Here is a 114,570-nt window from a genome sequence, read left to right on the forward strand (position 1 = left end):
GGACGTGCGCATCCCGGCGTCCCGCATGATCGGCGCGCCCGGGACCGGCTTCAAGACCGCCCTGGCGACCCTCGACCACACCCGCGTCACGATCGCCGCCCAGGCGCTGGGCATCGCCCAGGGCGCCCTCGACTACGCGATCGGGTACGTGAAGGAGCGCAAGCAGTTCGGCAAGGCGATCGCCGAGTTCCAGGGTCTGCAGTTCATGATCGCGGACATGGGGATGAAGCTGGAGGCGGCCCGCCAGCTGACCTACCACGCGGCGGCCAAGTCGGAGCTGGCGATGCACGGTCAGCCGCAGAAGGACCTGACGTTCCTGTCGAGCGCGGCCAAGTGCGCGGCCTCCGACGCGGCGATGGAGATCACGACCGACGCGGTGCAGCTGCTGGGCGGGTACGGGTACACCCGCGAGTTCCCGGTCGAGCGGATGATGCGCGACGCCAAGATCACCCAGATCTACGAGGGCACCAACCAGATCCAGCGCATGGTCATGGCCAGGCAGCTCCTGAAGTAGGGGTTGAGCTGCGCAAACCCGGTTCCTTTCGGTGAGGGGGCCGGGTTTCGCGCGTTCGCGAAGATCCTCCTGAACTATCCCCCTGTTCCGTGGGTACGCGCCCGCATGATCCGGGTGTGCAGGGCGTCGGGGTCGGGGACCAGGTCGCGGGCGGCCAGCCACGCGGCGGCGCACGCCGCGTCGCCCGCCACCGTCACCGGGGCGTGCCAGTGCCGGGCCAACCGGTCCCGTACGGCGTGGCCGAGCGGGCCACCCCTGGTCAGCACGCTCCCCGCCAGGACGATCGGGCTGGTCTCCCCCCGCGCGCGTACCTTGGCGACGGTGTCGACCAGATGGCCGGCCGCCTGCGTGATCAGGTTCGCGGCGGCGGCGTCCCCGGCTTCGGCCGCGGCGGTGACGAGCGGTGCCAGCTCGGCGAGCGCCAGGGGCGCGCGGGCGTGGACCGCCCGTATCACCTGGTCCACCCGATCTGGACCGAGTGGCGTTCCCGTGGTCTCCAGCAGCCGTTCCACCACGATCTCCGCCAGACTCCCGTACGGGGGCGCACCGTGGCGCAGCGTGTCGAGCACCCTGCCGACCGCCTGGCGGCCGAGCCAGAAGCCGGAGCCGGTGTCGCCGAGCAGCCAGCCGTAGCCGTCGGAGACCGCTGCGGCCGAGCGGTTCGTGATGTCCGCGGCGATCGCTCCCGTCCCCGAGATCAGCGCCGTTCCCGAAGGGGCCGCCGTTCCGGCGCTGAAGGCGATCTCGACGTCCCCCACCACGCGGGGCGACACGCCGAGTCCCAGTGCGGACCAGAGCTCGGTCAGATCGCCGGGAGAGGCCGAGAAGCCGGCCACGCCGGCCACCGCCGCGCGTACCGACGCCGGGTCGCGGGTGCCCAACGCCTGACGTACCGCCGACGCGAGGTTCGACCGGGCGGTGGCCGCGCCGTGCGCGGTGGGGTTGCCGCCTCCGGAGCGGCCGTAGCCGACGGGGTCCCCATCGAGGGTGTGGACCGCGCAGCGGGATGATGTGCCGCCCGCGTCGATGCCGAGAACCAGGTCCATATCCCGACATCTTGGGGCTTGACGCGACCTGGAGGCAATACTAACTTTCATCAACACTTGCTCGGAATGAAAGGATCTATCGTGATCATTGGTCGGATCCAGGCGGAGCTGGACCGCCTACCCGAGGCGCTTCGCCGGATCGGGCAGACGATCCTGGCTGATCCCATCGCGGTGACCAGGGTGACCAGCCCGGTGCTGGCCGAGCAGAGCGGCACCTCGCCCGCCGCGGTGACCCGCTTCTGCCGCCAGTTCGGCTTCGCCGGCTTCGCGGATCTGCGGGTGGCGCTGGCCACCGAGACCGGCCGTGCCGAGCAGGCCAAATGGGACGTCGCGGTCGGCCACGAGATCGGCCCGGACGACCCGGTGGAGACGGTGATCCAGTCGGTGGCCGCCGCGGACACGCGCCTCATCCAGGAGACCGCCGCCCAGTTGGACGCGGCCACCGTCGTCGCGGTCGCCGACGCGGTCGTGGCGGCAAACCGGGTGATCCTGTTCGGCTCCTCCTCCAGCGGTGTGGTCGCCCAGTTCATCGGCGGCCACCTGCGCAGGATCGGACTGCCCTGCTGGGCGCACGCCGACCCGCACGAGGGGTTGGCCGACGCCGCGATGCTGCGCGCGGGCGACGTCGTCATCGGCGTCTCCCACCAGGGCCGCACGAGTGAGGTCCTGGAGATCGTGGGGGAGGCGGGCGACCACGGCGCGACCACGGTCGCGGTCACCTCCTTCCCGCGCTCGCCTCTGGCGACGCTGGCGGACCACACGCTGATCACCGGCAGCCCCGAGGTGACGCTGCGTCCGGTCAGCCTCCAGGCCGTGCACTCCCAGCTCTACGTGCTGGACACGCTCTTCGTCGCTGTGGCCCAGCGCACTCAGGAGCGCACCAATGAAGCCTTCCGGCGCACTATCCAGGCGCTGGAAGGCCACCGAGTCGAAAGGAACTGATCTTCTTGTTCGCCCAGCGCATCAGCGCCCTGATGGACGAAGTGATCGAGAGCCAGGCGGCAGCCGTGCGCGCGGCCGCCGATCTGATCACCGACTCCCTCGTCAGGGAAGGCGTGATCCAGGCGTTCGGCACCGGGCACTCCGAGGCGATCGCCATGGAGATCGCCGGACGCGCGGGCGGCCTGGTGCCGACCAACCGGCTCACGCCCAGGGACCTGGTCCAGTACGGCGGAGCCTCGCCCGACATCCTCACCCCCGAGCTGGAACGCGACCCCGAGGTGGCGCACCGCGTCTACGAGCTGGCCCCGGTCGAGCCGCAGGACGCCTTCGTGATGATCTCCAACTCCGGCGTGAACGGCTCCACCGTCGAGCTGGCCACGCTGGTCAAGGAACGCGGTCACCCCCTCGTCGCCATCACCTCCGTGGCGCACAGCAGCCGCATGACCTCGCGGCACGCCTCGGGGCGCAAGCTCATGGACCTCGCCGACGTGGTCCTGGACAACCTCGCCCCCTACGGCGACGCGGTGCTGCCGCTGCCCGGCGGCGACGCCTTCGGCGCCGTCTCCACCATCACCTCGGCACTGCTCGCCCAGCTGGTGGTCGAGCAGGTGGTAGCCGACCTGCTCGACCGAGGCCAGGAGCCTCCCGTCTACCTCTCGGCCAACATGGCCGGGGGCGACGAGCACAACCACGCGATCGAGGCGCGTTACGCGGGCCGCATCCGCCGCGGCGCCTGACAAGGAGCAACCCCCCATGAAGCACCTCACCCGCCGCGACCTGCTGCGTTCCGCCGTCCTCGCCGGGCTCGCGCTGCCCGCACTGAACGCCTGCGCGCAGCCGGTCGCCTCCGGCGGCTCGCCGGCGGCCCCCGTCCCGACCAGCTCCGCCAACCCGCTGGGCGTCGCCCTTGACAAGCCGTTCGAGGTCTGGATCTTCGACGGCGGCTTCGGCGACGCGTACGCCCGGGACATCCACGAGCCGATGCTCAAGAGCAGGTACGCCGGCCTGGAGATCAAGCACAACGCGGCCAAGGAGATCGGCAAGGCGCTGCAGCCGAGGTTCGCCGGCGGCAACCCGCCGGAGCTGGTGATGAACTCGGGCGACGGCAAGATGGACCTCGGCGCGCTCGTCCAGGACGGCCAGCTCGCCGACCTGACCCCGCTGCTCGACGCGCCGAGCTGGGACGACCCGTCCAAGAAGGTGCGCGACACGGTCGACCCTGGCGCGATCGCCCAGGGTTCGTACGACGGCGTCCCCCGCGCGATCAACTACGTGAACACGGTCTGGGGCATCTGGTACAGCACCAAGCTGTTCGAGGAGAACGGCTGGCAGGTGCCGAAGACCTGGGCCGACTTCACCGCGCTCTGCGAGACGATCAAGAAGTCCGGCAAGGCCGCCCCGTTCACCTTCGCCGGCAAGTACCCGTTCTACATCTACGAGACGATCCTGACTCTGGCCGCCAAGATCGGCGGCGGCGACGTGCTCAAGCGCATCGACAACCTGGAGCCCGGCGCATGGACCGCCGAGCCGGTCAAGCAGGCCGCCAAGGCCTTCGCCGACCTGCAGCCCTACCTGCTGCCCGGCACTGCCGGCCTGGACCACGTGCAGACCCAGACCGCGCACAACAAGTACCAGGTCGCGATGCTGCCCTGCGGGTCGTGGCTGGAGAACGAGCAGAAGGACGCCACCCCGTCCGACTTCGGGTACGCGATGTTCCCGCTGCCCGACTTCTCCCCGTCCGATGCCCTGCCGTACGGCACCCTGCACGCCCAGCCGGGCGAGCCGTACGTGGTGCCGGCCAAGTCGGCCAACGCCGGCGCGGGGCTGGAGTACCTGCGGGTCATGCTGTCCAAGGAGGGCGCCGGCCGGTTCACCGAGCTGGTCTCCACCCTCACCATCGTGAAGGGGGCGACCGAGGGCCGCTCGCTGAAGCCGGGCCTGGCCAGTGCGGCCAAGGCGTTGGAGACGGCCGGGGACAACACGGTCTACTTCCTGTTCAACTCCTGGTACAAGCCGCTGGAGGACGAGGTGGTCGCCGCCACCGGCCAGCTCATGGCGGGCAAGCTCGCCGTCGACGCGTGGGCGGAGCGGATCGACCGGAAGGCCGCGGAGATCAAGGCGGACTCCTCCGTGCGGACATTCACCCGATGACTCGCGGCAGGACAGGCTTCATCATCGGGTTCCTCGCCGTCCCGGTGACGCTCTACCTGGTCTACGTGATCGCCCCGTACGGCCAGGCGTTCTCCATCGCGCTCACGGACTGGCGCGGGGTCAGCGCCAGTCCCCGGTTCGTCGGCCTGGACAACTTCGCCAGGCTGGCCGGCGACAGGGTCTTCCTCAAGGCCCTCTGGCACAACGCCCTGTTGCTGGTGCTGCTCCCCTCCGTCACGGTGGCCCTGGCGCTGGTGATCGCGGTCCTCACCCAGCGCCACCGGTTCTACCGGGTCATGTTCTTCTTCCCCCAGGTGCTCTCGGTCGTGGTCGTCGCGGTGCTGTTCCAGCAGGTGTTCCGGCCGGACGCGAGTGGCATGCTCAACGCGCCGCTGGTGGCGCTGGGGCTGGAGCCGATCGGCTTCCTCTCCGACACGTCGGTGGCCTTCTGGGCCGTGCTCGCCGTCCTGATCTGGCAGGCGGTCGGCTTCTACGTGGTGCTGTTCACCGCGGGCATGGCCTCGATCCCGGCCGAGGTGGTCGAGGCGGCGGAGATGGACGGGGCGAGCCGGGCGCGGATCTTCTTCCGGATCACCCTGCCGCTGCTGCGCGACACCGTGCAGACAGGCTGGATCTACCTGGGCATCACGGCGATGGACGCGTTCGCGATCGTCTGGGTGATGACGGCGGAGCGGGGCGGGCCCGACTCCTCCACCACGGTGATCGCCGCCGAGGTCTACCGCAACGCCTTCGAGTACTTCAAGTTCGGTTACGCCTCCGCCATGGGCGTCGTGCTGTTCTTCTTCACGATCGGCTTCTCGGCGCTGACCCTCCGGCTGTCACGGCGCGAACGGATCGAGTTCTGATGCATCGCAGACTGAGCCATCTCGCCCTGCTGGCCTGGCTTGCCCTCACGGTCGTGCCCATCGTCTGGACCTTCCTGGCGTCGGTGAAGACCGAAGACGAGATCTTCGGCAACGCCTGGTCGCTGCCCGCCGTCCCGAGGTTCGACAACTACGTCCGAGCCTGGGAGCAGGCGCACATCGGGCAGTACATGCTCAACAGCATCGTCGTCGTGTCCCTCGGCACGTTCGGCACGATGCTGTTCGGCTCCATGGCCGCGTACGTGCTGGCCCGCTACCCCTTCCGCGGCAACCGGCCGCTGTACCTGCTGTTCGTCTCCGGCATGGCGTTCCCGACCTACCTGGCGCTCACCCCGCTCTTCTTCGTGGTGCAGAACGTGGGGCGGGCCCTCCCGTTCCTCGGGCTGAACACCCACGGCGGCCTGATCCTGGTCTACATCGCCTACTCGCTGCCGTTCACCGTGTTCTTCCTGGCCGCGTTCTTCCGCACGCTGCCCACGGCCGTGGCCGAGGCGGCGTTCGTGGACGGAGCCTCGCACGCCCGAGTGTTCTTCCGGGTCATGCTGCCGATGGCCAAGCCGGGGCTGGTCAGCATCACGATCTTCAACGTGCTCGGCCAGTGGAACCAGTACCAGCTCCCGCTCGTGCTGCTCAGCGGGGCCAAGGACAAGTGGGTCCTCACGCAGGGCATCGCCGAGATCTCCACCGCCGCGGGCTATGACGCGGACTGGGCCGCGCTGTTCGCCGCGCTCAGCACGGCCATCCTCCCCGTGATGATCGTCTACACGCTCTTCCAAAGTCAGATCCAGCGCGGCCTCACCGCTGGCGCGCTCAAATAAGGAGCACACCCCCCTTGCGACTCCTTCCATCCCTTCTCCTCGCCGCGGGGCTGCTGGCGGGGCCGCTCGCGGTCCCCGCACCCGCCGCCGCGGTCACGGCGGAGGCCGTGGCCGACCCGCTCAAGCTGATCCCCTCGCCTTCGTCCTGGACCGCCGGCTCCGGCTCGTACGGCTACAGCGCGAGCACCCGCGTCGTCGCCGAGACCGGTTCGCCCGCCGTGGGGAAGGTGGCCCAGACCCTGGTCGAGGATCTGACCGCGGCGGGCCGGCCGCCCGCGGGCCGCGCGCCCGTCACCCAGCCCTCCGCAGACGCGGGCGACGTGTCGCTCGCGATCGACCCCGGCCAGAGCGCGCTCGGCGCCGAGGGATACACGATCTCCGTCACCGACCGGGTGCGGATCGTCGGCTTCTCGGAGCGCGGCGTGTTCAACGGCACGCGGACGCTGCTGCAGATGCTGCACCAGGGCGCCACGCTGCCCGGGGGTACCCTCCAGGACACCCCGAAGTACGGCGAGCGCGGGGTGACGCTGTGCTCGTGCCGGGTCAGGCACTCCATGACCGCTCTGGAACGCCTGATCAGGGACATGGCGTACGTCAAGCTCAACCATCTCACCTGGGTGGTCAACATCAAGGACGAGACCATGCCCACGACCGACTGGACGTGGTACACGCCCGAGGAGATCCGCCAGGTCGTCGCGCTCGCCGACAAGTACCACATCACGGTGTCCCCCGAGATCAACCTGGTCCACTTCCGGGCGCCCGCCGGCTTCACCGAGGACCAGATCGCGCTCAAGGACCGGAACGGCAAGGTCGACTACGAGCGGGTCGACGTCAGCAAGCCCGCCGTGCTCGACGCCTACAAGAAGATGTTCGACGCCTACGCGCCCCTGTTCGGGCCCGACTGGCACATCGGCTCGGACGAGTACATGCTCGCCCGTAACCCGGACGACTATCCGCAGCTCAAGCAGGCCGCCGAGGCGAAGTTCGGGGCCGGGGCCACGTACGATGACCTGGTCACCGATCTGATCAACCAGATAGACGAGTACGCGGCCGAGCGCGGCAAGCGGCTTCGCATGTGGAACGACGGCCTGCACGCCACCGCCAAGGTGAAGCTCAACTCCAGGGTGGTCGTCGAGCACTGGACCACGATCCCCGGCACGCTCAGCCCGCAGCAGCTCATGGACCGGGGACACCAGGTCATGAACAGCACCGGCGCGCTCTACCTGGTACGCGGCGGCTCCTGGATGAACCCGCGCTGGCTCTACGACAACCGCTGGATGCCCACCACGTTCGCCGGTGACGTCAAGGTCGACGACCAGCCCGGACTGTCCGGCGCGAAGGTCAGCATCTGGCCCGACTACTCCTCGGCGCAGACCGAGCGCGAGGTCGAGGACGAGGCTTTCGGGCCGACGCGGTACATCGCCCAGCTCACCTGGCGGGCGACCTACCCCGAGCCCACCTTCGACGCCTTCCAGGCCAGGGTGACCGCGCTCGGCCGCGCGCCCGGCTGGGAGCGGGGCCGGGACACTCCCTACGCGGACGGCACTTACACCCTCGGCTCCGGCTCCACGTACCTGACCTACACCGGTGTCGGCAAGAAGCCCTCCGTCTGGAAGCTGAAGGCGACCGCCGACGGGTACTACACGATCGCCGACTGGACCGGCGGCCAGTGCCTGGCCGTGCCGTACCCCGGTGACGTGACCGATCCGCGCATGTTCCAGCAGCCGGGCACGAAGGTCGAGCTGCGCCCCTGCACGTCCGGCAGCAGGCTGCAGCGCTGGGAGTTCCGGGACGGGCAGCTCGTCAACGCCATCACCCAGCTGATCGTGGTGCCATCGGGCGGCCAGGCCGTACAGCAGACTCCGCCGCAGCGCGCCACCTGGAAGGTCTCTGCCGTCGGTGCCCCGAAGAACCTGGCCCTCGGGCGTTCGGTCACCGGCGACTCGCACCCGGGCCATGTGCCGGCCAACGCCTCCGACGGCGACCCGAACACCTACTGGGAGAGCAGCGGCCTGCCCGGGGACCTGACCGTGGATCTGGACCGGACCCGGCACGTGACGGGGCTGATCCTGCAGGTGCCGCCGAGCAAGGACTGGTTCGCCCGCACCCAGAGCATCACGGTGCTGACCAGCATCAACGGCAAGACCTACAGCACCGCGGTCGCCACCCAGGGCTACACCTTCGATCCCTCCTCCGGAAACATGGTCAGGATCGGCCTGTCCAGCCCGGTCCTCGCCCGGAAGGTCCGGCTGTCCTTCACCGGCAACACAGGTTGGAGCGCCGCTCAGTTGTCAGAGTTGGCGGTGTACAGCGAGGGCTTCCCGCCGGACGTCCCCGTCAACCTGGCCCTCGGGCGTTCGGTCACCGGCGACTCGCACCCGGGCTATGTGCCGGCCAACGCCATCGACGGCGCCCCGAACACCTACTGGGAGAGCCCGTCCCACGCCTGGCCGCAGCCGCTCACCGTCGACCTGGGCGCCACGCTCGGCGTCAAGCGCCTCGTGCTGCGCATCCCGCCCAGCCCGGCCTGGGCCGCCCGCACCCAGACCCTCTCGGTCAAGGCCGGCACCGACGGCACCACGTACGACACGGTCGTGGACAGCCGTGACTACACCTTCGATCCGGCGTCCGGCAACCAGGTGACGATCACGCTGCCGACCATGGCGGCGGCCAGGCACCTGCGCGTGGAGTTCACCGGCAACACCGGTTGGGCGGCGGCGCAACTGTCCGAGCTGGAGGCGTACAGCTCCTGAGCGCCACGGCCGGAGACGGCGGCGCGCAGGATCGGCGCCCCTCCGGTCCTGGCAGGCGGTCGGCCGAGGTAGTCGCCCCGGCCGGCCGCCTGTCCCCGTGACGCCCCCGCAGGCAGCGGGCGGCCCCGCATGGTTGTTCGGTGGGCAGCCAGGTGGATGTGTGGCGACGGTGTGAAAGTACTGGGCAGGTCGTGTGCAAACGGTCACCCGGCTGCGGGATCGCCCTTACCGTCGCAGGATATGCAGACAGTGGACGTACTGGTCGTGGGTGCGGGTCTGGCCGGCCTGTGCACGGCCCGCCTGCTCGCGCGACGGCAGCTGAACGTGATGGTGGTCGACCGCCGCAGGTCGCTGTCGACGGGCATCCGCACGACCGGGATCTTCGTGCGCCGCACCCTGGATGACTTCGACCTGCCGGACCGCCTGCTCGGGCCCGGTGTGCGGGACGTGCTGCTGTATCCGCCGTCGCGGCGGGCGCCGATCCGGCTCACCAGCGACCGGGACGAGTACCGCGTGGCCGACATGGCGGCCGTCTATGACCATGCGCGCCGCGCGGCGGAGTCGGCCGGGGCGCGGGTCATGCTGGGCGTGCGGTACCTCGACGCGTCGAAGGGTTTCGTGCGGTTCGCGGGGGCGGAGCCGGTGGCCGCCCGGTTCGTCGTCGGCGCGGACGGCGCCCGCTCCCGCGTGGCCCGTGATCTCGGCCTGGACGTCAACCGGCGCTTCCTCGTCGGTGCCGAGATCGTCCATCCGGTCGCGTCGGGCACGACGACCCCGGCGTTCCACTGCGTGCTGGACCCGCGGGTGGCTCCGGGGTACCTGGGGTGGGTCATCGACGACGGTCGGCATGCGCATGTCGGCGTCGCGGGATATCCGGACGCCATGCGCGCCGGCATCCGTCACCTGCTGGAGGCTTTCGCCGCGGACGCGCCCGGCCGCGCGGCGCCGACCGGCCCGGTCGAGCGCCGAGGTGGTCCGATCCCGGTCGGCGGTGTGCTGCGCCGGTTGGCGTGCCCCGCCGGGCTGCTCGTCGGAGACGCGGCGGGCGCGGTGTCGCCGCTGACGGCCGGGGGGTTGGACCCCTGCTTCCGCATGTCAGAACAGGCCGCGGCGGTCGCCGCCGAGTTTCTGCGTACGGGCGACCGGCGCGTGTTGCGCCGGTACGACGGGGAGGCGTTGCGGACCAGGTTCCGCGGCCGGCTGTTGTTGCGCCGCGTGTTCGCCGGCATCCGATCCCCGGCCGCGGCGGAGGCGGCCGTGGCCGTGCTGCGTGGTCGTGCCGGTCGTGCTCTGGCGGCGCGGATCCTGTTCGGCGACGGCTCGTTTCCGGGCGTCACCCCCGAGTTCGCGGAACCGGGGGTCGACCGTCCAGGCCGGTGACGCCGGGCCGGCCCGCGACGGCGGGGCCGCTTCGCCGTGTCCGTAAGTCCTCCGCGAGACGGAAGAAACCTCCGTTGTCAGAAATTTCCGGTATTGCCGTCATACGCGTCGTTGACCCGGAATGATCAAGGTTGGCCCGTGCCGCATGAGCGGGCCACCCGAACGACGATTGGGGGAACATGCGCACACGATCTTCTCTGCTCGCGGCCGCCTTCGCGGTGATGGCGGTGCTCTTACCCGCCTCGACGGCAGGAGCGGCCCTGGGGACGGCCGCTGAGGACGGAGTCACCGCGGCCGCAACAGGCGCCATCACCTGGGCGCCCTGCGAAGAGGAACCCTCCGCCGAGTGCGGCAAGCTGGCCGTCCCGATCGACTGGTCCGATCCGGGCGGGCCCACCATCGACCTCGCCATCGCCCGCCGCAAGGCCACCGACCCCGCGGCCCGCATCGGATCCCTGCTGGTCAACCCGGGCGGTCCGGGCGGGTCGGGCGTGGAGGCCGCCTACGGCGCTCCCGGTTTCTTCACCGAGGAGATCCAGCGGCGGTTCGACATCGTCGGCTTCGACCCCAGGGGCGTGGGTCGCAGCCATCCCGTGGTCTGCTCGGCGGCCCTGTACAACCAGATGCCGTACCCCGTCATGGCGAGCCAGGCCGACTTCGACACGTGGAAGGCCTACACCAGGAAGCTGCACAAGGACTGCCGGGCCCGCACCGGCCCCCTCTACGACCACGTCGACTCGGTCGACGTCGCTCGTGACATGGACGCCGTCCGCGCCGCCCTCGGCGAGGAGAAGCTCACCTACTACGGGCTCTCGTACGGCACGCTGATCGGTCAGATGTACGCCGAGCTGTTCCCGCACCGGATCCGGGCCCTCGCCCTCGACAGCACCATGGACCACAGCCTCGGCGTCAAGGCGTTCCTCGACACCGAGAGCGCCGCGGCCGAGGACGGGTTCGACCAGTGGGCCGCCTGGTGCGAGGCCGACTCCAGCTGCGCCCTGCACGGGCGCGACATCCGGGCGTTCTGGGAGAACCTGCTGGCGAAGGTACGGCGCGGCGAGGTGTACTACCCGGGCGTCAAGGACCGTCCGATGACCGAGCTGCAGCTCATCTACCAGGGCGTACTGGGGAACGAGGGGCCGAACTGGCGCCTGCTGACCGATATGCTCATCGCCCTGGACGGCGGGACAGTGCCCGAGGACGTGCCGCCGCCCCCCGGCCGACAGCCCGTGCCGGGGGAGCTCGCGCAGCTGCCGACCGTGATCCTCTGCCAGGACTACGACCTGCGGGTGCGCGACTACCGGCAGTACGCCGCGCTCATGCGCAGCTCCGCCCGCCTGGCCTCCGACATGCGGTACAACCCGATGCCGATCGAGGACCTGCCCATCTGCCTCAACCAGCGCGCCACCAACCCGCAGCACCCGCTGCGCTACAAGGGCAGTGCTCCGCTGCTGATCGGCACCTCGATGCACGACCCCGCCACCCCCTCCACCTGGGCCGCCAACGTGGCCCGCCAGCTCGGCCCCAAGGCGGTGCTGCTGACCTACGAGGGGTGGGGTCACCGCATCTACGGCAAGGACGAGTGCAGCACACGGCACTTCGACGAGTACCTGATCTCGCTGACCGTGCCCGCGCCCGGCACCCGCTGCTCCGTGGCCGCGGCCGAGACCATGGCCAACCGGCAGGCCCCGGCGTGGCCGTCGAGCCCGCTGCACTGGGCCGGTCCGGTCGCGACCCTGTCCCGTCCCGAGCCCGGCCACGCCTCCGCCGGCACGTCCCGCTGAGCCTCGCTCCAGCCTCCGCGGGCAGGTGCGCCCGTGGCCGGATGCGCGGTGAGTGCCACATCCGGCGGGGCCCCACACGGGGCCCCGCCGGTCGGGTGTCCGCGAACCCGAGCGTCCCGCGCCGGAGCGCGGGCGTCCGCCCGGGCCCGGCCTGTCGCCGGTACGGTGAACGCGTGGCGGCCTGGTCCCCGTCGGCTGGAGGTGCCCATGGTGTCCCGCGTGGCGAGCTGGCTGGGGCTGGTCGGCCACCTGTGCACGCTGCCTTTCTACCTGGCGAGCGGGCTGGTGGCGCCACTCTGGGCGATCCTCGTCCTTCTCGTGGTGTGGGCGGGCCTGCTGGGCGTCGCCGTGCGGGCCGTTCGCGGGCGCTCGGCCTGGGGGCTGGGAGTGCCGGTGCTCGCGGTGGCCGTCTGGCTCGGCGCCGTCTCGGCCGGGGAGGCGTTCCTGGGATGGACGGGCTGACCTCGGACGGCAGGCGCCGTACGGCGGGCGCTGACGCCGGGCAATGACGGGCTGACCTCGGGCGGCAGGCGCCGTATGGTGGGCGCTGACGCCGGGCAAACGATCCGCTGACGCGACCGCCGTCATGCTCTCCTCGGAAGGAGGCGGCGGTGGACCGGTGGGAAGAGGATCTGGCGGAGTTGGGTGGACGGGTACGGCACTGGCCCGCGGGCGCGGTGCTGTTCCGCGAGGGCGACCACGCCGACTGGGTCGTGTCGCTGCGATCGGGCAGGGTGAAGGTCACCTGTTCGACCGCGGCCGGGATCGAGGTCGTGCTGTGGCTGCTCGGTCCCGGCGAGTTGCTGGGGGAGTCGTCGGTGCTGGGCGAACGGATCCGCCCCGTGTCGGCCACGGCGCTCGAACCGGTCACCGGGCTGTGCCTTCCCGCCGCGGCGTTCGCGGGGCACCTGCGGACGCGGCCCCTCGTCGCGATCTCCCTGGTGAAGCTGCTGGGCCGGCGGCTGAGGGACGCCGAGGACAAGCTGGCCGAGTTCAACTCCTTCGACACGCTGGGTCGCGTGACCAGGCGTCTGGTGGAACTCGCCGACCGGTTCGGGGCGCGTTGCCCGGCCGGGCTGCGGATCACTCTCCCGTTGTCGCAGCAGGAGCTGGCGGGATGGACCGGTTCGTCCCGGATCGCGACGGCCAAGGCGCTGCGTGTCCTGCGCGACCGTGGCTGGATCGAGACCGGCCGCAGGGAGATCGTCATCCGGGATCTCGACGCCCTCCGGCGCCGCGCCGCAGGAACGCCCTCCGCCGCACGCGACCTCAGCGCCGCCGGATGATCCCCTGAGATGCCTGGTGTCCTCGGTACGGCCGGGCGGAGAGGCCCTTCAGCCTGGCCGGGCGAGTGGCGCGGTGCCCAGGTCGGCGTGGAGCCGGGCGGCCGCCTCCGTCTCGCCCAGGACTTCGAGCGACCGCGCCTCGTCGAAGGCGATTCCCAACCGGCGGGCGACGGCCAGGGCGCCGGTGGCGGCCCGTCCGGCCGCCGCCCGCCGGCCGGTGACCTGATGCACCAGCGCCGCCGCCCAGCCCATGCGGGCCGCCGCCGACGGCGTCAGGCGGGTCAGCCTGTCCATGTGACGTAGCACCATCGCGACGGCGGGATCGTCGGCCTCCAGCGCCCAGAGGACCTCGGCCAGCCCCGCCCACGCTTCGAGGGTGCCCCTGAGCGGCATGTCCGGCCGCGCGGCCGTGCGCAACGCGTCGTCCATGGCCAGGCGGGCGGCGGCGGTATCCCCGCCGAGCAGGTGGAACCGGGCGCGGGCCACGCCGAGCCGTACGCGCTGGATCGTCGGGATCTTCGCGCCGGCCCGGGCGAAATGGTCCTCGCCGAGCGCGGGCAACGCCAGTGTCGCCTCCTCGGCGGCCTTCAACACCGCGCCCACGCCGGAGGTCTCCTGGTCCGCGAGCCGTAGCAGCGCCTCGGCCTGTCCGGTCAGGCACCAGTAACCGGACAGCTCTTCCCCCATGCGCGCGATCGATGCCTCGGCCACCGCCGCCATCAGCGGCGCGGCGGCCGTGTAGCGGCCCCGCTGGATCTCCAGGTCGGCGAGGAGCCCGAGGCAGTGCTCCGCCAGGCGGGGATCGGCGGGATGCCGGCGGGCCAGGGTGAGGACCCGCTGCGCGGCGGTGAACCGTCCTTCGGCGGCCAGCCGCAGCCCCCGCGCGAGGCGGGCGCGGGAGACCGCCACAGGGTCCGCGACCTTGGCGATCTCCTCGTCGGCGAGACGGCCGTAGTAGCGGGCCGCCGTCTCGAAACCAGCGAGAGCGGTGACGACGGCGAAGTTCGCGTAGGCTTCGGCGCGTTCGACGGCCCCGCCCGCCCGCTCCGCCGCGTCCAGGTGGCGCACCACGCTGAGCAGCATCGTGCCGCCCTCCTGCCGGTGGTAGCCGAGTTCGGCCAGGACGGACAGGGTCCGCGCGGCCTCGGCGGCCAGCTCGCGCGCGGGCTCGTGCCGGGCGACTCCGCTCAGCGCGGTGGCGCGGTGGACCACCTGACGGGTCAACGCCGCGGCGACCGCCCCGGCCTTTCCGGCCCGCGTCGAGGGCAGCGGGCGATCGGCGACCGCCAGCGCGTCCCTGAACGCTCCCAGGCTCTCCGCGCCGCGCTCGAACTGGAAGTGCGCGATTCCGGCCAGCCGGTGCCATCGGGCCGCCGCCGCCCGCTCGCCGCGCACCGTCGCGATCATGTCGGAGGCCACGGACAGCGCTTCCGCGTAGCGGTGCCGGCGCAGGCACAGCGTCCAGTAGTCCTCCGCGAACGCCGCCCGCTCGGCGTCGGTGAGCCGGTGGACCAGGTGCCGCCAGGCCTGCCGGATGTCGTCGATCTCCGGCTCGAACTCGTCGAGCACGGCCCGGTCGGCATGGTCGCGGAGCCGGCCGGCGCGCTCCCGCAGGAACCGGGCGTACCAGTGGGCATGGCGGACCCGGGGCGACTCGTCGGTCAGCCGCGCGACCGCGCACTGCCGTACGAGCTCGTGCACCCGGTACCGGCCGTCGTCGTCGCGGCGCACCAGCGAATGATCGGTCAACCGTGCGATGGCCAGGACGGTCGTGGCCGCGACCGCGATCCCCGCGGCGAGCGTGAAGCCGCCGGCGAACACCGACACGGCGGCCAGGGCCTGCTGTTCACAGGTGGTGAGCAACTGCCACGAGGTGTCGAAGACGTGCTGCATGCTCGCGTGGCGCGCGGCGGCCGCCGGTGCCGGATGCACCAGCAGCGCCGCCGGAGCCTCCGCGGCGCGCTCCGGCGGAGCGTGCGCCTCCAGCTGGTCGGCGATCTCCTCGCAGGTCATCGCCCTGGTCAGCGTCGCGGCCAGCTCGACGGCGAGGGGCAGTCCGCCGACGGCGCCGCAGATGCGGTCGAGCGAGCGCGCGTCGGGGTCGACGCGCGGGTCGAGGCTTCTGGCACGTTCCACGAACAGTGCTCGCGCGGCGGCCCCGCGCAGGACCGGCACCTCGTGGACGTGCTCCGCGCAGATGCCCAGCCGGCGCCGCGAGGTCGCCAGGATCCGTACGGCAGGCGCCACCGCCAGGATCGCCCCGGCCAGCGGGGCCATGCCGGGCAGGTGCTCGAGATTGTCCAGGACCAGGACCAGGTTCCGGTGCCGGACGGCGGCGAGCAGCAGGTCGCGGGCGGGCCTCGGCGGTGTCAGGTCGACGCCGGCGGCCTCCGCCAGCGTCGTCACGACCACGTCCGTCCCACTCGTGGCCGCCGCCCGGGCATCGGGCGACCGGACTCCGGCGAACGAGACGAACAGCACCTCGCAGTCGGTTCGTTCGGCGACGGCGACGGCCAGCCGGGTCTTGCCCACGCCACCCGGACCGGTCAGCGTGAGCAGCCGCACCTCCCGATCACGCAGCTTCGCCGACACCCTCTCCACCTCGGCCTCGCGGCCGATCAGCCGGGTCAGCGGACGCGGCAGCCCGCGCCGCGCGGCCGGTCCGCTCGCCGGGGCGCCCCGTGATTCCCGGCGCGCACCCGCTCGGGGCCCGGCGGGGGCGATCCGCTGCCGCAGCGCCTCGGTGCGGGGGTCGGGCGCGACGCCGAGCTCCTGGTCCAGCGTCCGGCGGCAGGCCTCGTACTGCGCCAGGGCGCCCGCGCGGTTGCCCGTCGCCCAGAGCGCTTCGATGATCAGGCGATGCGCGCTCTCGTCCAGCGCGTCGACGTCCAGGACCCGGCGCGCCAGCCGTACGGCGTCCGCGCAGTCGCCCCGCTCCCGCGCCGCGTGCGCCCGCGCGCTCAGCGCCTGTACGGCGGCGCGCCCGGCCTGCCGCCGGCGCTCGGCCACCCAGTCGTCGAACCCTGGAGCGTTCGGGACCGCGAGATCGTCCAGGAAACCGCCCCGGTAGTCCGCCGGCACCGTGCCGTTCTCGACCAGGTCGGCCCAGTCCAGCGAGTACGGCCGACCGCGGTCGAACGCGACGTGGGTCCGGCTGATGATCAGATGATCGCCCACGGCGCGGCGCAGCTCCATCAGGGCGAGCCGCAGGCTTCCGCGTGCCTTCGCCTCCGAGCGGTCGCCCCATAACAGCCCGGCGAGGGCGGATCTGGTGTGCGGTGTGCTCTCGACGATCAGGTAGAACAGCACGGCCCGCGCCTTCACCGATGTCACCGGCACGGCGGAACCGTCCCCGGCGGTCAGTGACGAAGCCCGCAGCACACGCACATGCAAGTCGTCCATCCGCGACCCCCGTCGGCATGACCCCGTGCACGTGCCCCGATGCTACATTCGCCGCGGGGCCGCTCATAGGTGTTCATGCCGAGAAAGTCGCCGCATTCAGCTCGCGAATACGGCAGGCAGCGAAGACATTCCGATTTCCGGAATTCGGATGAACCGCATCCTCGCGTGCCTGCCCTCGTCCCGTTTCGTCAGTCGACCTCGTACACGATCGTGTATTCGGCGCCGTTCAAATGGTCGAACTTCTCGACCTGGATCCCGGCACCGGCCTCGCTAGAGCTGACCACGACGCTGCCCAGGAAGTCGTCGTTGCTGCCCTTGTCCACGTCGAACAGCTCCATCGTGGCCGTGCTGGAGAATTCGAACGTCGTCCCCGTGAGGATCTCCGTGTCGCCCTTGCCCATCTTGCCGGGCCCGAACTTGCTCACCCCGTTGATGAACAGCTGCGGCTCGTCCTCGCCGACGCTGTCCTGCTTCTTGTTGCAGGTCAGGGAGATGAGCTCGATGGTGTACGTCGCGGCGGTCGCCGCGGTCGCCGACGCCGCCGGCAGCAGCGTCGCGCCCGCCAGCGCGGCGATGGCGACCGGCAGCGCCGCCCATCGAAGAATTCCGTTCATCGCTTTTCCTTTCCCCCTCGGGCACGCGCCCGGGTGCTTTTTCGGAACAGCACCAGTGCATCCGAAAGAGCCGGCGAGGTCTGTCTCGCCGGATACACAGCGATGGTGTTCTTCGATACAGTCGGCCGGCCGGAAAAGGCGGCCGTCGTCCGAAAAGCCGTTGTCCGAGGAGTGGCGCGCTAGCTGTCACGAACCGTTCGGCGTCGTCGATCCACGGATGGTGTCCCACGCCCGGCTGGACGACGACCTCGGCGTTCGCGAAGGCGGGGGTCGCGCGCTGCGTGGGTCAGGTGCTGCGTGGGTCAGGTGCGGGCGGGGGCAGGGGTGGGACGGCGGTCGCGGCGCAGGCCGTACAGGGCGAGGAGCAGGCCGGCGCCGGTGAGGAGCGCGCCCACGAGGTAGATCGAGCGCAGCCCGGGACCGCCGCTGATCACCTGTCCGCCGAGCCAGCCCGCGAAGGCGGCGGCGACCTGGAAACCCGAGGCGTTGACCGCCACGGCGAGGGTCGGGGCCGTGCCGGCCGTGGTCAGGACGCGGGTCTGCATGCCCGGGATGATCGCGAACGCCAGCACGCCGATGGCGAGGGTCATGATCGCCGCGGCCACCTGGTTGCCGCTGACCAGCCAGAACAGTGCCAGCGTGCCCGCCAGGACAGCCAGCAGCCCGGCCTGGGCGGCATTGGGTTGGCTGCGTCGAGACATCAAGTCGTTGCTCCTTCCGCGTCAGCCAACGACCGGCGCATACCGGCGAACGAGAGAAGACTGGAACCCTGCGTGAAACCCGCTGCGCACGCGAAGGGGACGCCCGTGAACGAATTACTTGACGTCATCGCCACCTGGTTCGACGGCCATTCAACCACCAGCATGGTGGTGTGGGGGTGGCCCATGCTGGTGTGGGGCCGCGTGGGGAAGGTCATGCTGTACTTCGCCGCGCTGTCCATCGTTCTGGACCTCCTCGACCCCGAAAAGCTGCGGGATCGGGGCGGCGGATTGAAGGTCCGCGCTACAGACGCCCTCTCCCGTGCCCGGCTTAGGTTGTCTCAAGCTGGCGTGGCCGGCCTCTCCACGAGTATCCGGGGGCACTTCATGTCCACCTCCCCAGGCGTCTCCCATGACCAGTGGGGGATAACCGGCCAGCGCGGCGACCGCCACAGCGCTGTGTACAGTCGTCCGGATTACGTCCCCCGCGCGCTGGGTTGCTCGCTTGAGGAGTACCAGGCATTCCATCGAAGCGTCATCGCAGAGCTGGCCGGCGTCCACTCATGCGACGGCGAACACGACGGTCTGTGCTCAGCACAGCGTGGTCACATTCAAGCGCGGATCGACTCGTTCCTGACGGAGCACGTGCCCAGTGATCGGCGCCGGTACGTGGAGGCGATCCGGAGCTGGCTGCTCGCCAAAGCAGCGTGGTGGGCGCTGATGGGCGCGGCCGAGATACTCCTTGGCGCGCTCCTGCATCGCGCTCGGCCGCTGCATGTGTTCCGCTGGGCGGCGTTCGCCCTGGTCCTGATCGGCGGACCGCTCGACATGCTCGCCGCATGACGGCCAGTAAGGGGTCCAGCCCGTGATCACCGAATCGGAATGTTCATCAGGCACAGCGGGTAGGCGCCCCACGCCGGGCATCACTTCGACTGAGTCAGGACAGGCGCCATCGGTGCGAGTGCCCAGGACCACCAGTCCGCCGCGGCCGACCGACCGACGACACCACCGCCCGCGTAGCCGGGGTGGCCCGCCGGCGACGTCGGCGCCAGCCGAGCCCATCTCACTGTGAGGACCCGCCTTCACCCAGCAGCAGGAGAGCTACACAGCGAGCCTGCTGGCCGACCAGTTCGGCGAGCTGGAGGTGACCGACGACGACGCCGAGCGCATCGAGGCCGCGCTCATGCGCGTCATCACCACGGCGGGGCAGGCCGGGGCGCTGACCATCGGCCTGCAGCGTGAGACCCGAGAACGCGGCGTGCCCGCACTGCAACGTGCTCACTAACGCTGAGTGGGCGCGCCCGTCCGATGGGATGGGCGCGTCGACCTGCCGCCAACTCGCCGACAAGATCGAGAGAGCGATATTTTTAAAGCACTTGGACAATCGAGGTAGAGTGCTAAATGACTGCACTTTCGGATCTGGATCCGAGAGCGTATGACGCGGGAGGGCCCCGCGGTGGGTAGGTTCGCGAATTCCGTTTCCCACCACGAGACCCTCGGCGGAGCGGCCCGGCTACAAGCCGGGCCCTTTTCCGTTCAGGAGCCAGTCCGCGGCGACGAGCACCGCCCGCGCGCCGAGCATGACCAGATCCCAGAATGGAGGAGGCGCTGGCGGTGCTGCGGGAGTCAGTTGCTGCCGGTGAAGAGAACGCCTCCTTTATGTTGGCCTTTCAACTGGCCAGGCTGGGCCGGGCGGCAGAGTTGCGAGAGCTAGCTGACGCCGGTAACAGAGACGCCCCCTGGCTGTTGGCCAAGCTGCTGGACCGGCAGGGTCAAGAGGAGGAGGCGCTGGCGGTATGGCGGGAGCTGGTTGGCGCCGGTGACGAGAACGCCTCTTGGGAGTTGGCCGCCCTGTTGGCCAGGCTTGGCCGGGAGGAGGAGGCGCTGGCGATGTGGCGGGATCGGGAAGCCGCCGGTGACAGCGACGCTTCCTGGCGAGTAGCCGCTCTGCTGGCCGAGCCGGGTGGAGGAGTTGTGGGAGCGAACCCAAGCTGGTGATAGGGACGCCGCCCAAGGGCTGATCAAAACGTTGCACAGGCTAGGCCGGGTGGAGGAGGCCAAGCGGCTCCGCCACCACGGCCTGGACGCGGCCCTCGGAGTGTGAAGGAACGGAAACGTACGCTAAGCCGGTTCGCCCAGCCCACCGAGGGTGCGTGATCGTCTTCAGGTAGAGAGCGCTGGCGTACGTTTCCGTTCCATCGCACCGGGGGTTCTGGAATTCGCTAACACGGCTTCAGCCCCACCGAGCGCCACAGAGCCGCTGACCGACATCCGCCCCTTGACCACGTGCACGGGCGCGTACGCGTCCAGCACGGACGGCACGCTCACGTCGCCCGCGTGCAGGATCGCGTCCTGCGCCGCGCAGCCGGTCGGCCACCGGAGGCGGGCACGACCTCCAGCGGCGCGGCGCGTGCGTGTCGGACAGCACCACGACGTTCATGGGTTGCCCCTACCCGTCAGCCGGCTGCCTGCCACTGCCCCTGGTACGGCTGTCCCTGGTACGTCGTGGCGGTCAGAGGATCACGCCTTCCTTCATCACCAGCGTGCGCGGCGGGTGGACGACGACCGCCTCGGCCGCCCCGCCCGCGGGGACCACGACCAGGTCCGCCCGGTCGCCCGGGGCCAGGCCGTATCCGGACAGGCCGAGCGCGCGGGCTCCGCCGTACGTCGCCGCCTCCAGCGCGAGCTCGATGTCCTCGTCGCGCCTGAACGTGCTCCGGTAGGCCAGGTGCATCGCCCGCTCCAGCATGTCGCCCGAGCCGTACGGCCCCCACAGGTCGCGGATGCCGTCATGGCCGCACGCGACCGTGACCCCGGCCGCGCGCAGGACCTTCACCGCGGGGACGGGGAAGCTGTAGACGGCCGCCGTCGCGATCGTCACGCCCGCCGCCGCGAGCTTCTCTGCCAGACGGCCCTGCTGGGTCTCGTCGGCCTGGCCCATGGCGTAGGCGTGGCTGACCGTGACCCTGCCGCCCAGCCCGGTGACCGCGGTGCGCTCGGCGATCAGCTCCAGCTCCCACATGCCCAGCGAGCCGCCGTCGTGCAGGTGGATGTCGATGTGCGCGCCGTACGCCTCGGCGAGCCCGAAGACGACGTCGAGGTGACGGACGGGGTCGCGGTCGATACCGGCGGGGTCGAGGCCGCCGATGGCCTCGACGCCGCTCTTGAGTGCCTCCTCCAGCAGGGCGGCGGTGCCGGGGTTGGTCAGCAGGCCGTGCTGGGGGAAGGCGACCTGCGTCACGCTGACGCGGTCGCTCAGCGCCTCGGCGGCCTGCCGTACCGCCTCGACGCCGCGCAGCCCGACGGCGGGGTCGACGTCGGTGTGGGTGCGCACGTGCGTGGTGCCGAACGCGCTCATCCGCTCCAGCAGGGCGATGACGCGCTCGACGCTCGGCACCCCCAGCTCCGCCCTGCGGCCCAGATCGTTGGACATGCGCCCGGCCAGCGTGTCGTCGGCCGAGTGCGGCACCCACGGCCCGCCGTACAGGGTCTTGTCAAGGTGGCAGTGCGCCTCGACGAGACCGGGCAGCACCAGCTGGCCCGAGACGTCGACCACGCGCGCCCCCGGTGCGTCGGCCGCCGCACCGATCCCGGCGATGACGCCGTCGCGGACCAGGACGTCGGCCGGCTCGTCGAGACCCCAGGGGCGGCCGCCGCGGAGGAGGGTGTCAGTCATGGCAGCACCCTAGTGTTCCTGGTTCGGAAATCTCGCTCTTACCTGGAGCTTCCGCCCGGCCTGGGGACGTGCCGTCGGAGCCCGCGAGGTAGTGGTGCAGGTGGCTGTCGCCAAGCAACAGCTGGGGGAGGTGCGTGGGCAGCTCACCGCCGCCCAGGCCGCGGCGCAGACCGCCAACCAGCAGGCCGCGGCCGCCGAAGCCCGAGCCGCCGATCTGCTGCAGACCCTGCGAGACCAGCGCACCTGAGAGGGGAGCCGTTGCCGCGTCAATACGCTCTTGACAGCTGGCGTGCGCGCGAGGCCACTTCGCTCAGCGCGCTCGCAGGTTCGGGCTGCCCCGCGCCGACTTCGGCAAGCCGCTGCGCAAGCGGTTCCTGGCGCCGCTCGGCCTGCTGGCCGGGTTCGTCGACGCCACGGGCGGCGGCGGGTGGGGCCCGGTCGGCACGCCCGCCATCCTCGCGAGCGGCCGGCTGGAGCCGCGCAAGGTGATCGGCTCGGTCGACACCAGCGAGTTCCTTGTCGCCCTCGCGGCCAGCACCGGTTTCCTCGTCGGGATCGGCTCGCAGAACATCGACTTCACCTGGGTCGGCGTCCTGCTGCTCGGCGGCATCCTCGCCGCGCCCATCGCCGCCTGGCTGGTACGGCACATCCCGCCGCGCATCCTCGGCTCGGCCGTGGGCGGCGTCATCATCCTCACCAACCTGCGCACGCTGCTGCGCAGCGACTGGATCGCCGCTCCCGGGGGTGTGCAGACCGTCGCCTACCTGGCCATCGCGCTGATCTGGGCCGGGGCGATCACGCACTCGGTTCGCGCCTACCGCAGGGACAAGGCCGCCACGCTGGTCGAGTCGCTCGAGGTCGAGCTGCGGCCGCGCGAGAGCGAGCCGGAGACCGCGCGCACGCCCGCCTGACCGTCCGACGGGTCGGCCTGATCGTCCGACGGGGCCGGCCTGATCGTCCGACGGGGCCGGCCTGACCGCCCGACGGGCCGGTCTGATCGTCTGAGGGGCCGGTGTGATCGTCTGAGGGGTCGGCCTGGCCGCCCGACCCGGCCTGGCCGCCCGACCCGGCCTGGCCGCCCGACCCGGCCTGGCCGCCCGACCCGGCCTGATCGTCTGAGGGGTCGGCCTGACCGCCGCCGGGCCGCGCGGGCACCGGGCTTGGCGATTGCCCGGTCCTGGATGAGGTGAGACATCGGAACGGATTCCGGTTCCCGCCTGGTGATCAGGCGTCCCCGGCCCGACGGCAGGGGCGGCACGATGTATCGCACACTCCTCGCGAGCGCGACCGCCGCCGCCCGGCTCGGCGTCCTCGGCACCTCGCCGGCGGCCGGGGCGGAACGGCAGCCTCGCCGCTCCCTGAGACGGGGAGCTGGGCGCGCGCACCTCGGGGCGGATCGTCGGCGCCGACGGCGTGGGCGACCCGTTCGACGACACGGAGGGCCGTGAGATCGACGGCGGTTTCACGCGGTCGGCGGCAGGACCTGGGGGAGCCGTCCCGTTCGTCAAGCCGGAGCCCGGGGCGAGTGCTGTGCCACGGGCCGGGTGAGCGTGGCCCCGAACCCCTACGTCCCGACGCGACCGCGGACCTGGTTCGGCCTGCTCATCGGCACACCCGGCTACTCGAACATGGTCACGTACATCGACGAGGTCGTCTCCGGCCCCTACCGGCCCTGACCTTCCCACACGCGGCGGGCGACAAGGCCGGTACCCCCACTGGTGGCTCCGCCGTGTGGTTCGCTCGTGCTAAATTTTGGCCAAGTGGTCAGAAATTGAGCTGACCGGCCAGAGTTGGGCCCCGCAAGGAGACGGAATGAGACTCGAACTTCGGCCACCCCGGCACCAGGTCGACCCGCGAGCGGTCCGATGGTGGACGACCCAGGCGCTGGTCCCCGTCGTGCCACCGGTTCTCGTGCTGGGCCTGCTGGCGTTACTGATCCCGCCCGCCCGGGCGTGGCTCCTGCTGTCGCTGGCCGTGGTGGCGGTGCCCGGCGTGGCGTACGCGGCGATCATGCCGCGCCGGCGCTACCGCGTGCACCGGTGGGAGACGACCGAGGACGCGGTCTACGCGGCCTCCGGCTGGGTGTGGTACAAGGCGCGGGTGGCGCCGATGTCGCGCATCCAGACCGTCGACACCGTGCGGGGGCCGCTGCAGCAGATCTTCAAGCTGTCCGGGGTGAAGGTCACCACGGCCTCGGCGGCGGGCTCGATCACCATCCAGGGGCTCGACCACGTGCTAGCCGCCGACCTCGTCGAGCGGCTCACGGCCAGGACGCAGGCCGTCCCCGGGGACGCGACGTGACCGGGCGTGACATGACCGGGCGTGACGTGACCGGGCGGGATGTGCAGGACGCAGGCCGTCCCGGGGGACGCGACGTGACCGCGCGCGACGTGACCGCTCGCGACATGACCCGGCGCGAGACGACCGGGCACGACATGGTAGGGCGGGACATCACAGGGCGGGACGTGACCGGGCGTGGCGCGGAGGGGCGTGACGTGTCCGGCGGGTGGGAGCGGCTCGACCGGCGGACGGTGGGGACCGGGCTCGGCTGGGTGATCGGCCCGGCGATCCCCGCGACGGCCGTCGTCGCCCTCGCGGGGCCGAGCCCGCGGACGGTCATCTCGCTCGTCGCCCTGCTGGCGGTCTTCGCCGGCATCGCGGTGCTCGTCACGCTCCGGTACGCCACCACCCGGTTCCGCGTCACCGACGAGCGGGTCGAGCTGCGCGCCGGGCTGCTGTTCAGGCGGCACCGCTCGATCCCGCGCGACCGCGTCAGGGCCGTCGACCTCACGGCCGGGCCCGCGCACCGGCTGTTCGGCCTGGCGGTGGTGCGCGTCGACGCGGGCGAGCAGCAGGCGGGGCTCCGTCTCGACGCGATCGCCGGGCCCAGGGCCGAGCACCTGCGTCGGCTGCTGCTCGGCGGGGGGACGGCGGCGCAGCGGGACAACACGCTCGCGGCCCTGCGCCCGCGCTGGATCGGGTTCGCGCTGCTGAGCAGCTGGACGCCGCTCATCGGGCTGGCCCCGTTCGGCGCCTTCTTCCGCGTGCTGGACATCTTCGGAGTCGAGCCCTCCGAGGTCGGGTTCCTGCGTGACGCCTGGGCCGCGGCGAGCACGACCTCGCCGGCGCTGCTGGTCGTGGCGGCGGTCGTGACCGTGACGGTGATCGGGCTGGTGGGCGCGCTGGCCCTGTACGTGGAGGTGTGGTGGCGCTTCCGCTTGTCGCGCGAGTCCGACGGCGCCTACCGGGTACGGCGCGGCCTGCTCACCACGCGGTCGCTGTCGCTGGAGGAGAGCCGGTTGCGCGGGGTCGAGCTGGCCGAGCCGGTGCCGCTGCGTTGGGGCGGCGGCGCCAGGCTGCGCGCGCTGGTCGCCGGCATGAAGCCCGACGACAGCGAGGAGCGGACGTCGGCCGCGCTGCTGCCGCCCGCGCCCCGGGTGACCGCGCTGCGGGTGGCCGCGCAGGTTCTCGGCGGGCCCGCGCTGGAGGTGCCGCTGCGCCCCCATCCGCGGGCGGCGCTGCGGCGGCGGCTGCTGCGGGCGGTCTGGCCGCTCGTGCCGGCGGCGCTCGCGCTGGCCGGGCTCGGGGCGTGGCTGAGCTGGGTTCCCGGCGCGCTGTGGCTGCTCGCTCCCGCGTGCGCGCTGGTGACCGTGCCGCTGGCCGTCGGCGCCTATCGCAGCCTCGGGCACGGGCTGGCCGGGCCGTACCTGGTGACCCGGTACGGCACGGCGCTGCGCAGGACGGTGGCGCTGCGCAGGGACGGGGTGATCGGCTGGACGTTCGGCACGTCGCCGGCGCAGCGGCGCAGGGGGTTGATGACGCTGACGGCGGCGACGGCGGCGGGGGCGTACCGGGTGAAGGACGTCGGCGTGGGGGAGGGCGTGGTGTTCGCCGAGGAGGCGGTTCCCGGGCTCCTGGCTCCCTTCCTCATCTCCAGCGCCTCCCCGCCGGCGCCGCCGCGTTCATGAATGAGACGGGCGCGCGGCGACGAGGACCAGCGCGCCACCGCCCGCCGGGCGACCGCGACGACCAGCGCACCACCGTCCGTCGGGCGCGGCGATCCGCATGCGACCGTCCGTCGGTCGCAGCGCCCCCGCATGCGACCGTCCGTCGGGCACGGCGGCGGGCATGCCACCGTTCGGCGTGCGTGGCGGCGGGCAGCGCGCCGCCGTCCCCGGCGCGCGGCGTGCCGGCCCGGACGGCTCAGAAGAGGCGCTGGCAGCCGTAACCGGTGATCCCCGTGGGCGTGTCGGCCTCCCCTGAGGTGCACAGGATGATGCGGGTCAGCTGGAACGGCGACCAGACGGCGAACGGTTCGAGGATCGGCCCCTGGGCGGGCGCGCCGTCGGTGCCCTGGCAGTAGGCGCCGGTCAGCGTGCCGTCCTCGCCGAGGTTCACGATGACACAGGTGTAGGTGGGGGTCGCGGCGGCGTGGGCGGGCGAGACGGGGCCGAAGAGAGCGAGGAGGGCGAAGCCGAGCAGGGCGACAATGATCTTCACGGAAGATTCCTTCCCGAGAGAGTGATCAAGCGGGTGGAGTCATGGTCAACGACCCCATGTCGGCAATGTAGTATTCGCTCGATCACGCAGCGTAGTCGCCACGAGGGGGAGTGCTCAGGTCATCGGCCAGGCGTCCTGATCGGCCAGGCTGAGCACCAGCGCGGCGATGTTCCACGCGTCGTCCTCGCCGCGATGGTGGCGTCCCTCCAGGGGAAGTCCCGCGATCCGCAGGGCCTCGGCCATCCCCGGCCGCTTGCGCAGCCCGTGCGCCTCGGTGAAGACCGCCTTGGCGTTGGTGTGACGGCGACTGAAGGGGTAGGCCGCGCCGGTGGCCGCGCACTGCCGGGTGAACTGGTGGCGGTCGTAGTCGCCCCAGCTCGCCCACGGCCGCGACCCCGCCGCGTGCTCGGCCGCCAGCATCCTGCACGCCTCGGCGAAACCCGCTCCCGTCTCGACCTCGGCCTGGGTGAGCCCGGTCAGGTCAGTGCAGAAGGCGCTGACCGTGGACCGTGCCGGCCGTACGAGGATGCGGTGGCGGGAGCGGCGCTCACGCGTGCGGAGGTCGACGACGGTCAGCCCGATCTCGATGATCTCGCTGACCGATCCCGGCGGCGGCCGGCCGTCCCAGCAGGTGGCCTCGACGTCGACGACGTTCAGTTCCATGTCGGCGAGCGTAGAGAGGCCACAGGGCCGGGGTCATCTCAGTTTCGGCCGAGCACCGGGTAGTTGCTGCGGAAGACGCCGTCGGGGTCGTGGCGGCGCTTGATGTCGCGCAGCCGGGCGAGGGTCTCGGCGGGGAAGGCGGCCTCGGCGCTCTCTCCGGGCGACAGGAACGTGAACGGCTTGTGCCCGCCCTCGATGATCTCCCGCTGCCGGTCCTCGACGCCGGGCATGCCGAACAGGTACAGCAGGTAGGGGTCGTCGAGCTGTCCCGCGGCGCTGTCGGACGGCCGCGCGAGGGCCCCGCCCAGGTGCCTGATCTGCACGCCGATCAGCGGGTCGATGGGCATGAGCCGGTCCAGGATCCCGTCGAGCTCGCTGATCAGCTGGGCCCTGGACGCGCCGGGGGAGGGGTCGGTCGGCTCGCCGGTGATGTCGCCGAGCGCGGCGACCGGCATCCGGCCGCGGGTGTCGGACAGCGCTCCGCCGATCCGGTCGAGCGGCGCGAGCAGCCGGCTCGCGTCCTGCCCGAGGTAGGTGGAGTCCACCGCGACGAGCGGCGGGGCGCCGGGGAACCGCAGCAGCTCGAACCAGAGGGTCAGCTCGTCCGGCGCGGTCGCGGTGATCTCCCTGAAGGCCGCCAGGACCTCGGGGGCGCGGGAGGCCGGCCACAGGACGCGCCCGCCGTACAGGTCGGGAGCGGGGTGGAGGTCGAACTCGATGGCGGTGACCAGAGCGAAGTCGCCGCCTCCGCCGCGCAGCGCCCAGAACAGCTCGTCGTCGCGGGTGACGGTGGCGCGCCGTCCCTCGGCGTCGACGACGTCGAAGGAGCGGACGCTGGAGGAGGCCCAGCCGTGCGCGCGGGAGAACCAGGACAGGCCGCCACCCAGGGTGTACCCGGTGACGGTCACCACGGGGGAGCTGCCCGGCAGGCCGGTCAGGCCGTGCGGGCCGGCCGCCGCCTGCACCTGGCCCCACGCGACGCCGGCGCCGGCACGCGCGGTCCTGGCCGGCACGTCGATCTCCAGGGTGGACAGCCCGCGGGTACGCAGCAGCAGCACGCCGTCGACGTCGCCGCTCGCGCCGTGCCCGCTCGGCTGGGCCGCCACCGCCAGCCCCTGCTTGCGGGCCAGCTTGACGGCGTCGGCCACGTCGTCGGCGTCGTGCACCTCGGCGACCGCGCTGACGGGCTGGTCGACGGCCAGGTTCCAGGGGCGGGTCGCCTGCTCGAAGCCTGCGTCCCCGGGGAGGAGAAGGTTCACCATCAGCCACCGTTCGCGATGTCAGATATCCAGGATCGTGTCATGGGACGATCAGGTCCGCAGGTTCGCGAACCACGATCGGGTGCCTGCGGGTGTCGCGGGGTAACGCGCCTCGACGGTCTGCCTGATGTCGGCCAGCGTCTGGCTCGCCAGCTCGTGCCGCCAGGCCAGCTCCGCCCTGCGCATCGCCTGCGCGATCACGCAGGACTCCCGGTAGTCGACGTGCGGGCTGCCGCCGGGGCCCTGGCGCAGGATCTGCTCACACCTGAACGCCTCGTCCGCGCCTTCGATCGCGGTCACCACGTCCATCAGCGTGATCCGGTCGAGGGGACGGGCCAGCCGGAACCCGCCCTTGGGGCCCGACGTCGAGCTGAGGATGCCCGCCCGCGCCAGCGCCTGCAACTGCTTGTTGAGGTACGCCGTGGGGAGGCCGTAGAAGGCGGCCAGCTTGGCCGCCGTCATCGCCTCGCCCGTCTCTATCCACGAGAGGTTGAGGCAGCTGTGGAGCGCCCACTCGACGCCCTCGCTCATCCGCATATCCTGGATATTACACGTCTAGAATTGAGATCGCCATGGTCGCGCCCCACGAATCCGGCCGGACCACGCTGAACCCCATGGCCTGATAGAAGGCGAACGCTCCGGCGTTGCCCGCGCCCACCCCGAGGTGCAGGCCCGGCACCTCCCGGGCCCGCAGCTCGTCGAGCAGCGTCCGCATCAGCCGCCGGCCGAGACCCGCCCCCTGCCCCCTCGGCAGGACGTCGATGTGCAGATGGGCGGGGTAGCGGTCGTAGAGCTCGTCGGGTGTCGGCCTGGCGTCGTGGATACGCTTCACGCACCACCAGTCGAGCGTGCCGTCGCCGGGGTCGGCGGCCATCGTGCGCGGATAGCGGGCCCGCAGGCCGGGCCACCAGTGCTCCTCCAGCCAGTGCTGGAAGGCCGGGGTGTCGGCGGTGGCGATGATGTAGCCCAGCACGCCCCGCCGGTCCACGGCGACGAAGCTCAGGCCGGGATCGGCGGCAGGATAGGGGCCCGCGTAGATGTGGGCGAGCAGGTCGGGGTCGTGGTAGAGCGCGGTGGCGTCCTTGCCCGAGTCTCCCGTCTGGAGACACACGCGGTACATGCCCGGCAGATCGTACGGCTGGAACGGTCGAATCTCCGCCATCTGGCTCATCCCCCTCGCGCACAGTAGCGATTGCGCGAACGTACCAGGCACCGCCCGCCGTACCGCCGAGCGCACCCCCGGCGCAGGCCCGCCGGTTACGTTCGGGAGACCCTGACGTCGCCGTCGACGCTCCTGGCCACGATGGTCCTCTCACTTCCCTTGCCCGCGTCCTTGAACTCCGCATCGGTACGGCCGTTGCGGCTCTCCGCGGTGATCCCGTACTCGCCCTCCGGCACGGTCACCACCACCCCGCCCTCGCGTGACAGGGCGTCGACCCTGCCCGGCGGGGCGGCGAACTGCACCCGGACGGCGCCGTCACGCGAGTGGGCCCGCACGTCGGCCGACCGGGTGGCTCTCGACCTGATCAGCCCCTCGCTCGTGCGCAGCCGCAGCACACCCGACAGGCCGTCGGCGAGGATGTCGCCGCCGGTGGTGGCGACCGTGACGTCCTGGTCCAGGCCGGACAGCGTCACCCGCTCGTCCCCTCCCTCGACCAGGAGCTTCACCCCCGGCGGCAGGTGCACGGTGTAGCGGGCGCCGCAGGTGGCGAAGAAGACCGTACAGTCGGTGCGCAGCGACAGCTGGCCGTTCTCCAGCGCCCACGTGGACTTGCCCGGCTCACCGGCGGAGCCCTGCAGCCACCTGTCGACCTTCACCCCCGAGGCGTCGCCGGGGACCACGCGCAGATCGCCCACCCTCGCCTTGACGGTGAGCGTGCCTCCCGGGTGAGGGAAGGTCGTGGCCTGGTGCCGTTCTGTCGTGTCGAGCTGGAGTCCGCAGGCGGTCAGAGTGACGAGGCCCACCGCGGCCAGTGCGATCATCCGCTTCATGAAGCCGATCGTGGCGCCGATCGGCGGCGCTGCTATCGGCCATGTGGACGATCCGCCATCGGCCGATCGTCCCTACCTGTGGAGCGCGGACAGCAGCTTCTCGACGGGGGAGAGGGGATCGTCGCCGACGGGGCGGAGCACGACGGTGCTCGCGCCGGCCGCCCACAGCGCCCTGACCGCCGCGGCGGCCTGGGCGGGGGAGCCGTCGGCGGCGAAGACCTCGGCCCTGTCGACCTCCAGGAAGCTCGCCACCTCCTCGCGGATCCCGTCCAGCCCGGCCGGGTCGTCGACGCACAGGTGGGTGAAGACGATCAGCTCGTGCTCGCCCGCCGCGCAGATACGCTCCAGTGCCGGACCGATCGCCTCGGGGCCGAAACCCTCGGGCAGGATCGTGCCCTGCGCCACCCGGCCCGACAGGGCCAGCGAGCGAGGGCTCTTCACGCCTGCCACGACCGGCGGGACGACGGCGGGCGGGTGCACCAGCCGTACCTCGTCGAGACGGACGGACCTGCCGTCCATGGTCACGCTCTCGCCGCGCAGCAGCCCGCGCACCGCGGTGATCGTCTCCTCCAGCAGCGCCAGCGGCGAGGGGGCGGCGGCGCCGACCTGGCGCATCCACTCCTGCACGCCGTGCCCGACGCCGCCGACGAAGCGCCCGGGGAACATCCTGGCCAGGTTGGCGAACTCCATCGCCAGCAGCATCGGGTTGCGCAGCGGGGCCGGCGCGATGCCGAGGCCGACGCGCAGCCGCGAGGTACTGGCGAGCGCGGCGGCGGCCGAGGTGAGGCCGCCCGTCCAGCCGAGGTCCTCCACCACCCAGAGGTCGTCCACCCTGGAGTCGAGCGCCTGCGCGAACGGGACGAGCCGCTCGGGCGGCAGGTCGCGGTCGAACATCACGCCAAGCCTCATCAGGCCATCCTCCGACGGTCGGGGCCGCGCCTCAGCCTGGCGCGCGAGCGTCGCCGATGCTAGTGAACGCTCTCAGCCGGCGGCAAGGTCACGCCGCCAGCGCCTGCCGCGCCTCGTCGATCGAGTCGGTCACCTCGAAATGCCGGTCCAGGTTGGTGATCGTCAGCAGGTGGGGGATCATCCCGTCGCCCACGATCAGCATCAGCCTGCCGCGCTGCTGCCGGACCCTGGTCAGCGTCGAGACCAGCAGCCCGAGACCGACCGAGTCGCAGAACGGCACCTGGCTCAGGTCGATGGCCAGGTGCGGCTGTTCCATGGTGGCGAGCATGGCAGCGAGCACGGTGTCGATCTCGGCTCTCATCCGGGGGACCGTCGTCAGATCCAGATCCCCGACCGCCTGGAGGAGTGCGAACCGACCGTCCGTCCAGGACCTGACCACCATTTCAGACACCTCCGCTCATGCGGTCTTCCCCTGCCCACAATGGACGGGAGCTATGCCCCCTTTTTGCAGATGTTCTCCCTTGCCGTGCGGGTGTCCGGGGTACTCTCCGGCGACGGCGACACGGACGGCGTGGTGGCCGACGCGGGCTTGCGGATCTTCGGCTGGTCCCGCCCGGCCACGACCTCGATGCCCTTGATGTCGCTCTCCTTGAGCTCGGCGCCCGGAATCGCCGCGGCCACCGTCTTCGCCGCCTCGGCCTGGTCGGGCGCGTACCGTACGACCGTGGTCGCGAAGTCCTTGCGCGGGGTGTTGCCCGGCTCGTCCGGCACCTTGAACCCGTAGGCGACCAGCCCCGCCTTGGTGCGCGCGCCGAGCCCGGTGATGAGCGTGCCGTTCAGCACCCTGACCGTGATGTCCTTGGCCGGTACGGCCCGCGTGCTCGGCGTGGGCGGTGGCTTCGGCGCGGGCTTGGCCAGGTCCTGGTCGGCGGCGATGCGGCGGAACAGCTCGGTGGCCCGCTCCTTGTCCCACAGCACGGCCGACTCGCCGGTCGGCGTCTTGAAGTCGACGTCGGCCAGCGGCACGTGGGCGAACTTCACGTCGTTGAGGGAGACACCCTTGAGCTGCTCGACCAGCGGCACGAGCCCGTCGTCGGGATCGACCTTGATCGTGGCGAGCGAGGCGTTGACGAAGGAGATCAGGTTGGCCGGGTTGGCCAGCGCCTCGCTGAGCATCGCCGAGATGACCTGCTGCTGGCGGTCGATGCGGTCGAGGTCGGAACGGGCGGTCGCCCTGGTGCGGGCGTAGCCGAGCGCCTTCGCGCCGTCGAGCCGGTGGGTGCCCGCCGCCAGGTCGAGCCCGGTCTTGGGGTCGTCGATCGGCACCGGCGTGCAGACGGTCACGCCGCCGAGCCGGTCGACGACGTCGACGAAGCCCAGGACGTTCACCTCGATGTACCGGGTGATCGGCAGCCCCGTCACCTGCTGCACCGCCTTGACGGCCAGCTTGGCGCCGCCGAACTGGTAGGCTGAGTTGATCTTGTGCTGGCCCTTGCCGGGGATCGTGGTCCAGGTGTCGCGCGGCAGGCTCACCACCGTCACCCTGCGGTGGTCCTCCGACAGGTGGATCACCATCATCGTGTCGGTGCGCTCGCCCGACTCGCGGCCCAGCTTGAGCCGGTTCTGCTCCTTGCGGGTCAGGTCGTCGCGCTTGTCGACGCCGACCAGCAGGATGTTCATCGCGCCGCGAGGGGCCTGCTCGACCGCGCCGAGACCCGCGTCGACCGAGCCGATCTGCCGGGGCGTGGCCCACACCCAGCCGGTGCCGGCCAGGATGACGCTCGACAGGCCGCCCGCGATGATCAGATTGCGCCGCCGCGCCCGCGCCCCGCGACCCGGCCTGCGCGGCGTGCGACGGGGCGCCAGCCTGACACCCCCGGGGGCGTCACCGCCCACGTGCACACCCGCGTCATCCTCCTCCGGGTCGCGCATGCCCGCCCCCTCCAAGCGCCGCCGGAATCGGGCTTTGGATTGCCCTCCTCCCCTGGTCGTACAGTAGCGTGAGGCCCGCCATGAAGCAGTTCCCCGACTCGCCCGCGCAGCCCGCGTTCCCGCAGACGCGCGCCTGGCCGCCGATCTCCGTCGTGATGCCGATCCTCAACGAGGAGCGTCACCTGCGCGAGGCCGTCGCCCAGATCCTCGCCCAGGCCTACCCAGGCCCCATCGAAGTGGTGCTCGCCGTCGGCCCCTCCCACGACCGCACCCAGGAGGTCGCCGACGCCATCGCGGCGGCCGACCCCAGGGTGACCGTGGTGGCCAACCCGACCGGCCGCACCCCCAACGCGCTCAACGCGGCCATCGCCGCCTCCAGACACGCGATCATCGCCAGGGTCGACGGGCACGCCATGCTGCCCGACGACTACCTCAGGGTGGCGGTCGAGACGCTGGAGGAGACCGGCGCCGACAACGTCGGCGGGGTCATGGCGGCCGAGGGCATCACGCCCTTCGAGCAGGCCGTCGCCCGCGCGATGACCTCCAAGATCGGCGTCGGCGCCGCCGCCTTCCACGTGGGCGGTACGGCCGGGCCGGCCGACACCGTCTACCTCGGCGTGTTCCGGCGCAGCGCCCTCGACCGCGTCGGCGGCTACGACGAGCACTTCCAGCGCGCCCAGGACTGGGAGATGAACCACCGCATCCGCGCGACGGGCGGCCTGGTGTGGTTCCAGCCGCGCATGCGCGTCACCTACCGGCCGCGGCCCAACCTCAGAGCGCTGGCCCAGCAGTACTTCCACTACGGGCGCTGGCGGCGCGTGGTGGCCCGCACCCACGAGGGCACGATCAACCTGCGCTACCTGGCCCCGCCGGCGGCGGTGGTGGCGATGGCGCTGGGGCTGCTGGTCTCGCCGTTCTTCCCGCTGGGCCTGGTCATCCCCGGCGGCTACGCGCTGGCGATCGTCGCGGGGTCGGTGCTGACCGGCAGCGGGCTGCCGGGACGGGCCAGGGCGGTGCTGCCGCTGGTGTACGCGGCGATGCACCTGTCGTGGGGCTGGGGGTTCCTGACGAGCCCCCGCGAGCTGTCCCGCCCCCAGCACTGAGCACGTTCCCCGGGGGCCCGCTCGCGGGCCCCCTCTGACGCCGCGCGCCTCCGGGCCGCCTGACGTCGCGCGGCTCGGGCTCGCCGGCGCCGGTCCGAGCCGCCTGACGTCGCGCGGCTTCGGCTCGCCGGCGCCGGTCCGGGCCGCCTGGCGTCGCGCGGCTTCGGCTCGCCGGCGCCGGTCCGAGCCGCCGTCAGACGTCGATCACCTGACCGGTGCGGTCGGTGGCCAGCAGGTCGACGGCGATCCCCGGGGCGTCCGTGCCCGCGGTCGCGACGCAGTTCACCGCGATCCCGTCCGGCGCCCACTCCTCGGCCAGGCCCCGCGACAGCTCGGCCACCGCGGCGGCCGCCGACCGGGCGACCCCCTCGCCCGTCAGGCGCGACGAGGTGAGCAGCAGCAGCCGCCCGCCGGAGTCGCGCAGGTGCGGGTGCGCGGCCCTGGCCACGCCCACCGCCTCCAGGTAGGCGTCCCCTGCCGCCGCCAGCCGGTCGCCTGGCCGTACGGGGGCGGCGTGGACCACGCAGTCGACCCTCCCCGCCTCCGCCAGCGCCGCGGAGACGGCCGCGTGGCCGCCCGCGGACGGCAGATGGAGCACCCGCGCGGCCCCGTGCGCCCGCGCCAGCTCGGCCACGCCCGCCCCGATCCCCCGGTCGCCGCCGGCGACCACCACCGTCCTGCCCTCCAGCGCCGTCGCGGACGCCCGTGGCACGGGCGCGGCGGCCAGCCGGAACAGCGTGTCCGCGACCTGGAGGTCGAGCGGGTGGGTCACCTTGATGTTGCGCTCGCTGCCCTCCACCACCACGATCGGCACCTCGGGCAGGTAGCGCAGCACCACCCCGCAGTCGTCCGTCGGCGGCCGGTCGCCGAAGCCGGGATCGGCGAAGGCGCGCTCGTAGGCCGCTCTGATCACCGACAGCCGGAAGCCCTGCGGTGTCTGCACGCGCCGCAGCCGTGCCCGCTCCGGCACCTCGCGCACGACGTCGCCGCGCGGCCCCGGCTCCACCACGACGACGGTGTCCGAGCTCGGGATCGCCACCTCGACCGCGCTGTCATGCTCCAGCGCCTCGACGCACGCGGTGATGATGCGGGGCTCCAGCAGCGGCCGTACCGCGTCGTGCAGGAGCACGTCGCACTCCTCCGGGCCCAGCGCGTCGAGCGCCCGCCACGTGGTCTCGGTGCGGGAGGCGCCGCCCTCGAGCACCTTGCTCACCTTGGCGAAGCCGCGGGCGGCCACCAGCTTCTCGACCTCGGCGGTGAATCCCGGCGTCATCAGCACGACGACCTCGTCGATCTCGGGCGCGGCGTCGAACACGGCGAGCGTGTGCTCGATGATCGACCTTCCGGCGACCGTGACGAGCTGCTTGGGGGTGTCGAGCCCGACCCGCTGCCCCACGCCGCCCGCCAGGAGCACTCCGACGACCCGCAGTCGAGATTCCATATGGCGAGCGTAACGGTCTCTTCCGACACGGGCGTGGCCCGTGAATTGCCGTCATCCGATCGCTACGCTGGGCAACGCACTCCTCGTGTCCGAAGGAGAACTGCGCGTGCCAGAATCCACGACCGCCAGAACAGGCGTCACGGCCGCGGCCGTGGTGCTCGCCACGACCCCCGCCGCCCACCTGTCATGCGCGGACGGCACCCTGCTCGACCGGATCAACGACCAGCTCGTGCTGCTGCCGGTGCGCGACGTGCACCTGGTGCCGCAGGGCGGCGGCCTGGGCGCCGACCTGCGCGGCGTGGCCAAGATCGCGCGGATCTGCACCGGACCGGTCGTCCTGCTGACCGCCGACCTCGTCGCGCACACCGAGGCGCTCGCCCTGCTCATGGAGCACCCCGCCCGGGGCACGGGCGCGCTGGTCAGCTCGGACGCCACGGTGGGGCCGCTGCGCCCGCCCGTCAGGACGGCCGGCAACAGGGTCGTCGCCGCCGGAAGCTCCTTCCACACCGTGCCGGACGCGAACGCCACGTTCCGAGGCGTGCTCCAGGTGAGCGAGGCCGATCTCGCCACCCTGGCCGACGTCGCCGACGAGCTGGCCGAGCTGGCCGAGACCGGACGGTTCGGCCCCGTGAGCCCCATCGAGGCCGTCGACCTGCTGCTGGTCGGGCTGGTGCGGTCAGGGCTGCCGGTGCGGGCGGCGCAGATCGGACGGCTGCACGCCGACCGCGTGGCCGCGCAGTTCGCCGCCGACCTGGCCGTGAGCAGGCTGGCCGACGTCGACGAGACCCAGGTACGGCTCGACGCCGCGGTCAAGAGCGAGGACGGCTTCTTCACCACCTACTTCGTCAGCTCCTGGTCCCCCCACCTGGTCCGCCTGGCGGTGCGCCTGGGGCTGACGCCCAACGCGGTGACCGGCATCTCGGTGGGCCTGGCGGTGCTGGCGGCCGTGTGGTTCTCGGCGGGCACCAGGAACGCCCAGGTCGTCGGCGCCGTGCTGCTCCTGCTGTCGTTCGTGCTCGACTGCGTCGACGGCCAGCTCGCCCGCTTCACCAGGGGGTTCACGCCGCTGGGCGCATGGGCCGACGGCATGGGCGACCGGTTCAAGGAGTACGCGGTCTACGTCGGCCTCGCCGTCGGCTACACCGCGGGGCTCGAGGCGGGCGACGGCGGCCCCGACGGGATCTGGCGGCTGGCCGTGGCGGCCATGATCCTCCAGACGCTCCGCCACATGGTGGACTTCTCGTTCAAGGGGGCGCTGGCCGACGCCAGGCGGATCGGCGCCGCCTGGAGCAGGTCGCGCCGGTCGCTGCTGGAGTCCGTCGACGCCGAGCGCGTCGCGGTGCCGGCGCAGGGCGTGCGCGGCCTGGTGCGGCGCATGGACCGCCAGTCGCTCACCCGATGGGCCAAGAAGGTGATCGTCCTGCCGATCGGCGAGCGGATGGCGCTGATCGCGGTCACCGCCGCGCTGTTCAACGCGAAGGTCACGTTCACGGCGCTGCTCGCCTGGGGTGCTCTCGCGCTCTTCTACCAGCTCCTGGGCAGGCTCATGAGGTCGACCGGATGATCTCCGTACAGATGGTTCCCGTTCCGCGCAGCCTGGTCGTGGCCTACCGCGACGACGGTCTGCTCTCGCGCGGCATGGGCGCGCTCGTGGCCGGGCAGCTGCCGCCGCTGCCGCCCGCGGTCGCCGGCGCGTTCGTCATCGGCATCCTGCTGCTGGTCGGGGTGGGCGGCACCGACGGGCTGGCGGTGTTCGCGCCCGCCGTGACGCTGCTGCTGTCCGGGCCGGGCAGCTCCCACCCGCACGACGGCAGGCTCGACTGGCTGGTGCCGCCGATCCTGCGGCTGACGGAGTACGTCTTCATCGCCTCGGTGTGCTTCGGCCACGACGTCCACCCGCTGATCGTCTTCATGCTGCTCGGCGCGATGGCCTTCCACCACTACGACGTGGTCTACCGGATACGGCAGCACGTCTACCCGCCGTCGTGGCTGTCGACCGCGGGCCTGGGATGGGACGGCAGGATGCTGGTCGTGGCGGCGGGCGCCCTCGTCGGCCAGGTGACCGCGGTGTGCGTGCTGCTGGCCCTGTACCTGTGGTGCCTGTTCGGGTGGGAGTCGCTGACGTGCTGGCTGGCCGCGCCGCGTTCCGGGCTGGATGCGGCCGATACGGGAACTCCGGACTAAGTGCGGATGACACGATCAGGGCCTCGAGGGAACTAACCTTTGGGGTCTTACATAGTCATGCTCGACTGAGGAGTGCACGTTGCTGGGAATGGTGCTGGCCGCCGGGGCCGGACGACGCCTGCGGCCGTACACCGACACGCTGCCCAAGGCGCTCGTGCCGGTCGACGGAGACACGACGATCATGGACATCTCGCTGCGCAACCTCGCCGCGGTGGACCTGCGTGACGTCGTCGTCGTGGTCGGTTACGCGGCGCAGGCCGTACACGAGCGCAAGGCCGAGCTGGAGAAGCGGCACGGTGTGAAGCTCACCCTCGTGCACAACGACAAGGCCGAGGAGTGGAACAACGCCTACTCCCTGTGGTGCGCGCGCGACTACTTCGCCCAGGGGGCGCTGCTGGTCAACGGTGACACCGTGCACCCGGTCTCGGTCGAGGAGACGCTGCTGTCGGCGCCCGCGACCAGCGACATCCTGCTCGCCGTCGACGACGTCAAGAGCCTGGCCGACGAGGAGATGAAGGTCACGCTCGACGACGGCGCGCTCAAGCGGATCACCAAGCTCATGGACCCCGCCGAGGCCTACGGCGAGTACATCGGCGCCACGCTGATCAGGCCCGGCGCCGCCGCGCGCCTGGCCGACGCGCTGCAGGCGACCTTCGAGCGCGACCCGCAGCTCTACTACGAGGACGGCTACCAGGAGATGGTCGGGCGCGGCGAGAAGATCCACGTCGCGCCGATCGGCAAGGTCGAGTGGGTCGAGGTCGACAACCACGACGACCTGACCAAGGCCCGCGACATCGCCACCCGTTACTAGAGGAGGCTCGATGCCGCTTCTAGCGAGGATGCTGCCGGCGCCCCTCACCATGGAGGTACGGCGGGGCGCCGTCGCCCAGCTCGGCGCGCTGCTCGCCGACAGCAGGGTGGCCACCTCGGGCAGGGTCGCCGTGGCGGTCGGCCCGGGCCAGGGTGACCACATCGAGGGTCTCATCGCGCCGACCCTCACCGAGGCCGAGGTGTTCCGCGTCTCGGACGGCTCGGTCGAGGCGGCCGTCTCGCTCGGCGCCGACCTGCGCAAGGGCGCCTACGAGGTGGTCGTCGGCGTGGGCGGCGGCCGCACCATCGACGCCACTAAGTACGCCGCCTCGCTGGCGGGGATCCCGATGGTGGCCGTGGCCACCAACCTCTCCCACGACGGCATCTGCTCGCCGACCGCGTCGCTGGTCTACGAGGGCGGCAAGGGCTCCTTCGGCGTGCCGATGCCGCTGGCCATCCTGGTCGACCTCGACTTCGTCCACGCGGCGCCCGACGCGCTGGTGCGGTCCGGGGTGGGCGACGTGGTCAGCAACCTGTCGGCGATCGAGGACTGGCAGCTGGGCAACGTGGAGCGGGGCGAGCCGATCGACGGCCTGGCCTGCTCGATGGCGCGCACGTCGGCCGAGGCGCTGATCGGCCGTACCGACTCCATCGAGTCCGACGCGTTCCTCACCGTTCTGGCCGAGTCGCTGATCCTGTCGGGCATGTCCATGGTGATCGCCGGATCATCCCGTCCTTCCAGCGGCGGAGATCATGAGATCCTTCATGCCGTGGATCAGCTCTTTCCGGGCACCTCCAACCACGGCGAGCTCGCCGGGATCGGTGCCGCCTTCTGCTTCTTCCTCAGGGAGGACCAGGCCAGGCTGACGCAGGTGGTGAGTTGCCTCAGGCAGCACCAGCTCCCTGTCACGCCGGGCGACATCGGTCTCAGCGCCGAGCAGTTCACCGAGGCCGTCATGCTGGCGCCGGCCACCCGTCCAGGTCGCTACACGATCCTCGAGCACCTGCGTCTGTCGGAAACCGAGGTTCGTGATCGGGTGGAGAGCTATGTCCGGGCCTTCGGTAGCTGAGCTGCGGGCGGTCGCCCAGCCCGCCGGCACGATGGACCGCCAGAGCGGCGAGCACTGGGCCGGCTCGCTCTACATGCGCAAGCTGTCCATCTACGTGACCTGGGCGCTCGCCAAGACGCCGATCACGCCCAACCAGACCACCGGGCTGATGATCGTCACGGGGCTCGTCGCCGGAGCGGTGCTGGCGCTGCCTGGTCTGGCCGCGGCTGTCGCGTCCTTCCTGCTCGTCCAGCTCTACCTGCTGTTCGACTGCTCGGACGGCGAGCTGGCCCGCTGGACGCGCCGCACCTCGATCACCGGCGTCTACCTCGATCGCGTGGGCCACTACTTCTGCGAGGCGGCCCTGCTGATCGGGCTCGGCTTCCGGGCCTCGACCACGCTGCCCGACTGGTACACCGTGCTCGGCGTCGCCGCCGCGCTCGGCGCGATCCTGATCAAGGCGGAGACCGACCTGGTCGACGTGGCCAGGGCGCGCTCGGGCCTGCCGGCGGCGACCGAGTCGTCGGCCGGGCAGTTCCGGTCAGGGCTGATGGGGCTGGCGCGCAGGGTCATCGGCGCCACCAAGTTCCACCGCATCGTCCAGGCGGTGGAGCTGTCGATCCTCGCGGTGCTGGCCGCCGTGATCGACCTGGTCGTCGGCGACATCACCGCCACCAAGGTGCTTACCGTGGCGTGCGTGGTCGCCGCGGGCATCCAGGTCATTCTTCATCTGGTCAGCATTCTGGCTTCGAGGCGGCTAGCGTGAGTCGGAACCGTCGGGGCGCCGTACCCGTCGAAGGGATCAGACGCCCGCTGTTCGGTGGGGGTTCACTGACGGTTCCGATACTCTTGTCTCCATCAATCCGCATATTGGCAGACCCCAGCAGACTCGGTGATCATGAAAGAATGCTCCGCTCGTGCTCTCGACGCGTCAAGGCGATGACCCGTTGAAGATCTCGTGCGTCATCCTCACCATGGGCAACCGGGTCGCCGAGCTGAACCGGGCGGTCGAGTCCGCGCTCAACCAGATCGACGGCGACGTCGAGGTGGTCATCGTGGGCAACGGTGCCGACGTGCCCGCGCTGTCGGCGACACCGCCCGAGGGCTCTGCCGCGACCGTCAAAACCGTCCGCCTGGCGCACAACACCGGCATTCCCGCGGGGCGTAACCGCGGGGTCGAGGAGTGCTCGGGCGACGTGGTCCTCTTCCTCGACGACGACGGCTGGTACGCCAGCCAGAAGGTCGTCGCCCACGTCCGCGACCGCTTCGCCACCGAGCCCGACCTGGCCGTCATCTCCTTCCGCGTGATGGACCCCGACGGCGGCATCGGCCAGCGCCGCCACGTGCCGCGCCTGCGCGCGGGCGACCCGGAGCGCTCCTCACCCGTCACGACCTTCCTCGGCGGCGCCTCCGCCATCCGCAGGTCGGCCTTCCTCCAGGTGGGCGGGCTGCCGGAGCGGTTCTTCTACGCCCACGAGGAGACCGACCTGGCCTGGCGGCTGCTCGGCGAGGGCTACCGCATCGAGTACGACGCCCAGACCGTCATGTACCACCCGCAGGTGCCGCCGACCAGGCACGCGGACTTCTACCGGCTCAACGCCCGCAACCGGGTGTGGCTGGCGCGGCGCAACCTGCCGTGGCCGCTGGCGGCGTGGTACCTGCTCGACTGGGTGGTGCTCACCCTCTGGCGCGAACGGCGTTCGCCGGTCGCGCTGCGGGCCTGGTTCGAGGGCTTCCTGGAGGGGTTGCGCACTCCGGCGGGCGAGCGCAGGCCGATGGCGTGGCGTACGGCATGGCGTATGGTGAAGCTGGGCCGTCCCCCGATCGTCTGACCCGGTCCCGCGACTAGCCGGCTGCCGGATCCTCGGCGCTCGCCGCGTCGAAGGTCATGGACGCCCGCAGGGTCGTCGACATGAGCGCCCGCTTCGGCAGGCCCAGTTCGCTGAGCTCCTTGGCGACGGGATGGTTGCCCAGCCGGACGAGTGCCCCGCCGGGACGTACACGCATCGCGCTGCCCCACATCCTGGCGGGGACGCGGCGGGTGACCCCGTCCTGGTGGGTGTAGGCCGTCAGCGGCGCCGCCGCGCCGGGCACCGGCAGCCCGGGTTTCACCAGCATGTCGATGACCAGCCGCCCGTCCTTGCGCAGGATGCACCGCTTGTAGGGCGACGACAGGCGCAGCTCGATGTCGGCGAGCTCCTTGGGGAAGCCCCAGATCGTCCGGCCCGCCTCCAGCGTGAAGCCCTGGTCCACCGGCAGCCAGTGGACGAACGCGCCCGCCGACCTCAGCGTGGCGGGCCCCGCGGTACGCGGGCGCGGGCTGCCCGGCGGACGCACCAGGAAGGTGACGCCGAACTCGTGGTAGGAGTCGAGGTCGCTGTCGCGGTACTCGACGAACACCAGCGTGCAGATGGCCTTGCCTGGCAGTACCTCGGCCACGTCGAGCCCCGAGTAGGCGATCACCGCGCGGGCCGCGTCGGCGCGGACCGGGTACATGGCGCTGCAGACCGTGGCGTCGGTCACCCTCACGGGCATGGTGATCGTGCGGCCCTGGATCAGATGCGAAGCCATGGCTCCAGTACATGTGACCATCAGGCCCTCCGTCCACGTCTTGCCGCAACTCCGCCGGGGGAAGGCGTCAGACGGCCAGTTCGTGGGCGACGCCCGCCCAGTTCTCCAGGCGCCCGACGAACGCCGCCGCCTGGTCGGGCCAGTGGTGGTGGCGGCGGGCGAGCGCGTTGCCCGCCGCGCCCAGCTTCGCGCGCCGCTCGGGGTCCTCCTTGAGGTCCAGCAGCGCGTTCAGGGCGGCGTCCACGTCCCCGTACGGCACGACCGACCCGCAGCCCGCCTGCTCCACCACAGCGGCGGCCACGGGCGTCGTGACGACGGGCACGCCGCGGCCCATGTAGTCGAGGACCTTGGTGGGCGGCCTGGCGGAGGGCTCGCGCCACAGGCACACCCCCGCGAGAGCGCCCTCGGCCATGCGGAGGGCGTGCCGGTTGGGCACGTAGCCGTACCAGTCGAGCAGGCCCACCCGCTGGGCGTCGCGCAGGAGGGGCCTGACCTCGCGGTCGGCGGCCCCGATGAGGTCGAGCCTGATCCCGTGGGGCACCAGCCGATGGGCCAGGTCGATCAGCTCCTGGACGCCCTTGGGCGTGGTCAGCCGTCCGATGTGGACGATCCTGGTGTCACCGGGTGGCGGCGGCGCGGTGGCGGCCTGGGTGGCCTCGGCGGCGTCGGGTTCGAGCACGTGGTGCAGCCGCCGGGCCCGGGTGACGAGCCCGCGGCCCAGCGTCCCCACCGGCTCGTCGCGGATGTCCAGCACGACCGGCGGATGCCGGAACGGCAGCGCCAGCAGCAGCTCGGGCTCGTGCAGGATCAGCAGGTCGGCGTCCTTGGCCCCACGCCTGAGCGCGGCCCGCGGCACGCCGCCCCGCCTGACGTCGATCGCGGTGATCGGCGGCACGGGCGTCACGTTGAAGTGGGTGTAAGGAGCGACGTAGGTCACCTCGTGGCCCGCGTCGAGCAGCGCCCTGATCTGCCGGTGCATGATCCGGGCGTCCTCGGGATGATGAAGGGTGGTGCCGACGCAAACGCGCATAAAGGCGATGGTGCGCGGCTATGCCATCACCTGCGTGAATGCGAAGGGAACTGCCGTTTAACTTCCGGACGGCCGGCGGTAGAGCCACGTCAGGCGCGGCTCGAGCACCCACTTGAACACCGTGCGCGTCTCGGGCAGGCACAGCACGATGGCGAGCGCGAACGCGCTGGTGCTGATCGCCAGCACCCCCAGCGGCCCGTGCAGCCAGGGCAGGTCGAGCCAGCCCATCTCCTTGGCGATCAGCACGGGGATGCCGTGGAGCAGGTAGCAGTAGAGCGTGCGGGTGCCGAGGTCGGTGTACCAGGTCTCGCCGCGCGGCACCAGCGCGAGGAAGGCGAAGCACATCGCCAGCGAGGCGAGCAGCAGCCCCGCCCGCAGCCCGAGACCCATGTACCACGACAGGTCCATGTCCTGGAAGCTGTGCTTGAAGTAGAACGGCTTCAGCGACCACGGGCCGAGCCCGATGTAGATCGCCACGCCCGCGGCGGCCAGCAGCGTCACGGCCGCGACGACCTTGACCCAGACGCGGTTGAGCATCTCGAAGTGCTCGGGCTGCATCACCAGGCCGATCACGAAGAACGGCAGCAGGCCGAAGAAGCGGTCCATGCTGAAGTCGCCGGAGATCTGCGAGAACCCGGCGAACAGGTAGATCGCGATGGCCACGGGGACGGGCTGCCGCATCCGCTTCCACACCGGTGTGGACAGCCGCCAGAACAGCAGCGCCAGCAGGTACCAGTTCAGCCAGGCCGGGTCGATGATCGTCAGGCTCCACTTCTGCCCGAGGGAGAAGCGCAGCGCCGCGTAGCCGATCTCCACGATCACGTACGGCATGACGAAGGTGTCGACCAGCTTGTTGGTCTTGGCGTTGGAGTTCCAGAAGTTCCTGGACAGGTAGCCGCTGATGATGACGAACAGCGGCATGTGGAAGGTGTAGACGAAGACGTAGAGCGCCTTGGAGGAGTCGGCGTCGAGCGTGGGCACCAGCGAGTGGCCCACCACCACGAGCGAGATCAGCAGGAACTTGACGTTGTCGAGGTACGGCTCGCGCTTGCGCGGCTTCGGCCGTTCGGGCTCGCTCTCGCCGGGACTCTCCTGCGCGCCTTCGGCGGGACGCTCCTGCGCGGGCTCGCCGGGCCGCTGCTGCTGCGGCGCGGGGGCCGAACCCCAGAAGGAGGCCTCCGCCGGCTGCTCGCCCCACATCGCGCCCTGCTGGGGCGGCTCGCCCGGCCCTGGCCGGCGGGTGTCCACCCGTCCCGTCTCGGCAGGCGGCGCCCCCGCGGCGGCGCGCGCGGTGCCGTTGCTGCTGTGGGCCGGAACCGGGAAGGGCGATCGGGGGTCACTCACGGTGGGGACGCTCAGCTATCTATCGGGGCCGGTGATCGCAAGCCACGGTAACCGTGGCTTCATGCACACGCCTAGCAGGATGCCGAATCGCGTTGGCGGTCTGACAACAGTAATGGCCTGTGCGGCGGATGTCGCGGCGGAGACGGGGGAAACGGAGGGAATCCACAGGGAATCTGGAGGTTGACTGGCAGGCAGGGAGCGAGTCAGAAGACCCGCTCCGTGCCCGTCCGTGACGGTCGTCCATCGACGGGCGCTAGGAGCAGATGTTCTTGGTATCGGCCTTGATGGCCGTCTCCTTGATGCCGTCGGGGATCTCCGTGCGGACACCGGTGAAATCGTCACCGATCAGCAGCTGGATGACCGGGGCCGCGTCGGCGCCGGTGTCCGACACGGTCTGGGTCGAGGCGCCGCCGCCGGTGAACGGTGCCGGGTTGACGACCTTGACCTTGCCCTTGGTGGCGGCCCGTTTGGTGCCGGACAGCTTGCCGGCGAGCACGTCGGCGTAGTCGGGGCCGGTGGTGTCGCGCTTGCCGTACAGGAGCTTGGTGGTCGGCTGGCTGGTGCCGGCCGCGGTGAGGGCGTTGCCCGTGCCGACGACCTGGAAGCCCAGGTCGGACAGCTGCTTGGCCACCTCGCCCGCCCTGCCGACGGTGGTGGTGCCGTTGATGACCTGGACCTTGACCTGTTGCACCTTCGGCACGACCTTCTTGACCGTGGTCGACGGGGCCGGATCGGGCAGCTGGGTGTCGTTCTTGATGGCCGCGAAGAGCGCCGGCGCGGTGGCGGTGTTCCAGATGACGCGGTTCTTGTCCTGGGGGTCGTCCAGGACGGGAACCGTGTAGAACTGGACCTTGCTCGCCGTGAGCGACTTGGCGCTCTGGGCGATCTCGAGGAGCTTGGTGGTGTTGTTGGCCAGTTCCGGGTCCATGGTGACCGAGGAGGCCGCCGCGTTGATCAGGCTGATCAGCTCGGTGGGGTTGGTCAGCACCCCGCCGCTGGTGACCTTCTTGACCACCTGGCTGGCGAAGATCTGCTGCCGTTTGATGCGCTGGAGGTCGCTGCCGTTGCCGTAGGCGCGCAGGCGGACGTAGCCGAGGGCCTGCTCGCCGTTCAGTGTGGAGCGGCCCGCCGGCAGCTTGAGCTTGGACTTCCGGTCGTCGACGGGGTTGGCCAGGCAGATCTCGATGCCGCCGAGGGCGTCGACGATGCTCTTGAAGCCGTTGAAGTCGATCTCGACATGGTGGTCGATGGGGATGCCGGTCAGGCTCTCGATCGTGGTGATCGTGCAGGCGATGCCGCCGGTGTTGTAGGCCGAGTTGATCATGCCACGGGCAGGCGGCATGATCACGCCGGGCTGGCCGTCCTTCTCGCACCTGGGGATCTCGACCATCGAGTCGCGCGGGAAGCTGACGAGCGTGGCCTTGTCGCGCGCTGGAGAGATGTGCATCAGGATCATCGTGTCGGTGCGCTTGCCTGAGTCGCGCATCGAGTCGATCTTGCCGTACTTGGCGTTGCCGTCGCCGTGGCGGGTGTCGGAGCCGACGATCAGCACGTTGAGCGCGCCGGTGGCGTTCACCGGGCGCTTGTTGACGATCTTGCCGTTGACGTCATCGGTCTTGATCTTGCTGAACGCGCTGCGATAGACCGTGTAGCCGGTCAGCGAGCCGGCGACCATCAGGCCGGTGACCGCGATGCTGGCCCACGCCATGCCGCTCAGCTTCCTGCGGCCGCCGCCACCGCCGCGGTGGCCGCGGGGCTCCTCCGGTGGACGGGGTGGTGGGGGCGGGGACGCGGCGCCGGCCCTGCGGGAGGACCGGTGGCCGGGACCGGCCGGTACGACCAGGCGATCCTGGACGTCGACGCTCCTGTGGTTGCTCATACGATCCCCTCACCCGAGGGCGGGGAGTCCGTGTTCGGCGTGCTGCTCACCACGGCCTCCTCGTCCGGAGATTCGGAGCCCGCTTCATGCTGGCTCGGTCGATCGCTCATCGCGCCATGAGACTAAGTCACTGTAAGCGTTGCCGGAGCCATGATCGACCTAATCGGTCGTGACCCGAGCGTGATGATCCAGACCCAGAGCTTACTCAGACTCGGACATTTCATGGAATGTGGATGTGCAAAATTTTACGGTTTGGGGCTGCCGGAGAGCGCCGCGGCCAGGCAGGCGAGCGGTACGGCCGGCAGCGTGTAGCGGTAGTCGAACTCGGCCACGGCGGGCGGCACGATCAGCAGCACCCATGCCGTCGACCAGGGCAGCAGCCACGCGCCCTGGTAGCTCCTGCGCCTGATCGCCATGACCGGCGGGACGAGCAGGATCACCAGGAGGGCGGCGCCCGGCAGGTGCGCCACGTCCTGGTAGGCGCGCATCCAGCCGGCGAACGGCTCCACGATGTCCGTGCCAATAGCGCCATTTTCGTATTTTTGTGCGAATTGTGCGCCGACTTGGGCGGGATAACGGCCCGGCGGTCCCGGGGGATTCACAGGGAACTCGTAGTAGCCGTAGATTTCCGTGTCCGGATAGACCGGCCTGCCCAGCTCGAAGGTGCGGGCCAGCTCCGACAGCACCGAGCCCGCGTAGTCGAGCGGCTGGGCGCGGATGGCCAGCAGCGCGAACCTGCCCGCCAGCTCGTCGTTGGCCCGGGAGAAGGTGATGCCGGGCAGCTTCACCAGCGGCGCGTCCTTGGCCCAGATGTACTCCTGCGACGGCGGCCGCCGGCCCGCCGGACGCGGGTCGCACAGCACGGCCAGGTCGGCGGGCGGATCCATCCTGGCGCAGTCGGCGAACGACATCGTGCGGGCGTAGAGGAAGACGCCGTTGGCGCCCACGATGCCGACCCGCTGGTAGGTGGCGTGGAACCAGGCTCCGTAGGCCAGCACCGGCAGCAGCGCGGCCGCCGCCATGACGCCGGCCGGCCCGATCCGCCTGCGCAGCAGCAGCCACGCGCCGATGACCACGACGAGCGGCTGGCCGACGGTCCTGGTGAGGGAGGCGAAGGCCAGCAGCAGCCCGATGGCGAGAGCCGTACGCCAGGTCAGGTTCTTCCTGATGGCCAGGACCACGGCCGCCACCACCAGGAACGTGAACAGCGCGTCGGAGACCAGCAGGTGCTCCAGCTCGATCTGGTAGGCGTCGAGCAGCACGGGAACGGCGGCCAGCGTGGCCGCCCACCGCGGCACCCTGCGGGCGGCCAGGTAGACCAGGACGCCGGTGGCCAGGCCCAGCAGGTGCTGAACGGCGGTCACGGCCGCGAAGCTGTGGAAGGGCTGCAGCAGCTTGAGGAAGAGCGAGTAGCCCGCCGGGCGCACCAGGTCGGGGCGCGGGTGGAAGACGGTGACGATGTAGGTGTAGGAGTCGGGGAACCACAGCGCGGGCCGGTAGCCCAGCATCGTGATCGCCCGCAGCAGGGCGCCGAGCGCGAACACGGCCAGGAACCAGCGGTGCCGCCGGGCCCACGGGCCTGCCGCCTTCCGCGCCCTCGCCGCCGCGTCGCGCGACGCCCGGGCGAGCCGTCGCGTCCAGGCCACTCGCCTCCAGGCCGTCAGCCCGGTCTCCACCCCGCGTGTCCTCCGTCCCCGACGCTGCAGCCACCGGCCGGGCGGCACCCGACGCCAGCCGTACGCTACCCGCTCCTGCCACCGCTCCCGGCTACGCGGCGTCTCGCGCCCGGCGCGCCCGTCGTGACCCCGGCCACGGCCGGGTGGTGTGAGCGGTGGCCCGCGTTGGATAGCCTCCCGATCAACTGATGAGACTGGCCTGGTTCGATCAGACGCGCGGACCGTCGGCGGGCAGGGTGCTCGCCGTCGTCTCCGTGCTGCCCGCCCTCGCCGTGGCGAGCTGGCTGCTGGCCGGGCTGCCGCTGCTGCTGGCCGGCTGGTTCCGCCCGCTGCCCACCCTGGCGCTCAGCGTCGTGGTCCTCGTGGCGCTGTGCGGGATCACGCTGCCCAGGATCACCGACCTCGACGCCACGGCCTGGCAGGCCGGCGGCGTCGTCGGGATCGCGTTCGGCTCGCTGGTCTTCAACGCCGTCCTGCACAGCGAGCAGCTCATCGTCCGCCGCGACCCCGCCACCTACGCCCAGTACGCCATCTGGATCGCCAGGAACGGCTTCCTGCCCATCCCGCAGCAGGCCGACGCGTTCGGCGGCCCCGACCCCGCACTGCGCTTCGACAGCATGGGCTTCTACGACTCCGACGGCGCGGTCGTGCCGCAGTTCCTGCCGGGCCCGCCGATGCTCTACGCCGCGGGGGAGTGGCTGGGCGGGCTGCTGCTCACGCCGCCCGTGCTCGGCGCGCTCGCCGTGCTCGTCGTGGCGGGGGTGGTGGCCAGGCTGGCGGGCGCCCGGTGGGCCCCGCTCGCGGCGCTGACCTTCGCGATCAGCATGCCGATCCTCTACACCTCGCGCGCCACGTTCAGCGAGATCGCCTCCGTCATCCTGATCTTCGGCGGCATCGCCCTTCTGCACGACGCCCACGACAGGTGGGAGACGGCCGTGGCGGGGCTGGTGTTCGGGCTGGCGGTGCTCGTGCGCATCGACGCGCTGCGCGACGTGCTGCCGGTGCTCGCCTTCGGCGGGCTGCTGGTCGCGCTGCGGCGCGGCTTCTCCCTGCTGGCGGGGCTGGCCGTGGGCGTGGGGCTGGGCTTCGTCGCGGCATGGGTGTTCGCGGGGCCCTACCTCGACTACCTGTCCCGTTCGGTGCGTCCGCTGCTGCTGATCTGTGTCGTGGTTCTGGTCCTGACCGCCGTCGGCACGGCGCTGGCGGGACGGCTGGCGCGGATCAGGCCGCCCCGGCGGCTGCCCGAGATCGGCGCAGCCCTGGTCGTCCTGGTCATGGTCGGCCTGGCCGTACGGCCGTGGGTGCAGACGGTGCACCGCACCCCCGTCACCGTCGAGGACCGGACCACCTTCCGGTTCCTCGAGGCGACCCAGAAGGCCAACGGCCTGCCCGTCGACGGCACCCGGCTCTACTTCGAGGACTCGCTGTTCTGGGTGGTCTGGTACGTCGGCGTCCCCGTCGTCGTGCTGGCGACGCTGGCCGCGGCCGTCCTGGTCAGGCGGATGCTGCGCGGCTCCTCCGGCGAGTGGTTGCTGCCGCTGGCCGTCATCGGCTGGACCACCGTCACCACCCTGCTGCGTCCCGAGATCACCCCCGACCACCCGTGGGCCACCCGCCGCCTGGTGCCGATCGTCATCCCCGGCCTGATCGCGCTGGCCATGTGGGGGCTGGCCTGGTCGCGCGACAAGCTGGGCCGGCGGGGCCACGGCACGCGCTGGTTCGCCGCGGCCGGCGCGGTGCTCGTCCTCGTGCCGGTGGCGGTCGTCTCCATCGGCACCGCCTTCACCCCCGTCGAGCGCGGCGAGCGCGCCGCCGTCGCCGGGCTGTGCGCGCGGATCCCCCCCGACGCCTCCGTGCTGATCGTCGAGCGGGTCACCGCCGACCGGTTCACGCAGGTCGTGCGCGGCACCTGCGGCCTGCCCACGGCACAGGTGAACAGGTCGTCGGGGTTCGACGTGGCCGCGCCGGGTGAGGTCCGCCGGCTGGTCGAGCGCATCCGCGCGGCGGGCCGCCGGCCCGTCCTGCTGGCCGCCGAAAGCCGCCAGCTGGCGCCGTACGGCACGCCGCGGCACGTGGTCTCCCTCGACACCCGCCAGGACGAGCGCTCGCTCGTCGAGCCGCCCAACGGGACGTGGCGTCTGGTGGTCGACGTGTGGATGGCGCTGCCGGTGTAAGAGCGAGGTGAGCGGGCAGTGGGGGTGGCCAAGGAGCCACGATCACATTCCAGGTAACGGTACCCTCGTCCCACGTGAGCACGCTTGAGCCCCCCGAGACTGGATCCGCTGTGGAAGCTACGCCGTACGTCACGATCGTCCTGCCCTGCTACAACGAGCAGGACCACGTCATTGACGAGGTCGAACGCATCACCGAGGCGATGGACTCGAGCGGCTACACCTACGAGCTGGTCGCGGTCGACGACTGCTCGACCGACGAGACGCTGGTCAGGCTGCAGGAGGCGGCTCCGCGTTTCCCGCACATGCGCATCCGCGCCTTCCACCGCAACGGCGGCTCGGGCACGGTCCGCAGGATCGGCACCCAGGAGGCGCGCGGCGAGATCGTCGTGTGGACCGACGCCGACATGACCTACCCGAACGAGCGGATCCCCGAGCTCGTCCAGATCCTCGAGAAGGACCAGACGGTCGACCAGGTCGTGGGCGCGCGGACCAGCGAGGAAGGCTCGCACAAGCTGCTGCGGGTGCCCGCCAAGTGGGTGATCCGCAAGATCGCGGAGAAGCTCGCCGGGCAGAAGATCCCCGACCTCAACTCGGGGATGCGCGCGTTCCGCAAGTCGGTGGCCAGGCCGTACCTGAGGCTGCTGCCTCCCGGTTTCTCCTGCGTCACGACGATCACGCTGTCGTTCCTGTCGAACCAGCACGACGTCTACTACCTGCCGATCGACTACGCCAAGCGGGCGGGCAAGTCCAAGTTCAGCTTCGTCAGCGACGCCTACCGCTACATCCTGCAGGTGCTGCGGATGGTGATGTACTTCAACCCGCTCAAGGTCCTGATGCCGCCCGCGCTGTGGCTGGTGGTCCTCGGCCTGGGCAAGGGCGTCTACGACGTGGCCCGCTACGGCTTCTACCTCACCAGCAACACCATCGTGATCTTCCTGTCCGGCATGCTGATCGGCTCGGTCGCGCTGCTGGCCGACCTGATCGTGAGGTCGCGCGGCGAATGAGGATCGCGATCGTCGGCCCCACCTACCCGTACAAGGGCGGCGGGGCCCAGCACACCACCGAGCTGGCGCGCCGGCTCGCGGCTCTGGGCCACGACGTGGTGATCGAGTCGTGGAAGGCGCAGTACCCGTCCTTCCTCTACCCGGGGCAGCAGACGATCGACGTGCCCGAGGGCGAGCCGTACCCGAAGACGTGCAGGAAGCTCGACTGGCGCAGGCCCGACGGGTGGCTGGCGGCGGGCCGCCGGTTCAGGACCGCCGACCTGGTGATCCTGGCCGTCCTCAGCCCGGTGCAGGTGCCGCCCTATCTCGGCATCGCGTACGGCGTGGGCCGCGCGGCCAGGGTCGTGGCGCTGTGCCACAACGTGCTGCCGCACGAGCGCAAGCCCTGGGACGAGCCGCTGATGAGGGCGCTGCTGCGGCGGGTCGACGGCGTGCTCACCCACTCCGAGGAGCAGGCGGAGCTGGCCAGGAGCCTGACGGGCAGGCCGGTCAGCACGGCCGCGCTGCCGCCCCACCTGCCCGCCAGGAGTCAGGCCAGGGGCGAGGGCGTCCACCGCAGGCTGCTGTTCTTCGGCATCGTCCGCCCCTACAAGGGGCTCGACCTGCTGCTCAGGGCGCTGCCCGAGGGGGTCTCGCTGACCGTGGCGGGCGAGTTCTGGGGCGGGATCGAGCAGACGAAGGCGCTGGTCGCCGAGCTCGGCATCGGTGACCGGGTCGAGCTCAGGCCGGGCTACGTGGCCGCCGCCGACGTACCCGCGCTGTTCGCCGCGGCCGACGCGCTCGTCCTGCCGTACCGGCACGCCACCGCCAGCCAGAACGTCTGGCTGGGCCACGAGCACGGGGTGCCGGTGATCGCGACGCGGGTCGGCGCGCTGGCCGACAACGTCCGCGACGGCGTCGACGGGCTGCTGGTCGAGCCCGGTGACGTCGAGGCGCTGCGCAAGGCGATCGAGCGCTTCTACGAGGACCCGGAGCGGCTGCGCGCGGGCGTGCGGGCGGTCGACCCCGAGCCCTACTGGAGCGACTACACCGACACGCTCCTCGGGGCCTGAGAGGATGCGGGTGTGGTGAGGGAAAAGCAGCTGGAGTACTCCGAGTTCCAGTCGGCGATGCTCGACGAGGCGAAGCGCCGGCGCAAGGCCGCGAAGATCATCGCGGTGCTGGAGCACTTCCACGGGCCGCTCGACGGGCTGACGGTCGGCGACATCGGCTGCTCGGCCGGGTTCATCGCCGACGAGCTGGCCGCGGCGGGCGCGGGCCGCACGCTGGGCATCGACATCGACGTGCCGGGCCTGCGCAAGGCGGCCGACAGGTTCGGCAAGCGGGTGGCCTTCATCTGCGGCGACGGCACCGCGCTGCCCTTCCCCGACGGCTCGGTCGACGTGCTGGTCTTCAACCACATCTACGAGCACGTCATCGACCCCGACGCGGTCGTGGCCGAGATGCACCGCGTGCTGTCCGACGACGGCGTCCTCTACCTCGGCCTCGGCAACAAGCTCGGCATCATGGAGCCGCACTACAAGCTGCCGTTCCTGTCCTACCTGCCGCCCGCGCTCGCCGACCGCTACGTCCGCGCCTTCGGCCGGGCCGACCACTACTACGAGCGCTTCCGCACCCGGCGCGGCCTGCGCCGGATGACCCGCGCCTTCCACGTGTGGGACTACACCTTCCCCGTGCTGGCCACGCCCGCGGCCTTCGCCGGCGGCGAGCTGTTTCCCGGAGCGCTGGGCAGGCTCGTCAAGACCGTGCTGGCCAGGACACCGCGCGGCGTGCTCAAGCTGATGCTCCCGCTGGTGCCGACCTACCTGTGGGTGGCCACCAAGCGGCCGCGCACCCCCGCGGGCGCCAGGCTCCCGCAGCCGCCGGAGCGACTGTGAAGAAGGCGGTACGGCTCGGCTTCCTGCTGGTCGCCCTCGGCTTCGGGGCCTGGGTCGTCGCCAAGCAGTGGGACTCCGTGCTGGCCGGGTTCGCCAGGCTGACCTGGCCCATGGTGGCCGGCTCGCTCGTCTCCGTCGTCGCCGCCCTGCTGGCCGCCATGCTGACCTGGCGCACCCTGCTGGCCGATCTGGGCTCCCCGTTGCGGCTCAGACCGGCGGCCAGGGTGTTCTTCGTCGGCCAGCTCGGCAAGTACATCCCCGGCGCGGTCTGGCCGGTGCTCGCCCAGATGGAGATGGGCAAGGACCTCGGCGTGCCACGCGCGCGCAGCGCGGCGGCCTTCTTCCTGATGATGCCGATCCAGCTGGCCACCGGGCTGCTGGTCACGCTGGTCACGCTCGGCTGGGACCGCTTCGGCTGGGCGCTGCTGCTCATCCCGGTGCTCGCCGTGCTGCTCGAACCCAAGGTGATCAACTCGCTGATCGGCTTCGGCCTGCGCAAGCTGAAGCGCGAGCCGCTCGAACGGCCGCTGACCCGCAGGGGCATGCTGGCCGCGCTGGCCTGGTCCGTGGCCGGCTGGACCGCCTACGGCGCCCACCTCTACCTGCTGGCCGCCGACATGGGCGCCTCGGGCGGGCTGCTGTTCTCCGTCGGCGCGTTCGCGCTGACGTGGTGCCTGGGCATCATGACCTTCGTCGTGCCTGCCGGGGCGGGGGTGCGCGAGGCGGCCATGGTGGCGGTGATGTCGCCCGTGCTCGACCGCGGCTCGGCGCTCGCGCTCGCGCTCTGCTCCCGCATGGTGATCATCCTCGGGGATCTCGTCTGCGCCGCCATCGCGGGCGCCGCCGCCAAGTCCGCCATGGACCGCAATTCCGTGTGATTCGCCCCACACGGTCGTAGGGTTGAGGGCAGGCGAGGGTCTTCTGGGGAGGGATCTTTCGTGATACCCCGAGTGCTCATCGACGCGGCCGCCGTGCCGGCCGATCGTGGCGCGCTGAACAGGTATGTCGACGGGCTCGTCGGTGGGCTCCACCGGGCGGGCGCCGATGTGAGCGTGGCCTGCCAGCGGGCCGACGCCGACCGGTACGCCAGGATCGCGCCGTCGGCCAGAGTGGTGCCGGGGCCCGCCTCCATCACCAACAAGGCGGCCAGGCTCACCTGGGAACAGTCCGGGCTGCCGCTGATCGCCCAGCGGGTGGGCGCCCAGGTCATCCACGCGCCCTACTACTCCATGCCGCTGCGCTCCGGCCTGCCCACCGTGGTGACCGTGCACGACGTCACCTGGTTCAGCCAGCCGGAGCAGCAGGAGTCCGTCTTCTTCCGGTCGGCCACCCGCACCGCCGTACGGCACGCTCACCGCGTGATCGTGCCGTCCAAGGCGACGCGCGACGAGCTGGTCAAGGTACTGGCCGCCGACCCGACCAGGATCGACGTGGCCTACCACGGCGTCGACCACGCGATGTTCCACTCGCCCAGCGAGGCGGAGATCGGGCGGGTGGCCGACCGGCTGGCGCTGCACGGCCGGCCGTACGTCGCCTTCCTGGGCGCGCTGGAGCCGCGCAAGAACGTGCCGAACCTGATCAGGGGCTTCGCCAGGGCCATCGAGGGGCTGCAGGACCCGCCCGCGCTGGTGATCGGCGGCGGCGTGCACGAGGCCGACGTCGACGCGGCCGTCAGCGAGGTGTCGGCGACGGTGAAGGTCGTCAGGCCCGGCTACCTGTCCTACGCCGACCTGCCGGGCTTCCTCGGCGGCGCGCTCGTGGTGGCCTTCCCCTCCATGGGTGAGGGCTTCGGGCTGCCGGTGCTGGAGGCGATGGCCTGCGGGACGCCCGTGCTCACCACGCGGCGCACCTCGCTGCCCGAGGTCGGCGGCGACGCGGTCGCCTACACCGAACCCGACTCCGACAGCATCGCCACCGCGCTCCGCCAGCTGCTCACCTCGGCCGAGCGGTGCGCGGGGCTCGCGGCCGCGGGCCTCGCCAGGGCGAAGGAGTTCAGCTGGGACGCCTCCGCGCAGGCGCATCTGTTGTCCTATCAACGCGCGGTCGAATAGTTGGGTAACCTCACGGGGTGATGGGAAGCTCCTTGCCAGGTCTTGAGGCCATACTCCTGGTCGGAGGCCAGGGAACGCGCCTGCGCCCACTGACGCTCGGCACACCGAAGCCGTTGTTGCCGACAGCCGGAGTTCCGTTCCTGGCGCACCAGCTCGCCCAGGCGCGCTCCTTCGGCGTACGGCGCATCGTGTTCGCCACGTCCTACAAGGCAGCGATGTTCGAGCCGGTCTTCGGCGACGGCTCCGCGATGGGCCTCGAACTGGTCTACATGACCGAGGAGACGCCGCTCGGCACCGGTGGAGCGATCCGGAACGCGGCCCAGGCGCTGACCGCGGGTCCCGACGACCCCGTGCTGATCCTCAACGGCGACATCCTGTCCGGGCACGACGTCGGCGACCAGGTCAGGCAGCACGTCGCCCGCGAGGCCGCGGTGACGCTGCACCTGACCGAGGTCGACGACCCGTCGCGGTTCGGCTGCGTGCCGACCGACGCCGACGGGCGGGTCACCGCGTTCCTGGAGAAGACCCCGCATCCCGTGACCAACCGCATCAACGCCGGGTGCTACGTCTTCACCCGGTCGGTGATCGACTCCATCCCGCCGGACGAGGTCGTGTCGGTGGAGCGGCAGACCTTCCCAGGGCTGATCGAGTCGGGCGCCCTGGTGCTCGGCTACGCCGACCGCAGCTACTGGCTCGACGTCGGCACCCCCGCCGCCTTCGTGCAGGGCTCGCGCGACCTGGTCCTCGGCCGGCTCAGCTCCCCGGCGCTGCCCGGGCCGACGGGCGAGTCGCTGACGCTCGACGGGGCCGTCGTGTCGCAGGAGGCCAAGGTCACCGGCGGCTCGGTGGTGGGGGCGCGGGCGGTGGTCGAGGCGGGCGCCTCGGTGCGCGGCAGCGTGCTCGGCGACGGGTGCGTGATCGAGAAGGGGGCGACGGTGGTCGACTCCCTCATCGGGCTCGGCGCGCGCATCGCCAAGGGCGCCACGGTGCGTGACTCGGTGATCGGCGACGGCGCGACCGTGGGGCCGGGCAACGAGCTGCAGGCGGGGGCCCGGATCTGGCCTGGCGTGGTGCTGCCGGAGTGCGCGGTCCGCTTCTCCAGCGACGCGTAGCCTGGCTGTCATGGACGGCCTCTCCCCGGCCCCGGACGCCCGCCCGGTCCGTACGGCGGCGCCCCGCCCCCTGCCGGCCGTGCGGCCGAGACCGGTGGCCGCGATGGAGCGGAGGCTGGCGGTCGGCGCCGACCACGCGCGGATCCTGGGGCCGCACCAGCACGGCGGGCACGACCCGACCTGGCACCGGGCCGCCGACGGCACCATCTGGCGCACCTGCCGCACCCCTGACGGTCCCGGCACCCTGCGCGTCACCAGATGGGGCGGCCAGGCGTGGGGGCCAGGCGCGGCGTGGCTGCTCGACTCGCTGCCCGGCCTGCTGGGCGCGGAGGACGATGTCTCCGGCTTCGTGGTGCACCATGACGTGCTGCGGGGCTACGGCGTGCCCGGGATCGGGCGCACCGGCCGGGTGCTCGAGGCACTGGTGCCCGCCGTCCTGGAGCAGAAGGTGGTCGGCCGGGAGGCGTGGCGCGCGTGGCGGTACCTGCTGCGCAGGTACGGCACGCCCGCGCCGGGGCCGGCGCCCGAGGGCATGCGGGTGATCCCCGAACCCGAGGTCTGGCGCCAGATCCCCGCCTGGGACTGGCATCGGGCGGGTGCGGAGGCCGTGCGCGCCAGGACGATCGCCACCGCGGCCTGGCATGCGGACAAGCTGGAAGCAGCCGCCGACTCCGCCTCGCTGGACCGGCTCCTGCGGGCGTTGCCCGGCATCGGAGTCTGGACGTCGGCGGAGGTTCGGCAGCGCTGCTGGGGCGATCCCGACGCGGTGAGCGTCGGCGACTACCATCTCGCCTCGATCGTGGGCTGGGCGTTGACGGGGCGAAAGGCCGACGACGCCGAGATGTTGCGGTTGCTCGAGCCGTACCGGGGGCACCGGCACCGGGCCTGCCTCCTGGTCGAGCTCACCGGGCGGCGGCCGCCCGCGCGCGGGCCTAGGCTGCCCGCCCGCGACTACCGGTCATTCTGAAAGGCGGCTTCCTCCAGTCCCTGCCGTCGCGCGAGTCGGTGCCCAGGAACGGGCCGGCGATGGCGAGGAGGGCGATGAGGCTGACGATGAAGATCCAGGACATGATGTGCTCCTTTTGCTCACCCCCAATTATTGTCTGTGCATCTATTTACGTCCATCGAGACTTTCTACGAACTACCCTTCAGCATTGCTTAACGACTAGGGTGCCGGTATGACCCAAGTCAGCGATTCCGCACTCCGTCGCGCGCTCGCCCGCGCCCGCGACGGCAAGGCCCTCGACCGCACCGAGGCCGCCGTGCTGCTCCAGGCCCGTGACGAGCATCTGGACACCCTGCTGGAGCACGCCTCGCGCGTGCGTGACGCCAACGGCCGCAACGGCGTCATCACCTACAGCAGGAAGGTCTTCATCCCGCTGACCAGGCTCTGCAGGGACAGGTGCGGCTACTGCACCTTCGCCACCGCGCCGGGCAAGCTGCCGGCCGCCTTCCTGAGCCCCGACGAGGTGCTGGAGATCGCCAGGCAGGGCGCGGCCATGGGATGCAAGGAGGCGCTGTTCACGCTCGGCGACCGGCCGGAGGACCGCTGGCACCAGGCCCGCTCGTGGCTGGACGCCCACGGCTACGACGACACGCTGTCCTACGTGCGGGCGATGGCGATCAGGGTGCTCGAGGAGACCGGCCTGCTGCCCCACCTCAACCCGGGCGTGCTCTCGTGGCGGGACTTCCAGCGGCTCAAGCCCGTCGCCCCCTCGATGGGCATGATGCTGGAGACCACCTCGCGCCGGCTGTTCGAGGAGAAGGGCCAGCCCCACTACGGCTCGCCCGACAAGGACCCCGCGGTACGGCTGCGCGTGCTGGAGGACGCCGGCCGCTCCAACGTGCCCTTCACCACCGGCATCCTGATCGGGATCGGCGAGACGATCGAGGACAGGGCGGAGTCCGTCTTCGCGATGCGCCGGGTGGCCAGGGAGTACGGGGGCATCCAGGAAGTCATCGTGCAGAACTTCCGCGCCAAGCAGGACACGGCGATGCGCGGGCTGCCCGACGCCTCCCTACAGGAGCTGGCCGCGACGATCGCGGTGACCAGGCTGGTGCTGGGCCCCAAGATGCACGTCCAGGCGCCGCCGAACCTGGTCGACGACGAGTACGCGCTGATGATCAGGGCCGGGATCGACGACTGGGGCGGGGTGTCGCCGCTCACGCCCGACCACGTCAACCCCGAGCGTCCGTGGCCGCACATCGACGAGCTGGCCGCCCGTACGGCCGCCGCCGGGTTCGAGCTGAAGGAACGGCTGACGATCTATCCCGAGTACGTGCTGGCCGGCGAGCCATGGCTCGACCCCCGGCTCTTCGCGCACGTCTCGGCGTTGGCGGACCCGGCCACCGGGCTGGCGCGCGAGGACGCGCCGCTGGTAGGACGGCCCTGGCAGGAGCCCGACGGCGGGTTCGAGGCGGCCGGGCGCACCGAGTTGCACGTCGAGGTCGACACCTCCGGCCGCACCAACGACCGGCGCGACGACTTCGACGACGTCTACGGCGACTGGGAGGCCCTGCGCGACCGCCTCCCCGGCGGCGGGCCCTCCTCCTCCGACGCCCAGGAGGCGCCTGCCGGCGCCGTCGGGGCGCCCGGGGCAGGCGTCATGGGAGACGTCGCCGAGGCGCTCCGCCAGGCCGAACGCGACCCGGCCGGCCTGACCGACGCCCAGGCCGTCGCCCTGCTCGGCGCGGACGGCGAGGCCCTGGAGGAGCTGGCCCGTCTCGCCGACCACCTCAGGCGGGAGGCCGTGGGCGACGACGTCACCTTCGTCGTCAACCGCAACATCAACTTCACCAACGTCTGCTACACCGGCTGCCGGTTCTGCGCCTTCGCCCAGCGGAGGACCGACGCCGACGCCTACACCCTCTCGCTCGACCAGGTGGCCGACCGCGCCCAGGAAGGCTGGGAGGCGGGCGCCACCGAGGTGTGCATGCAGGGCGGCATCCACCCCGACCTGCCCGGCACCGCCTACTTCGACATCGCCAGGGCGGTCAAGGCCAGGACGCCCGACATGCACGTCCACGCCTTCTCCCCGATGGAGGTCATCAACGGCGCCAGCCGTACGAACCTGTCCATCGAGGACTGGCTGGTCGCGGCCAAGGAGGCGGGCGTCGACTCCCTTCCCGGCACCGCGGCCGAGATCCTGGACGACGACGTGCGCTGGGTGCTGACCAAGGGCAAGCTGCCGGCCAAGGAATGGATCGAGGTCATCACCACCGCGCACCGGGTGGGCATCCCGACGACCTCGACGATGATGTACGGCCACGTGGACACCCACCTGCACTGGGTGCGGCACATCAGGCTCATCCGCGAGATCCAGGAGCGGACCGGCGGCTTCTCCGAGTTCGTGCTGCTGCCGTTCGTGCACCACAGCGCGCCCATCTACCTGGCGGGCATCGCCAGGCCCGGCCCCACCGCCCGCGAGAACCGGGCCGTCCACGCCCTGGCGCGGATCCTGCTGCACGGCGCGATCGACAACATCCAGTGCTCGTGGGTGAAGCTTCGCGACGACCTGTGCAAGCAGGTGCTGCGGGGCGGCGTCAACGACCTGGGCGGCACGCTGATGGAGGAGACGATCAGCCGGATGGCGGGGTCGGAGAACGGCTCCTACAAGACCATCAGCGAGATCGGCGAGATGGTCGCCGCCGCGGGGCGCCCGCTGCGCCAGCGCACCACCGAGTACGGCACGCCGTCGGCGGAGCGGCTGGCGGCGTCGGCGGCCAGCGACGGCGTCTGCCGCAGCGTCCGCCGCCCCCTGCCAGTCGTCTGACCATTCCACCGGATATCCACGAGTCACCCGGCAGCCGACTGAATGGGTGGTTCCGGCGGGTGAGGCGGAGGCCGGGCCCGGGTGAGCGGACTGCCCGCCGTCGCACGACGGCGGGCTCCCGGCGGGTCAGCGGGTGACGATGAAGTCGGCGGCGTCGCGCGGGGCGCGGTCGCGGGGCGGCGCGGCGGCGTGCCCGATGGCGACGCACCCCATCGGGTCCCACGACTCGGGCAGGTCGAGCACCTCACGCACCACCGGGCGGCAGAACATCGTCGACGACACCCAGGCCGAACCGAGCCCCTCCACCGCCAGCTGGACCAGGAAGTTCTCCACCCCCGCGCCCGTCGCGACGACGAACATCTCCCGCTCGGCCGCGTTGCGCCTGTCGTCGCGGTAGGTGTGCGAGCCCTCCATCACCAGGCAGGGCACGGCCAGGTAGGGGGCGTTCCGCAGGACGTCGCCGCGCCTGATCCGCTTGGCGATCGACTGCTCGGAGAACCCGTCGCCGCGCAGGTCGGCGATCCACGCCTCGCGCATGGCGTCCACCAGCCGCAGCCGCGTCTCGGCCGACTCCACCAGCACGAACCGCCACGGCGTCGTGTGGTGCGGCGCGGGGGCCGCGATGCCGGCCGCCACGGCCCGCCGTACCGCCTCCGGGTTGACGGGGGCGGAGGAGAACTCCCTGATCGTACGGCGGGCGAAGACCACGTCGCGGGAGCCGTAACGGAACAGGTCCTCGTCGGCGGGACGGATGAGCGGGCGGACCCCCGGACCGTCGTCATCGGTCACCAGATGGGACAGGCCGCGCACGATCGCCACCGGGACGCCCGCGACCTTGCCCTTGACCAGCTCGGCCGCCGCGGCGATCTCGTCGATCAGCGCGGTCACCGTGACGACGAGCGGGTTGCCGTGGGTGTCGGTGCCGCCCCTGAAGTCCTCGAGCGGCCGCACGCCCGCCGCGCCGACGGCGACGTCGGTGAGCCCGTGCCGCCATGGCCGGCCGAAGGTGTCGGAGACGATGACGCCGACGCGCCCGCCGAGGGCGGCCCTGATCCGGCGCGCGGAGGCGTCGGAGTCCTCGGGCAGCAGCAGGACGGTGCCCGGCTCGGTGTTGGAGGCGTCGACGCCGGCCGCGGCCATGACGAATCCGTGGCGGGTCTGGGAGATGACGGTGTCGCCTCGCCTGGCGACCACGCGGTCGGTCTCCTCCTCGATGGCCGCGGTGCGGTCGGTGTCCTGGCGGAGGCGGCCCTCGGCCTTGCTGACGATCTTGGAGGTGATGACGACGATGTCGCCGTCACGCAGGTCCTCCGCCTTCAGCAGCGCGGCGATGTCGTCGCCGGGACGGACCTCGCCGATGCCCTGGACGCCGAAGACCTGGATCCCGGCGGTCATCGCTTCAGCTCCTCGGCCAGGGACAGGGCGGCGCGGGCGATGTCGGCGGCGGCGTCGGCGTCGTGCATGATCAGGGGCCGGGCCTCGACGCGCACGCCGTCGAGGGCGACGGCGGCGTCCTCCTCCGCCACGAGCCAGCCGTCGATCAGGTCGGCGCCGTAGAGGGACAGCACGGCCTGCGCGCTGGTCTCCACGCCGATGGCCGTCAGGCAGGCATCGGCCATGCCGCGCACGGGCGCCCCGCCGATGATGGGGGAGACGCCGACGACCGTCTTGGCGACCAGGGCGTCACGGATGCCGGGGATCTGCAGGATGGTGCCGATGCTCACCACCGGGTTCGAGGGCGGCAGGATCACCACGTCCGCCTCGGCGATCGCCTCGATGACGCCCGGGGCGGGCCTGGCCGTGTCGGCGCCGATCAGCGCGATCGACTCGGCGGGCACGGAGGCGCGCAGCCGTACCCACCACTCCTGGAAGTGGACGGCGCGGCGGCCCTGGTCGTCGCTGATGACGACGTGGGTCTCGCAGCGGTCGTCGCTCATCGGCAGCAGCCGCACCCCCGGCTGCCACCGCGCGCACAGCGCCTCGGTCACCTGGGAGAGGGTGTAGCCGGCCTCCAGCATCTGCGAGCGCACGATGTGGGTGGCGAAGTCGCGGTCGCCGAGCCCGAACCACTGCGGCTCGACGCCGTAGGCGGCCAGCTCCTCCTTGACGACGTGGCTCTCCTTCTCTCGCCCCCAGCCCTGTTCCTCGTTGATGCCGCCGCCGAGCGTGTACATCACGGTGTCGAGGTCGGGGCAGACCCGCAGGCCGAAGAGGGTGATGTCGTCACCGGTGTTGCCGATGACGGTGATCTCGGCGTCGGGGACGGCGGCACGCAGGCCGCGCAGGAAGCGGGCTCCGCCGATGCCGCCGGCTAGGGACACGATACGCATGCCGTCAGTCTTGCATCCGGGTCTCGGAGACCTGTCCGGAGCGGCAGCGTTCCATGTCCTCATGTCATGAAATTTCAGTGCATCTGGGCTGATCAGGGAGGATTGGGGTAGATGAGCTTGCTGGGACTCCCGCCACCAAAGTCAGGTATGTGGCAAACTCCCCTCGGGTGGTAAGCCACCAGCAGGGGGTTAACTGTGAGCAAAATAGACGTCAGCCGGCTGAGAGAGCCGGCTGCATTGATCATGCTTGCCGTCGCGGCGGGGAACGTCCTCGCCGCGCTCGTGCGTTTGCTGGTCTCCGAGTCCGGCACGGTGTCCTCGCTGGTGCTCAGGGCGCGCATGGTCCAGGGTGACCTGACGAGCCCCGTCGGGGCCGCGCTCGCCGTCGGCGCCGTGGTCCTGGTCACCCAGCTGGGCGGAAGCCCCACCCCCAAGGCGAAGACCATCGCCTACGGCGCGGCCGGCACGCTGGCCGCGGGTGCCGTCTTCGGCGCCATCGCGCTGCTGCTGGGCCTGTTCGCGGGCCTGGGCTTCGCCGCTCTGCTGGCCTTCGTGCTCACCGGCGTCCCCACCCTCGCGCTCACCGCGCTCGGCGTGGTCTACCTGCTCCCGCAGGTGCTCGCCGCACGTCCTGCCACCCCCTCCTTCAGTGGGTACGGCCAGCAGCCAGGCTTCGGCCAGCAGCCCGGATTCGGTCAGCAGAGCTTCGGCCAGCAGCCTCCGAGCCAGGCGCCCGGCCACCAGACCCCGGGCCACCAGACTTCGGGCCACCAGACTCCGGGCCAGCAGCCGCAGGGCCAGCACCCCTCCGCGCCGCAGCCCCCCTCCGGCCAGCAGTACGGCCAGCAGCCCCCCGGCCAGACCCAGCAGTACGGCCAGTCCACCGTCGGGTACGCCCAGCAGCCCCCCTCCTCCGGTCACGCCTCGCAGCCGGCGGCCCACGGCGGCCCGCAGGGCTACGACCAGCAGCCGTTCGGCCAGGGCGCCGCCGGCCCCGCCCCGCAGCAGGTCCAGCCGGAGGTTGCCTACCAGCCGCCGCCCAGACCCGAACTGCCCGCCCTGCCGCCCGCGCCCACGCCGCAGCCCGAGTCGCAGAGCGCCTACGCGCCGCAGCCCGAGTCGCAGAGCGCCTACGCGCCGCAGCCCGAGTCGCAGAACGTCTACGCGCCGCAGTCCGAGTCGCAGAACGTCTACGCGCCGCAGTCCGAGTCGCAGAGCCTTTACGCGCCCCAGCCGGAGTCGCAGAGCGCCTATGCGGCCCCCCAGGCGGAGCCGCGGAACGTCTACGCGCCCCAGCCGGAACCGCAGAACGTCTACGCGCCGCAGCCGGAGTCACAGAGCCTTTACTCGCCCCAGCCGGAGTCGCCGAGCCTCTACGCGTCGCCGTCCGAGCCGCAGAACCTCTACGCGCCCCAGCCGGAGCCGCAGAGCGCCTACGCGGCACCTCAGCCGGACCCGCAGAGCGCCTACGCGCCGCAGCCGGAGTCGCAGAACCTCTACGCCGCCCAGCCCGAGTCGCAGAGCCTCTACGCGCCGCAGCCGGGCGCCTACACCTCGCTGGACAGCCCCTACGCCGAGGCGCCCCAGCAGACCGCCTACGACACGCCGCAGCAGCCCGCCTACGCGCCGGTCGAGCCGCAGCCGAGCGCCTACGCGCCCGAGCCCCAGACCTACCGGCCCGAGCCGGCATCCTACGCCTCGCCGCAGGAGCAGAACGGCTACACGCCGTCCGAGACGCTGCCGAGCAACGGCTTCGCGCCGCAGCAGGACTACCAGCCCGCGCCGTACGTGCCCGCCGACAGCCTCCCCAACGCCTACAACCCGCCGCCGAGCGCACCGGCCGCGTACGACACGCCGCCGAGCGCCTACGACACGCCGTCCTACCAGCCGGCCGAGACCGCGCCGAGCACGCCGTACCCGCAGGCGGAGCCCCAGCAGCAGCCCTACTACGAGCAGCCGCCCGCCTTCGAGCAGCAGAGCGGCGCCCCGTTCGCCGGTTACTCGGGCCAGGAGTACACGCAGCAGCAGCCGCCCTACGCCGAGCCCGACCCGCCCGTCGACCCGCGCTCGCAGCAGATGCTGCACGCCTACCAGCAGGCGGAGAGCTACCAGCAGTCGACAGCCGGCACGCATCCGCAGTTGCACTTCGACGCGGCGCAGCCGTACCAGCAGCCCTACGACGACCCGTTCGGCCACCCGCAGTCCCCGCCCGCGGCCACCTACCCGCAGGGGCAGCACGCCGAGTCGACGATCAGGTTCGACCAGAGCGGCTACCGCCCGGGAGACGACCCTATCGACCCGACGGCCATCTACACGCCGAACGATCCGCGCCGGTAAAAAGGCCGGTAAGAGGGCCGGTAAGAGGTCGGTCAATTCCGGATAGAGAGAAGGTGGGCCCTGGGCGGGCGTCAAGTCTGCCCTGGTACGGTTCCGACCGCTGACAGCGTTGAACAAGTCACGGCAAGGCCATGGATACCGGATTCACACGGTCGTGAACCTCCCATGGCAAGCACACCGGGGCGAGGTGGTCTTTCCCCGGATACCGGCATGCCGCTTGACGTCGGCCACGGCCCGCGCGTGTAATTACAGCCATGTTGTTACGCCTCCAGGAGGGGTATAGAGGGAGGCGTCTATGGGGGGCTCCATTGCGGGCGGGCGGCAGGGAGGTGTGCAGTGACCGACTTGGTGGTCATCGCACAAGATCAGCTTGAGGCTGAAGAACTCGGCTGGCAGGAGCGTGCGTTGTGCGCGCAGACCGATCCTGAGGCGTTCTTCCCGGAGAAGGGTGGCTCCACCCGAGAGGCCAAGAAGGTCTGTCGTTCATGCGAGGTGCGGGCCGAGTGCCTGGAATACGCACTCGAGCACGACGAGCGGTTCGGCATCTGGGGTGGGCTGTCCGAGCGGGAACGCCGAAGGATCAAGAAGCAGGCCGTTTAACTGATTCAACGAGATATCTACGAAGGGTCACGCGGCGGTTCGGTGTCTGCCGCGTGACCCTTTTCGGCTGTCATGGTGCCCGACGCTGATCATCTCCCCGGTTGGGGCCGACCCGCCGACCGTGTCGTCGGCGCCGGCAACAGCAGCAGGAACGGCTCGGCCGCGGGCTTCCCCGGAAGGGCCCTCCGGTCCGTGGCCGGGGTGGTCAGCGTTCGTCGTAGCCGGGGTCGACCGTCTCGGGGGACACGCCGAGCAGGGACGCCACCTGCTCCACCACCGTGTCGTGGACGAGCGCCCCCAGCATGTCGCGGTCGCGTGCCCGCGCCTCCAGCGGCCGCCGGTAGATCACCACCGACGCCGGCTGGGAGCCCGACGCCGCGTCGGCGCGGCCGAAGGGGATCGGGTCCGATCCGAGCCGGCCGGGCCCGTCGCCCAGCTCGCTGGCCGGCGGGACCTCCTCCACCGCGAACTCCACGGCGGCCAGCTGCTTGCCCCACTTGGGCTTCAGCCGGTCGACCGCGTCGAGGACGAGGTCGTCGAAGCGCTCGCTGCGCGAGCGGGCAAGGGGAACGTACGAGGGAGCGAGCGGACCGCGAAGGCCGCGCCCGTGGCGGTCGCGCCGTCGAGGGCCGCGCGTCGGTGTCACACCCCAAGCTTAAGCTTTCGGCCGCACCCAATCAGGGCCGACATCGGTACAGGTGGGTGGAAACAGTGGGACAGGTGTCCGAATTGTGGCGACACGCTCGTTAAGAGTGCTCAGGTAGTGGCGCCTCGCACGCATAGCAGATACGGTCCCTCCGTGAGCCCCGTCCGTCGCTGTTCCCGCACTGCGTGCAGTCAGCCTGCCGTCTTCACGCTCACGTACGTATACGCCGACTCGACCGCTGTTCTCGGCCCCTTGGCGACGTACGCGGAGCCGCATTGCTACGACCTGTGCGCCGAACACGCCGAACGGCTGACCGCCCCTCGTGGTTGGGAGGTCGTGCGCCTGCCGACGGACGGTGCCAGCCCGAGCACCGATGACCTCGAGGCGTTGGCCAACGCCGTGCGCGAGGCGGCCAGGCCGCCCTCGTCCGGCAGCACCGAGCCCGTCGGGCAGGGTGTGGAGGTCGGCCGGCGCGGTCATCTGCGTGTTCTGCGCTCCGCCCAACCCCACCGGGAGCGCTAGTAGGCTCGTCCCAGTAAGCAGGCGACCAAGGGGCGGACGAGTGGGCGATCTCTCCAGGATCTTCAAGGCGTACGACGTGCGCGGCGTGGTGCCCGAGGAGCTCGACGAGGAGAGCGCCGAGGCCGTCGGGGCGGCGTTCGTCGACGTGCTCGGCGCCGAGCAGGCCGTCCTCGCCCATGACATGCGGGTCTCCTCGCGCGCGCTGGCCGACGCCTTCATCCGCGGCGCCACCGCCAGGGGCGCGGACGTGATCGACGCCGGGCTCGGCTCCACCGACCTGCTCTACTACGCCAGCGGCAGCCTCGGTCTGCCCGGTGTGATGTTCACCGCCAGCCACAACCCCGCCCGCTACAACGGCATGAAGATGTGTCGCGCCGAGGCGGTGCCGGTGGGCGCCGGCACCGGGCTGACCGAGATCCGCGACAGGGCCGCCGGCTACCTCGCCGGCGGCATCCCCGCCGACCGTACCGGTACCAGGATCGAGAAGAACCTGCTCCACGACTACGCCCGGCACCTGCGCTCCCTGGTCGACCTGTCCGGCATCAGACCGCTCAGGGTCGCCGTCGACGCGGGCAACGCGATGGGCGGTCACACCGTCCCCGCGGTGTTCGAGGGGCTGCCGATCACGGTGACGCCGCTCTACTTCGAGCTCGACGGCACCTTCCCCAACCACGAGGCCAACCCGATCGAGCCCGACAACCTGCGCGACCTGCAGCGGGCCGTCCTCGACAACGGCGCGGACCTGGGGCTGGCCTTCGACGGCGACGCCGACCGGTGCTGGGTGATCGACGAGCGTGGCGAGTCGGTCTCGCCGTCCACGATCACGGCCCTGGTGGCGGCCCGCGAGCTGGCCAAGCACCCGGGCTCGACCGTCATCCACAACCTGATCACCTCGCGCGGCGTGCCGGAGATCATCGCCGAGCACGGCGGCGTGCCGGAGCGCACCAGGGTGGGCCACTCCTTCATCAAGGCCGAGATGGCCCGCACGGGCGCGGTCTTCGGCGGGGAGCACTCGGCCCACTACTACTTCCGCGACTTCTGGTTCGCCGACTCCGGCATGCTGGCCGCGCTGCACGTGCTGGCCGCGCTGGGCGAGCAGGATCGGCCGTTGTCGCAGGTGCTGGCGCCGTTCGCGCGCTACAGTGCCAGCGGCGAGATCAACAGCACGGTCGCCGACCAGCAGGAGGCCCTGCGGCGGGTGCGTGAGCGTTTCACGGGCCGCGGCGAGTTCGACGAGCTCGACGGCCTGACCGTGACGGGGTCCGGCTGGTGGTTCAATCTGCGTCCGTCCAACACCGAGCCGCTGCTCAGGCTGAATGCCGAGGCGGCCGACCCGAGCCAGATGGCGGCGATCAGGGACGAGGTCCTCGCCGTTGTAAGGAGCTGAAACAGTGAAGATCGACGACTGGCTGCTGGAGATCCTGGCCTGCCCGGCGTGCAAGGCGCCGTTGCGCGCGCAGGACGACCCCGACGGCACGGACGAGCTGGCCTGCACCGGCTGCGGCCTGGTCTATCCGGTCAGGGACGACATCCCGGTGCTGCTCGTGGACGAGGCAAGGAAGCCGTGACCTGGGAGCCCGAGCGGCTCGACGATCAGACCCTGCTCGCCGAGGCCGACCAGGGCGGCATGCTGCCCGTGGTCGCTTCCGCGGCCGCGCAGGTGCGCACCGCCCACCGCGACGCGAGCGAGGCGGGCGTCGCGCGCCTCACCCGTGACGGCAGGCCCAGGGCGATCGTGGTGGCGGGCATGGGCGCGGCCGCGCTCGCGGGCGACATCCTGGCCGCGGTCTGCGGGTACGGCGCGCCGCTGCCGATCATCACCGTGCGCTCCGGCCGGCTGCCCGGCTGGGTCGGCGCGACCGACCTGGTGATGGCGGTGTCGAGCTCGGGCCGGACGGCGGAGACGCTCGCCGCGGCGACCGAGGCCGTACGGCGGGGCGCGTCGCTGCTGGTGGTCAGCGCTCCGGAGTCGCCGTTGCAGGCGATCGCCACGCAGGCCTCGGCGCTGTTCGTGCCGGTGCGGGCGCACGGCCCTTCGCGCGCGAACCTGTGGGGCCTGGCCGTACCTCTGCTGGTGGCGGCCGGGTCGCTGGGGATCGCGCAGGCGGACGCCGACCTGTTCGAGGGGGCGGCCAGGGCGCTGGAGGAGATGGCGCACCGCTGCCGTCCCACGAGCGAGTCGTTCATCAACCCGGGCAAGTCGCTGGCCATGGAGCTGGCCGACAGCGTGCCCGTGCTCTGGGGGACCTCGCCGCTGACGGCGGTCGCCGCCCACCGGCTGGCGCTGCAGCTCAACGAGAACGCCAAGTATCCGGCGATCTGGGGCGAGATCCCCGAGGCCGGGCACAACCAGCTGGCCGTGCTCGACGGCCCGCTGGCCCAGCGCGACATCTTCGCCGACACCGCCGAGCGCACGCTGCGCCTGGTCGTGTTGCGCGAGGCCGACGACCGTCCGCAGGAGCTGCTCAGAATGGCCCAGGACCGCGGGGTCCCGGTCAGCGAGCTGACCGCGGAAGGCGTCACGCCGCTCGAACGGCTGGCCACGCTGATCGAGCTGGGCGACTACGCGAGTGCCTACCTCGCGCTCGGGTACGGCACTGATCCGACCCCGGTGACCTCGATCACAGAGCTAAAGGCGAGACTTTCCCAATAGGATCCCATGTCCGGGAATCCAGTGGCATGAGCGGAGAAGTGCGTTGAGCGCGAGTGGCGGTACCAAGGCAATTGTCGCGGCATTGGGGGCGAACCTCGCGATCGCCGTGGCCAAGTTCGTCGCGTTCGTGTTCACCAGCTCCTCGTCCATGCTGGCGGAGTCGATCCACTCGGTGGCCGACTCGGGCAACCAGGCGCTGCTGCTGGTCGGCGGCAAGCGGGCGCAGCGGGGCCGCACCCCCCAGCACCCGTTCGGCTACGGCAGGGAGCGCTACTTCTACGCCTTCGTCGTCGCGGTCGTGCTGTTCACGATCGGTGCGGTGTTCTCGCTCTACGAGGGCTTCCACAAGATCGCAGAGCGGCATCCCGTCGAGTCGCCGGGGTGGGCGTTCGGCGTCCTGATCTTCGCGATCATCGCCGAGGGCTTCTCGTTCAGGACGGCGATCAAGGAGTCGAACGAGCACCGCGGCAGCCAGAGCTGGTGGGCCTTCATCCGCCGGTCGAAGTCGCCCGAGCTGCCGGTGGTGCTGCTGGAGGACCTCGGTGCGCTGCTGGGCCTGATCTTCGCGCTGTTCGGCGTCACCATGGCCGTGGTCACGGGCGACGGCCTCTGGGACGGCGTCGGCACGGTGATGATCGGCGCGCTGCTGGCGGTCATCGCGATCATCCTGGCGATCGAGACCAAGTCGCTGCTGCTGGGAGAGGGCGCCACCCCCGAGGTCGAGACGCAGATCAGGAACGCGCTGGAGAGCGCCCCCGAGGTCAGCCGCATCATCCACATGCGCACGCTGCACCTGGGCCCCGAGGAGTTGCTGGTCGCCGCGAAGATCGCGGTCGCCCACGACGACACGGCCGCCGAGGTGGCCCGCGGCATCGACGAGGCCGAGCAGCGCATCCGCGCCGCCGTCCCCATCGCCCGCGTCATCTATCTCGAGCCGGACCTGGACAAGGCCGCCGCCAGATGAGCCCCCTCGGCGGCCTCCCCGTGGTGGCCGGCGCGGCTCACTCGTGCCCGGTGATGCAGGAGGTCCCGCGGTCGGTCTGGTCGAACAGGCAGCGGCCGTCCTTGTCGAGGGAAATGACCTTCTTGACCGTGCTGAACTGACGCAGCGTCCTGTCGATGGTGTGCAGGATGCGTGCGTCGCCGCCGACGCCGAGCCCGAACACCGTACGGCAGAAGCGCAGCGTGGCCGTGCCGCTCTTGATCGACAGCTTGAAGTCGGCCCCGCAGTCGGACCTGCCCCTGATCTGCGGGCCGAGCTCGGAGTGCAGGCCACGCTTGCGCTCGGCCTTGGTCGGGCCCTTGATGAGCTGCTGGATGGCGAACGTGGCCACCCCGCGGTCGGGCGCCTTCCTGGTGACGGCGACGACCTTGCCGGGGACGTCGAAGTCGGCGGAGAAGTAGACCTTCACCGTCCCGCCTGAGGAGCCACCTGAGGCGGCGGCTGCGGAGGTCGTCGAGGCGGCCGTCGAGGCCGTGGGGGAGGCCGCTGAAGCCTGCGCGGGCATCAGGGCGAGCGCGGGAACCACCGCCAGCGCGGTGGCCGTGAGGAGAGCCTTCATATCCGGTTGGACGGTCCGTTCGCGCCTCTGGTTTGCAGCAGTCGCAACGCCTTCTCCTTCTCGAAGTCCAGTGCCCTCCTGGGCGCGTGGAGGCGGCCGATCCGCAGGCCCAGGTCCCTGACGGCCTGGGTCACCGCCGGCTCGGCCAGCGCCCGCAACGCGAAGGCCAGCTCGGCGGGTGAGACGTCGAACCGCTTCTCCAGCTCCACGGCCTGGGCCACGGCCGTCAGGTCCTCCTCGGTGAACCTGCGGTGCGCGCCCTGCTCCCTGACCGGCGGCAACAGTCCCAGTGCCTCCCGGTAGCGGAGCATGCGAGGGGACATCCCCAACCGTCTCGCTGCCTCAGTGATGCGCATCCTTACATTCTTGTGGAAGATTCAGCCCCCGCGAGATGCGGCTCGGAGAACCGGCGCCTAAACTCGACGGCGACAACTTCGTGTATCGAGGGGTAATCAGATGGACTTCAAGGTCGCCGACCTTTCACTTGCCGACTTCGGCCGCAAGGAGATCCGGCTCGCCGAGCACGAGATGCCCGGCCTCATGGCGGTTCGTAAGGAGTACGCGGCCTCCCAGCCCCTCCGCGGCGCGAAGATCATGGGCTCGCTCCACATGACCATCCAGACCGCCGTCCTCATCGAGACGCTCGTCGCGCTCGGCGCCGAGGTCCGCTGGGTCAGCTGCAACATCTTCTCCACCCAGGACCACGCCGCCGCCGCGGTCGCCGTCGGCCCCAACGGCACCGTCGACAACCCGCAGGGCGTCCCCGTCTTCGCCTGGAAGGGCGAGACGCTGGAGGAGTACTGGTGGTGCACCGAGCAGGCGCTCACCTGGCCCGGCGGCGAGGGCCCGAACATGATCCTCGACGACGGCGGCGACGCCACGCTGCTGGTCCACAAGGGCGCCGAGTACGAGAAGGCCGGCGCCGTCCCCGCCGCCTCCGACGAGGACCCGGAGGAGTGGCACGTCATCATCGACCTGCTCACCCGCACGGTCGGCGAGGACAAGAAGTGGACGCAGATCGCTGAGCAGATCAAGGGCGTGACGGAGGAGACCACCACCGGTGTCCACCGCCTCTACGAGATGTTCAAGAGCGGCTCGCTGCTGTTCCCGGCGATCAATGTCAACGACTCGGTGACCAAGTCGAAGTTCGACAACAAGTACGGCTGCCGCCACTCGGTCATCGACGGCCTCAACCGCGCCACCGACGTGCTCATCGGCGGCAAGGTGGCCGTGGTCTGCGGCTACGGCGACGTCGGCAAGGGCTGCGCCGACGCGCTGCGCGGCCAGGGCGCCCGCGTCATCGTCACCGAGATCGACCCGATCTGCGCGCTCCAGGCGGCCATGGACGGCTTCCAGGTCACCACGCTGGAGGAGGTCGTCGGCATCGCCGACATCTTCGTGACCACCACCGGCAACTTCGACATCATCACGGCCGACCACATGGCCAAGATGAAGCACCAGGCGATCGTCTCCAACATCGGCCACTTCGACAACGAGATCGACATGGCCGGGCTCGCGAAGACCCCCGGGATCGTCAGGAACACCATCAAGCCGCAGGTCGACGAGTGGGTCTTCCCCGACGGCCACTCCATCATCGTGCTGGCCGAGGGCCGCCTGATGAACCTGGGCTGCGCGACCGGCCACCCGTCGTTCGTGATGTCCAACTCCTTCACCAACCAGGTCATCGCGCAGATCGAGCTCTTCACCAAGACCGAGGAGTACCCGATCGGCGTCTACACCCTGCCCAAGCACCTGGACGAGAAGGTCGCCCGCCTCCACCTCGACGCGCTGGGCGTCAAGCTGACCACGCTGACCAAGGCGCAGGCGGAGTACATCGGCGTCGACGTCGAGGGCCCGTACAAGTCGGACCACTACCGCTACTGACGTTCCTCCCGACGGCGGGCGCCCGGCCGGGCACCCGCCGTCGTCCCATATCCCGGCCGCACCCGTCGGGACGGGTGGGGGTTTCCGTTCTCGCGGGGCCGGGCCCGTACGGCAAGCCGGGCCTGGCGCCTGCGCGGTCACCGGGTCACCGCCCGCCGCGGGCGCGCCGCCCGGCAGGACTCCGGTCCCCGCCGTCACGGCGCCCCGAAGACCTGGCGGCAGGGTTCCGGTGCCCCGTCGCGGCCCCCGACGAGCCGATGGCGGGCGGCCGGCGGGACGGCCGTCCGCGGAAGCCGGTGCACGATACGACGTGACGGTGGCCACCGGAGTCCCGCTGGAGTGCTGTGATGGACGGGCGGTCACCGGTGACCACGGTGGCGCCGGGCCGGCTTGCCGTACAAGAGACTGGAGATGTGGTGGGAGAGCGGAGGATCGCGTGGGCGGGGAGGGCGATGCCCGTCCTCACCGCGATCGGGGAGCGGTTCGGGCGCGAGCGCCCGCTCGACGGCCTCAGGATCGCCGCGTGCCTGCACGTGACCGCCGAGACCGCCGTCCTCATGGGCGCGCTCAAGGCGGGCGGCGCCGAGATCGCGCTGGCCGCCTCCAACCCGCTCTCCACCCAGGACGACGTCGCCGAGGCGCTCAAGGACTACGGCATCGCGGTCCACGCGCGCGCGGGCGTCGACCGGGCGACCTACTACCGCCACATCCATCAAGCGCTCGACCTGGCGCCCGACATCGTCCTCGACGACGGCTGCGACCTGGTCAACATCCTCCACACCGAGCGCACCGACCTGCTCGACGGCGTGAGCGGCGGCTGTGAGGAGACCACCACCGGCATCATCAGGCTGCGCCAGATGGCGGCCGAGGGCGCGCTGAGGTTCCCCGTCGTCGCGGTCAACGACACGCGGACGAAGCGGATGTTCGACAACAGGTACGGCACCGGCCAGTCGACGCTCGACGGCATCATGCGCGCCACGAACGTCATGCTCGCCGGCCGGACGGTCGTGGTGGCCGGGTTCGGCTACTGCGGGCGGGGCGTCGCCGAGCGGGCCAAGGGCCTGGGCGCGCGGGTGATCGTCACCGAGATCGACCCGGTCAAGGCGCTCGACGCCTCCCTGCAGGGCTACGAGGTGCGCACCATGGCGGCCGCCGCGCAGGTCGGCGACCTGTTCATCACCGTCACCGGCAACCGCGACGTCATCACGGCCGAGCACCTGTCGGTGATGAAGGACGGCGCGATCCTCGCCAACGCGGGCCACTTCGACGTCGAGGTCGACGTGCGCGGGCTGGAGGGGCTGGCCGTCGCGCTCAATCCGGGGGTGCGGCCCAACACCGACGAGTACGTGCTCGCCGACGGCCGCCGCCTGCTGCTGCTGGCCGAGGGGCGCCTGGTCAACCTCACGGCCGCCGAGGGGCATCCGGCCGCCGTCATGGACATGTCCTTCTCGGCCCAGGCGCTGGCCGTCGCCTGGCTGGCCGTCGAGCGCGTACGGCTGGCGCCGGGCGTCTACGACGTGCCCGAGGACATCGACATCGAGGTGGCGCGGCTGAAACTGGCGGCGGCGGGCATCGAGATCGACCGGCTGACCGCCGAGCAGGAGGACTACCTCCACTCCTGGCGGACGGGCTCCTGATTTTCGTGTGACAGTTCCCGGACAATCACTTGGTTGATCCACCGACTCTAGGGATAATCCAGGACATTTCCATCTCTGGAGGCTCCATGGGACTGCGTGGCTTATCCTCCCTCCTGGCCGGGATCGTGGTGGCGATCGCCCTTGTTCCCGTCCCCGCCTCGGCCGGCGACGAGGTCACCAAGAGTGACAACATCCGGCACGAAGCCCACCTCGATCTGCCCGCCGGCGTGCAGATCAACACCGACATCGCCTTCCAGGGCGACTACGCCTACGTCGGCAGCTACAGCGGATTCTCGATCTACGACATCAAGCACCCCAAGCGCCCCAAGTTGGTCAGCTCGGTCACCTGTCCGGGTGGTCAGATGGACGTCACCGTCTACGGGGACATCCTGGTCACCTCCGTCGACGAGTCGATGAAGGACGACTCCTGCTCCGGCACGCGGCAGTCGGCCCGCGAGAAGAGCTCGTGGGAGGGCCTGCGGATCTTCGACGTCAGCGACAAGGCCAACCCGAAGTACGTCAAGTCCGTCGAGACCAGCTGCGGCTCCCACACCCACACGCTGGTGCCGGGCAAGTCGCGTGACGCCTTCTACGTCTACGTCTCGTCCTACTTCCCGGCGGCCGACTTCCCCGACTGCCAGCCGCCGCACGACCGCATCTCGGTCGTGAAGGTCCCCGTGCGCGACCCGGCCGCGGCCGCCGTGGTGAACACGCCGGTGATCTTCCCCGAGGGCGGCAACGACCGCACCCAGCAGCCCAACCTCCTGGCAGACACCAGCGGCTGCCACGACATCACCGTCTACGCCGAGAAGGAACTCGCCGCGGGCGCCTGCATGGGCGACGGCGTCCTCCTCGACATCTCCGACAGGGAACACCCCAAGGTCATCGACACGATCAGGGACACGAACTTCGCGTTCTGGCACTCGGCGACCTTCAACAACGCCGGAACCAAGGTGGTCTTCACCGACGAACTCGGCGGCGGCTCGCAGGCCCGCTGCACCGCGGCCGAGGGCCCGACCAGGGGCGCCGACGCCATCGTCGACATCGTCGGCCGCAAGCTCGTCTTCAAGAGCTACTACAAGATCTCCAGGATCCAGACGAGCACGGAGAACTGCGTCGCCCACAACGGATCGCTGATCCCGGTCAGGGGGCGCGACATCATGGTGCAGGCCTGGTACCAGGGCGGGCTGTCGGTCTGGGACTTCACCAACTCGTCCCGTCCACGCGAGATCGCCTTCTTCGACCGCGGCCCGATCAACGACACCCAGCTCACGCTGGGCGGCTTCTGGTCGGCCTACTACTACAACGGCTACATCTACGGGAGCGAGATCTTCCGCGGGTTCGACGTCTTCAGGGTGAGGGATCCGCGGGTGAACTCGGCCGACGGCGTCAGGTTCGACCGGCTGAACGTGCAGACCCAGTCCAGGTACCGGAGCCGCGGCCACTGACCGCGCCTCGCTGGGCCCGCGCCGCGATCGGCGCGGGCCCTCTCTTCCCCATACGGCTCCCGCACGCCGGCGACTTTCCCGTACGGCTCCCGCACGCCGGCGACCTTGTACGGCTCCCGCGCCCCGGTGACCTTCCCCGTACGGCTCCCGCACCCCGGCGACGTGCGTCCCACAGGTGCGTTCCGCCACGGGGGCCCTGACGAGTCGCCGGGACGGCTGTGCGGGCCGTACCGCCAGCCCTCACGGAGCGGTCAGAGGGCTGCCTGCATCTCCCGCATGCGCCGGATCTCCGCCGTCTGCTCCGCGCCGATGTCGGTGGCCAGCTCGGAGATTCGCTGGTGCGAGCCCTCGGTGAGCTGCTTCGTGGACATCGTGATCGCCCCGCTGTGGTGCGCGATCATCAACTCCAGGAACAGCTTGTCGAACGCCGCCCCGGAGGCCGCCTTCAACGCCTCCATCTGCTCGGGGGTGGCCATGCCCGGCATGGTCGCGTGCCCCGCGTGGTGGGCGGGCACCTTCTGGCCCTGCTCCTGCAGCCACGTCGTCATGTACTGGATCTCCGGGGCCTGCGCGTCCTTGATCCGGGAGGCGAGTCCCTTCAGCTTCTCCGACTGGGCCCTGGTCGGGGCGAGGATCGCCATGTCGAGCGCCTGGCGGTGATGGATGATCATGTCCTGCATGAACGTGACGTCCGCCGCGTTGGCCGTGGGAGTGGGAACGGCGGTCGCGGCCTCCGCAGGCGACAGCGTCCGTGCCGGCTCGCCCGGTTTGCCCGGCGCGAGCACCGGTGCCGTCGACGTGTCCGTGGCGGCGACGGGACGGCTGTCACCACTGCAGCCCGAGAGGGCGATCACCGTACCAGTGATGACAATGAGCGCGGCGCGCACCTGACCTCCCTGTGTCGAGAGAGCGAACTGTAAACCATAACCGTGATCATTAAAAAGACGGCAAAGCGCAATATCATCTGACATTCTGGACGCTGGTCATCAGACGGGTCGCGGGCGAAGATTCTCTACATTTATGTCCCCTTTATGGAGGCAACTGAGTGATCACCCCCCGCAAAGCCCTCGTCATGCTCGGAGCGGCAGGCGCCTTGGTCCTGACGGCCCTGCCCGCCCAGGCGTCTGACATCCCCGCCCCCGGCGAGATCGCGATGAGCCCGAACATCGAGCACGTCACCAACGTGCCCAAGCCGGGCGTACTGACCGACATCCACACCGACATGGCCTTCCAGGGCGACTACGCCTACGTCGGCAACTACGCCGGGTTCTCGATCTACGACATCAAGCACCCGAAGAAGACCACCCTCGTCAGCTCGGTGGTCTGCCCGGGCGGCCAGATGGACGTGTCCGTCTACGGCAACCTGCTGTTCGGCTCCGTCGACTCCTCCCGCAACAACGACTCGTGCAACAGCACGTCGCAGAGCGCGTCGATCAAGGAGTCGTGGGAGGGCGTCCGGATCTTCGACATCAGCGACAAGACCAACCCGACGTACATCAAGTCGGTCGAGACCAACTGCGGTTCGCACACCAACACCCTGGTGCCGGACAAGACGGGCGAGAACGTCTACATCTACGTCTCGTCCTACAGCCCGAACGCCAGCTTCCCTGACTGCAAGCCGCCGCACGACCTGATCTCGGTCATCAAGGTGCCGCTGAACAACCCGACGGCCGCCGCGGTCGTCGGCACGCCGGTGCTGTTCCCGCCCAAGGACATCACCGGCGACGGCATCCCCGACGAGGACGGCTACGGGGGCGTGCAGCTGCCGTACCCGAACGGCAAGTCGGCGACCAGCGGCTGCCACGACATCACCGCCTACCCGGAGAAGGACATCGCGGCCGGCGCCTGCATGGGCGACGGCATCCTGCTCGACATCTCCGACCGCGAGCACCCGCGCGTCACCGAGGTCGTCCGCGACACAGAGAACTTCGCCTTCTGGCACTCGGCGACGTTCAACAACGAGGGCACCAAGGTCATCTTCACCGACGAGCTCGGCGGCGGCACCCGTGCCACCTGCAACGCGGCCATCGGCGCCAACCGGGGCGCCAACGCCTACTACGACATCGTCGGCGGCAAGCTGGAGCGTCGCGGCTACTTCAAGATCGCCCGCCACCAGGCGGACACCGAGAACTGCGTCGCCCACAACGGCTCCCTGATCCCGGTCAAGGGCCGCGACATCATGGTGCAGGCCTGGTACCAGGGCGGCATCTCGGTCGTCGACTTCACCGACTCGGCCAACCCGCAGGAGATCGCCTTCTTCGAGCGCGGCCCCGACAACACCGCTCCGCCGCTGTCCGGCGGCTTCTGGTCGGCGTACTACTACAACGGCTACATCTACGGATCGGACTTCAACCTGGGGCTCGACGTGCTGCGGATCAACGACCCGCGCACGAACCAGGCCAACAGCGTCAAGTTCGACCTCCTGAACGCCCAGACGCAGCCGTCGTACGCCGAGCACGGCCGCGACTAGGTTCCTTCCCCTCCTTCCGCAACTCGGCGAGCCGCCAGGGCAGATCCCTGGCGGCTCGCCGCTTTCCTGTGGTGTTGCCCGGGGGTGGGAAGCCGTGTCATGTGAATGTGGTGGGTGGTTCGCCGTCGAAGCCGTCGGCCCAGTACCTCCCGTGAGCCGTTGGCCCAGTACCTCCCGTGAGGAGAGCGCGAGCAGCATCCGCGTGACCGCTTCGGCCGGCAGTCGCGGTGAGCCGGACTCCAGCCACCACAGGAGCACGGAGACCTGTCCGCTCGGGAGCACCTCGACGTCGACGCGGGTGTCGCGTCCATCGCCTCGGTGCGGGCCGGGAACACCGTGGCGGTCGCCTCGCCGAGCGCGTCCACGAACCGGCGCAGCGCCCGGCCGTCCCCTTCTCCGCGCAGGACGACGCGGTAGGCGTCACGCTCTTTGGCGGCGTGAACGGACCGGCCTGTGGGAGGGCGGGGGCGGGCGTGGGTCCGGGTGGCGGGGGCCGGAAGGCGTGCGGGGAGCTGTTCGGCCGGCCGGAGAACCGGCGTGACGGTCTGAGCTGGGGCGACTGGGTGGCCGGGATTGCGGGCGGAGCGGCCTGTGGGAGGGAGGGGCCTGCCGTGGGTCCGGGTGGCGGGGGACCGGAGGGCGTGTGGGGGGCTGTTCGGCTGGCCGGAGAACCGCGTGAGGGTCTGAGCTGGGGGGATGGGGTGGCTGGGGTTGCGGGCGGAGTGGTCTGTGGGAGGGCGTGCCGTACGGGGGTTTGCCGGGGGAGGTGTATCGGCTCGGTATCGGGCCGGATTGAGGGTGATTTGTGGTGACATAGTGGGTCGGTCTGATCGTTTAGTCTCGACAGGAGGTCTCGGTGGCGTCCAGACTCGGCCGCTTGTTCATGATGGCCGGTATGGCCCTGACTCTGGCGGCGGCCACGACGCCGGCGCAGGCGGAGTCGGCTGACACGATCATCAAGAGCCCCAACGTCCAGCACGTGGCCAACCTGCCCAAGACGGGATCGTTCAAGGGCGCTGACGCGTTCAACTCCGATCTGGCGTTCCAGGGCAGCTACGCCTTCCAGGGCAACTACAACGGTTTCACGATCTACGACATCAAGAACCCGGTGAAGCCCAAGGTCGTCAGCCAGGTGAACTGCCCGGGCGCGCAGAACGACATCTCGGTGCACGGCGACCTCCTCTTCCTGTCGGTGGACGACCCCCGCGACGGCGAGTCCTGTTCGAGCGACTACGGCGTGCCCACGAGCAAGGCGTCGTGGGAGGGCATCAGGATCTTCGACATCAGCGACAAGTCCCGGCCGAAGTACGTGAAGGCGGTCGAGACGGCCTGTGGCTCGCACACGCACACGCTGGTGCCCGGTAAGTCGGGTAAGTCGGTCTATCTGTATGTCTCCTCGTACATGCCGGCCCCCGTCTTCGCCGAGTGCAAGCCGCCCCACGACAAGATCTCGATCGTCAAGGTGCCGCTGGACAAGCCGGCCGCCGCGAAGGTCGTCGCGACGCCCGTGCTCTTCCCCGACGGCGGCAACGAGCAGCAGAACGGTCTGCTGCTGCCAACCAGCGGATGTCACGACATCACCGTCTTCCCCTCCAAGAACCTGGCCGCCGGTGCCTGCATGGGCGACGGCGTGCTGATGGACATCTCCGACCGTGAGCGCCCCAAGGTGACGGCGACGGTCACCGACGAGAACTTCGCCTTCTGGCACTCGGCGACCTTCAACAACACCGGGACGAAGGTGGTCTTCACCGACGAGCTCGGCGGAGGCATGTCGGCCACGTGTAACGAGCGGGTCGGCGGGCAGCGCGGCGCGGACGCGATCTTCGACATCGTGGACGGGCAGCTGACGCACAAGGCGTACTTCAAGATCCCCCGCCATCAGGGGGCGGCGGAGAACTGCGTGGCGCACAACGGCTCGCTGATCCCCGTCAAGGGCAAGGACATCATGGTGCAGGCGTGGTACCAGGGCGGCGTCTCGATCTGGGACTTCACCGACTCGGCCAGCCCCAAGGAGATCGGCTACTTCGACCGTGGCGCGCTGAAGCCGCGCCGGGCAGGCGGGTCGTGGTCGGCGTACTACTACAACGGCTTCGTCTACAGCAGTGACATCCAGCAGGGGTTCGACGTGCTGCGGATCTCCGACAAGCGGACGGACGCGGCGGCCAAGGTGCGGCTGAAGGTGCTGAACACGCAGACCCAGCTGCCCTTCTGACCCTTCCGGTGCCGCGCCGTCGCACGGTACGGCGCGGCACCGCCCTTGGCATGGGACGGCGCGGCACCGCCCTTCGCGCAGGACGGCCCGTCCGGAGGCGGTCGGCGGAAGACCGGGGTTCCGGCGATCCCCGCACCCGAGAACACTCCCCGGTGCCGGGGTGCCGGGGTGCCGGGGTGCCGGGGTGCCGGGGTGCCGGGGTGCCGGGGTGCCGGGGTGCCGGGGTGCCGGGGTGTCGGCGAGGCGCGCGCCCGACAAGCAAAGCCGCGCGTCCGACGGCACTCCCGGGATGCCGGGAGGCGCCCGCACCTGGCGACACTCGACGAAGGCAGGGCCCGGTTACTGGGGTGGGGCGAAGCCGCCCGGGGTGGGGCCGGGCGGGGTGGTCGTGTCCGGCGCGGGACCCGACGGCGGAGCGCCCGTGGGACCGGATCGGCCGGGCGCGGGCTGCGCGGAGCCGGGGGCGGACCAGGGCTGCGAGGGGGGTGGTGGTGCGGCCGGGGCATGCGGAGCAGCGTACGGCCCGCCGTACGGCATGGACGGCGGTCGCGGCGCAGCCTGTGGACGACCGGCGGCATGAGGAGCGCCCTGTGGATAACCCAGGCGCGCATGGTCCCGCCGACGGCGTTCGGCCAGCACCGCGCTCAGGTAAGCGTGCGGTGGCACCCCGGGCGGCGGCGGGGGCGTCACGTAGGCCGCGACCTGGGTGGCGATCCGCACCCCCATCTCGTGCTGGACGGCGGGCGACAGGTCATGCCACCGCAAGAGGTACTGCCGGGCCGCCCCCGCCACCTCGTCCGGCAGCTGGGACAGCTCCAGCGTCTGCGCCCATCCCCTCAGCTCGGGCGGCATGAGAACCGGCTGCGACGTCCCGCTCGGCCCGCGCTCGGAGATCACGATCGTGCCGGCGAACGCGTCGCCGAGCCGCTTGCCCCGCTGCGAGACCAGGGAGGCGATGAGCGCGGGCGCGCCGAAGAACGTCCAGAACTCCAGCACCCCGGCCAGCCCCCTGAACAGCGCCTGCCGGAACCGCTCGGGCCCGCCGTCGTCGCTGACCACCCGCAGGCCGAGCGCGAGCTTGCCGAGGCTGCGCCCCCGCGTCGCCGTCTCGAAGACGACCGGGTAGCCGACCATCACCAGGACGCTGATCAGGATCGACACCGCGGCGGCGAGGGCGGGGTCGGACACGACGGAGGCGGAGAAGACCAGTGTCACGGCCCCGACCAGAAGCACGATCTGCACGATCATGTCGATCGCGAGCGCCACGGCCCTGATGGGCGGCTGCGCTACCCGCACCTCCACGACGACCGCGTCGCCGGTTACCACCTCGGACATAAGGGGAGCCTAGTGCCAGAATGTCCCGGTGGACATTGACGCCTTCGTCGCCGCGCATCGCCCGGCCTGGGATCGCCTGGAGCATCTGGTACGGCGACGCAGGTCGCTGACCGGCGCGGAAGTGGACGAACTGGTCGAGCTCTACCAGCGGGTGTCCACCCACCTGTCGATCGTGCGCTCGGACGCCCAGGACGCGATGCTCGTCGGACGGCTGTCGGCGCTCGTGGCCAGGGCCCGCTCGGCGGTGACGGGTGCGCACGTGCCCGTGTGGCGGGAGTTCGTGCGGTTCTTCACCGTGTCGTTCCCCGTGGTGGCCTACCGCGCCAGATGGTGGTGGGCGATCACGGCGCTGGCCTTCCTGGCCCTCTCGTGGATCATGGGCGCGTGGGTGGCGGGCAACCCCGAGGTGCAGGCCGCGATCGGCACGCCTGAGGAGATCAAGCAGCTCGTCGAGCACGACTTCTCCGACTACTACTCGGAGAATCCCGCCGCGTCGTTCGCCAGCCGGGTGTGGATCAACAACGCGTGGGTGTCCATGCAGGTCATCGTGTACGCCATCTTTCTCGGCCTGCCCATCCCGTGGATCCTGTTCCAGAACGCAGCCAACGTGGCGATCTCCGGCGGGCTCATGGCCTCGCGGGGCAAGCTCGACGTCTTCTTCGGCCTCATCCTTCCTCACGGTCTGCTCGAGCTGACGGCGGTGTTCCTGGCCGCGGCCGTCGGCATGCGGCTCGGCTGGACGGTCGTCGCGCCGGGCGCGCGCCGCCGGATCGACGTGCTGGCCGAGCAGGGCAGGGCGGTGGTCAGCGTGGCGGTCGGGCTGGTGGTGGTGCTGTTCGTGTCGGGGCTGATCGAGGCGCTGGTCACTCCTTCGGGCCTGCCGACGTGGGCCCGGGTGGGCATCGGGGTACTGGCGCTGGTGGCCTTCCTCGCCTACATCGGCTGGTTCGGGCGGAAGGCCGAGCGGGCCGGCGAGACGGGCGACCTGGAGCGGGCGCCGGACGTCGTCCCCACGGCCTGACGCGCGAAAAGCCGCCCCCGCCCAGCGGTCCGTCCGGCCTGGCCGGAGCCGTCCGGCCGCCCCTGCGGGTCATGCGGCGCCGCTAAGAGCAGTCCGGCCGCCCCTGCAGGTCACGCGGCGCGGTTAGAGGCGTCCGGCCGCCTTCAGCGCCAGGTAGGCGTCGGCGAGGGCGGGCGCGAAGTCCTCCGGCAGGGCGTCCACGACCTCCACGCCATGGCCCCTGAGCCGGGCCGTGATGCGCCTGCGCTCGGCGACGGCGCGGGAGGCCGCCGCCGCGTCGTAGACCAGCTCGGCCGTACCCCTGCCGGCGGCCATCTCGGCGACGCGCGGGTCGGAGACGGCCGCGACCAGCACCAGGTGCCTGGCCGACAGCTGCGGCAGCACCGGCATCAGGCCCTCCTCCAGCGCGGCGGCGTTGAGGTCGGTGAGCACGACCACCAGGGCGCGCCGCCTGGCCCTGGCCAGGATCGCGGCGACCATCCCCGGCGCGTCGGACTCCACCAGCGAGGCCTCGATCGGCGCCATGACGTTCACCAGCGCCGACAGCAGCTCGGTGCGGGAGGCGCCGGCCACCCACGCGCGCACGGCCCTGTCGTAGGCGAGGAAGTCGACCTGGTCGCCCGCCTTGGCGGCCAGGGCGGACAGCAGCAGGGCCGCGTCCATCGACCAGTCGAGGCGGGGCCAACCGGCGTCGAGGCGGCCCGCGGAGGTGCGCCCGGTGTCGAGCACGATCAGCACGCGCCGGTCGCGCTCGGGCCGCCAGGTGCGCACCACCACGTCGTTGCGGCGGGCGGTGGCCCGCCAGTCGATGGAGCGCACGTCGTCGCCGACCACGTACTCCCGCAGCGAGTCGAACTCCGTGCCCTGCCCTCTGACCAGCGCGGGATGGCTGCCTTCGAGCTCTCTCAAGCGCGCCAGCCGTGAGGGCAGGTGCTTGCGTGACAGGAACGGCGGCAGCACCCTGAGGGTCCACGGCGCGCTGTGGTCGCCCTGACGGGCGCCCAGCCCGAGCGGGCCGAGCGCGCGCACGGTCACCGCGACGGACGAGCGGTCGCCGCGGCGCGTGGGCGTCAGCGCCAGGTCGATCCGCCGCCTCTCGCCCGCGGGCACGTCGAGCGGCACAGATCGGGTCGCGAGCCCGGCCGAGGGCGGCCAGGCGTCGCGCAGGACGCCACGCACCCGGCGCGGCCCCGGGTTCTCCACGACGAGCGAGACGGTGGCCGTCTGGCCGAGCCGTACCGTCGTGTCGCCCGAGCGGGTGAACCTGAGCGCCCGCACCGATCCGGCGAACAGCAGGTCCACCACGACGGCCGCGGCCAGCAGCAGGCAGCAGGCGGCCACCGCGTAGCCGGGGCCGGGCGCGAGCAGGACCACCACGACGCAGAGCGCCGCGACGAGCCCCACACGTCCTGTCAGCGCCATCAGCGGGGAACCGGCACGGCGGCCAGGATGCCGTCGAGCAGGCCGTCGGGGGTCGCGCCCTCGAGCTCCGCCTCGGGCCGCAGCTGGATCCGGTGCCGCAGCGCGGGCCTGGCCAACGCCTTCACGTCGTCAGGTGTCACATAGGTACGGCCGGACAGCCACGCCCACGCCCGCGAGGCCGCCAGCAGCGCGGTCGCGCCGCGCGGCGAGACGCCGAGCTGGAGCGACGGCGACTGCCTGGTGGCCCTGGCCAGGTCGACGATGTAGCCGAGCACTTCGGGCGCCACGTGCACGGCGGCGACCGCGTCGCGTCCGGCGGCCAGGTCGTCGGCGGAGGCGACCGGCTTGACCTGGGTCAGGTCGCGAGGGTCGAAGCCGCGCGCGTGCCGTTCGAGCACCGCGATCTCCTGATCGCGCGGCGGCAGCGGCACGGTCAGCTTCAGCAGGAACCTGTCGAGCTGCGCCTCGGGCAGCTGGTAGGTGCCCTCGTACTCCACGGGGTTCTGCGTCGCGCACACCACGAACGGGTCGGGCAGCGGCCGCGCGTCGCCCTCGACGCTGACCTGCCGCTCCTCCATCGCCTCCAGCAGCGAGGCCTGCGTCTTGGGCGGTGTGCGGTTGATCTCGTCGGCGAGCAGCAGGTTGGTGAAGACCGGGCCCTCGCGGAACTCGAACTCGGCCGTCTTCGCGTCGTAGATCAGCGAGCCGGTCACGTCGCCCGGCATCAGGTCGGGCGTGAACTGCACGCGCTTGAAGTCGAGCGACATGGCCGCCGCGAGCGTGCGCACCATCAGCGTCTTGGCGACGCCCGGCACGCCCTCCAGCAGCACGTGGCCCCTGCACAGCAGCGCGATGACCAGCCCCGTCACCACCGCGTCCTGGCCGACGACGGCCTTGGCCACCTCGGCGCGCAGCGCTCCGAGCGCCTCGCGCGCGACGTCGCCGCGCCCCGCCACGCGGGTGGTCTCCTCAGTGTTCACGTACCTGCCTCTCGATCTCGTCCAAGTATCCAGCCAGGGCCACAAGTTCGGCGTCGCCGGCCGGCGGCGGGCCGTACAGAACCGCCGCGAGCCTGCCGGGGTCCTGCCCCGTCCGTACGGCGAGCGCCGCGACGACCTCGTTGGCGCCCGCGCCCGAGCCGAGCCCGAGCCGGGGGACGAGCCGGTCGAGGGCGCCGCCGCGCAGCGCCTCGGCGGCTTGGAGCCTGGCCCTGCGGGCGTTGTAGAGGCGTCCCCTGCCCTCCACGGTCTCGGCCGCCCTGACGACCACGGGCAGCCGCTCGGCCACCACCGGGCCCAGGCGCCGGGCCTGCCAGAACGCGGTCAGCAGGACCGCGACGGCCGCCATCAGCACCGCCCACGGGACGCTGTCGGGCAGCAGCTCCTCGATGGTCCTGCCGCCGGGTCCCGCCACCGGCTCGCCGCCCGGCGGAACCGGCGCGGGCACCAGCCACGTCACCGCCTTCCGCGTGCCCAGCAGGTGCAGCGCCAGCGCCGCGTTGCCGTCCTCGGCCAGGCGCTGGTTGGTCATGAACTCGCCGCTGCCGACCGCGGTGACCGTACCCGCGACCATGAGCGATCCGTCGTAGCAGGAGGTGCCGCCCGCCTCGAACGTCCGGCCGCCCAGGAAGGCGCTGCCCGCGACGTGGGCGGCGGGCAGGTCGCAGCCGGGCTCCCGCGAGCGCAGCCGCACCTTCTCCTCGGCCACGATGTCGGGCGCGAGCACGTCGAAGTACGGCTGCTCGCCCACCACCACCCGGTCGCCCGGGATCGCGGCCAGCCGCTCGGCCTCGTCGAAGCCGCCGCTCCACGGCGCCGCGACCAACAGCACCCGCTCGCCCTCGCGGCCCAGCGACTCGGCGACCGCCACCGAGTCGACCCTGTCCACGCGCACGCCCTGCGCGGCGAGCAGCCGTGCCAGCGCCTTCGCGCCGCCCAGCGAGGTGTCGGCCGGGTCGAGGTAGTGCCCGGGTTTCTCGCCGCCGGCGATCAACGCGCCCACGACGGCCGTCACGACGACGAGCAGCCCGACGAGCACGGCCGCCCTGGAGCGCCGCCACAGCCCGGCGGCGGTGGGAGAGACAGGAACGCTCACGGTGCCACCGGCCTCGCCGCGCGCAGCCGTTCGTCCAGCTCGCGCAGCATCGCGTAGGCCTCAGGAGTGCCGGGCACGCCGCCGTAGGCGACGTCGTCGAAGGCGCGCGCGGCGGCGGCGAGCTCGCCGGCGAAGGCAGGCAGCGACCGGCCCGCCTCGGCGGCCAGCTCGTCGGCGGTGCGCCCAGGAAGGTTGTCGACCAGCGCGCGGTCCTGCAGATCGCGGGCGATCGCCCGCAGGCGCTCCTGGACGGCCTCGGCCCAGCGGCCTTCCCCGGCCAGCCGTTCGGCGGCCAGCCGGTGCTCGGCGGCGGTCATCGCCCTGCCGCCGAACAGGTCGCCTGGCGCGGCGGCGCGGGTGCGCGCCGACCGGCGCGACAGCCACACCATGGCCGCGACGGCCACCACGACGACCAGGACGAGCAGCACCGCCGCGAGGACGGCCCCGACGGGGTTGTCGCCGGTCTTGAAGTCGGTCAGGTCGCCGAGGAACTGCTGGAGCATGCGCCAGAGCCGGTCGGGGAGCGGCTCGTGGGCGTACTCGGGCCTGGCCAGCTCCTCGGCGGCCCTGCGCTGGGCCTCCTCTCGTCCAGGAGGGGTCACGGCCTGCGCGCGTTCGACGGATGCCAGAGGTCGTCGGCCGAGGCGTGCACCCAACCCTGGCGCTGCTGCTCGAGCGCGGCGGTCTGCAGGACCAGGTCGAAGGCCTCGCTGCGCATCCGCCTGTCGGTGTAGAGCAGGCCGGCCACGCCCGCCTGCAGCGGGTAGGTGATCATCGCGCCGAGCGTGCTGCCGATGGCGAACACCGCGGCTACCAGGATGGTCGCGCCCGTGGAGCCGCCGCCCATCAGCGCGACGACGCCCGCGATCAGCCCGAACGGGAAGCTGATGACCATGCTGACCAGGTAGGCGAGGAGCATCGTGAGGAGGAGGATGCCCAGCACCCGCCAGAAGTCGCCGCTCACCAGCCGCCACGAGCGGCGCAACGCCTGCACGGGGCCGAGCCCTTCGAGCACGACGGCGGGCGCCGCGAAGGCGAAGCGCGCGTTGACGGCCAGCGCGTAGCAGATGTAGAAGAGCAGGGACAGCAGGGCGAGCCCGGCCGCCGCGCCCGGCGACCCCGCCGCCGCCAGCGCGACGACGATCAGGGCGATCGGGACGGCCGGCAGCAGCGCGATGCCCATGATCAGGAACGTCACCCCGAACAGCGCGGGCACCCGCGGCGCGACCAGCCGCCACGCCTCGCCGGCGGTGATCTTCCCGCCGAAGACGGCCCGGCCGAGGATCCTGGTGAGCACGCCGGTCAGGATCGTGACCGCGACGAGGCTCACCACCGCGGAGATGATCGTGGGGAGCGTCTGCGACAGGAAGCCGCCGCCCTCCAGCGTGGCGGCGTCGGCGGCGGCCGGGTCGGTCAGCACGCTGCCCAGCGAGCGGAACGCCAGCGCCTGCCCGATCGAGACGGGGACGGAGGCCACCGCCGCCACGATCGCCGACAGGCCGAGCACCGCCTTCGGGTTCGACCTGATCAGCTTGATCGTGCCGTCGTAGATGTCGCCGAGGCGCAGCGGTCGCAGCGGGATGATCCCGGGACGGAGCGCGGGCGGCGGCGCGTAGCCGTACCCTGGGGGTGGGTGACCGTAGCCTGGGTTGGCGTGAGGCGGGGGCGGCGGCGGGGAAGCCGGCTGCTGCCAGGCGGACGGGGCCGGGCCGCTGTAGGGGGATCCGGGCGCCTGGTAGGGCGGGGGCTGCTCAGCCGACCAGCCGGGCGGCGTCTCGTGACCGTCTGACATACACCAATCCTGGCATGATGGGCGGCTCGTTGGTGTAGTCGGTCTTCGGGGATGGCCGAAACCCACCCTGGTCTTGCAGACTGAGATTACGGGGGTTACCAGGAAGTCTAAAATTCGGCTTTCAATGGTCTGATGGTTATGCCATGAGCCTGGCAAGGGTAACCTTCAGCAACCGTGCGGGTATGTCCCACAATGCGTAGAACGAATGAGGGGCCATGAAAGGTCGCGTGCTGGTTGTCGACGACGACGCCGCTCTCGCCGAGATGCTCGGCATCGTCCTGCGGGGCGAAGGCTTCGAACCGTCCTTCGTCTCCGACGGCGACAAGGCCCTCGACGCGTTCCGGGATACGCGCCCGGATCTGGTCCTGCTCGACCTGATGCTGCCGGGGGCGGACGGCATCGACGTGGCGCGCAGGATCAGGGCTGAGTCGGGGGTTCCGATCGTCATGCTCACCGCCAAGAGCGACACGATCGACGTCGTGCTCGGTCTGGAGTCCGGTGCCGACGACTACATCGTCAAGCCGTTCAAGCCCAAGGAGCTCGTGGCGAGGGTGCGCGCGCGCCTTCGCCGTACCGACGAGCCGACGCCCGAGATCCTGCAGATCGGCGACATCACCATCGACGTGGCGGGCCACTCCGTCAAGCGCGGCGAGGAGACCATCAACCTCACCCCGCTGGAGTTCGACCTGCTCGTCGCGCTGGCCCGCAAGCCGCGCCAGGTCTTCACCCGCGAGGTGCTGCTCGAGCAGGTGTGGGGCTACCGGCACGCCGCCGACACCCGCCTGGTCAACGTGCACGTCCAGCGCCTCCGCGCCAAGATCGAGAAGGACCCCGAGCACCCCGAGATCGTGGTGACGGTCCGCGGCGTGGGCTACAAAGCCGGTCCTGCCTGACCTCCCCTCCGCTCATGCCTCCGTCGAAGACCAGGATCCGTCGCAGGACGCTTCGCCAGATTCTGGGTGGCGTCCGGCGGCGGGCTCGGCGTGCGGCAAGCGCTGTCCGGCGCACCTGGCGGCGGTCGCTGCAGCTCCAGGTCATCACCAGCACGCTGGTGATCTCGGTGACCGTGGTGGCGGTGCTCGGCGTCTTCCTGGTCCAGGAGATCAACACCTCGGTGCTCAACGGCCGCAAGCTGTCGGCGGCCAACGAGGCCACCGCCGACCGGGTGGCCATCGCGGCGGCCCTCGACGCCGAGCCCATCGAACCGCCCAAACAGGGCGAGCGCCCGGCGGTCGCCGAGGGCCCGCTCGACGCGGCCGTCAACAGCATCATCGGCACCGGCGAGAACGGCTGGCGCAAGCGCTACCAGCTGCTCGTGCTCAACCCGACCGAACCGGGGCAGTCGCGCGCCACCGGCAGCGTCCTGCCCACCGACGTCCCCGAGGACCTGCGCAACCGGCTCCTCCTCAAGCGCGACAAGGGCGTGCTCAACGACCCCCTGCAGGGCGTCTACCGGCTCAAGTTCGCCCCCAGCACCGAACCGCAGCTCACCCTGGTCGTGGGCGCCTTCATCGACGACGGCTACGAGATCTACCACTTCTTCCCGCTCACCGACGAGGAGTCGCTGCTCTCCATCGTCAGACAGGTGGTCGTGGTCGTGGGCATCGGCCTGGTGCTGCTGCTCGGCGCCATCGCCTCCCTGGTCACCCGCCAGGTGGTGACCCCCGTACGGCTGGCCCGCCAGGCCGCCGAACGCCTCGCCTCCGGGCGCCTCGACGAGCGGCTCAAGGTACGCGGCGAGGACGACCTGGCCCGCCTGGCCACCTCCTTCAACGAGATGGCCGCCAACCTGGCGCTCAAGATCCATCAACTGGAGGAGCTGTCGCAGGTGCAGCGGCAGTTCGTCTCCGACGTCTCGCACGAGCTGCGCACCCCGCTGACGACCGTGCGCATGGCCGCCGACCTGCTCTACGACGCCCGTGAGGACTTCGAGCCGATGGCCGCGCGCTCGGCCGAGCTCATGCAGGCGCAGCTCGAGCGGTTCGAGTCGATGCTGGCCGACCTGCTGGAGATCAGCCGCTACGACGCGGGAGCGGCCACGCTCGACCTCGACTCCACCGATGTGCGCGACGTGGTGCTGCGCGCCGTGGCCGACTCCGAGGCGCTGGCCGAACGGCACGGCACCCGCTTCGAGCTGCGGCTGCCCAGCGAGCCCTGCATGGTCGAGATCGACAGCCGCAGGGTCGAGCGGATCCTGCGCAACCTGCTGTTCAACGCGATCGAGCACGGCGAGGGGCGCGAGATCGTCGTCACGGTGGGCGCCGACCGCGACTCGGCGGCCGTGGCCGTACGGGATCACGGCGTGGGCCTCAAGCCGGGCGAGGAGCAGATGGTCTTCGACCGCTTCTGGCGGGCCGACCCGTCGCGGGCGCGCACCATCGGCGGCACCGGGCTCGGGCTGGCCATCTCGCGCGAGGACGCCATGCTGCACGGAGGCTGGCTGCAGGCGTGGGGCTCGCCCGGGGAGGGCTCGCAGTTCAGGCTCACCCTGCCGCGCACGGCGGGGGCCGAGCTGAAGGGCTCGCCGCTCTCGCTCGTGCCGCCGGAGGTGGAGATGCGGCGGACGTGGCGCGGGCACATCACGCCGGTCCTCTCACCGGTGGTGGGGGAGGGGGTCTTCCATGCGGAGTAGGAGGATCCTGGCCTCCGTGATGGCGGCGAGCGTGATGTGCGGCGGCTCCGCCTGCTCGGTGATCTCGGTGGGCGGCCCGCCCGAGCAGGTCACCCCCGCCGACGCGGCCGACTCGCTGAGCAAGCCGTTCCAGCGCATGGTCGCCACACCGCCCCAGAAGGAGTGGGACGCCGTCAGGACCGTCAAGGGGCTGCAGGCCTCCATGGCCAGCTTCGACGACGTCGAGCAGAAGATCCTGCGCGAGTACCTCACGCCCGAGGCCAAGCGCGCCTGGAAGCCGGACGGTTCGGTCCTCGTCGTCGAGGACAACCCCACCTACCAGCCGGTGGGCGACGACATCGTGCAGCTCGAGGCCACCCAGATCGCCGTCATCCACGACGACGGCTGGTACGAGCCCAAGCGGGAGAAGCTGACCCTGCAGTTCATGGTGGCCAAGACCCCGGACGGCTACCGGGTCGCCAGGCTGAGGAACGGGCTGATGCTGCTCACCGCCGCCGACGTGCGCAGGGCCTACGAGCCGGCCGACATCTACTTCCTCGGCGGGTCCGGCTCGCTGGACGACCCGGGTGCGCTGCCCGTCGTCGACCACGTCTGGCTGCCGATCAACCCCACCAGGTCGCTGGCGGAGACGATCGTCGACAGGCTGCTCGAAGGGCCGAGCGAGTCGCTCGAAGGCGCCGTGTCCACCGCGTTCGAGGGCATCAGCCTCGACCGGATCACGCCCGGCGAGGAGTCGGTCGTGGTCTACCTCGAAGGGCGGTTCAAGCAGGACCCGCCACCGGCCGAGGCGCTGATGAAGCAGCTGCAGTGGAGCCTGCGCGAGGTGACCAAGGGCCGCAGCATCGAGGTGCGGCTCAACGGCGACACCTTCTACGACTCCACCCCGCTGGTCATCGGGCCCAAGGACAACGACGGCTGGCCGCGCCCGCCGGAGAGCAAGGTCTACTTCGTCCAGAACGGCCAGCTGATGTGGCTCGGCGCCAAGGGCGCGGGCCTGGCCGTCCCCGGACCCGTCGGCCAGCTCGGCGAGGAGTACAAGGAGCCCGCGATCGCGCCAGGCCCCCTCGCCAAGGGAGACCCGACCGAGTACGTGGCCGCGCTGAAGAGCGACGGGCGCAGCATCTGGACCAACCGGCTCTCGCCGGAGAGCCAGTGGCAGGAGGCGATCAAGGGCACCGACCTGACGCCGCCGAGCTGGAACTGGAACGGCACGCTGTGGACGGTCGACAGGATCGACGACCACACCTCCTACGTGCTGCGCCACGACAGCTCCAACCACGAGCAGCCGGTGACGCGCGTCGCCGCGCCCGAGCTCAACGGCAAGCGGGTCACCGCGTTCAAGGTGGCGCGGGACGGCACCCGCGTGGCGGCCGTCGTCTCCGACGGCGGCGCGCTGTCGGTCATGGTGGGTGTGATCGCGGGCGACCGGCTCGACCACTTCCAGACGTTGCTGACCACCGGGGAGACCGAGGAGATCAAGGACCTGGCGTGGAGTGACTCCGAGCACCTGATCGCGCTGGTGGGGAGCAGCTCGGGCAGCACGCCGACGGAGATCGACATCAGCAACGGGCAGCTGCGGCAGCTGGCGGCGGACAAGCGGATCACGTCCATCTCGGCCCTGAACGAGCGGCTGGTCGCCGGCACCGACGGCGAGGACGGCGGCAAGGTGCTGGAGCTGGTCCAGGACAAGTGGGTGGACACCAAGGTCCAGGCCGGCACGCAGTCACCGACCTTCCCCCTGGACTGACGCGCTCCTCCGGAGCCGCCGGCATCCGCCCTGACCGGCGGTTCTGCCGGTGCCGGCCTCGACCTTCCACCCCGGAGGCCCGGCCGCCCGCGCCGGGATTCTGTCGGTGCCGGTCTCCATGCTGGACCCCGTGCTGGACCTCCTCCTGCCCACCCGCTGCGTCGGCTGCGACAGGCGCGGCAGCCTGCTGTGCGACGCCTGCCTGGTCGTCGCCCCCGCCCTCCGCGCGCCCCGTCCCGCCCCCGCCGGCCTGCCCGCCTGCTGGTCGGCGACCCTCTACGAGGGCGCGGCCCGCCAGGCGATCCTCCATTACAAGGAGCGCGGCCGTACGGCGCTGGCCGTCCCGCTGGCCCACGCCCTCGCCTTCACCCTGGCCACGGCCGTCCCCGAGGGCGCCCTGGCCGTCGTGCCCGTGCCGAGCGCCGGGCGTGCCGTACGGGCCAGGGGGCACGACCCGGTCCGCCGTCTGGCCGCGCTCGCCGTACGGCAGCTGAGCGGGCTCGGGCGGGAGGTCACTCTCCGCACCGACCTCCGGCACGGCAGGAGGGTCGCCGATCAGGCGGGCCTGAGCGCCGCGCAGCGGGCCGCCAACCTCGCCTCCTCCCTGCGAGCCGACCCCGTGGGTAAAGGCCGCCTGAGCGACCACTCAGGCGCGTCCATGGTCATCGTGGACGACGTCGTCACCACGGGGGCGACGCTCGCGGAGGCGGCCAGAGCGGTACGTGCGACGGGAGCGGAGGTGGCCGCCGCGGTGACCGTCGCCGCGACACGCCGACACGGTCCACCGGATTTCCTCACGGAGGGTAAAGAGAATGCCAAAGCCGTGGGCTCCCCGGTTCGCCACATGTCCCTTCCTTCTGCGCAGCTCATCCGTCTGGAGAGGCAGGTCGAAAGGTGTGTTCAACCGTCAAAGGGGGCATCTTCTACCCCTTGAGGAGCCGAAGAAAATCACGGAAAGTGATCTTTTGGGCGATCCTCAGGCTGACATTCGGTCCTGATGCGGATAGCGTTCTGACATGGCACCCGTTCGGGTCCGTGGTTGCGCAGAGCCGGGGGTCCCGGCTCTGCTAGCCGATGCCAGCCGCAGGCGAAACGGTCCACGTAAAGCGACTTTTTGTCGACTGATCACGGTGCGGCTTAGAGGTAAGTCCTGCCTTCCCGAGGGTCCAGATGTCCCTCGCCAAGAAGAGAAGGGCAGTAGTGGCACGGAGCCGCGAACCCCTCAGCAGGCGGATGTGGGGTCGAAGACCAGGTCGGCCGAACGGGTGCCACTGGAGCCATTGGTGACGACGTGTCGAAAGAGGGTAACGGTGAAACTAGACCACGCCTGGCATGCACGTCGCCGGGCGCTCTGTCTCAGTCGTTAGACGAAGGGGGGCTGTTGCATGGACATCATCGTCAAGGGACGGCACACAGGAGTGAGTGACCGGTTCCGAGACCATGTGACGACCAAGCTGGCCAGGATCGAACGTCTGGACAACAAGCTCATCCGAGTGGATGTGGAGGTGTCGAAGGAGCGCAACCCCCGCCTCGCCGACCAGCGCGAGCGTGTCGAGCTGACCATTCACTCCCGCGGACCGGCGGTCCGCGCCGAGGCCTCGGCCGACGACCGATTCGCCGCCCTCGACCTCGCTCTCGACAAGCTGGAAGGTCGCCTGCGGCGCATCGCCGACCGGCGCAAGGTGCATCACGGCAACCACGCGACCCCTTCCGTGGCGGAGCTGACAGCCGCACTCGCCGATGTGTACGAAGCGACGCCGGAGGCCATACCCGCCCCCGCCCCGGCGGAGTCCGAAGAGGAGTTCCTGCCCGACGACAAGGCCTATGACGACATCGTCCCCATCGAGATGGACGGCGACGGGCCATGTGTCGTCCGGGAGAAGTTCCACAAAGCCGAACCCATGACCATCGACCAGGCCCTCCTCGAGATGGAACTGGTCGGGCACGACTTCTATCTGTTCCGCGACAAGGAGAGCGGCCAGGCGAGCGTCGTCTACAGCCGGCGCGGCTACAACTACGGCGTGTTGCGGCTCGTCGAGCCCTGAACAACGCCAACGAAGATCCTCTCGACCACCCCAGGACCGCAAAAGCCTGGCATCATGGCGGTTCAACGGCTCTGGCCCCCCACGAGGAGGAGACGTGAGCGAGCGCAGCGAGCGAGCCGGGGCGGCGCGCCTCGGCCACGTGAGCGAGCGAGCCATCAGGCAGATGCGGTCCGCTGAGGAGGCCGCATGAGCGACCCGATCCGCGTGATGATCGTTGACGATCACGAGCTGATCAGGCGCAGCCTCGCGCTGGCTTTGGCCGCCGAGGACGACATCGAGGTGGTCGGCGAGGCCAGCGACGGTCAGGAGGCGGTCGAACTCGCCGATCGTCTTCTGCCCGACGTGGTGTTGATGGACGTCAGGATGCCCCGCCAAGGCGGCATCGAGGCGACCCGCGGCATCAAGGCGTCGGTGCCCAGCACGCGGATCATCATGCTGACGGTCAGCGACGAGGAGGAGGACCTCTTCGAGGCCATCAAGGCGGGGGCGACCGGCTACCTGCTCAAGGACGTCCAGATCGACGAGGTGCCCGACGCGGTGCGCGGGGTGTACGAGGGGCAGTCGCTCATCAACCCCGCCATGGCGGCCAAGCTCATCACCGAGTTCGCCAACATGAGCCGCAAGGAGGCCGAGCGGCCGCCGCAGCTGCCCGTACCCCGGTTGACCGACCGGGAGATGGAGGTGCTGCGGCTGGTGGCCAAGGGGATGAACAACCGCGAGATCGCCAAGCAGCTGTTCATCTCCGAGAACACGGTGAAGAACCACGTGCGCAACATCCTGGACAAGCTACAGCTGCACTCCCGGATGGAGGCGGTGGTCTACGCCGTCCGCGAACGCATGCTGGAGATCACCTGAGGCTCCGCCCTCACCCTGCGTGACCAAACGGGGCGCCCCTTTCCGGGGCGCCCCGCTTCGTCCGGGGCTGCCGTCAGCGGGCCGCCCGGCTTCGTCTGGGTCTGCCGTCAGCGGGCCGCCCGGCGCGTCAGCGGAGGTTGGGCAGGGCGAGAGGGAATGCGTCGAGCAGCGGCTTGGCGTGCGCCTCGGAGGTGACCCGCTCCACCCGTACGTCGGTGCACCCCACCCAGCTCGCCGCCGACCAGAGCGCCTCCCGCACCCCCGCCAGGTCGCCCGGCCGCACCCTCGGCGACTCGAACGACACGTGCCTGGCCACGAACGTCTGCCCCTCGCGCGCCGGATCGACCCGCGCGATCAGCTTGCCGCCCGACAGCACCGGCATCGTGAAGTACCCGTGGACCCGCTTCGCCTTGGGGACGTAGAGCTCCAGGGTGTAGTCGAAGCCGAACACCCGCGACGTGCGGCCCCGGTGCCAGATCAGCGAGTCGAACGGCGAGACGAGCGTGGTGCGGTGCCGCCCGCGCGGCTCCGACGCGAGCGCCTCGGGGCTCGCCCACGCGTCGGCGGCCTGCCCGTTCGGCGCCCAGCCGGCCACCTTGACCGGCACCAGCCCGGCCGCGCCGCCGGCCAGAGCCTGGTCGAGCAGCGCGGCGTAGGAGCCCCTCAACCTGAGGAAGTCGATCAGGTCGGCGCGCGTGGCCACGCCGAGGGAGGCGCCGGCGACGGCGGCCAGCCGTACGACGCACTCCTCGTCGGTGAGCTCCTGCCCGAGCAGGTCGGCGGGGACGGCACGCTCGGCCAGGTCGTAGACCCTGCGCCAGCCGACGCGCCTGGTGCAGACGAGCTCGCCGATGTCGAGCAGCCACTCGAGCGCGATCTTCGAGTCGGACCAGTCCCACCATTCGGCGCTCTTCTTGGCGCCGCCGATGTCGGAGGTGGTGACCGGGCCGCTGTCGCGCACCTGGTGAAGGACCTTCTCGTAGTCGGCGGGCACCTCGTGCCAGCGCTGCCGGCGCGCGCGGTAGGCGCGGCGGCGGAAGCCGTACAGCGGCCAGTGCTCGATCGGCAGGATGCAGGCGGCGTGGCACCAGTACTCGAAGCTGCGGGCGGGGTTGTGCCAGTAGGCGCGCTCGACGGTGGTCCTGCCGACGGCGCCCAGCCTGCCGTAGGCGACCAGTTCGTGGGAGCGGGCCAGGACGGAGACCGTGTCGAGCTGGACGGCGCCCAGCCTGCGCAGCATCCCCTGCACGCCGCCGCGCCTTCCCTCGGCGCCCAGGAAACCCTGGGCGCGCAGGATCAGGCGGCGCGCGTCGTCGGCGCTCAGCTCGGTCATGTCGTGGATCCGGGGGTACGGCACAGCATGCCGCGATCGTAACGGCGGGCACCGACAGAAAACCGCGCCCGGGGGACCGCGGCGCCGTTCACCCGTCGCGCCACGGATCGCCACCACGACCGGCGCCTCGACATGGACCGCCCCGGCCTCCACCGGTCAGGGGCACGTCCACCGGTCAGAGGGCACGTCCACCGGTCAGCGAGCACGTCCACCGGTCAGCGGGCACGTCCACCGGTCAGGGGGCACGTCTGCCGGTCAGCGAGCACGTCCACCGGCCGGGGATGCACGTCTGCCGGTCAGGGAAACGCCGGTCGGGAGGTGTCCGCGCGGGGTGACCACCCGCCGCACAACGGTCGGCCGGCACCGGCACCGGCACCGGCACCGGCACCGGCACCGGCGTCGGCATCGGCGTCGGGCGGACGCCGGGGGCGACGCCCGGGTCCGGTCCTGGAACGGCGACGGCGGGCGGCGGGGTCTGGATCCCCTGCCGCCCGCCGTCGGCGGAGTTCGTCAGCGATGGTCCTCGGCGCGCATGCCGACACGGGGCGCGTCGATGACGACGTCGGAGAAGATGTCGAAGACAAGGGCGAGGACCCCGCCGAGCACGAAGATCCCGACACCGACCCAGACGATCATCCAGTTGGCTGTCGTCAGGCCGACACCGCCCACGGTGAACCCGGCCAGCATGATGCTGACCGCCAGCCACGAGGACGCCCGTCCGGCGTGGTTGCCAAGGTTGTGACCATCTGCCATGGCCTATCCCTCCTGAAGATGTTTCCCGCCGAGCCATGTCAATGGTGCGAGATCAAACCAGATCGGCATACGCTCTGCCGAAAGACCATTCTCCCAGACGGGTGTTGCGGCCTCCTAGTCGCGGTGGCTGTGTCTGGTGGCGGAACCGCCTACGATGGCCATGGGGAAGTTTGTCTCAGCCTCTCCTCCTGGCGGCCGCCGGGGTAGACCTGCGAGGAGCTTTACACAAAGTGCCAGCCATTCTCGACAAGATTCTGCGCGCCGGCGAGGGCAAGGTCCTGCGCAAGCTCAAGCGGATCGCCGACCAGGTCAACTCCATCGAGGACGACTTCAAGAGCCTGTCCGACGCGGAGTTGCGCGCGCTTACGGACGAGTTCAAGCAGCGACACGCCGATGGGGAGTCGCTCGACGATCTGTTGCCCGAGGCTTTCGCCGCGGTGCGGGAGGCGGCGCGGCGCGTGCTCGGCCAGCGCCCGTACGACGTCCAGATCATGGGCGGCGCCAACCTTCACCTGGGCAACATCTCCGAGATGAAGACCGGTGAGGGCAAGACCCTGACCTGCGTGCTGCCCAGCTACCTTAACGCGCTGACCGGCAAGGGCGTCCACGTCATCACGGTCAACGACTACCTGGCCCAGCGTGACGCGGAGAAGATGGGGCGGATCCACCGCTTCCTCGGCCTCGAGACCGGGGTGATCATCGCGGGGCAGAGCCCCGAGGAGCGGCGCAAGATGTACGCCGCCGACATCACCTACGGCACCAACAACGAGTTCGGCTTCGACTACCTGCGCGACAACATGGCCTGGTCGCTGGACGAGTGCGTCCAGCGCGGCCACAACTTCGCGATCGTCGACGAGGTCGACTCCATCCTCATCGACGAGGCACGTACGCCGCTGATCATCTCGGGTCCCGGCGAGCAGTCGGGCAAGTGGTACACCGAGTTCGCCAAGATCGTGCCGCGCCTCCGCAGGGGCGTCGAGGCCAAGAACCCGGGCGAGCCCAGCACCGGCGACTACGTCGTCGACGAGAAGAAGCGCACCGTCGGCGTGCTCGAGTCCGGCGTGGAGAAGGTCGAGGACTGGCTCGGCATCGACAACCTCTACAAGCCCGAGCACACCCACCTGGTCGGCTTCCTCAACAACGCGTTGAAGGCCAAGGAGCTCTACAAGAAGGACAAGGACTACATCGTCGCCGACGGCGAGGTCCTCATCGTCGACGAGTTCACCGGCCGAGTCCTGCACGGGCGCCGCTACAACGAGGGCATGCACCAGGCCATCGAGGCCAAGGAGGGGGTGAAGATCAAGGACGAGAACCAGACGCTCGCCACGATCACCCTCCAGAACTACTTCCGTCTCTACAGCAAGCTCGCCGGCATGACCGGCACCGCGGCCACCGAGGCGAACGAGTTCCACCAGACCTACAAGCTCGGCGTGGTCCCGATCCCGACCAACCGGCCGATGATCCGCAAGGACCAGTCCGACCTCATCTACCGCACCGAGGACGCCAAGTTCACCGCGGTCGTCGAGGACATCAAGGAGCGCTACGCCGCCGGCCAGCCGGTCCTGGTCGGCACCACCTCGGTCGAGAAGTCCGAGCGGCTGTCGAAGATGCTGACCCGCCAGGGCGTCAAGCACGAGGTGCTCAACGCGAAGAACCACGCGCGTGAGGCGTCGATCGTCGCCGAGGCGGGCCGCAAGCACGCCGTGACCGTGGCCACCAACATGGCCGGTCGAGGCACCGACATCATGCTCGGTGGCAACCCCGAGTTCCGCGCCGACACCGAGCTGCGCCAGCGCGGCCTCGACCCCGTCGAGACGCCGGAGGAGTACGAGAAGTCCTACGCCGAGGCGCTGGAGAAGGCCAAGCAGGCGGTCAAGACCGAGCACGAGGAGGTCACCGAGCTCGGCGGCCTCTACGTCCTCGGCACCGAGCGTCACGAGTCGCGGCGCATCGACAACCAGCTGCGCGGCCGTTCCGGACGTCAGGGCGACCCCGGCGAGTCGCGCTTCTACCTCTCGCTCGGCGACGACCTCATGCGGCTGTTCAACTCGCCGCGCGTCGAGGCGATCATGGTCAGGATGAACATCCCCGACGACCAGCCGATCGAGTCGGGCATCGTCACCAAGGCCGTCGCCTCCGCCCAGCACCAGGTCGAGCAGCAGAACTTCGAGATCCGCAAGAACGTTCTGAAGTACGACGAGGTCATGAACCGGCAGCGCAAGGTGATCTACGCCGAGCGCCACCGGGTGCTGGAGGGCGCCGACCTGCACGAGCAGGTCCGCGGCTTCGTCACCGACGTGATCGACGAGTACGTCGGCGCCGCCACGGCCGAGGGCTTCTCCGAGGAGTGGGACCTCGACAAGCTGTGGAAGGCGTTCGGCGAGCTGTACCCGATCTCGATCAGCCTCGAGGACGTCGTCGAGGGGGCGGGCGGCCGCGAGGAGCTGTCGGCCGACGTGCTCCGCGACAAGATCAAGACCGACGCCCTCGCCGCCTACGACCGGCGCGAGGAGGAGCTCGGCTCCGAGGCCATGCGCGAGCTGGAGCGGCGCGTCATCCTGTCGGTCCTCGACCGCAAGTGGCGCGAGCACCTCTACGAGATGGACTACCTCCAGGAGGGCATCGGCCTGCGCGCCATGGCGCAGCGCGACCCCCTGATCGAGTACCAGCGCGAGGGCTTCGAGATGTTCTCCGCGATGCTCGACGGCATCAAGGAGGAGTCGGTCGGCTACCTGTTCAACCTCGAGGTCGAGGTGCAGGAGAACCCGATCGTCGAGGAGTCGGCGGAGATCGCCGAGACCCGGTCGATCATCGCGCGTGGCCTGCGCGGGCCGCAGCGGCCGACCGAGCTGGAGTACACCGCTCCCGGTGAGGCGGGCGAGGTCGAGCACACCAAGGTCCGCACGACGGCCGCCGAGCGTGCCGCCTACGGCAACGTGGAGCGCAACGCGCCGTGCCCGTGCGGGTCGGGCAAGAAGTACAAGCGCTGCCACGGCGACCCGAAGCACGTCGAGGCGTAGCGGCCGGCGTTTCGAGGCCCCGTCCCCACGTGGGGGCGGGGCCTTTCGCATGCGGCCCACCGACCGCACACCGGAGGGGTAGCGGAAGCGCGGGTCGGTTCCGACGTGATGCCGAGGGCACGGTACTGCCGGGGCGCCGGGGTCCTTACCGGGCGGCGGCCTGCGGGGAGCGGCAGGTTCCGGGGTGGTGGGCTGCGGGGGGCGGCAGATTCCGGGGTGGTGGGCTGCGGGGGGGCGGCAGATTCCGGGGTGGTGGGCTGCGGGGGGCGGCAGATTCCGGAGTGGTGGGCTGCGGGGAGCGGCAGATTCCGGTGGTGGGCTGCGGGGGCGCCGGGTTCTGGGGGGTGGCTGAGGAAGCGGGGGCAGGTCGGGTGTGGAGGGTCGTCGGTGGGGTAGTGGCGCGGGGCGTCGGTAGAGGGCGGTACGGCGGGCGGGGAGGCCCGCCGTACCGGCGTGTCCGGCGGTTTCGGACTACCGGGGTGTCAGGCGGTCTCGAAGTCGGTGCACAGCCACTGGACACCGCGCCGTTCCAGCCGGAGCGCCAGCACGTGGCTGCGTTCGCCGCAGTGCACCAGCAGGCACATCTCCACCACCCCTTCCCCGGGCTGCGTCACGCGGGGGACGCCCGCGAACGGCCGGCCGCCGGTGGTGATCATCTTTCCGGCGCGGACGAGTTCGGCGTAGGCCCGTTCGGTGAGCCGGTCGCTGACCGTTTCGGGTGGCCGGCGGCCGGCCAGGATCTCGGCGAGCGCCTGGCCGAGGTGGCGCAGGTGGCGCTCGTCGGGGATGGAGCCGGGCGGCCCCCAGACCAACGGGAGCGGGTCGGGGGCGAGGGCGAGCGACCCCTGGGTGGTGGGCTCCGGACCGTGGTGCTCCCCGTCGTACGGCGGGTCGGGGACGGGGGTGAGGGTGACGCGGGGGAGCGGAGCGGGACGCAGCCGTGATGCCATGAAACCTCCAACCTCATGCGGGAGAACGTCGGTATAAGGAGTTTTCGGTCCCAAGCCCAGATACATCAGTCGCCAACTTTTCCGCTTCTCCCGATCTTTTTGCGGGGATCAACGAAGAAGATCACGACGAGTTGGATCGGTTGGTCACCAGCCTGTCGTGCATTTCGGCGGACGCGCATGGCGTGCCTGCCGTTCCGAATCCATTCCGGCCGGTATTTGGCACCGATTGCCGGCCCGTCGAATGTCAGCGAGCGGGCTGCTCGGTGTCCTCGTCGGGCTCCCGGCCCGGGGTGAGGATGTCGAACTTGCGTATCAGGAAGCTGAAGAGCGCGTAGTACAGGACGAAGTAGACCAGCCCGATCGCGATGATCAGGACCAGGTTGTGGGTGTTCGACTTGGTGGCGTTGAGCAGCATGTCGATGCCGCCCGCCGAGAAGCTGAATCCGAGGCGGGTGTCCAGCGTCGCGAGCAGGGCCATGGAGACCCCGGTGAGCAGCGCGTGCAGGACGAACAGCAGCGGCGCCACGAAGATGAACGCGAACTCCACCGGCTCGGTGATCCCGGTGACGAACGCGGTGAGGGCGGCGCCGACCATGATGGAGCCCACCGCCGCCCGCTTGTGCGAGGGCGCCGCCCGCCAGATCGCCAGCGCCGCACCGGGGACGCCGAACATCAGCACCGGGAAGAAGCCGGTCATGAAGATCCCCGCGCCCTGCTGGCCGATGGCGTAGCACTTGAGGTCGCCCGCGGCGTGCACGCCGTTCACCGTGCACTCGGGGATGACGGTCCAGACGATCGAGTTGATGAAGTGGTGCAGGCCGAGCGGGATGAGCAGGCGGTTGGCCACGCCGTAGACGCCCGCGCCGACGGTGGAATGGGTGGCCAGCCAGTCGCCGAAGGCGGTCAGCGCGGTGCCGATGGGCGGCCAGATGATGCCGAACACGACGCCGAGCCCGAGAGCGGCGACGGCGGTGATGATGGGGACGAACCGTCTGCCGCCGAAGAAGGCCAGCCAGGTGGGCAGCTTGATCCGGTAGTAGCGCTGCCAGAGCACCGCGGCCACCAGGCCGATCACGATGCCGCCGAGGACGCCCGTCGGCTGGGCGGAGGCGGCCTGGTTGATGACCGTGCTGTGGTCCTGGAGGGTGAGGGTGACCTTGGCCCTGACCGCCTCGCTGGTGGAGTAGAAGAACATGCGGCGGGTGACCTGGTCGAACACCAGGTAGCCGACGACGGCGGCCAGCGCGGTCGAGCCGTCGGCGCGCTTGGCGAACCCGATGGCGACGCCGACCGCGAACAGCAGCGGCAGGTTGTCGAAGAGCGCGCCGCCGGCGGCGGCGAAGATGACGGCCACCTTGTCGACGAAGGCGTTGTCGGTACGGCCGAGCAGGTCGTCCTGGCCGAAGCGGAGCAGCAGGCCGGCGGCCGGCAGGACGGCGATGGGCAGCATGAGGGATCGGCCGATCCGCTGCAGCACGGCGAGGACGGCCGACCAGAAGGACGTGCGGCCGTCGGCGGTCGTTTCGCTCATCCCGACACCCCCGGCAGATCGTCACGGGGGATGCGGGGTATCTACCACGCCCCGTCCTGCGGAAACGCCTTCCGCAGGGCGGCGGGCGCGCGGCCGGCGCCCGGGCGGGATGGCCCGAGGACGGCGGGTCCCGAGGGGTGGGTCATGGCCTGTGGCGGGTCTCGGGCGGGGATTCCCGAGGGCGACAGGTCATGAGGACGACAGGTCATGAGGGCGACGGGTCATGAGGGGCGGGCATAGGGGGTGGGTCATGGCGTGTGGGGCTCGGACGGGGGGCCAGGGGTGGGTGGGGAGGAGGGGACGGTGGCGGTCTCGCCGGAGTCGATGTCCACCTCCGGCTCCCGTCCCGGCGTCATGATGTCCAGCCGCCTGATCAGGAAGCTGAACACCACGTAGTAGACCGCCCCGTAGATCACCCCGATGACCAGGATCCCGATCACGTTGTTCGTGTTGGACTTGCCGGCGTTCAGCAGCATGTCGAGCAGCCCGGCCGAGAAGCCGAACCCGAGCTGCCCGCCGACCAGCGTCGTCACCGCCATCGCGATCCCGGTCAGTACCGCGTGGACGACGAGCAGCACCGGCGCGACGAAGATGAACGCGAACTCGATCGGCTCGGTGATGCCGGTGACGAACGAGGCGAGCGCCGCCGAGAGCATGATGCCGCCGACCGCGGTCCGCTTGCCCGGCAGCGCGGCGCGCCAGATGGCCAGGGCCGCGGCGGGCAGCGCGAACATCATGACGGGGAAGAATCCGGCCATGAACTCGCCCGCGCCGGGGTCGCCGCCGAAGTAGCAGTTCCAGTCGCCGGCGAAGGTGCGCCCGCCGACCTGGCACTCGGGGACGACGTACCAGACGATCGAGTTGACGAAGTGGTGCAGGCCGAGCGGTACCAGCAGCCGGTTGAAGAACCCGTACAGGCCGGTGCCGAGGGCTCCCGCGTCGGCCAGCGCCCGGCCCGCCTGGCCGATCCACTCGCCGAGCACCGGCCAGATCCAGCCGATGAGCACGCCGATCAGCAGCGCCGCGATCGAGGTGATGATCGGCACGAAGCGCCGCCCACCGAAGAAGGCCAGCCACGAGGGCAGCTTGATCCGGTAGAAGCGCTGCCAGAGCACCGCGGTGACCAGCCCGATCAGGATGCCGCCGAGCACCTTGGTCGGGTTCTGGATGCCGTAGTTGATGATCTCCTTGATCCCCTGGCTCTCCGCCTGGCGGATCATGACGGTGTCCCTGATGGCGGACTCGAAGAACATCACCTTGGTGACGCGGTCGAAGACCAGGTAGCCGACCACGGCGGCCAGGGCGGTGGAGCCGTCGGCCTTGCGGGCGAACCCGATGGCCACGCCGACCGCGAACAGCAGCGGCAGGTTCTCGAACAGGGCGGCTCCGGCGGCGTCGAGCACCTCGGCGACGTGGGTCATCCACGCGAAGGCCGCCACGTCGGCCAGTCCTCCGGGTTCGGCGCCGTTGGCGCCCAGCATGTCGGGCTGGCCGAAGCGCTGCAGGAGCGCGGCGGCGGGCAGGGCGGTGATGGGGAGCATGAGCGAGCGGCCCATGCGCTGGAGCACGGCCATGAAGCGGGCGAACGGCGAAGGGATCGCGGCGGACTCGGTCACCGGGAGTTCCTCCGGAGTGTGGGGGGTAAGGACCAGGCCCGGCCGGGGGACCTGGCGGGGCGGGGTGACGAGCAGGACCCAAGCATGCCGTACCCCCTGCGAGCCGGTCAGCCGCGACGGGCGGGGATCTCCAGGACGGTGCGCAACTGGTACCGATCGGCCCGGTAGGTGGACACGCCCAGCTCGGCGCAGACCCCACCGGAGAAGGAGCGGCGTTGCAGCAGCAGCACCGCCCCGCCACGGGGCAGCTTCAGCAGGTCGGCGTCGCTGGGGTCGGCGATCCCTCCGTCGATGGTCAGCTCGCCGGCGTCCATCACGATGCCGTAGCGCGCCTCGAGCAGCTGGTAGAGCGACTTGCCCGTCAGGTCGTGGTCGGCCAGGTCGGGCGCCAGCGAGACGGGGATGTGGGCGCGCTCGATCGACAACGGCTCGCCGTCGGCGGTGCGCAGCCGTTCGATGAAGTGGACCTCCTCGCCCGGCTGGATGCCGAGTTCCTTCGCCAGGTGGGCGCTCGCGCGCACGATGCGCCGGTCGAGGTCGCGGGAGCCCGGTTCGAGGCCGCGGGCGCGCATGTCGTTGGTGAAGGAGGTGAGCTGGAGCGCCAGCTCGATCTTCGGCCTGGCGACGAAGGTGCCCTTCCCGGGCACCCTGTGCAGCCGGCCCTCCGAGACCAGGTGGTCGACGGCCTGGCGGACGGTCATCCGCGACAGGCCGAAACGCTGGCAGAGCTCGCGCTCGGACGGGATCGCCGCGCCGATGCTCAGCTCGTTGCTGTCGATGAGATCCAGCAGGATCTCGCGGAGCTGGAAGTACTTGGGCACCGGGCTGTCCGGATCGATGTGCGCCACGGATCCTCCCCTCGATCTGACCTGGGCGATGAGTTATGGTTCGTACTGGTCTAGTCCGGACTAGACCACATGCCGGAACAGCCAGTCAAGCGATGGGGACACGATGACCACGAAGATGCGCAGCGAGATCGCCGAGCAACCGGCCGCGTTGCGGGCCACCCTGGACTCATTGCTTCCCCGGGTCGACGAGGTGAAGGCGCTCGGCGAGCAGACCAGGCAGCTGCTGTTCATCGCGCGCGGCACCTCCGACAACGCCGCAGTCTACGGCCGTTATCTCATCGAGTCGCACGCCGGACGCCTGTCCGCCCTCGCCGCGCCGTCGATCGCCACCACCTACCGGCGCAAGCTCGACCTCGACGGCGTGCTGGCCGTCGCCATCTCCCAGTCCGGCAGGACGGAGGAGATCGTCGAGACGCTGGCCTGGGCCAAGGACTGCGGCGCCAAGACCGTCGGCATCACCAACGGCGGCGAGGACAGCCCGCTCGCCCAGGCGGCCGACATCGCCCTGGTGACGCTGGCCGGCGAGGAGAAGGCGGTGCCCGCCACCAAGACCTACACCACGCAGCTCGCGGCGCTGGCCGTTCTCGCGCTGGGGCTCGGCGCGGAGGTCGACGCCGCCGACCTGCAGCGGGTGCCGGAGGCGGTGGAGAAGCTGATCGCCGAGCCGGGCGACCTGGAGGCGGTCGTCGAGGGTCTGGCCGACAAGCCGGGCGTGGTCGTCTCGGGGCGCGGCATGGCCTTCTCGACCGCTCTGGAGACCGCGCTGAAGCTCAAGGAGGCCTGCTACCTGCACGCCATGGGCCTGTCCTACGCCGACCTGCTGCACGGCCCGATCGCGGTGGTGGACGAGGACACCCCCGCGCTGCTGGTCGCCGCCGAGAACAGCCCGACGCTGGCCGGTACGGTCGCCCTGGCCGAGCGCGTGGTCGGCGCGGGCGCGGCGGCCTACACCGTGGGCGGCGGCCAGGCGCTGGCCCAGGCGGGTACGGCCGCGCTGAACGGCCCCGACCTGCCCGAGTGGGTGGCCCCGATGGGCCTGATCGTCCCCGGTCAGCTCCTCACCGAGGCGCTGGCCCGGCGCCTCGGGATCGACCCCGACGCCCCGCGCGGGCTCAACAAGGTCACCCAGACCGACTGATCGCTCGCGGTCGCCCACTCATGAGAAACCTGGCCGCCGGACTGCCGGCACGGCGCTGAGCCGCGCAAAGAAACGGTCTGCGGGCTGATGGCCGCTTTCTCATGAGTAGCCTGGTCAGACAGACGTATCGACGAGGGAGGACCACATGGCGGCGGACGCTGACGCGATCATCGCCGGGCTCGGTGGTGCGGCCAACATCATCGAGATCGAGCCGTGCATCACGCGGCTGCGCACCGAGGTGCACGACGCCTCCAAAGTCGACCAGGCGGCGCTGAAGGCAGCGGGGGCCCACGGAGTGATGGCCGCGGGAAACGTCGTCCAGGTCGTGGTCGGTCCCGAAGCCGACACGATCGCCAGCGACATCGAGGACATCATCGGCTAGGTCGCCGGCGGCGGGGTTCTCCCGCCGCCGGCGCTCTGGTTCAGGGGGGACCAATGACCAGCGTTCTCGCCCCGGTCGAGGGGGCCGCGGTCGGCCTGGGCGCCGTGCCCGATCCGGTGTTCTCGGCGGGCATGGTCGGGCCCGGTGCGGCGATCGACCCGGCGCGCGGGCCAGGGAAGGCCGTCGCCCCGATCGGTGGAAAGATCTTGAAGCTGCATCCGCACGCCTACGTCATCGTGGGCGACGACGGCAGGGGCGTGCTGGTGCACCTGGGCATCGACACCGTGCAGCTGAAGGGGGAGGGCTTCCGGCTGCTCGTGGCCGAGGGCGACCGGGTCGACGCGGGCCAGCCGGTCGTGGCGTGGGACCCGGCCGTCATCGAGGCGGGCGGCCGCTCCCCGGTCTGCCCGGTGGTCGCGCTGGACGCGCGGGCCGAGGCGGTGACCGTCGTCGCCCAGGGCCCCGTCCACGTCGGTGACGAGCTGTTCCAATGGGCGTAGGGACCGCGCCGCGCCGTCCGGCGCACGACGTCCTCGGGGGCGCCGCGCCGTCCGCCCGACCCACCTCCCGGCGGTTCGCGGCGATTGCGTAGTCTTCGAGGATCCGGTGGCGGGGATAGCCGCGGCCAAGGCGGCGGGTATGAGAGGGATGGCGGTGGCCACCCGCCCACGCCGGCGAGGACCTGGCCGGCGCCGATCGATCGGCCGGCCGCTGTTTCGTGAGTCCAGCTGGTCTGGACCGGCACACCTAGGAGGAGCCCCGATGGCCGAGCGCAAGGTGACCGTCGAAGCGGAGGTAGGGCTGCACGCCCGTCCCGCGGCGACGTTCGTGACGGCGGCGGCGAAGGCCCCCATCGACGTCACCGTGGGCAGGCTCGGCGGCGAGCCCGTCAACGCCAAGAGCATCCTGATGGTGATGGGCCTCGACGTCCGTCAGGGCGAGATGATCGTGATCAAGGCCGACGGGGAAGGCGCGGAGCAGCTCGTGGACGAGCTGGCCGCGATCGCATCGGCGCCATGACCATCTCGGGGGTGGGGGTCAGTCCCGGCATCGGGCAGGGCCCTGTCTACGTGCTGACCGTCTCGGTGCCCGAACCCCCCGAGGGCGCCACCTACGAGGGAGAGGCGGATCAGGAGAAGGCGCGGGCCCACGCCGCGCTGGAACAGGTCGCCGGCGAGCTGGAGGCGCGCGGCGTCAAGGCGGGCGGCGAGGCCAAGGACGTGCTCGCCGCCCAGGCGCTGATGGCCCGCGACCCCGGCCTGGCCATCGGCGTCGACGCGCTGATCGAGACCGGGACGGCCGCGCCCAGGGCCGTCTACGAGTCCTTCGGCAAGTACCGCGACCTGCTCGTCGCCGCGGGCGGCTACATGGGCCAGCGGGTGGTCGACGTCGAGGACGTCAGGGACCGGACGATCGCCGTGCTCACCGGGCATCCGGTGCCCGGCGTGCCGACGACGGCGGCCGAGCCGTACGTGCTGGTGGCGCGGGACCTGGCGCCCGCGGACACGGTGCTGCTGACCAGGGACGTGGTCGCCGCCTTCGTGACCGAGCAGGGCGGCCCCACCAGCCACACCGCGATCCTGGCGCGCGCGATGGGCCTGCCCGCGGTCGTGGCGGCGCGCGGCGCGACCGCGCTGCGCCCCGGCGTGCGCGTGCTCGTCGACGGCGGCCTCGGTACGGTCACCGTCGAGCCCAGCGAGCAGCAGGTGGCCGACGCCCGGCGCCTGTCGGCGGCCAGGGCGCGAGCGCTCGACGCGGCGACCGGCCCCGGCAGGACGGCCGACGGGCACCCGGTGCCGCTGCTGGCCAACATCGGCGGGCCCGCGGACGTGCAGGCGGCCGTGGACAGCGGCGCCGAGGGGGTCGGCCTGTACCGGACGGAGTTCCTGTTCCTCGACAGGGCCAGCCCGCCCACGCGCGAGCAGCAGCGCGACGCCTACCGGGCGGTGCTCGAGGCCTTCCCGCAGGGCAAGGTCGTGGTCCGCACGCTCGACGCCGGCGCCGACAAGCCGCTCGCCTTCCTGCCGGCCACCGGCCGCGAGCCCAACCCGGCGCTCGGGCTGCGAGGGCTGCGGATGTTCAGGGCCTTCCCCGAGGTGATGACGGACCAGCTCCAGGCGCTCGCCGACGCGGGCGCGGGGATGTCCGACCGGCTCCAGGTGATGGCACCCATGGTGTCCACCGTCGATGAGGCCACCTGGTTCGTCCACGAGTGCACGGTCAAGGGGCTCGGCTCGGTCGGGGTGATGATCGAGGTCCCGGCCGCCGCGCTGCGCTCGAAGGACCTGGCCGCCACGGTCGGCTTCCTGTCGATCGGCACCAACGACCTGGCCCAGTACGCCTTCGCCGCCGACCGGCAGGTCGGAGCGCTGAGCGCGCTGCAGGACCCGTGGCATCCGGCGCTCCTCGACCTGATCGCGGCGGCGGTCGGCGACCACGGCGTGCCGTGCGGGGTGTGCGGCGAGGCGGCGGCCGATCCGGCGCTGGCATGCGTGCTGGTGGGGCTGGGGGCGGCCACGCTGTCGATGAGCCCGGCGGCGCTGCCGGCCGTACGGGCGGGGCTGGCCGCGCACTCGCTGGCCCAGTGCCGCAGGGCGGCCGCGATGGCGCGGGGGCAGGTGACGGCCGCCGGCGCCAGGAACGCGGCCCGCGCGGCGCTGCCCGGCCTGGCCGACCTCGGCCTGTGATCCCGTCCCGCCGGTGAGCGACGGGCGGCCGACGCGCGGCGGGACCGGAGCGGCCCGGCCGCCCGGCCGCCCGGCCGCCGCGTCGGTGGCCCTCGCGAGGGTGCGGGGCCGTTGCGGCGGCGGCCGTCGCGCGGGAGGTGTGGGGCCGTTGGGTCGGCGTGACACCGGCGGGCCGGATAGCTTGGGGGGCATGGTGAGAGGCATCCGTACCGCAGGCGTCCTGGCGATAGCGACCTCCCTCGCGGCGTGCGCGAGCTCGGCGGGCGCCGCGGGCTCGGCGCCCCAGATGCCTCCACCAGCGGCGAAACCGTCCACGCAGGCCCCCGCCACGCCCCCGGCGGCCACAGAGGCCGGCACCGCGGCAGGCACCGAGACCGCCGGGGCGGGCGCCGTCCAGCGGGTGCTGGCCCGGATGAGCCTCGAGGAGAAGGTCGGCCAGCTGTTCATGCCGGTCCTCCACGGCACCACCGCCGACAGCGCCTCCGACGGCAACCAGAACGCCTTCGGCGCCGCCACCCCCGCCCGGGTGGTCGCCAAGTACCACCTGGGCGGCGTGATCCTCTTCCCGGAGAACATCAAGAGCGTCTCCCAGGTCGTCTCCCTGACCAACGGCCTGCAGAAGGCCTCGAAGGGTGTGCCGCTGCTCATCGGCACCGACCAGGAGAACGGCCTGGTGTCCAGGATGTCCGCGCTGGTCACCGACCTGCCGGGGGCGTCGGTCGTGGGCGCCACCCGTAACACCGGCCTGGCCCGCAAGGCCGCGGCGGCGACCGGCGCCGAACTGAAGGCGCTCGGCGTGAACCTCGACTTCGCGCCCGTGGCCGACGTCAACCTCGACCCCAGGAACCCGGTCATCGGCAAGCGGGCCTTCGGCGACGACCCGGCCCGCGTCGCGCGGATGGTCGCCGCGTCGGTGAAGGGCTTCCACGACGCGGGCGTCGCCGCGACGGCCAAGCACTTCCCCGGCCACGGCGACACGCGCATCGACAGCCACACCGGCCTGCCGCTGATCAAGCACACCAAGGCGCAGTGGGCGACGATGGACGCCCCGCCGTTCAAGGCGGCGATCGGCGCGGACGTCGACGCGATCATGAGCGCCCACATCGTCATGCCCGCGCTCGACCCCTCGGGCGACCCCGCCACCCTGTCCAAGCCGATCCTGACCGGGCTGCTGCGCGACAGGCTGGGCTTCGACGGCGTCGTCTCCACCGACGCGCTCAACATGGCGGGCGTCAGGAAGAAGTACGACGACGGCGAGGTCGCCGTGCGGGCCGTCCTGGCCGGGGCGGACCTGCTGCTCATGCCGCCCGACTTCGCCAAGGCCCACGGCGCGGTCATGGCGGCGGTGAAGTCGGGCCGCATCTCGCGGCAGCGTCTCGACCAGTCGGTGACCAGGCTGCTGGAGCTGCGCCGGAAGCGCGGCTTCCTGGAGAAGGCGCCGGTCGCCTCGGTCGCGGCGGCCGCCGACGTGCTGCGCTCGGCCGAGCACCGCAGGCTGGCCGCCACGATCGTCCGCGCGAGCCGTTAGTCGCGTTCGTGGAGTCCGGCGAACCGGTCAGCGTGGTTCACCGGACTCCTCTGGTGGCTCAGCGGTCGCCCTCGATCGCGTCCCCGATGAACATCGCCGCCAGCAGGGTGAACAGGAACGCCTGCAGGAACATGATGAACAGCTCGAGGGCGGTCACCAGGACCGTCATCACCACGCCGAGGAGACCGACGACCGAGCCCGCCGGGGTGAACTGCTCGAACGGCTCCATTCAGGGGATATAGGCTGCTCCTCATGGTCAAGGGAGTCCTGATCGACTGGGGTGGCGTGCTCACCACGAGCATGTCCGAGGCGGTCGCCGGCTGGATCGCGGCCGACCGCCTCGACGGCGACCATTACCGGGCGGTCATGCGCGAGCTGCTGCTGCAGGAGAGCGTCGTGCACGCCCTCGAGCGCGGCGAGATCAGCGCCGCCGACTTCGAGCGCGACCTCGCGGCCAGGCTCCGCACCATCGACGGCACCTCGCCCGTGGCCGAAGGGCTCCTCTCCCGGATGTTCCTCGGCTTCCAGCGGGTCGACGCGATGTACGACATGCTGCTGCGGGTGCGCGGAGCGGGGATCAAGACCTGCCTGCTGTCCAACTCGTGGGCCAACGAGTACCCGCGCGACGGCTGGGACGAGGTCTTCGACGCGGTCGTCATCTCCGGCGAGATCGGCATGCGCAAGCCCGAGCCGCGCATCTTCGAGCACGCCCTCGACCTCATCGGGCTGCGCGGCCCCGAATGCGTCTTCATCGACGACTTCGAGATCAACATCGTCGCCGCCCGGGAGCTCGGCATCGGCGTCATCCACCACACCACCCCCGACACGACGATCGCCGAGCTGGAGACGCTGCTGCGGCTGCCCCTGCGATGATGGTCCCCCTAACGTCGTGAAAGGTTCCCGATGCGCGTATACCTGCCGAGCACCCTTCCCGCGCTTGCCAGGGCGGCGGCCGAAGGGCAGCTCGGCCCCGCCCCGCTGACCGGCTACGCGGTCACTCCCGCGCTGACCGAGTGGTACGCCTCGGGGGACACCGAAGAGCTGGAGTACGTGGCGCTGACCGACGCCGCCCGCGCCTCCCTGCGCATGCTCGCCGCCGACCGCGCCGACGGCGTGGCCGCCGCCCCCCGCCGGGTCGTCGTGGCGGCCGAGGTCCCCGACGCGACCCTGTCCATGAGCGCCGACCTGGAGGAGCGGGCCAGGGTACGGCTGGCCGAAGCGGTGCCGATGGCCAAGGTGGCCGCCGTGCACGTCGACGACGTCTCCGCCGCCGCCGACATCGAGGCCGCCATCGCCGCCCTGCCCGCCGCCGACGGCGGGGACAACGACGCCTTGTTCGTCGTCGACGGCGCGGAGGCGCACGAGCTCATGTGGTACGCCACCCAGGAAATCCCCGACCTGCTGGCCTGATGCCCGACAATAGGGGCATGACGCAGCACATCGTCTGGGACTGGAACGGCACCCTCTTCCACGACATCGATGCCGTCGTCGGCGCGACGAACGAGGTCTTCAAGCCTTACGGCCTGCCGATGATGACCGCCGACGGATTCCGTTCCGTCTACACGCGACCCATCTGGCTGGCCTACGAGCGGTTGCTGGGCCGCCCGTTGCGCGAGGGCGAGTGGGACGTGCTCGACAAGGGCTTCCACGACAACTACTTCCGGCTCATGACCGCCTGCGGTCTGGCCGCCGACGCCGAGGCGTCGCTGCGGAGCTGGACCGGCACCCAGTCGCTGTGCTCGATGGCGCCGCACGACCACCTGGTGCCGACCGTCACCTCGTTCGGCATCGACATGCACTTCGCCAGGGTCGACGGGCTCACCGGCACCACGGGCGGGGAGAAGGCCGAGCACATGGCCGGCCACATCGCCGCCATCCAGGTCGACCCCGCCGAGGTGCTCGTCATCGGCGACAGCGTCGACGACGGCATGGCGGCCACCCACGTGGGCGCCAGGGCGGTGCTCTACACCGGCGGCATGACGCCCCGCAAGGAGCTGGAGGCGACCGGCTGGCCCGTGGTCGACACCCTGACCGAAGCGCTCAAGCACGCCTGAAACCGGGCCGCTGAGCCGTACCCTGGGCATGGACTTCAGGGAGGCCGCCATCAACCGCCTTGTGCTGTGGAACGTCGATCTCACGCTGGTCGACGTCGCGATCGTCACCAGGGATGCGTACGCCGAGGCGTTCCGCCAGGTCACCGGGCGCCCGCTGGTCAAGCTCGCCCCCGCCATGGGCAGGCCCGACTCCGAGATCGTCTTCGAGACGCTCGCCGTCAACGGCATCGTCGCCGAGGACGACCACCTGCCCAGGTTCCTGGCCGCGCTCGCGGTCGCGTTCGCCGACCGGCGCAAGCGGCTGGCCAAGGAGGGCCGGACGATGCCCGGCGCCAAGGACGCCCTGAAGGCGGTCTCCCGGCTCGACGGGGTCGTCCAGTCGGTGCTGACGGGCACCATCAGGGGCAACGCCGTGCACAAGCTCAAGGCGTTCGGGCTCGACAAGTACGTCGACTTCGACCTCGGCGGCTACGGCGAGGAGGTCTACCCCAAGGCGACGCTGCTCCAGGTCGCCCAGGGCAGGGCGAAGCAGCGCCACGGCACGCCGTTCACCGCGGCGAACACCGTGCTGATCGGCGATTCCACCCGCGACGTGCAGGCGGCGCGGATCGGCGGCGCGGCGATGGTGGCGATCGCGTCGGGACGGTCGACGGCGGCCGAGCTCAGGGAGGCGGGGGCCGACATCGTGCTGCCCGACCTGTCGAACGCGTCGGAGGTCGTGGCCGCGGTGGCGAGCCTGACCTCGCCGGTCGACCGCAAGGCGGGCTGACCCGGGCACCGTGAGGCGGGCTGACCCGGGCACCACGCGCGGCCGGCCGGGAACGGCAAGGCGGGCTGACCCGGGCACCGCGCGGGCCGGCCCGGGGAACGGAAAGCGGGCTCATCCGGCGGTCGCGGGGACACCCTTGACGCCGTTTTTCACCGCAGCGGCGATTCGGGCGAATCGATCACGCGGTAGAACCACCGAGGCGGCTCCGTGGCCGCCGTCTCCCCTCGACCCACCACATGCCATCGAGGAGGAGATCTGTCATGCGTTCCACCCGCGCCGTCCTGCGCACCATCGTCACCATGGCGGCCGTCGGACTGCTGGGCCTGGCCGTCGCGCCCGCCGCCCACGCCGCCCCCAAGGACCCCGAGCACTGCACCCTGGTGAGCTGCCACGACCTGGCGGAGGCGATCGACAACGAGATCCGCGCGTGGCTCCG

Annotated in this window: 105 protein-coding genes (2 of these 105 running past the window's edge); 66 read left to right on the top strand and 39 right to left on the bottom strand. The window is 71.3% G+C overall.

Annotated features, from left to right (window positions below; translation table 11 throughout):
• Positions 1–514: the 3' end of an acyl-CoA dehydrogenase family protein gene (locus ACWDLG_RS15755; RefSeq protein WP_449920303.1), read on the top strand. Its footprint begins 641 nt before the window's first position; 514 of the gene's 1,155 nt are visible here — the last part of the coding sequence; its start codon lies beyond the left edge, outside the window; the stop codon is at positions 512–514.
• A gap of 74 nt (positions 515–588) precedes the next feature.
• Here ACWDLG_RS15755 and ACWDLG_RS15760 read toward each other — a convergent pair whose 3' ends face one another.
• Positions 589–1,560: an N-acetylglucosamine kinase gene (locus ACWDLG_RS15760; protein ID WP_449920304.1), complete on the bottom strand. Its 972-nt coding sequence runs from the start codon at positions 1,558–1,560 to the stop codon at positions 589–591.
• A gap of 81 nt (positions 1,561–1,641) precedes the next feature.
• Between ACWDLG_RS15760 and ACWDLG_RS15765 the strand changes: the two genes are divergently transcribed.
• The 10 genes from ACWDLG_RS15765 to ACWDLG_RS15810 all read left to right on the top strand — a co-directional run bounded on the left by ACWDLG_RS15765 (position 1,642) and on the right by ACWDLG_RS15810 (position 13,558).
• Positions 1,642–2,502 (top strand): MurR/RpiR family transcriptional regulator, encoded by an 861-nt coding sequence (locus ACWDLG_RS15765; protein WP_449920306.1) that lies wholly within the window; start codon positions 1,642–1,644, stop codon positions 2,500–2,502.
• 5 nt (positions 2,503–2,507) lie between these two features.
• Complete coding sequence (locus ACWDLG_RS15770; RefSeq protein ID WP_449920307.1) at positions 2,508–3,239, top strand: sugar isomerase domain-containing protein; 732 nt, start codon at positions 2,508–2,510, stop codon at positions 3,237–3,239.
• Positions 3,240–3,255: 16 nt separating this feature from the next.
• On the top strand, positions 3,256–4,653 hold the full coding sequence (gene ngcE / locus ACWDLG_RS15775) for an N-acetylglucosamine/diacetylchitobiose ABC transporter substrate-binding protein (protein WP_449920310.1): 1,398 nt from the start codon (positions 3,256–3,258) through the stop codon (positions 4,651–4,653).
• On the top strand, positions 4,650–5,519 hold the full coding sequence (locus ACWDLG_RS15780) for a carbohydrate ABC transporter permease (protein ID WP_449920312.1): 870 nt from the start codon (positions 4,650–4,652) through the stop codon (positions 5,517–5,519). The genes ngcE and ACWDLG_RS15780 overlap by 4 nt, the downstream gene beginning before the upstream one ends.
• On the top strand, positions 5,519–6,355 hold the full coding sequence (locus ACWDLG_RS15785; RefSeq protein WP_449920313.1) for a carbohydrate ABC transporter permease: 837 nt from the start codon (positions 5,519–5,521) through the stop codon (positions 6,353–6,355). The genes ACWDLG_RS15780 and ACWDLG_RS15785 overlap by 1 nt, the downstream gene beginning before the upstream one ends.
• 14 nt (positions 6,356–6,369) lie before the next feature.
• Entirely contained in the window at positions 6,370–9,108 is a 2,739-nt protein-coding gene (locus tag ACWDLG_RS15790) for a discoidin domain-containing protein (protein ID WP_449920315.1), read from the top strand.
• A 240-nt stretch (positions 9,109–9,348) separates the two neighbouring features.
• A complete protein-coding gene (locus ACWDLG_RS15795; RefSeq protein WP_449920317.1) occupies positions 9,349–10,488 on the top strand; it encodes an NAD(P)/FAD-dependent oxidoreductase in 1,140 nt (379 codons plus the stop codon).
• Positions 10,489–10,667: 179 nt separating this feature from the next.
• On the top strand, positions 10,668–12,272 hold the full coding sequence (locus ACWDLG_RS15800; protein WP_449920319.1) for an alpha/beta fold hydrolase: 1,605 nt from the start codon (positions 10,668–10,670) through the stop codon (positions 12,270–12,272).
• A gap of 219 nt (positions 12,273–12,491) precedes the next feature.
• The gene (locus ACWDLG_RS15805) at positions 12,492–12,734 is read left to right on the top strand and encodes a hypothetical protein (protein ID WP_449920322.1); all 243 of its coding nucleotides are present in this window, start codon (positions 12,492–12,494) and stop codon (positions 12,732–12,734) included.
• 149 nt (positions 12,735–12,883) lie between these two features.
• Complete coding sequence (locus tag ACWDLG_RS15810) at positions 12,884–13,558, top strand: Crp/Fnr family transcriptional regulator (RefSeq protein WP_449920324.1); 675 nt, start codon at positions 12,884–12,886, stop codon at positions 13,556–13,558.
• Positions 13,559–13,606: 48 nt separating this feature from the next.
• On the opposite strand, the gene ACWDLG_RS15815 is transcribed toward ACWDLG_RS15810, so the two are convergent.
• From ACWDLG_RS15815 to ACWDLG_RS15825, 3 genes are all read right to left on the bottom strand, one after another.
• Positions 13,607–16,897, bottom strand: coding sequence for an ATP-binding protein (locus tag ACWDLG_RS15815; protein ID WP_449920326.1), 3,291 nt, complete (start codon positions 16,895–16,897; stop codon positions 13,607–13,609).
• A 251-nt stretch (positions 16,898–17,148) separates the two neighbouring features.
• Complete coding sequence (locus ACWDLG_RS15820) at positions 17,149–17,574, bottom strand: hypothetical protein (protein WP_449920328.1); 426 nt, start codon at positions 17,572–17,574, stop codon at positions 17,149–17,151.
• A 302-nt stretch (positions 17,575–17,876) separates the two neighbouring features.
• Positions 17,877–18,275 carry a hypothetical protein gene (locus ACWDLG_RS15825; protein ID WP_449920331.1) on the bottom strand — a complete coding sequence of 133 codons (399 nt, stop codon included), beginning with the start codon at positions 18,273–18,275 and terminating at the stop codon, positions 17,877–17,879.
• Between the two features lie 105 nt (positions 18,276–18,380).
• Between ACWDLG_RS15825 and ACWDLG_RS15830 the strand changes: the two genes are divergently transcribed.
• The 3 genes from ACWDLG_RS15830 to ACWDLG_RS15840 all read left to right on the top strand — a co-directional run bounded on the left by ACWDLG_RS15830 (position 18,381) and on the right by ACWDLG_RS15840 (position 20,270).
• On the top strand, positions 18,381–19,115 hold the full coding sequence (locus tag ACWDLG_RS15830) for a hypothetical protein (RefSeq protein ID WP_449920333.1): 735 nt from the start codon (positions 18,381–18,383) through the stop codon (positions 19,113–19,115).
• A 301-nt stretch (positions 19,116–19,416) separates the two neighbouring features.
• Positions 19,417–19,557 carry a hypothetical protein gene (locus ACWDLG_RS15835; RefSeq protein ID WP_449920335.1) on the top strand — a complete coding sequence of 47 codons (141 nt, stop codon included), beginning with the start codon at positions 19,417–19,419 and terminating at the stop codon, positions 19,555–19,557.
• A gap of 311 nt (positions 19,558–19,868) precedes the next feature.
• Positions 19,869–20,270, top strand: a complete 402-nt coding sequence (locus tag ACWDLG_RS15840; RefSeq protein WP_449920337.1) for a hypothetical protein — start codon at positions 19,869–19,871, stop codon at positions 20,268–20,270.
• Between the two features lie 514 nt (positions 20,271–20,784).
• Here the strand turns inward: ACWDLG_RS15840 and ACWDLG_RS15845 are convergent.
• Positions 20,785–21,948, bottom strand: a complete 1,164-nt coding sequence (locus ACWDLG_RS15845) for an amidohydrolase (RefSeq protein WP_449920340.1) — start codon at positions 21,946–21,948, stop codon at positions 20,785–20,787.
• Positions 21,949–22,042: 94 nt separating this feature from the next.
• Here ACWDLG_RS15845 and ACWDLG_RS15850 point away from each other — a divergent pair, with 94 nt between their 5' ends.
• The 5 genes from ACWDLG_RS15850 to ACWDLG_RS15870 all read left to right on the top strand — a co-directional run bounded on the left by ACWDLG_RS15850 (position 22,043) and on the right by ACWDLG_RS15870 (position 25,916).
• The gene (locus tag ACWDLG_RS15850; RefSeq protein ID WP_449920341.1) at positions 22,043–22,195 is read left to right on the top strand and encodes a hypothetical protein; all 153 of its coding nucleotides are present in this window, start codon (positions 22,043–22,045) and stop codon (positions 22,193–22,195) included.
• Between the two features lie 145 nt (positions 22,196–22,340).
• Positions 22,341–22,859 (top strand): TSUP family transporter, encoded by a 519-nt coding sequence (locus tag ACWDLG_RS15855; protein ID WP_449920579.1) that lies wholly within the window; start codon positions 22,341–22,343, stop codon positions 22,857–22,859.
• Between the two features lie 633 nt (positions 22,860–23,492).
• Positions 23,493–23,624, top strand: coding sequence for a hypothetical protein (locus ACWDLG_RS15860; protein WP_449920343.1), 132 nt, complete (start codon positions 23,493–23,495; stop codon positions 23,622–23,624).
• A gap of 136 nt (positions 23,625–23,760) precedes the next feature.
• A complete protein-coding gene (locus tag ACWDLG_RS15865; RefSeq protein WP_354906064.1) occupies positions 23,761–24,249 on the top strand; it encodes a PH domain-containing protein in 489 nt (162 codons plus the stop codon).
• A complete protein-coding gene (locus ACWDLG_RS15870; protein WP_449920347.1) occupies positions 24,246–25,916 on the top strand; it encodes a PH domain-containing protein in 1,671 nt (556 codons plus the stop codon). The genes ACWDLG_RS15865 and ACWDLG_RS15870 overlap by 4 nt, the downstream gene beginning before the upstream one ends.
• A 235-nt stretch (positions 25,917–26,151) precedes the next feature.
• Here the strand turns inward: ACWDLG_RS15870 and ACWDLG_RS15875 are convergent, their stop codons facing one another.
• The 9 genes from ACWDLG_RS15875 to ACWDLG_RS15915 all read right to left on the bottom strand — a co-directional run bounded on the left by ACWDLG_RS15875 (position 26,152) and on the right by ACWDLG_RS15915 (position 33,203).
• Positions 26,152–26,448: a hypothetical protein gene (locus ACWDLG_RS15875; RefSeq protein WP_354906060.1), complete on the bottom strand. Its 297-nt coding sequence runs from the start codon at positions 26,446–26,448 to the stop codon at positions 26,152–26,154.
• A 114-nt stretch (positions 26,449–26,562) separates the two neighbouring features.
• Positions 26,563–27,111, bottom strand: coding sequence for an exonuclease domain-containing protein (locus tag ACWDLG_RS15880; protein WP_449920351.1), 549 nt, complete (start codon positions 27,109–27,111; stop codon positions 26,563–26,565).
• Positions 27,112–27,149: 38 nt separating this feature from the next.
• A complete protein-coding gene (locus ACWDLG_RS15885; RefSeq protein ID WP_449920354.1) occupies positions 27,150–28,373 on the bottom strand; it encodes an FAD-binding oxidoreductase in 1,224 nt (407 codons plus the stop codon).
• Positions 28,374–28,421: 48 nt separating this feature from the next.
• Positions 28,422–28,901 (bottom strand): RrF2 family transcriptional regulator, encoded by a 480-nt coding sequence (locus ACWDLG_RS15890; RefSeq protein WP_449920356.1) that lies wholly within the window; start codon positions 28,899–28,901, stop codon positions 28,422–28,424.
• Positions 28,902–28,917: 16 nt separating this feature from the next.
• A complete protein-coding gene (locus ACWDLG_RS15895; protein ID WP_449920358.1) occupies positions 28,918–29,532 on the bottom strand; it encodes a GNAT family N-acetyltransferase in 615 nt (204 codons plus the stop codon).
• 95 nt (positions 29,533–29,627) lie between these two features.
• On the bottom strand, positions 29,628–30,362 hold the full coding sequence (locus ACWDLG_RS15900) for a DUF4097 family beta strand repeat-containing protein (RefSeq protein WP_449920361.1): 735 nt from the start codon (positions 30,360–30,362) through the stop codon (positions 29,628–29,630).
• 72 nt (positions 30,363–30,434) lie between these two features.
• Positions 30,435–31,271, bottom strand: a complete 837-nt coding sequence (locus tag ACWDLG_RS15905) for an LLM class flavin-dependent oxidoreductase (RefSeq protein WP_449920364.1) — start codon at positions 31,269–31,271, stop codon at positions 30,435–30,437.
• A gap of 88 nt (positions 31,272–31,359) precedes the next feature.
• A complete protein-coding gene (locus ACWDLG_RS15910) occupies positions 31,360–31,713 on the bottom strand; it encodes an STAS domain-containing protein (RefSeq protein ID WP_354906047.1) in 354 nt (117 codons plus the stop codon).
• Positions 31,714–31,763: 50 nt separating this feature from the next.
• Positions 31,764–33,203, bottom strand: coding sequence for an LCP family protein (locus tag ACWDLG_RS15915; protein ID WP_449920367.1), 1,440 nt, complete (start codon positions 33,201–33,203; stop codon positions 31,764–31,766).
• 80 nt (positions 33,204–33,283) lie between these two features.
• Here ACWDLG_RS15915 and ACWDLG_RS15920 point away from each other — a divergent pair, with 80 nt between their 5' ends.
• Positions 33,284–34,306 (top strand): glycosyltransferase family 2 protein, encoded by a 1,023-nt coding sequence (locus tag ACWDLG_RS15920; RefSeq protein WP_449920370.1) that lies wholly within the window; start codon positions 33,284–33,286, stop codon positions 34,304–34,306.
• Between the two features lie 193 nt (positions 34,307–34,499).
• On the opposite strand, the gene ACWDLG_RS15925 is transcribed toward ACWDLG_RS15920, so the two are convergent.
• On the bottom strand, positions 34,500–35,747 hold the full coding sequence (locus ACWDLG_RS15925; RefSeq protein ID WP_449920372.1) for a 2-C-methyl-D-erythritol 4-phosphate cytidylyltransferase: 1,248 nt from the start codon (positions 35,745–35,747) through the stop codon (positions 34,500–34,502).
• A 106-nt stretch (positions 35,748–35,853) separates the two neighbouring features.
• On the opposite strand from ACWDLG_RS15925, the gene ACWDLG_RS15930 reads away from it, so the two are divergent.
• From ACWDLG_RS15930 to ACWDLG_RS15955, 6 genes are all read left to right on the top strand, one after another.
• Positions 35,854–37,311: a CDP-alcohol phosphatidyltransferase family protein gene (locus ACWDLG_RS15930; RefSeq protein ID WP_449920375.1), complete on the top strand. Its 1,458-nt coding sequence runs from the start codon at positions 35,854–35,856 to the stop codon at positions 37,309–37,311.
• Entirely contained in the window at positions 37,308–37,931 is a 624-nt protein-coding gene (locus ACWDLG_RS15935; RefSeq protein ID WP_449920378.1) for a DUF5941 domain-containing protein, read from the top strand. The genes ACWDLG_RS15930 and ACWDLG_RS15935 overlap by 4 nt, the downstream gene beginning before the upstream one ends.
• Positions 37,932–38,010: 79 nt before the next feature.
• Complete coding sequence (locus ACWDLG_RS15940; RefSeq protein WP_449920380.1) at positions 38,011–38,742, top strand: phosphocholine cytidylyltransferase family protein; 732 nt, start codon at positions 38,011–38,013, stop codon at positions 38,740–38,742.
• A 28-nt stretch (positions 38,743–38,770) separates the two neighbouring features.
• Entirely contained in the window at positions 38,771–39,811 is a 1,041-nt protein-coding gene (locus ACWDLG_RS15945) for an iron-containing alcohol dehydrogenase family protein (RefSeq protein ID WP_354906491.1), read from the top strand.
• A complete protein-coding gene (locus ACWDLG_RS15950) occupies positions 39,789–40,556 on the top strand; it encodes a CDP-alcohol phosphatidyltransferase family protein (RefSeq protein ID WP_354906038.1) in 768 nt (255 codons plus the stop codon). The genes ACWDLG_RS15945 and ACWDLG_RS15950 overlap by 23 nt, the downstream gene beginning before the upstream one ends.
• 181 nt (positions 40,557–40,737) lie before the next feature.
• A complete protein-coding gene (locus ACWDLG_RS15955; protein WP_449920582.1) occupies positions 40,738–41,622 on the top strand; it encodes a glycosyltransferase family 2 protein in 885 nt (294 codons plus the stop codon).
• Between the two features lie 13 nt (positions 41,623–41,635).
• Here ACWDLG_RS15955 and ACWDLG_RS15960 read toward each other — a convergent pair whose 3' ends face one another.
• The 5 genes from ACWDLG_RS15960 to ACWDLG_RS15980 form a co-directional block, all read right to left on the bottom strand.
• On the bottom strand, positions 41,636–42,361 hold the full coding sequence (locus ACWDLG_RS15960; protein ID WP_449920383.1) for an acetoacetate decarboxylase family protein: 726 nt from the start codon (positions 42,359–42,361) through the stop codon (positions 41,636–41,638).
• 67 nt (positions 42,362–42,428) lie between these two features.
• Positions 42,429–43,391 (bottom strand): glycosyltransferase, encoded by a 963-nt coding sequence (locus ACWDLG_RS15965; protein ID WP_449920386.1) that lies wholly within the window; start codon positions 43,389–43,391, stop codon positions 42,429–42,431.
• A gap of 57 nt (positions 43,392–43,448) precedes the next feature.
• Complete coding sequence (locus ACWDLG_RS15970) at positions 43,449–44,735, bottom strand: acyltransferase family protein (RefSeq protein WP_449920389.1); 1,287 nt, start codon at positions 44,733–44,735, stop codon at positions 43,449–43,451.
• A 253-nt stretch (positions 44,736–44,988) separates the two neighbouring features.
• The gene (locus ACWDLG_RS15975) at positions 44,989–46,614 is read right to left on the bottom strand and encodes an LCP family protein (protein WP_449920392.1); all 1,626 of its coding nucleotides are present in this window, start codon (positions 46,612–46,614) and stop codon (positions 44,989–44,991) included.
• 245 nt (positions 46,615–46,859) lie between these two features.
• Positions 46,860–48,260, bottom strand: a complete 1,401-nt coding sequence (locus tag ACWDLG_RS15980; protein WP_449920395.1) for a hypothetical protein — start codon at positions 48,258–48,260, stop codon at positions 46,860–46,862.
• 218 nt (positions 48,261–48,478) lie between these two features.
• Here ACWDLG_RS15980 and ACWDLG_RS15985 point away from each other — a divergent pair, with 218 nt between their 5' ends.
• The 9 genes from ACWDLG_RS15985 to ACWDLG_RS16025 all read left to right on the top strand — a co-directional run bounded on the left by ACWDLG_RS15985 (position 48,479) and on the right by ACWDLG_RS16025 (position 60,281).
• Positions 48,479–50,464 (top strand): hypothetical protein, encoded by a 1,986-nt coding sequence (locus ACWDLG_RS15985; protein ID WP_449920398.1) that lies wholly within the window; start codon positions 48,479–48,481, stop codon positions 50,462–50,464.
• A 110-nt stretch (positions 50,465–50,574) separates the two neighbouring features.
• Entirely contained in the window at positions 50,575–51,468 is an 894-nt protein-coding gene (locus ACWDLG_RS15990) for a glycosyltransferase family 2 protein (RefSeq protein ID WP_354906029.1), read from the top strand.
• Positions 51,465–52,520: a glycosyltransferase family 4 protein gene (locus tag ACWDLG_RS15995; RefSeq protein ID WP_449920401.1), complete on the top strand. Its 1,056-nt coding sequence runs from the start codon at positions 51,465–51,467 to the stop codon at positions 52,518–52,520. Before ACWDLG_RS15990 ends, ACWDLG_RS15995 begins: the two co-directional genes overlap by 4 nt.
• Before the next feature lie 15 nt (positions 52,521–52,535).
• Positions 52,536–53,345, top strand: coding sequence for a class I SAM-dependent methyltransferase (locus ACWDLG_RS16000; RefSeq protein WP_354906026.1), 810 nt, complete (start codon positions 52,536–52,538; stop codon positions 53,343–53,345).
• Complete coding sequence (locus tag ACWDLG_RS16005; RefSeq protein ID WP_449920403.1) at positions 53,342–54,223, top strand: lysylphosphatidylglycerol synthase transmembrane domain-containing protein; 882 nt, start codon at positions 53,342–53,344, stop codon at positions 54,221–54,223. The genes ACWDLG_RS16000 and ACWDLG_RS16005 overlap by 4 nt, the downstream gene beginning before the upstream one ends.
• 60 nt (positions 54,224–54,283) lie before the next feature.
• Positions 54,284–55,396 carry a glycosyltransferase family 4 protein gene (locus ACWDLG_RS16010; RefSeq protein ID WP_449920405.1) on the top strand — a complete coding sequence of 371 codons (1,113 nt, stop codon included), beginning with the start codon at positions 54,284–54,286 and terminating at the stop codon, positions 55,394–55,396.
• Between the two features lie 20 nt (positions 55,397–55,416).
• Positions 55,417–56,508, top strand: coding sequence for a sugar phosphate nucleotidyltransferase (locus tag ACWDLG_RS16015; protein ID WP_449920407.1), 1,092 nt, complete (start codon positions 55,417–55,419; stop codon positions 56,506–56,508).
• Between the two features lie 10 nt (positions 56,509–56,518).
• The gene (locus tag ACWDLG_RS16020) at positions 56,519–57,475 is read left to right on the top strand and encodes a DNA-3-methyladenine glycosylase family protein (RefSeq protein ID WP_449920410.1); all 957 of its coding nucleotides are present in this window, start codon (positions 56,519–56,521) and stop codon (positions 57,473–57,475) included.
• Positions 57,476–57,686: 211 nt separating this feature from the next.
• Positions 57,687–60,281 (top strand): bifunctional FO biosynthesis protein CofGH, encoded by a 2,595-nt coding sequence (locus tag ACWDLG_RS16025; RefSeq protein ID WP_449920412.1) that lies wholly within the window; start codon positions 57,687–57,689, stop codon positions 60,279–60,281.
• Between the two features lie 126 nt (positions 60,282–60,407).
• Here ACWDLG_RS16025 and ACWDLG_RS16030 read toward each other — a convergent pair whose 3' ends face one another.
• Complete coding sequence (locus ACWDLG_RS16030; RefSeq protein WP_449920414.1) at positions 60,408–61,676, bottom strand: coenzyme F420-0:L-glutamate ligase; 1,269 nt, start codon at positions 61,674–61,676, stop codon at positions 60,408–60,410.
• Positions 61,673–62,611, bottom strand: a complete 939-nt coding sequence (gene cofD / locus ACWDLG_RS16035; RefSeq protein WP_449920416.1) for a 2-phospho-L-lactate transferase — start codon at positions 62,609–62,611, stop codon at positions 61,673–61,675. The genes ACWDLG_RS16030 and cofD overlap by 4 nt, the downstream gene beginning before the upstream one ends.
• A gap of 195 nt (positions 62,612–62,806) precedes the next feature.
• Between cofD and ACWDLG_RS16040 the strand changes: the two genes are divergently transcribed.
• A complete protein-coding gene (locus ACWDLG_RS16040; protein ID WP_449920418.1) occupies positions 62,807–64,948 on the top strand; it encodes a hypothetical protein in 2,142 nt (713 codons plus the stop codon).
• A gap of 336 nt (positions 64,949–65,284) precedes the next feature.
• Positions 65,285–65,548 carry a WhiB family transcriptional regulator gene (locus tag ACWDLG_RS16045; RefSeq protein ID WP_354906012.1) on the top strand — a complete coding sequence of 88 codons (264 nt, stop codon included), beginning with the start codon at positions 65,285–65,287 and terminating at the stop codon, positions 65,546–65,548.
• Positions 65,549–65,753: 205 nt separating this feature from the next.
• Here the strand turns inward: ACWDLG_RS16045 and ACWDLG_RS16050 are convergent, their stop codons facing one another.
• A complete protein-coding gene (locus ACWDLG_RS16050) occupies positions 65,754–66,194 on the bottom strand; it encodes a metallopeptidase family protein (RefSeq protein ID WP_354906011.1) in 441 nt (146 codons plus the stop codon).
• A 153-nt stretch (positions 66,195–66,347) separates the two neighbouring features.
• Here ACWDLG_RS16050 and ACWDLG_RS16055 point away from each other — a divergent pair, with 153 nt between their 5' ends.
• The 5 genes from ACWDLG_RS16055 to ACWDLG_RS16075 are packed head-to-tail and all read left to right on the top strand — an operon-like array spanning position 66,348 to position 70,333.
• Positions 66,348–66,716 (top strand): DUF3499 domain-containing protein, encoded by a 369-nt coding sequence (locus ACWDLG_RS16055; protein ID WP_354906010.1) that lies wholly within the window; start codon positions 66,348–66,350, stop codon positions 66,714–66,716.
• A 40-nt stretch (positions 66,717–66,756) separates the two neighbouring features.
• Positions 66,757–68,103, top strand: a complete 1,347-nt coding sequence (locus ACWDLG_RS16060; RefSeq protein WP_449920422.1) for a phosphomannomutase/phosphoglucomutase — start codon at positions 66,757–66,759, stop codon at positions 68,101–68,103.
• 4 nt (positions 68,104–68,107) lie between these two features.
• Positions 68,108–68,284: a Trm112 family protein gene (locus ACWDLG_RS16065; protein ID WP_354906006.1), complete on the top strand. Its 177-nt coding sequence runs from the start codon at positions 68,108–68,110 to the stop codon at positions 68,282–68,284.
• The gene (locus ACWDLG_RS16070; protein WP_449920425.1) at positions 68,281–69,369 is read left to right on the top strand and encodes an SIS domain-containing protein; all 1,089 of its coding nucleotides are present in this window, start codon (positions 68,281–68,283) and stop codon (positions 69,367–69,369) included. The genes ACWDLG_RS16065 and ACWDLG_RS16070 overlap by 4 nt, the downstream gene beginning before the upstream one ends.
• Positions 69,370–69,412: 43 nt before the next feature.
• The gene (locus tag ACWDLG_RS16075; protein WP_449920428.1) at positions 69,413–70,333 is read left to right on the top strand and encodes a cation diffusion facilitator family transporter; all 921 of its coding nucleotides are present in this window, start codon (positions 69,413–69,415) and stop codon (positions 70,331–70,333) included.
• Positions 70,334–70,370: 37 nt separating this feature from the next.
• On the opposite strand, the gene ACWDLG_RS16080 is transcribed toward ACWDLG_RS16075, so the two are convergent.
• On the bottom strand, positions 70,371–70,931 hold the full coding sequence (locus ACWDLG_RS16080; RefSeq protein ID WP_449920431.1) for a GerMN domain-containing protein: 561 nt from the start codon (positions 70,929–70,931) through the stop codon (positions 70,371–70,373).
• Entirely contained in the window at positions 70,928–71,287 is a 360-nt protein-coding gene (locus tag ACWDLG_RS16085; protein WP_354906001.1) for a MerR family transcriptional regulator, read from the bottom strand. The genes ACWDLG_RS16080 and ACWDLG_RS16085 overlap by 4 nt, the downstream gene beginning before the upstream one ends.
• Before the next feature lie 100 nt (positions 71,288–71,387).
• Between ACWDLG_RS16085 and ahcY the strand changes: the two genes are divergently transcribed.
• The 3 genes from ahcY to ACWDLG_RS16100 all read left to right on the top strand — a co-directional run bounded on the left by ahcY (position 71,388) and on the right by ACWDLG_RS16100 (position 75,900).
• Positions 71,388–72,815 carry an adenosylhomocysteinase gene (gene ahcY / locus ACWDLG_RS16090; RefSeq protein WP_354905999.1) on the top strand — a complete coding sequence of 476 codons (1,428 nt, stop codon included), beginning with the start codon at positions 71,388–71,390 and terminating at the stop codon, positions 72,813–72,815.
• Between the two features lie 416 nt (positions 72,816–73,231).
• The gene (locus ACWDLG_RS16095; RefSeq protein ID WP_449920435.1) at positions 73,232–74,452 is read left to right on the top strand and encodes an adenosylhomocysteinase; all 1,221 of its coding nucleotides are present in this window, start codon (positions 73,232–73,234) and stop codon (positions 74,450–74,452) included.
• A gap of 86 nt (positions 74,453–74,538) precedes the next feature.
• Positions 74,539–75,900, top strand: coding sequence for an LVIVD repeat-containing protein (locus ACWDLG_RS16100; RefSeq protein WP_449920438.1), 1,362 nt, complete (start codon positions 74,539–74,541; stop codon positions 75,898–75,900).
• A gap of 251 nt (positions 75,901–76,151) precedes the next feature.
• On the opposite strand, the gene ACWDLG_RS16105 is transcribed toward ACWDLG_RS16100, so the two are convergent.
• Positions 76,152–76,787, bottom strand: coding sequence for a DUF305 domain-containing protein (locus ACWDLG_RS16105; protein ID WP_449920441.1), 636 nt, complete (start codon positions 76,785–76,787; stop codon positions 76,152–76,154).
• A 158-nt stretch (positions 76,788–76,945) separates the two neighbouring features.
• Here ACWDLG_RS16105 and ACWDLG_RS16110 point away from each other — a divergent pair, with 158 nt between their 5' ends.
• Together ACWDLG_RS16110 and ACWDLG_RS16115 are read left to right on the top strand one after the other, a co-directional pair.
• Positions 76,946–78,370, top strand: coding sequence for an LVIVD repeat-containing protein (locus tag ACWDLG_RS16110; RefSeq protein WP_449920444.1), 1,425 nt, complete (start codon positions 76,946–76,948; stop codon positions 78,368–78,370).
• Positions 78,371–79,256: 886 nt separating this feature from the next.
• On the top strand, positions 79,257–80,582 hold the full coding sequence (locus tag ACWDLG_RS16115; protein ID WP_449920585.1) for an LVIVD repeat-containing protein: 1,326 nt from the start codon (positions 79,257–79,259) through the stop codon (positions 80,580–80,582).
• 339 nt (positions 80,583–80,921) lie between these two features.
• On the opposite strand, the gene ACWDLG_RS16120 is transcribed toward ACWDLG_RS16115, so the two are convergent.
• Positions 80,922–81,917 carry an RDD family protein gene (locus tag ACWDLG_RS16120; protein WP_449920446.1) on the bottom strand — a complete coding sequence of 332 codons (996 nt, stop codon included), beginning with the start codon at positions 81,915–81,917 and terminating at the stop codon, positions 80,922–80,924.
• 28 nt (positions 81,918–81,945) lie between these two features.
• Between ACWDLG_RS16120 and ACWDLG_RS16125 the strand changes: the two genes are divergently transcribed.
• Positions 81,946–82,938, top strand: coding sequence for a stage II sporulation protein M (locus ACWDLG_RS16125; RefSeq protein WP_449920447.1), 993 nt, complete (start codon positions 81,946–81,948; stop codon positions 82,936–82,938).
• A gap of 123 nt (positions 82,939–83,061) precedes the next feature.
• On the opposite strand, the gene ACWDLG_RS16130 is transcribed toward ACWDLG_RS16125, so the two are convergent.
• From ACWDLG_RS16130 to ACWDLG_RS16150, 5 genes are read right to left on the bottom strand one after another with little or no spacing between them, the layout of a single operon-like run.
• Positions 83,062–84,360, bottom strand: coding sequence for a DUF58 domain-containing protein (locus ACWDLG_RS16130; RefSeq protein WP_449920449.1), 1,299 nt, complete (start codon positions 84,358–84,360; stop codon positions 83,062–83,064).
• Positions 84,360–85,340, bottom strand: a complete 981-nt coding sequence (locus ACWDLG_RS16135; RefSeq protein ID WP_354911139.1) for an AAA family ATPase — start codon at positions 85,338–85,340, stop codon at positions 84,360–84,362. The genes ACWDLG_RS16130 and ACWDLG_RS16135 overlap by 1 nt, the downstream gene beginning before the upstream one ends.
• Positions 85,330–86,454 (bottom strand): DUF4350 domain-containing protein, encoded by a 1,125-nt coding sequence (locus ACWDLG_RS16140; RefSeq protein WP_449920452.1) that lies wholly within the window; start codon positions 86,452–86,454, stop codon positions 85,330–85,332. The genes ACWDLG_RS16135 and ACWDLG_RS16140 overlap by 11 nt, the downstream gene beginning before the upstream one ends.
• Positions 86,451–87,056: a DUF4129 domain-containing protein gene (locus ACWDLG_RS16145; protein WP_449920454.1), complete on the bottom strand. Its 606-nt coding sequence runs from the start codon at positions 87,054–87,056 to the stop codon at positions 86,451–86,453. Before ACWDLG_RS16145 ends, ACWDLG_RS16140 begins: the two co-directional genes overlap by 4 nt.
• Positions 87,053–88,246, bottom strand: a complete 1,194-nt coding sequence (locus tag ACWDLG_RS16150) for a glycerophosphoryl diester phosphodiesterase membrane domain-containing protein (RefSeq protein WP_449920455.1) — start codon at positions 88,244–88,246, stop codon at positions 87,053–87,055. The genes ACWDLG_RS16145 and ACWDLG_RS16150 overlap by 4 nt, the downstream gene beginning before the upstream one ends.
• 215 nt (positions 88,247–88,461) lie before the next feature.
• On the opposite strand from ACWDLG_RS16150, the gene mtrA reads away from it, so the two are divergent.
• From mtrA to ACWDLG_RS16180, 6 genes are all read left to right on the top strand, one after another.
• Positions 88,462–89,139 (top strand): MtrAB system response regulator MtrA, encoded by a 678-nt coding sequence (gene mtrA / locus ACWDLG_RS16155; protein ID WP_043620615.1) that lies wholly within the window; start codon positions 88,462–88,464, stop codon positions 89,137–89,139.
• Between the two features lie 14 nt (positions 89,140–89,153).
• Positions 89,154–90,878: an MtrAB system histidine kinase MtrB gene (gene mtrB, locus ACWDLG_RS16160; RefSeq protein WP_449920458.1), complete on the top strand. Its 1,725-nt coding sequence runs from the start codon at positions 89,154–89,156 to the stop codon at positions 90,876–90,878.
• Complete coding sequence (locus tag ACWDLG_RS16165) at positions 90,868–92,625, top strand: LpqB family beta-propeller domain-containing protein (RefSeq protein ID WP_449920461.1); 1,758 nt, start codon at positions 90,868–90,870, stop codon at positions 92,623–92,625. The genes mtrB and ACWDLG_RS16165 overlap by 11 nt, the downstream gene beginning before the upstream one ends.
• A 130-nt stretch (positions 92,626–92,755) precedes the next feature.
• Positions 92,756–93,559, top strand: coding sequence for a ComF family protein (locus ACWDLG_RS16170; protein WP_449920463.1), 804 nt, complete (start codon positions 92,756–92,758; stop codon positions 93,557–93,559).
• 451 nt (positions 93,560–94,010) lie between these two features.
• Positions 94,011–94,670 (top strand): ribosome hibernation-promoting factor, HPF/YfiA family, encoded by a 660-nt coding sequence (gene hpf / locus ACWDLG_RS16175; RefSeq protein ID WP_354911157.1) that lies wholly within the window; start codon positions 94,011–94,013, stop codon positions 94,668–94,670.
• 186 nt (positions 94,671–94,856) lie between these two features.
• On the top strand, positions 94,857–95,525 hold the full coding sequence (locus ACWDLG_RS16180) for a response regulator transcription factor (protein ID WP_354911159.1): 669 nt from the start codon (positions 94,857–94,859) through the stop codon (positions 95,523–95,525).
• A gap of 127 nt (positions 95,526–95,652) precedes the next feature.
• On the opposite strand, the gene ACWDLG_RS16185 is transcribed toward ACWDLG_RS16180, so the two are convergent.
• Both ACWDLG_RS16185 and ACWDLG_RS16190 read right to left on the bottom strand, forming a co-directional pair.
• The gene (locus tag ACWDLG_RS16185; protein ID WP_449920467.1) at positions 95,653–96,858 is read right to left on the bottom strand and encodes a winged helix-turn-helix domain-containing protein; all 1,206 of its coding nucleotides are present in this window, start codon (positions 96,856–96,858) and stop codon (positions 95,653–95,655) included.
• Between the two features lie 510 nt (positions 96,859–97,368).
• Positions 97,369–97,611, bottom strand: a complete 243-nt coding sequence (locus ACWDLG_RS16190) for an HGxxPAAW family protein (protein ID WP_449920468.1) — start codon at positions 97,609–97,611, stop codon at positions 97,369–97,371.
• 230 nt (positions 97,612–97,841) lie between these two features.
• On the opposite strand from ACWDLG_RS16190, the gene secA reads away from it, so the two are divergent.
• Entirely contained in the window at positions 97,842–100,631 is a 2,790-nt protein-coding gene (secA, locus tag ACWDLG_RS16195) for a preprotein translocase subunit SecA (protein ID WP_354911168.1), read from the top strand.
• Positions 100,632–101,113: 482 nt separating this feature from the next.
• Here secA and ACWDLG_RS16200 read toward each other — a convergent pair whose 3' ends face one another.
• From ACWDLG_RS16200 to ACWDLG_RS16215, 4 genes are all read right to left on the bottom strand, one after another.
• Positions 101,114–101,581, bottom strand: coding sequence for an Rv3235 family protein (locus tag ACWDLG_RS16200; protein WP_449920472.1), 468 nt, complete (start codon positions 101,579–101,581; stop codon positions 101,114–101,116).
• 244 nt (positions 101,582–101,825) lie between these two features.
• A complete protein-coding gene (locus tag ACWDLG_RS16205) occupies positions 101,826–103,112 on the bottom strand; it encodes a PTS transporter subunit EIIC (protein ID WP_449920474.1) in 1,287 nt (428 codons plus the stop codon).
• Between the two features lie 248 nt (positions 103,113–103,360).
• Positions 103,361–104,728 (bottom strand): PTS transporter subunit EIIC, encoded by a 1,368-nt coding sequence (locus tag ACWDLG_RS16210; RefSeq protein ID WP_449920477.1) that lies wholly within the window; start codon positions 104,726–104,728, stop codon positions 103,361–103,363.
• A 107-nt stretch (positions 104,729–104,835) separates the two neighbouring features.
• Positions 104,836–105,576, bottom strand: a complete 741-nt coding sequence (locus ACWDLG_RS16215) for a GntR family transcriptional regulator (protein ID WP_354911176.1) — start codon at positions 105,574–105,576, stop codon at positions 104,836–104,838.
• A 103-nt stretch (positions 105,577–105,679) separates the two neighbouring features.
• Between ACWDLG_RS16215 and ACWDLG_RS16220 the strand changes: the two genes are divergently transcribed.
• The 6 genes from ACWDLG_RS16220 to ACWDLG_RS16245 all read left to right on the top strand — a co-directional run bounded on the left by ACWDLG_RS16220 (position 105,680) and on the right by ACWDLG_RS16245 (position 111,311).
• Positions 105,680–106,714, top strand: coding sequence for an SIS domain-containing protein (locus ACWDLG_RS16220; protein ID WP_449920480.1), 1,035 nt, complete (start codon positions 105,680–105,682; stop codon positions 106,712–106,714).
• A 145-nt stretch (positions 106,715–106,859) separates the two neighbouring features.
• Entirely contained in the window at positions 106,860–107,096 is a 237-nt protein-coding gene (locus ACWDLG_RS16225; RefSeq protein ID WP_449920482.1) for a glucose PTS transporter subunit EIIB, read from the top strand.
• Between the two features lie 53 nt (positions 107,097–107,149).
• Positions 107,150–107,596 (top strand): PTS sugar transporter subunit IIA, encoded by a 447-nt coding sequence (locus tag ACWDLG_RS16230; protein ID WP_354911182.1) that lies wholly within the window; start codon positions 107,150–107,152, stop codon positions 107,594–107,596.
• Between the two features lie 262 nt (positions 107,597–107,858).
• Positions 107,859–108,116 carry an HPr family phosphocarrier protein gene (locus ACWDLG_RS16235; RefSeq protein WP_449920484.1) on the top strand — a complete coding sequence of 86 codons (258 nt, stop codon included), beginning with the start codon at positions 107,859–107,861 and terminating at the stop codon, positions 108,114–108,116.
• Positions 108,113–109,783, top strand: coding sequence for a phosphoenolpyruvate--protein phosphotransferase (gene ptsP / locus ACWDLG_RS16240; protein WP_449920486.1), 1,671 nt, complete (start codon positions 108,113–108,115; stop codon positions 109,781–109,783). Before ACWDLG_RS16235 ends, ptsP begins: the two co-directional genes overlap by 4 nt.
• A gap of 190 nt (positions 109,784–109,973) precedes the next feature.
• Positions 109,974–111,311: a glycoside hydrolase family 3 protein gene (locus ACWDLG_RS16245; RefSeq protein WP_449920487.1), complete on the top strand. Its 1,338-nt coding sequence runs from the start codon at positions 109,974–109,976 to the stop codon at positions 111,309–111,311.
• Between the two features lie 58 nt (positions 111,312–111,369).
• Here the strand turns inward: ACWDLG_RS16245 and ACWDLG_RS16250 are convergent, their stop codons facing one another.
• On the bottom strand, positions 111,370–111,540 hold the full coding sequence (locus ACWDLG_RS16250) for a hypothetical protein (RefSeq protein WP_449920489.1): 171 nt from the start codon (positions 111,538–111,540) through the stop codon (positions 111,370–111,372).
• A 23-nt stretch (positions 111,541–111,563) separates the two neighbouring features.
• Here ACWDLG_RS16250 and ACWDLG_RS16255 point away from each other — a divergent pair, with 23 nt between their 5' ends.
• From ACWDLG_RS16255 to ACWDLG_RS16275, 5 genes are all read left to right on the top strand, one after another.
• The gene (locus ACWDLG_RS16255) at positions 111,564–112,184 is read left to right on the top strand and encodes an HAD family hydrolase (RefSeq protein ID WP_354911194.1); all 621 of its coding nucleotides are present in this window, start codon (positions 111,564–111,566) and stop codon (positions 112,182–112,184) included.
• A 30-nt stretch (positions 112,185–112,214) separates the two neighbouring features.
• The gene (locus tag ACWDLG_RS16260; protein WP_449920493.1) at positions 112,215–112,721 is read left to right on the top strand and encodes a DUF6912 family protein; all 507 of its coding nucleotides are present in this window, start codon (positions 112,215–112,217) and stop codon (positions 112,719–112,721) included.
• Between the two features lie 17 nt (positions 112,722–112,738).
• Positions 112,739–113,365, top strand: coding sequence for an HAD family hydrolase (locus ACWDLG_RS16265; protein ID WP_449920496.1), 627 nt, complete (start codon positions 112,739–112,741; stop codon positions 113,363–113,365).
• A gap of 28 nt (positions 113,366–113,393) precedes the next feature.
• A complete protein-coding gene (locus ACWDLG_RS16270) occupies positions 113,394–114,134 on the top strand; it encodes an HAD family hydrolase (RefSeq protein ID WP_354911200.1) in 741 nt (246 codons plus the stop codon).
• 260 nt (positions 114,135–114,394) lie between these two features.
• Positions 114,395–114,570, top strand: partial view of a hypothetical protein gene (locus tag ACWDLG_RS16275; protein ID WP_449920498.1) — the 5' portion only. The gene runs 97 nt beyond the window's last position; the window shows 176 of its 273 coding nt (coding positions 1–176); it begins with the start codon at positions 114,395–114,397; the stop codon falls past the right edge of the window.

It is taken from the genome of Nonomuraea sp. NPDC003727, from assembly GCF_053586935.1.

Excerpts from the sequence above, each read along its gene's own strand:
- ACWDLG_RS15760 (WP_449920304.1), bottom strand. The coding sequence starts at position 1,560 with ATGGACCTGGTTCTCGGCATCGACGCGGGCGGCACATCATCCCGCTGC.
- ngcE (WP_449920310.1), top strand. The coding sequence starts at position 3,256 with ATGAAGCACCTCACCCGCCGCGACCTGCTGCGTTCCGCCGTCCTCGCC.
- ACWDLG_RS15780 (WP_449920312.1), top strand. The coding sequence starts at position 4,650 with ATGACTCGCGGCAGGACAGGCTTCATCATCGGGTTCCTCGCCGTCCCG.
- ACWDLG_RS15785 (WP_449920313.1), top strand. The coding sequence starts at position 5,519 with ATGCATCGCAGACTGAGCCATCTCGCCCTGCTGGCCTGGCTTGCCCTC.
- ACWDLG_RS15795 (WP_449920317.1), top strand. The coding sequence starts at position 9,349 with ATGCAGACAGTGGACGTACTGGTCGTGGGTGCGGGTCTGGCCGGCCTG.
- ACWDLG_RS15800 (WP_449920319.1), top strand. The coding sequence starts at position 10,668 with ATGCGCACACGATCTTCTCTGCTCGCGGCCGCCTTCGCGGTGATGGCG.
- ACWDLG_RS15820 (WP_449920328.1), bottom strand. The coding sequence starts at position 17,574 with ATGAACGGAATTCTTCGATGGGCGGCGCTGCCGGTCGCCATCGCCGCG.
- ACWDLG_RS15825 (WP_449920331.1), bottom strand. The coding sequence starts at position 18,275 with ATGTCTCGACGCAGCCAACCCAATGCCGCCCAGGCCGGGCTGCTGGCT.
- ACWDLG_RS15840 (WP_449920337.1), top strand. The coding sequence starts at position 19,869 with ATGGAGGAGGCGCTGGCGGTGCTGCGGGAGTCAGTTGCTGCCGGTGAA.
- ACWDLG_RS15845 (WP_449920340.1), bottom strand. The coding sequence starts at position 21,948 with ATGACTGACACCCTCCTCCGCGGCGGCCGCCCCTGGGGTCTCGACGAG.
- ACWDLG_RS15865 (WP_354906064.1), top strand. The coding sequence starts at position 23,761 with ATGAGACTCGAACTTCGGCCACCCCGGCACCAGGTCGACCCGCGAGCG.
- ACWDLG_RS15880 (WP_449920351.1), bottom strand. The coding sequence starts at position 27,111 with ATGGAACTGAACGTCGTCGACGTCGAGGCCACCTGCTGGGACGGCCGG.
- ACWDLG_RS15885 (WP_449920354.1), bottom strand. The coding sequence starts at position 28,373 with ATGGTGAACCTTCTCCTCCCCGGGGACGCAGGCTTCGAGCAGGCGACC.
- ACWDLG_RS15890 (WP_449920356.1), bottom strand. The coding sequence starts at position 28,901 with ATGAGCGAGGGCGTCGAGTGGGCGCTCCACAGCTGCCTCAACCTCTCG.
- ACWDLG_RS15895 (WP_449920358.1), bottom strand. The coding sequence starts at position 29,532 with ATGGCGGAGATTCGACCGTTCCAGCCGTACGATCTGCCGGGCATGTAC.
- ACWDLG_RS15900 (WP_449920361.1), bottom strand. The coding sequence starts at position 30,362 with ATGAAGCGGATGATCGCACTGGCCGCGGTGGGCCTCGTCACTCTGACC.
- ACWDLG_RS15905 (WP_449920364.1), bottom strand. The coding sequence starts at position 31,271 with ATGAGGCTTGGCGTGATGTTCGACCGCGACCTGCCGCCCGAGCGGCTC.
- ACWDLG_RS15910 (WP_354906047.1), bottom strand. The coding sequence starts at position 31,713 with ATGGTGGTCAGGTCCTGGACGGACGGTCGGTTCGCACTCCTCCAGGCG.
- ACWDLG_RS15915 (WP_449920367.1), bottom strand. The coding sequence starts at position 33,203 with ATGCGCGACCCGGAGGAGGATGACGCGGGTGTGCACGTGGGCGGTGAC.
- ACWDLG_RS15920 (WP_449920370.1), top strand. The coding sequence starts at position 33,284 with ATGAAGCAGTTCCCCGACTCGCCCGCGCAGCCCGCGTTCCCGCAGACG.
- ACWDLG_RS15925 (WP_449920372.1), bottom strand. The coding sequence starts at position 35,747 with ATGGAATCTCGACTGCGGGTCGTCGGAGTGCTCCTGGCGGGCGGCGTG.
- ACWDLG_RS15935 (WP_449920378.1), top strand. The coding sequence starts at position 37,308 with ATGATCTCCGTACAGATGGTTCCCGTTCCGCGCAGCCTGGTCGTGGCC.
- ACWDLG_RS15945 (WP_354906491.1), top strand. The coding sequence starts at position 38,771 with ATGCTGCCGGCGCCCCTCACCATGGAGGTACGGCGGGGCGCCGTCGCC.
- ACWDLG_RS15950 (WP_354906038.1), top strand. The coding sequence starts at position 39,789 with ATGTCCGGGCCTTCGGTAGCTGAGCTGCGGGCGGTCGCCCAGCCCGCC.
- ACWDLG_RS15960 (WP_449920383.1), bottom strand. The coding sequence starts at position 42,361 with ATGGCTTCGCATCTGATCCAGGGCCGCACGATCACCATGCCCGTGAGG.
- ACWDLG_RS15965 (WP_449920386.1), bottom strand. The coding sequence starts at position 43,391 with ATGCGCGTTTGCGTCGGCACCACCCTTCATCATCCCGAGGACGCCCGG.
- ACWDLG_RS15975 (WP_449920392.1), bottom strand. The coding sequence starts at position 46,614 with ATGAGCAACCACAGGAGCGTCGACGTCCAGGATCGCCTGGTCGTACCG.
- ACWDLG_RS15985 (WP_449920398.1), top strand. The coding sequence starts at position 48,479 with ATGAGACTGGCCTGGTTCGATCAGACGCGCGGACCGTCGGCGGGCAGG.
- ACWDLG_RS15995 (WP_449920401.1), top strand. The coding sequence starts at position 51,465 with ATGAGGATCGCGATCGTCGGCCCCACCTACCCGTACAAGGGCGGCGGG.
- ACWDLG_RS16015 (WP_449920407.1), top strand. The coding sequence starts at position 55,417 with ATGGGAAGCTCCTTGCCAGGTCTTGAGGCCATACTCCTGGTCGGAGGC.
- ACWDLG_RS16020 (WP_449920410.1), top strand. The coding sequence starts at position 56,519 with ATGGACGGCCTCTCCCCGGCCCCGGACGCCCGCCCGGTCCGTACGGCG.
- ACWDLG_RS16025 (WP_449920412.1), top strand. The coding sequence starts at position 57,687 with ATGACCCAAGTCAGCGATTCCGCACTCCGTCGCGCGCTCGCCCGCGCC.
- ACWDLG_RS16030 (WP_449920414.1), bottom strand. The coding sequence starts at position 61,676 with ATGACCGCCGGGATCCAGGTCTTCGGCGTCCAGGGCATCGGCGAGGTC.
- cofD (WP_449920416.1), bottom strand. The coding sequence starts at position 62,611 with ATGCGTATCGTGTCCCTAGCCGGCGGCATCGGCGGAGCCCGCTTCCTG.
- ACWDLG_RS16080 (WP_449920431.1), bottom strand. The coding sequence starts at position 70,931 with ATGAAGGCTCTCCTCACGGCCACCGCGCTGGCGGTGGTTCCCGCGCTC.
- ACWDLG_RS16085 (WP_354906001.1), bottom strand. The coding sequence starts at position 71,287 with ATGCGCATCACTGAGGCAGCGAGACGGTTGGGGATGTCCCCTCGCATG.
- ahcY (WP_354905999.1), top strand. The coding sequence starts at position 71,388 with ATGGACTTCAAGGTCGCCGACCTTTCACTTGCCGACTTCGGCCGCAAG.
- ACWDLG_RS16100 (WP_449920438.1), top strand. The coding sequence starts at position 74,539 with ATGGGACTGCGTGGCTTATCCTCCCTCCTGGCCGGGATCGTGGTGGCG.
- ACWDLG_RS16115 (WP_449920585.1), top strand. The coding sequence starts at position 79,257 with ATGGCCGGTATGGCCCTGACTCTGGCGGCGGCCACGACGCCGGCGCAG.
- ACWDLG_RS16120 (WP_449920446.1), bottom strand. The coding sequence starts at position 81,917 with ATGTCCGAGGTGGTAACCGGCGACGCGGTCGTCGTGGAGGTGCGGGTA.
- ACWDLG_RS16130 (WP_449920449.1), bottom strand. The coding sequence starts at position 84,360 with ATGGCGCTGACAGGACGTGTGGGGCTCGTCGCGGCGCTCTGCGTCGTG.
- ACWDLG_RS16150 (WP_449920455.1), bottom strand. The coding sequence starts at position 88,246 with ATGTCAGACGGTCACGAGACGCCGCCCGGCTGGTCGGCTGAGCAGCCC.
- mtrA (WP_043620615.1), top strand. The coding sequence starts at position 88,462 with ATGAAAGGTCGCGTGCTGGTTGTCGACGACGACGCCGCTCTCGCCGAG.
- mtrB (WP_449920458.1), top strand. The coding sequence starts at position 89,154 with ATGCCTCCGTCGAAGACCAGGATCCGTCGCAGGACGCTTCGCCAGATT.
- ACWDLG_RS16165 (WP_449920461.1), top strand. The coding sequence starts at position 90,868 with ATGCGGAGTAGGAGGATCCTGGCCTCCGTGATGGCGGCGAGCGTGATG.
- hpf (WP_354911157.1), top strand. The coding sequence starts at position 94,011 with ATGGACATCATCGTCAAGGGACGGCACACAGGAGTGAGTGACCGGTTC.
- ACWDLG_RS16180 (WP_354911159.1), top strand. The coding sequence starts at position 94,857 with ATGAGCGACCCGATCCGCGTGATGATCGTTGACGATCACGAGCTGATC.
- ACWDLG_RS16185 (WP_449920467.1), bottom strand. The coding sequence starts at position 96,858 with ATGACCGAGCTGAGCGCCGACGACGCGCGCCGCCTGATCCTGCGCGCC.
- ACWDLG_RS16190 (WP_449920468.1), bottom strand. The coding sequence starts at position 97,611 with ATGGCAGATGGTCACAACCTTGGCAACCACGCCGGACGGGCGTCCTCG.
- ACWDLG_RS16200 (WP_449920472.1), bottom strand. The coding sequence starts at position 101,581 with ATGGCATCACGGCTGCGTCCCGCTCCGCTCCCCCGCGTCACCCTCACC.
- ACWDLG_RS16205 (WP_449920474.1), bottom strand. The coding sequence starts at position 103,112 with ATGAGCGAAACGACCGCCGACGGCCGCACGTCCTTCTGGTCGGCCGTC.
- ACWDLG_RS16220 (WP_449920480.1), top strand. The coding sequence starts at position 105,680 with ATGACCACGAAGATGCGCAGCGAGATCGCCGAGCAACCGGCCGCGTTG.
- ACWDLG_RS16225 (WP_449920482.1), top strand. The coding sequence starts at position 106,860 with ATGGCGGCGGACGCTGACGCGATCATCGCCGGGCTCGGTGGTGCGGCC.
- ACWDLG_RS16230 (WP_354911182.1), top strand. The coding sequence starts at position 107,150 with ATGACCAGCGTTCTCGCCCCGGTCGAGGGGGCCGCGGTCGGCCTGGGC.
- ACWDLG_RS16235 (WP_449920484.1), top strand. The coding sequence starts at position 107,859 with ATGGCCGAGCGCAAGGTGACCGTCGAAGCGGAGGTAGGGCTGCACGCC.
- ptsP (WP_449920486.1), top strand. The coding sequence starts at position 108,113 with ATGACCATCTCGGGGGTGGGGGTCAGTCCCGGCATCGGGCAGGGCCCT.
- ACWDLG_RS16245 (WP_449920487.1), top strand. The coding sequence starts at position 109,974 with ATGGTGAGAGGCATCCGTACCGCAGGCGTCCTGGCGATAGCGACCTCC.
- ACWDLG_RS16250 (WP_449920489.1), bottom strand. The coding sequence starts at position 111,540 with ATGGAGCCGTTCGAGCAGTTCACCCCGGCGGGCTCGGTCGTCGGTCTC.
- ACWDLG_RS16255 (WP_354911194.1), top strand. The coding sequence starts at position 111,564 with ATGGTCAAGGGAGTCCTGATCGACTGGGGTGGCGTGCTCACCACGAGC.
- ACWDLG_RS16260 (WP_449920493.1), top strand. The coding sequence starts at position 112,215 with ATGCGCGTATACCTGCCGAGCACCCTTCCCGCGCTTGCCAGGGCGGCG.
- ACWDLG_RS16265 (WP_449920496.1), top strand. The coding sequence starts at position 112,739 with ATGACGCAGCACATCGTCTGGGACTGGAACGGCACCCTCTTCCACGAC.
- ACWDLG_RS16270 (WP_354911200.1), top strand. The coding sequence starts at position 113,394 with ATGGACTTCAGGGAGGCCGCCATCAACCGCCTTGTGCTGTGGAACGTC.